Source organism: Nocardioides sp. Z43_10, assembly GCF_059766615.1.
On record NZ_JCBAJY010000001.1, the window covers coordinates 111,052 to 222,852 of the forward strand.

The following is a 111,801-nucleotide window of genomic DNA, read 5'->3' on the forward strand; positions in this document are numbered from 1 at the left end:
GGGGTCGTCGAAGTCCAGCTCGCAGCGGGCGTCCGGGTAGGTCTCGGCGAGCACCCGGTCGATCTTGCGGGCGCGGCGGACCAGGGACGTGTCAGGCACGGCGCCCAGACTACGGGGGAGGAAGCGAGGGTGCCGATTCTGCTGTGCACACGCCTGACGTGGCGCGGACACGGGGGAGGGAGTACGCCTGTGACGAGGCCCACGGCTAGGATGCACTATGTCACTGCGCGGTCCCCGGGTGGTGTTGACGACGATGGAGGTGTCGTGGACAACGACGTACTGCGCCAAGCCCCCCTGTTCAGTGCCCTCGACGACGAGGCCGCCACCGCTCTGCAGGCCTCGCTGGCCGAGAGCCGGCTGCGCCGTGGCGAGGTGCTGTTCCGTGAGGGCGACTCCGGCGACAAGCTCTACGTGGTGCTCGAGGGCAAGGTGAAGCTCGGGCGGACCTCCTCCGACGGACGCGAGAACCTGCTCGCGATCCTCGGCCCTGGCCAGATGTTCGGCGAGCTGTCGCTCTTCGACCCCGGTCCCCGTTCCGCGACGGTCACCTGCGTGACCGACGCGACGTTCGCCTCGCTGTCCCACGAGGACCTGCTGCGCTGGCTCGAGGGGCGCCCGATGGTCGCCCGCGGCCTGCTCTCCCAGCTCGCCGCGCGACTGCGCAAGGCCAACGACGTCGTCGCCGACCTGGTCTTCTCCGACGTGCCCGGCCGGGTCGCCAAGGCGCTGCTCGACCTCGCCGACCGGTTCGGCCGCACCGCCGACGACGGCGTGCACGTCCACCACGACCTCACCCAGGAGGAGCTGGCCCAGCTCGTCGGCGCCTCCCGGGAGACCGTCAACAAGGCTCTGGCCGACTTCGCCTCCCGCGGCTGGCTGCGCTTGGAGCCCCGCTCCGTCGTGATCATGGACATCGAGCGCCTCAGCCGCCGCGCCCGCTGACCCTCCCCCGCCGTACCCGCGCGCCGCGTCGCCGCGCTGCTGCGCCTCCGCGCGCGCCGTCCCCCCGGCTGCGGCCCCGGGTGCGTCTGTAGGGGTGGAAGGGGGCCCGATGCCGAGGTCTGACGAGCGTGACTTCGACGCGTACGTCGTCGCGCGCGCCGCTGCCCTGTCGCGCACGGCGTACCTTCTCACCGGGGACGCCCACCTCGCGGAGGACCTCGTGCAGACCGCGCTCTTCAAGGCCGCCCGCGCCTGGCCCCGGATCACCGGCGATCCGGACGCCTACGTCCGGCGCATCCTCTACACCCAGAACGTGTCGTGGTGGCGAGCCCGCCGGCACGTGCGAGAGAGCGCACTGGGTGCGTACGACGCTCCCGCCGCGCCGGTGGACACCGCCCTGCGGCTGACACTCGAGGAGGCGCTGAGGAGGCTGACCACACGGCAGCGGACCGTCCTAGTGCTGCGCTACTTCGAGGACCTCACCGAGGTTCAGACGGCCGAGCTCCTCGGCATCGGCACCGGCACCGTGAAGTCGATCGGGCGCCAGGCGCTGACCCGGCTGCGCACGCTCTCGCCGGAGCTCGCCGAGCTGATCGGGCAGCCCTCGTGAGCGGGCTGCGCGCTGAGCTGGAGCGACTCGCCGAGCAGGCGCCGCGGGTCGTGGTGCCTGCCGACACGTGGCGGCGCGCCAGGCGGGCTCGTCGGCGATCCTCGGCCCTCACCGCAGCGGCGGTCGTCACGGTGCTGGCCCTGGCTGCCGGGGCAGCCGGCGCGCTGAGCGGCATGCCGGACCGGGAGGCTTCGCCGGCGGACGGCGCACGCGACGCGGTGCCGAGCCGCATCTGGAGCGTGCCGGAGCGTCTGGGGACGCAGGACGGTCACGACCAGTGGAGCTACGAAGGAGTGGAGAGCGATCTCGCCCTCGGCCCGGTGGCCGCGGCCTACGTCATGGAGGGCGGGCTCCCGGTCCTGATCGGCGCCGACGACGGCGAGTACCACCTGGTCGAGCTGCCCGGGTTCGACGGACGCGAGGCGGCGTCATGGGCGGCGGCGGATGACGAGGCGATCCCCTTCGCGCTCTCCCCCGATGGCCGGCAGCTGGCGTACTTCTGGACGGGGCAGGCGCCTGAGGCAGCCTCCGAGCCGATGCCGACCGGGATCCGCGTCGTGGAGCTGGCCTCGGGCGATGTCCGCACCGTCGTGCTGCGCGAGGGTCAGGGCGTGCGTGTCACCCAGCTCACCTGGTCCCCGGACAGCACCTGGCTGGTGTGGGCCGGATCCGTCGCGACGTACTGGGACGGCGACGGCGGGGCCCGTTGGAACGACGTCACCGCCGGTCGGGTGGGCCCCGGAGCGAGTTCCTCGCAACGGGTGCCGGCGTCGCGGGACAGCACGTCGGTCCACGCCATCGACTCCGGCGGCACCGTCACCCTGATGACCAGAGGCCGAGTGCTGCGCTGGGACGGCGCCGTCATCAGCCGGGCACGACGCACGGGATCCGCGCTGACGCCTCCGGCCGCCCTGTCCCCAGACGGCGCCTGGCTGGCCGGCGGCTCCTCGACTTCCGACGCCGCCGCGACGCTCACCTCGACCACCACCGGTGAGTCGACGACCATCGCGCTGGCCCTGCGCGGCGACCCCGTTCCGGAAGGCTCCGAGGTCCGCCCCCTCGGCTGGGTGGACGAGGGACTGATGGTGAGCCTGGTGACCCCCATGAGCAGCGATCGAGGGTCCTCGCCGCGACAGATCGTCGTGATGAGCCGCGAGCGCGGCCCGAGCTCGTCGTACCGCGTCGTGGGGCGCACCGACCCTGGCGTCCCGGACCACCTGAGCATCGCGGTCGATCTGATGACCCTCGAGCGTCCCACCGTGGAACGCCCCGAGCCTGACTGGCCGTGGTCCACCGAGCGCCGGGTCCTGGTCGGCGCCCTCAGCGCCCTCGCCGTCCTCGCCCTCGCCCTGCTCGCCCGTGTCCTCCTCACCCGGGCCCGGCGCCGCACCACCGGCTTGTAACGCGGGGTTATGCCCACTGCCACAGCGTTATTTCGCTGCGATGGTGGGCATAACCCCGCGTTACAAGGGGCCTGGGCGCGCGCGGCGGCGCCGGCGCGGGGCGCGGCGCGGGGTCAGACGTGCGGGAGACGCTGCTCGTTGAGGTAGGCGATCTGGGCGCGCACGGAGAGCTCCGCGGCGCCCCAGAGCACGGGGTCGACGTCGGCGTAGACCATCTCCACGATCCGGCGCGGCAGCTCGTCGATGGAGATGCCCTCGGGGTGGTCGGTGGCGGCGATCCGGTCGACGGCGTCCTCCACCTGGGCCAGGCGCTCGCGGCGGTGGGCGATGTAGAAGTCGAGCACGGTCAGGGCGTCGTCGATGACGGGGCCGTGGCCCGGCCAGACGGCCTGCGCCTCGCCCGCCTCGGCCAGCCGGTGCAGCCGGTCGAGGGAGTCGAGGTAGGCGCCGAGCTGGCCGTCGGGGTGCGCCACCACCGTCGTGCCGCGGCCGAGCACCATGTCGCCGGTCAGGATCGCGCCGTCGCCGGGCACCAGGAACGACAGGGAGTCCGCGGTGTGCCCCGGGGTCGCGACGACGCGGATCTCGAGGCCGTCGACCTCGACGACGTCGCCGTCGGTGAGGCCCTCGGTGCCCAGCCGGTACGCCGGGTCGAGGGCGCGCACGCCGCAGCCCATCCGCTCGGCGAACTCTCGGGCCGCCTCGGAGTGGTCGGCGTGGTGATGGGTGAGCAGGACCGTCGCGACCTCGCCGGCCGCCTCGGCCACCGCGTCGAGGTGGCTCAGGATCGACGGCCCGGGGTCGACGACCACCGAGCGTCGGGCGCCGGGCTCGCGCAGCACCCAGGTGTTGGTGCCGTCCAGCGACATGATGCCGGGGTTCGGGGCGAGCACGCACCGCGCTCGCTCCCCGAAGGACCCTCCTGCCCAGGTCACGACTCCATCTCCATCTCCGCGCGCACCCGTTCGCCCAGCGCCACGAGCCGCTCGGGGATCTCCAGGTGCGCCTCGTCGCCGGCGAACCGGGCGGTGGGCTCGACGAGCGCCACCTCCCGCTCACGCCCGATGCGTACGGCGTGCGCCGGGTCGCCGGCGGCGAAGAGCTCGACGCAGGTGTAGTACTGCGGCGGCAGCATCAGCAGCTCGTCACGGTGGGCGGCGCCCAGCGCGTCGCGCACCGAGAGCCACATCACCTCCTGCGACTCCGAGGACACGTCGCGGGTGCGCTGTCCCTCGGGCAGGTCGGCGAGGAAGAACCAGGTCCGGTAGCGGCGCGGCTCGAAGACCGGCGTCAGCCAGCACGCCCACGGCGTGAGCAGGTCCGAGCGGACCACCAGGTCGCGCTTGCGCAGCAGCTCGGTGAACGACAGCTCGCGCTGCTCCAGGGCCACCCGGTCGGCCTCCCAGTCGTCCCCGGTGGTGTCGGCGACCACGGAGTCGGGCGACGGGCCGGCCAGCAGTACGCCGGACTCCTCGAACGTCTCCCGCACGGCCGCGTAGACCAGGGCGCGGGCCAGGCCCACCTCGACGCCGAGGCGCGCGGACCACTCCTCGGCCGACGGTCCCGCCCACGGCAGCGCGTCGTCGTCGCAGTCGTGATCACGCGGGTCCACCCCGCCGCCGGGGAAGACGGCCATCCCCGCCGCGAACGCCATGTCGACATGGCGCCGCAGGAAGTAGACCTCGAGCGATCCCGGGCCCGCCTCCTGCGAGCGCGCGCCCCGGGTCAGCACGATCGTGGCGGCGTTGCGCGGCTCGGCGGGGGTACGGCGCCCCTCGGCGAAGTCGCGGGCCTGCTCGGCCAACCGCCCCGGCAGGGCGCGCGTGAAGTCGAGCATCAGACCTCCACGATCAGCTCGACCTCGACCGGAGCGTCCAGCGGCAGCACCGGCGTGCCCACCGCCGAGCGGGCGTGGCGCCCGGCCTCGCCGAAGACGTGCCCGAGCAGCTCGGAGGCACCGTTGGCCACGAACGGCTGGCCGGTGAAGTCCCGGGTCGAGGCGACGAAGACGACGACCTTGACGATCCGCTTGACCAGCTCCAGGTCGCCGATCTCGGCCTGCACCGCGGCGAGCGCGTTGAGCGCGCACTGCTGGGCGCACTCGGTCGCCTCCTCGGCGGTGACCTCGCCGCCGACCTTGCCGGTGTACATCAGCTCACCGCCGCGCATCGGCAGCTGGCCCGAGGTGAAGACGTGGATGCCGCTGCGCACGGCCGGCACGTACGACGCGACCGGCGCCGCGACCTCCGGCACCTCCAACCCGAGCTCAGCGAGCCGCTGCGCGACGCTCATCCCTGGATCGGGCGCTTGAAGTAGCCGACGAGGTTCTCCGGGTTCATCCCCGGCGCGACCTGGACGAGCTCCCAGCCATCGGCTCCGAAGTTGTCCAGGATCTGCTTGGCGGCGTGCGTGAGGATCGGTGCGGTCAGGTACTCCCACTTCGTCATGGGGGCGACCCTACTCCGAGCGGCACCCGCGTCCGGCACACGTCATCCCGTGGGTGGACGCGTCCACCGCCCGGCGCCATCTACGGTGGCCCTCGTGGACCAGCCAGTCACCCCCCGCCAGCCCTGGCGGCTCGACGAGCGCGGGCGCCGGTGGTTCGACCGGTTGCTGGTGGCCTTCCTGCTGCTGCCGGTGCCGGTGCTGATGATCAGCGGAATGGGCACCTCCGCCGTCTTCTCGGCCGCGGAGCTGATCCCGTTGCTGTGGCGCCGCAGCCGCCCGGTCGCGGTGTTCGCCGCCGTCGCCGCGGCCAGCGCCCTGCAGGCCGTGGTCCTCACCGAGCCCACCTGGGGCCAGGTGGCGTTCCCGATCGCGACGTACTCGCTGGCCCGCCGCTGCGGCGCCCCGGCCTCCGCCGTGGCGCTCGCGGTGGGCGTGTGCGGCGCCGTCGTCGCCTCGTGGCGCTGGCTGATCTCCTACACCACGGGCACCCTGAACGCCTTCCTGTCCTACTTCGTGACGATCTCGGTGATCGTGCTGGCGGCCTGGGCGCTGGGCACGCTGGGGCGCATCCGCGAGGCGTACGTCGCGGCGCTGGTCGAGCGCGGCGAGCGGATCGAGCGGGAGGCGCACCAGCGCGTCGCCCTGGCCGCCACCGAGGAGCGCTCACGGATCGCGCGCGAGATGCACGACGTGGTCGCGCACGGGCTCTCGGTGATCGTCGTCCAGGCGGACGGGGCGCGCTACGCCGCGGCGCACGACCCGGAGGTGGCGACCCGCACCCTGGAGACGGTGGCCGCCACCGGCCGGGAGGCGCTCACCGAGATGCGCCGCCTGCTCGGGCTGCTGCGCACCGGAGGCGACACCGGCACCCGTCCGCAGCCGCGCCTGGACGACATCGCGGTGCTGGTGGCCGAGGCCCAGGAGGCGGCCGGGGAGCGCGGCCGGGTGCAGGCCCGGTTGCCGGCGCCCGGGACGCAGGTGCCGCCCGGCGTGGCCCTGACGGCGTACCGCGTCGTGCAGGAGGCGCTCAGCAACGTCCGCAAGCACGCGGGCCCGGCCGCCTCCACCCGCGTGGAGGTGTGCGTGGGCACCGACCTCAGCGTGCTGGTCGAGGACGACGGCCGGGGCGCGGCGAGCCTCGACGATGGCCGCGGCCTCGGGCTGGTCGGGATGCGGGAGCGGGTGCTGGTGCACGGCGGCGACCTGGTCGCCGGACCCCGGCGCGACGGCGGCTACCGGGTGTCGGCGAGGATCCCGCTGTGAGCGAGGCATTCCCCGACCTACCCGCCGACGGGCCGCCGAGCCGGTGCGCGGACGCCCCGATCCGGGTCTTCCTGGTCGACGACCAGCAGATGGTGCGCGCGGGGTTCGCGATGCTCGTCGGCAGCCAGCCGGATCTCGAGGTCGTCGGCGAGGCCGGCGACGGCCGCGAGGCGCTGGAGCGGCTCGCGGTGACCCGCGCGGACGTGGTGCTGATGGATGTGCGGATGCCGCGTCTCGACGGCGTCGAGGCGACCCGGCTGCTGGCCGCCCGGCCCGGGGCGCCCCGGGTGATCGTGCTGACCACCTTCGACCTCGACGAGTACGCCTTCAGCGCGCTGCGCGCCGGCGCCTCGGCCTTCCTGCTCAAGGACGCGGCCCCACCCGACCTGCTCGGCGCGATCCGCTCGGTGCACCGCGGCGACGCGGTGGTCGCGCCGAGCACCACCCGCCGGCTGCTGGAGCACTTCGTCGCTGCGCTGCCCGACCCGCGTCCCGCGGGCACCGACGAGCGCCTGGCGACACTGACCGAGCGCGAGCGCGAGGTCCTGGTGCTCATCGGCCGGGCGATGTCCAACACCGAGATCGCCCGGCACCTGGTGGTCGCGGAGGCGACCGTGAAGACCCACGTCAGCCGTCTGCTGGCCAAGACCGGCGCCCGCGACCGGGTGCAGCTGGTGGTGCTGGCCTACGACTGCGGGCTGGTCGCCCCCGGCTGAGCTCCACCCCCGGTCGTACGCCGGGTCCGGCCCCTGGGCTGACGACGTGGGTGGCCCCCGGCTGGAAGCGTCGGGGCCATGACGACAGCACCCCTGCGGCACGGCGCCGCACCCACCCCCGACGGCTCCCGACTCGCCGCGAGCGCCCGCGGGCTGACCCGCACCTACGGCCGCGGCGACACCGGGGTCCATGCCCTGCGCGGCGTCGACCTCGACCTCCCCGCCGGCCGGCTGACCGCGATCATGGGGCCCTCCGGCTCCGGCAAGTCGACGCTCATGCACTGCCTCGCGGGGTTGGACCATCCCACCACCGGCACCCTCAGCGTGGCCGGCCGCTCGCTGGAGCGGCTCGACGACGACCAGCTCACGGTGTTCCGCCGCGAGCAGCTGGGCTTCGTCTTCCAGTCCTTCAACCTGCTGCCGATGCTCACCGCCCAGCAGAACATCCTGCTGCCGCTGGACCTGGCCGGTCGCCGGGTGGACCGCGCCCGCTTCGACCGCCTCGTGGAGACGCTGGGGCTGGCCGACCGGCTCAGCCACCGCCCCGGCGAGCTCTCCGGCGGTCAGCAGCAGCGGGTGGCGATCGCCCGCGCGCTGATCACCGACCCGGCGATCGTCTTCGCCGACGAGCCCACCGGGAACCTGGACAGCGCCTCCTCCGCGGAGGTCCTCGGCCTGCTGCGCACCTCGGTGCGCGAGCTGGGGCAGACGGTGGTGATGGTGACCCACGACCTCGACGCGGCGGCGTACGCCGACGACGTGCTGGTCCTCGCCGACGGCAGCATCCGCGTCCACCTGGCCTCCCCCACCACCGACCAGCTGCTCGCGACGCTGCGCGGTGAGCGATGAGGACGGTCCTGCTCGCCTCGCTGCGCACCCACACCCGGCGCTACGTCGCCGCCGTGCTGGCGGTCGTCATCGGGGTCGCGTTCATCATCGTCACCGGGGCCCTGGCCTCGGCGACCCGCAACGGCCTCGTCTCCGGGGTCGAGCTGCCCTACCGCCACGCCGACGTGGTCGCCTCCGCGATGAGCGGTGATCAGGCCGTCGAGGTGATGGAGCACGCCCGACGCGAGGGCGACACCGCCGCGGTGCTGGGCTGGAGCACCCAGACGGTGACCTCCGGTGGGCGCCTGGTGACGGACCGGATGGACGTCGCCCCCTTCGCCGACGCCGAGCGGCTGCGCTGGCAGGAGCTGCGCGAGGGCCGCTGGCCCCGGGGCGCGCACGAGGCGCTGGCCGACCGCAACACCGCCAAGGTCCGCGACCTCGCCGTCGGCGACGTGGTCCGCATCGGGTCGGGGGCCCGGGCCGTCGAGGCCACGATCGTGGGGCTGGCCGACACCCCGTCGGCCTCGGTCGGCGCCGGGCTGTACCTGCCCTGGGAGACCATCCGCCCGTGGGCCTCGAGCCTGTGGGTGGACTCGGTGGCCTACGCCGGCTCCGGGTCCGTCGCCGAGCAGATCCGCGAGCTCTCGGAGCTGACCGGGGCGGAGGTGGCGCCGCGCGACGAGTTCGTCGAGCAGCGCCAGGCCGACCTGAACCGGGACGTCGACCTGATCGCGATCCTGCTCCTGGTCTTCGCCAGCGTCGCGGTGTTCGTCTCGGTGCTGGTGATCGCCAACACGTTCACGATCCTGTTCGCCCAGCGCAGCCGCGACTTCGCCCTGCTGCGCTGCGTGGGCGCCACCCGCCGCCAGCTGATCAGGTCGGTCAGGGCCGAGTCGGTGGTGCTCGCGGTGGTGTCCTCCCTGCTCGGCCTGGCCGTCGGCACCGCCGTCGGGTACGGCCTGGTCGCGCTCGCCGCACGACAGTTCGCGCCGGGCACGATGGGGGCTGTCGAGCTCTCCGCCACCTGGTACGCCTGCGGCGCCGCGGTGGGCATCTTGGTCACCGTGGTGGCCGCCTGGCTGCCCACCCGCCGGGTGGCCCGGATCAGCCCGCTGGCCGCGCTGCGTCCCGAGGACCCCGCCGGCCTGGACACCCGCGCCGGCCGCCTGCGTACGGCGTGCGGGGGCGGGCTGGTCGTGCTCGGAGCGGCGCTGCTGGCCGGGGCGATCAGCGGGCACTCCCCCCAGCTGATGGTGGCCGGAGGGATGGTCGCCTTCACCGGCGTGCTGCTGCTCGGTCCGCTGCTGGTCCCGGCGCTGATCTCGCTGACGGGCGGCGCCGCCGGCCGGCTCGGCGGCGCCCCCGCCCGGCTGGCCACCGGCAACGCGGTCCGCAACCCGCGACGTACCGCGGCCACCACGGCGTCGCTGCTGATCGGTGTCACCCTGACCACGGCGGTGCTCACCGGGCTGTCCAGCTCGCGCAGCGCCGTCTCCTCCGACCTGGACGCCAGCCATCCGATCGACGCGGCGCTGATCTCCGTGGAGGCGGCCCTGCCCGCCTCGCTGCTGGCCGAGGTGCGCGCCACGGACGGGGTCGCCGACGCGGTCGTCCTCGACGGCGTGGACGCCGAGGTGTCGGAGGGGATCGGTCAGCTCCAGGTGGTGGCCGCGACGCCCGCGGCGGCCGACGTCGCGCGCGGGGCGGCGCGGGTGGCCGCACCCGGCCCCGGCGAGGTGTTCCTGCCCAGTGACGCCCTGGACGGCGAGGTGCCCAGCCGGGTCGAGATCCGGGTAGGCGAGCGGACCCGCACGCTGTCGGTCAGCAACGGGGACGCGTGGGGGGCCGTCGCATTGGTGGCGCCGGCCACCCTGGCTGCGCTCAGCGACACGGCCGGCCCGCGGGCGGTGTGGGTGCGCGCCGAGGACGGCGCCGATGCCGAGGACCTGACCGGGGACCTCACCGCGGTCGCCAGCGGCGCGGGCGCCGAGGTCACCAGCGGGTTCGGCGAGCGGGCCTGGGTCCACCTGCAGCTCGACGTGCTCACCGGCGCGGTGGTGGCGCTGCTCGGAATCGCCGTGCTGATCGCGCTGGTCGGCATCGGCAACACCCTGGGGCTCTCGGTGCTCGAGCGGGGCCGGGAGAACGCGCTGCTCCGTGCGCTCGGGCTGACCCGGCGTCAGCTGCGCCGGATGCTCGCCGTGGAGTCGCTGCTGCTCTCGGGGGTGGCGACGGTGCTCGGCACGCTGATCGGCGTGGTGTTCGCCTGGGTCGCGGTGCGCACGCTGCTCGACACGGCCGTCGAGGAGGTGTCGCTCGTCCTGCCCTGGGGGCAGCTCGGCGCCGTGATCGCGATCGCCGGTCTCGCCGGGCTGGCCGCCGGGGTGCTGCCGGCCCGGCGGGCCGCACGGGTGGCCCCGGCTGCCGGGCTGGCCCTGGACTGAGCGGCGCGTCGGGGAGGGAGGGTCGGACGCCGGCTATCCCTCCCCGGCCGCTTCGGCCGGCACCGCGGCCGTCACCAGCCGCGGTCCGGTCTTCTCGCGGACCTCGTCCTCACCGATGCCGGGCGCGAGCTCGACCAGGTGCAGCCCGTCGGGGCGTACGTCGATGACGGCGAGGTCGGTGATGATGCGCTGCACGACCCGCTTGCCGGTGAGCGGCAGCGAGCACTCCTCGACGATCTTGTGCGAGCCGTCGCGGGCCACGTGCTCCATCAACACCACCACCTTCTTCGCGCCGTGCACCAGGTCCATCGCGCCGCCCATCCCCTTGACCATCTTCCCGGGGATCATCCAGTTGGCGATGTCACCAGCGGCCGAGACCTGCATCGCACCCAGGATCGCGGCGTCCACCTTGCCGCCACGGATCATCGCGAACGACGTCGCGGAGTCGAAGAACGACGCACCCCGGCGCAGCGTCACCGTCTCCTTGCCCGCATTGATCAGGTCCGCGTCCTCCTCCCCCTCAACGGGGTAGGGGCCGATGCCGAGGATCCCGTTCTCCGACTGCAGCACCAGCTCCACGCCGTCGGGGACGTAGTTCGGCACCAGCGTCGGCAACCCGATCCCCAGATTCACATACGAGCCGTCATGCAGCTCCGATGCCGCGCGGGCGGCCATCTGCTCCCGGGTCCAGCTCATCTCAGGCCTCCTCGCGCGCACGCACGGTCCGCTTCTCGATCCGCTTGTCGCCCGCCTGCTCGGGGCTCAACGCGACCACCCGGTGCACGTAGACCCCCGGGGTGTGGACCTCGTTGGGGTCCAGCTCGCCGGGCTCCACGAGCTCCTCGACCTCCGCGATCGTGACCCGCCCGCACATCGCAGCCAACGGGTTGAAGTTGCGCGCGGAGTCGCGGTAGACGAGGTTGCCGTGCCGGTCACCCTTCCAGGCCCGCACCAGGGCGTAGTCGGCGATGATCGCCTCCTCCAGGACGAACTCCTTCTCGCCCTCGGGCGTCGCGAAGCGGCGTACCTCCTTGGCGGGCGAGGCCACCACCACGTTGCCCGCGTCGTCGTAGCGCCACGGCAGACCGCCCTCGGCGACCTGGGTTCCGACCCCGGTCGCGGTGAAGAACGCCGGGATCCCCGACCCGCCGGCGCGCATCCGCTCCGCCAGCGTGCCCTGCGGGGTCAGCTCCACCTCGACCTCGCCGCCGAGGTACTGCCGAGCGAACTCCTTGTTCTCCCCCACATAGGACGACACCATCCGCCGCAGCCGGCGCGCCGCCAACAGCCGACCCAGACCCCAATCGTCGACCCCGCAGTTGTTCGACACCGCCTCCAACTCCGCGGCGCCCTGCTCGAGCACCGCCTCGATCAGCACCGACGGGATCCCACACAACCCGAACCCGCCCACCGCCAACCGCGAGCCCGACGCGATGTCGGCCACCGCCTGCGCCGCCGTCGCCACGACCTTGTCCACCCCGACCTCCTCGATCGCTCGTGGTGCGACTCTAGTCACACAGTCTCCCGCCCGCGCCAGGATCAAGCCGTAGGCTGCGAAGGTGCCTCCACCAGCGTCCGAGACCCCAGCCCAGGCCCAGCGCCCCGACTGGTCGACCGTGCAGTTGCACGTGGTGACCGGCAAGGGCGGGACGGGCAAGTCCACGGTGGCCGCCGCCCTGGCCCTGGCGCTGGCCTCGACGGGCAAGAACGTCCTGCTTTGCGAGGTCGAGGGCCGTCAGGGCATCGCCCGGATGTTCGACGTCGACCCGCTGCCCTACGAGGAGCGGCGCATCGCCCAGGGCCTGCCCGGCGAGGACGGTCGCGCCGGGACGGTGCATGCGCTGCACATCGACGCCGAGGCCGCGCTGTTGGAGTACCTCTCGATGTACTACCGCCTGGGGCGCGCCGGCCGGGCCCTGGACCGTTTCGGGGTGATCGACTTCGCCACCACCATCGCCCCGGGCGTGCGCGACGTGCTGCTCACCGGCAAGGTCTTCGAGGCGGCCAAGGCGGGACGGCGCGGCAAGAACGCGATCCAGTACGACGCGGTCGTGCTCGACGCGCCGCCGACGGGACGCATCGCGCAGTTCCTCAACGTCAACGGCGAGCTCGCCGGGCTGGCCAAGGTCGGCCCGATCAAGAGCCAGGCCGACCTGGTGATGACGCTGTTCCGCTCGCCGCGCACCGCCGTGCACCTGGTGACGGTGCTGGAGGAGATGCCGGTCCAGGAGACCGCGGACGGCATCGCCGAGCTGCGCGAGGCGCGGCTGCCGGTGGGCGGGGTCGTGGTGAACCTGGTCCGACCCCGTGACCTGTCCAGCGAGGACCTCGCCGCTGCCCGGGCCGGCGCCATCGACCGCACCCGCATCGTCGAGGAGCTCGCCGAGGCGGGCATCGACGTGGACGACACGCTCGTGGACGGACTGCTCGCCGAGGCCCGCGACCACGCGGAGCGGCGCGGCCTCGAGGACGAGCAGCGCGTCCTGGTCGGCGAGCTCGGCGTCGCGACCTACGAGCTGCCCCGGCTGCCGCAGGGCATCGACCTCGGCGGCCTCTACGAGCTGGCCGCGACGCTGAGAGAGCAGGGGATGGCATGAGCAGGCGCACCCATGACCGGCCGCGCTTCGGCCCGCTGGCGGCGACCGGGGAGCGTGCCCCCGGTCTCGACGTGGACGCGCTGATCGACGACCCCGCCACCGGCATCATCGTCTGCTGCGGCTCGGGGGGCGTGGGCAAGACCACCACGTCGGCCGCGCTGGCACTGCGCGCGGCCGAGCGAGGACGCAAGGTGGTGGTGCTCACCATCGACCCTGCCCGGCGGCTGGCGCAGGCGATGGGCATCGAGCGGCTGGACAACACCCCGCGCCCCGTCACCGGGCTGAGCGAGGACTCGACCGGCAGCCTGGACGCGATGATGCTCGACATGAAGCGCACCTTCGACGAGGTGGTGGAGAGCCAGGCCAGCCCGGACAAGGCGCGCCAGATCCTGGAGAACCCGTTCTACATCGCGCTGTCGAGCTCGTTCGCGGGCACGCAGGAGTACATGGCGATGGAGAAGCTGGGCCAGATCCGCGCCGACGCCGACGCCGACGGCAGCTACGACCTGATCGTGGTGGACACCCCTCCCTCGCGCTCGGCGCTGGACTTCCTCGACGCACCCGAGCGGCTCTCCAGCTTCCTCGACGGTCGCTTCATCCGACTGCTGCTGGCTCCCGCCCGGGGGCCGGCCAAGCTGATGACCGCCGGCTTCGGGGTGATCACCAACGCGCTCAGCAAGATCCTCGGCGGTCAGGTGCTGCGCGACCTGCAGACCTTCGTCGCCGCTCTGGACACCGTCTTCGGCGGCTTCCGGCAGCGGGCCGAGAAGACGTTCGCGCTGCTCCAGGCCGAGGGCACGGCCTTCCTCGTGGTCGCCGCTCCGGAGCCGGACGCGCTGCGCGAGGCGGCGTACTTCGTCGAGCGCCTCGGTGAGGACGAGATGCCGCTCGCGGGGCTCGTGGTCAACCGGGCCACTCCCGTGCCGAAGGGACCGCTGTCGGCCGACGAGGCGATGACGGCCTCCGAGCGGCTGTTCAAGAAGGACCCCGTCTCGCTCACCGCCGGGCTGCTGCGCCTGCACGCCGACCGCGCCCGGATGGTCGAGCGCGAGGCGCGGCTGTGCGAGCGGTTCTCCGCGGCGCACCCGGACGTGCAGACCGCGGTCGTGCCGGCGCTGTCCACCGACGTGCACGACCTCGACGGCCTGCGCCGGGTCGGCGCGCTGCTGGCCGACGAGACCGGCGAGGAGTCAGCCGAGGGCTGAGCCGAGGGCTCGGCCCGCGGGCTGGGCCGTCCGGCAGCTCGCCGGACGGCTCGAGGCTCAGACGGCGGCGGTCAGGTCCTCGTGACCGTTCTTGGCGGCCTCGAGCACCGAGCGCCACGAGGCGGTCGGCCGGCGGCGCAGCAGGGCGCGGCGCTCACGCTCGGTCATCCCACCCCAGACCCCCCACTCGATCTGGTTGTCCAGGGCCTCGGCGAGGCACTCGCTGCGCACGGGGCAGCCGGCGCACACCTGCTTGGCCTTGTTCTGCTCGGCCCCACGCACGAACAGCTGATCCGGCTGGGCCTTGCGGCAGGCAGCAGCGGTCGTCCAGTCCTCAACCCACATGAAACGGTCCCCATCCCAGGGGCGAGTGCACGGCAACCCCCATGACTGCCAGCTCGTCCCCTGGGCGAGACCCTACGGCCCCGAGATGGTTCAGGCGAGGCACCTTTGACCCAATTGCCATAGTCCAAACGGACTAGTCCCACCTAGTCATGGATGCCGACGTTGCCAGCGGCTCCCGTACATTGGTGCCATGTCCGCGCCTGCGCCCGAGCGCCTGACCGCATCCCGAGTCCTGTCCCACCTCGGGGTGATGGCGGCTGTCTCCGTCGTCCTGGGGGTGGTGGCCGCCGGCCTGATGATCCCCTTCGCGGGGGTGGTCGGGCTCGGCGCCCGTGACGTCGCCAACAGCATGGACGCGCTGCCGGCCGAGCTGGAGACCAAGGCGCTGCCCCAGCGCACCCGCATCCTCGACGCCAACAACAAGGTCGTGGCGACCCTGTACGACGAGAACCGGGTCAACGTCTCCCTCAACCAGATCTCGCGGAACATGGTGCAGGCGATCGTCGCGATCGAGGACTACCGCTTCTACGAGCACGGCGCCCTCGACCTCAAGGGCACACTGCGCGCACTGGTGACCAACCAGGCCGCCAGCGGCGTCGTCCAGGGTGGCTCGTCGATCACCCAGCAGATGGTCAAGCTGACGCTGGTCCAGCAGGCGGAGACCGAGGAGGAGCGCAAGGCGGCCACGGACCGCTCGTACGCGCGCAAGCTCCGCGAGCTTCGCTACGCCATCGCGGTCGAGGAGAACTACAGCAAGGACTGGATCCTCGAGCGCTACCTGAACATCGCCTACTTCGGCGACGGCGCCTACGGCGTGCAGGCGGCCGCTCGGCACTACTTCGACAAGAACGCCAAGCAGCTCAACATCAAGGAGTCGGCGATGCTCGCCGGCCTGGTGAAGAACCCGACCGGCTACGACCCGACCAACTCCCCCTCGCGGGCGCTGGCGCGACGCAACGTGGTGCTGGACCGGATGGCCGAGCTCAACGTGATCACCCCCGAGCAGCACGCCAAGGCCCGGGCGTCCAAGCTCGGCCTGCGCACGGTCACCGCCAAGAACGGCTGCGTGAACTCGACCGCGCCGTTCTTCTGCGACTACGTCGTGCAGTACCTGCTCAAGGACCCCTCGCTCGGCAAGACCGAGCAGGACCGCCGCAACCTGCTCTACACCGGCGGCCTCACCATCCGCACCACCCTGGACCAGCGCTACCAGGACGCTGCGGACGCCTCGGTCGAGGACGCCGTCTACCCCACCGACCAGGCCATCGGCGGCCTGACGATGGTCGAGCCGGGCACCGGCGCGGTCAAGGCCGTCTCGCAGTCGCGCCCGATGGGCCGCAACAAGGCCGCCGGCGAGACGTTCCTGAACTACGCGGTGAACCAGAAGTACGGCGACTCCAAGGGCTTCCAGGGCGGCTCGACGTTCAAGGCGTTCGTGCTGGCCGCGGCGATCGAGCAGGGCATCTCGCTGGGGACCACCATCTCGTCCCCGGAGAGCATCACGATCAGCGAGAGCCGCTTCGAGGACTGTGACGGGGAGCCCTACGGGTACGGCTCCTGGACGTTGGGCAACTCCACCAGCTCGGGCACGATGAACCTCTACACCGGCACCCGCCTCTCGGTGAACACCTTCTACGCCCAGCTCGAGGCGATGACCGGGATCTGCAAGCCGTTCAAGCTCGCCCGGGACATGGGCCTCAACCTCGACAACCCGACCGGCAAGAAGCCGGGCTCGCCCGAGCGGGTGCCCACGTTCACCCTCGGCATCCCCGACGTGAGCCCCCTGGAGATGGCCGAGGCCTACGCGACGTTCGCCGCACGCGGCGTGCACTGCGAGAGCCGCCCGATCGGCGAGATCCAGGACTCGGAGGGCCACTCGCTGAAGAAGTACCCCGCCCAGTGCAACCGGGTGATGGAGGAGAGCACCGCGGACGCCGTCAACGACGTGCTGCGCGGCGTGATCGAGGGCGGCTTCGCCTCCGCGCAGGCGCTCGGGCAGCCCGCCGCCGGCAAGACCGGCACCACCCAGGAGAACCGCGCGGTGTGGTTCGTCGGCTACACCCCCAACCTCGCCGCCGCCTCGATGATCGCCGGCGCCAACGAGTTCGGCCACCCCCAGGAGCTCACCGGCGAGATGGTCGGCGGGAGCCCGCTCTACGACGTGTCCGGTTCGGGCACGGCAGGACCGATGTGGGGCAACGCGATGAAGGTCATCGCCCAGTGGCTCGACGACGAGGACTTCGTCTACCCCGGGTCCGTCCCGGGCGCCGGCAGCACCTACATCCCGGCGCCGCCGAGCCCCGAGCCCGATGACGACGGCGACCGTGGCAACGGCAACGGCGGCGGCGGCGGCAACGGCGGGGGCGGCGGCAACGGTGGCGGCGGCGGCAATGGCGGCGGCGGCGGCAACGGCGGCGGTGGTCGCGGCCGGGGCTGAGCCCCGGCCGGCCGCGGCCGGCGGCGCCGCTCCAGTTCGGCTCAGCCGAGCTGGCGGCGTACCTCCGCGGCCACCATCGCACCGTCCGCACGTCCCTTGACCTGCGGCTGCACCACGCCCATCACCTTGCCCATCGCCTTCATGCCCTCGCCGGCCGCGCCGACCTGGGCGACGGCCTCGGTGACGATCCGGGTGATCTCGTCGGCGTCGAGCTGCGCGGGCAGGTAGTCGGCCAGCACGGCGGCCTCCGCCTTCTCCTTGGCGGCCATCTCCGCGCGGCCGCCCTCCTCGAACGCGGTCGCCGCCTCGCGGCGCTTCTTGGCCTCGCTGGACAGCACGCTCACGACGTCCTCGTCGCTGAGCTCCTTGTGCGCCTTGCCGGCCACCTCGGCGTTGGTGATCGCGGTCAGCACCATCCGCAGGGTGGAGGAGCGCACCTCGTCCCGGGCCTTGATGGCGGTGGTCAGGTCTGCGCGCAGTCGGTCCTTGAGGGCACTCATGGGACCTATTGTGGCAGCCTTGCGCCATGGATTTTCCCGGCTCCCTGCCCCGCTCCCCCCTCCGCGCCGCAGGCCGGCTGATCGGCGCCGGAGCGCTCGCCGGGGCCGCCCTCACGGCGTACGGCGTGTGTGAGGCCCGGGCGTACACGCTGCGGCGGGTGAGTCTCCCGGTGCTGCCCGCCGGGCACGAGCCGCTGCGGGTGCTGCACCTCTCCGACATCCACATGACTCCCGGGCAGCGGCGCAAGCAGGAGTGGCTGCGCGGCCTGGCCGACCTCGAGCCGGACCTGGTGATCAACACCGGCGACAACCTGGCGCACCCCGGCGCGGTGCCGTCGGTGACCGAGGCGCTCGGCGCTCTCGCCGACGTTCCGGGGGTGTTCGTGTTCGGCTCCAACGACTACTACGCGCCCGGCTTCCGCAACCCGCTGCGCTACCTGCTGCCCGACGACGGCAAGCGCCGCACCGACACCCCGCAGCTGCCCTGGCCGGACCTGCAGAGGACGTGGACCGACGCCGGCTGGCTCGATCTGACCAACGGGTTCGGGTCGCTGCGGGTGCGCGACACCACGATCTCGTTCGCCGGCGTGGACGACCCGCACCTGGGCTACGACGACCTGCGCCGCGTCGCCGGCCCGGCCGATCCGGACGCCGACCTGCGCCTGGCGGTGGCCCATGCGCCGTACCTGCGGGTGCTGGACCAGTTCGCCAGCGACGGCTACGACGCGATCATCGCCGGGCACACGCACGGCGGGCAGGTCTGCCTGCCGTTCTACGGGGCGCTGACCACCAACTGCGACCTGGAGCCGGCGCGAGCCAAGGGCCTGCACCGCCATCCGGCCGACTCCTCCCCCGGCGAGCCCGGCTCCTGCTGGCTGCACGTCAGCGCCGGGCTCGGCACGAATCCCTACGTCCGGGTCCGGGTCGCGTGCCGCCCCGAGGCGACGCTGCTGACCCTGGTCCCCGCCTGAGACCACCCGATGCGGGAGAACCCGACTGCCTCCGGTATGCTCACCCGTGCCGTGGGACCAGTGCCCACGATCGGGCTGTGGCGCAGCTTGGTAGCGCGCCTCGTTCGGGACGAGGAGGCCGCAGGTTCAAATCCTGTCAGCCCGACGTTTGATCAGGCCGGACCCCCAGGGTCCGGCCTGATCGCGTTACGGGACGTCTGGTCGGTCCGGCACTCCGCTGCCCCCTTCTCTGGCAGACTGCCCGCCATGGCTGAGAAGGACCCTGGCACTCCCGACGAGTCCTCGCTGGAGCTGCCGTCGTTCGGCCTGCGGCGCAGGAAGCGCAAGCGCGACTCCACCGCGACGACCGCGCCCGAGCCTGACGCTCCGGCGGGTGCGGAGAGGCCCGCGCCGGAGGCTGAGGCCGCGCCGGAGGTCGAGGCCGCGCCGGAGGCTGAGCGCGCGTCGGAGGTCGAGGCCGCGCTGGAGGCTGAGGCCGCGCCGGAGGCTGAGCGCGCGCCCGTGTCCGTGTCCGAGCCGCTCCCGGACGCAGTAGTGCCCGCCACCACCGAGGCGGAGCCCGCCGTTGGCCCCGGCACCGAGGCTGAGACCGTGCCCGTGCCCGAGGTCGAGGTCGAGACCGTGCCGGAGGGCGCAGAGGTGGCGGACCCCGCCGCCCCTGTCACCGACGACACGATCGTGTTCGCTGCCCCGGTACAGGACGCGGACGAGCCGACCGTGGTGCTCGACGACTCACCGGCGCAGGTGACCCGGACGCCGGGCTCTGGCCCGGGAGGCCCGTCCGGCACCCCCTCAGCCGCGTCCGAGGAGCTCGCGGAGCTCGCCCCCGCCCCGGTGAGCACCGCCTTCGACACCCTGTTCGCCGACGACGCCGTCCGCGAGGACGACACCGACCTCGAGCAGCCCAGTGCCGCAGCCGACCAGGCGGCCGACGAGGACCTGGACCGGAGCTACCCCACCTTCGTCCTGCCGCCCCTGGGAGCGATGACTGCTGCGGTCGTCACCGGCCTGCTGGTCGGACTGGCGATGGTCGTGCTCACCGCCCTGTCGATGCGCGGCTGCGAGGCCGTCTACGGGACGTCCTCGTGCGGCAAGCCAGGCCTGATGCTGCTGCTGGCGATCCTGATCGTCCTGGTCTACGCCGGCGCAGCGCTGCTGCGGGCCTGGAACGTCTCGGACCCGGGCAGCACCAGCTTCCTGGCCATCGGCCTGACCACCGTGATCGCCCTGCTGTTCCTCATCGAGGTGCTCTTCGCCTGGTGGATGGTGATCGTCATCCCGCTGGTCTCGGCGCTCTGCTTCGCCCTGTCCCAATGGGTCGCCACCACCTTCGCCGACCCCACCCCCTAACGCGCGCCCCGCGCTCCGCGCGCCGCGCCGCGCCGTACCCCCGCAGCCCCATGTAACGCGGGGTTATGCCCACTGCCACCGCGTTATTTCACTGCGGTAGTGGGCATAACCCCGCGTTACAAGCGAGCGTGGCGGCGTGCGCGGCGGCGCGCGACGGCGCGGCGGCGCGCGACGGCGCGGCGCGCGTCAGCGGGCGGCGAGGAGCTCGGCGATCTGGACCGTGTTGAGGGCCGCGCCCTTGCGCAGGTTGTCGTTGCTGATGAACAGCGCGAGCCCGCGGTCGTCGTCGACGCCCGGGTCCTGGCGCAGCCGGCCCACGTACGACGGGTCGTTGCCGGCCGCCTGCAGGGGCGTGGGGATCTCGGAGAGCTCGACGCCCGGTGCGTGGGCCAGCAGCTCGCGGGCCCGCTCGACGGTCATCGACCGGGCGAACTCGGCGTTGATCGCCAGCGAGTGGCCGGTGAAGACCGGCACCCGCACGCAGATGCCCGAGACGCGCAGGTCGGGGATCCCGAGGATCTTGCGGGACTCGTTGCGGAGCTTCTGCTCCTCGTCGGTCTCGTTCAGGCCGTCGTCGACGATCGAGCCGGCCAGCGGGACGACGTTGTAGGCGATGGTGCGCGCGTACTTCACCGGCTCCGGGAAGGCCACGGCCTGACCGTCGTAGGCGAGCTCGCGCGCCTTGTCACCGGCCGCCTGGACCTGGGTGGCGAGCTCGTCGACGCCGGCGACGCCGCTGCCGGAGACCGCCTGGTAGGTGGAGGCGATGAGCCGGACCAGCCCGGCCTCGTCGTGCAGCGGCTTGAGGACCGGCATCGCGGCCATCGTGGTGCAGTTCGGGTTCGCGATGATGCCCTTGCGCGCCTCGGAGATCGCCTCGGGGTTCACCTCGGAGACGACCAGCGGCACGTCGGGGTCCATCCGGAACGCCGAGGAGTTGTCGACGACGGTGACGCCGGCCTCGGCGAACTTCGGCGCCAACGCCCGCGACGTGGTTGCACCTGCCGAGAACAGCGCGATGTCGAGCCCGCTCGGGTCGGCGGTGGCGGCGTCCTCGACCGTGACGTCGCGGTCCCCGAACGCGAGCACGGTGCCGGCGGATCGGGCGGAGGCGAAGAACCGGACCTCGTCAGCCGCGAAGCCGCGCTCGAGGAGGATCTGGCGCATCGCCACACCCACCTGGCCGGTGGCGCCGACGACGCCGAGACGCACGCTCATCGCCCGGTACCGCCGTAGACCACGGCCTCGACCTCTTCGGCGTCCAGGTCGAACGCCGAGTGGGTGGCCCGCACGGCGGTGTCGATCTGGTTCTCGTCGATGATCACCGAGATCCGGATCTCGGAGGTGGAGATCATCTCGATGTTGACCCCGGCCGCGGCCAGCGAGGCGAAGAACTTCGCGGTGATGCCGGGGTGGGAGCGCATGCCGGCGCCGATCAGCGAGACCTTGCCGATCTGGTCGTCGAAGAGCAGCTTGTCGTAGCCGACCTCCGGCTGGATCCGCGACAGCGCGCTCATCGCGCTCTGCCCGTCCTCGCGCGGCAGCGTGAAGGAGATATCGGTGCGACCGGTGGCCGCCGCCGAGACGTTCTGCACCACCATGTCGATGTTGACCTCGGCCATGGAGAGCGTCTCGAAGATCCGAGCGGCCTCGCCCACCTTGTCGGGGACGCCGACGACGGTGATCTTGGCCTCGCTGCGGTCGTGGGCGACGCCGGCGATGATCGCCTGTTCCATCTGAGCTCCCTGGGAGTTGTCGGGCACGATCCAGGTGCCTTCCTTCTGGCTGAAGGAGGAACGCACGTGGATCGGCATGTCGTAGCGGCGGGCGTACTCGACGCACCGCAGGTGGAGGATCTTGGCGCCGGAGGCGGCCATCTCCAGCATCTCCTCGGTGGAGAGCCGGTCGAGCTTGCGGGCCGCGGGCACGATGCGCGGGTCGGCGGTGAAGACGCCGTCCACGTCGCTGTAGATCTCGCACACGTCCGCGCCGAGCGCCGCGGCGAGCGCGACGGCGGTGGTGTCGGAGGCACCGCGCCCGAGCGTCGTCACGTCCTTGGTGCTCTGGCTGACGCCCTGGAAACCGGCGACGATCGCGATCGCGCCCTCGTTGATGGCCTTCTCGATGCGGCCCGGCGTGATGTCGATGATCTTCGCCTTGCCGTGCACCGAGTCGGTGATCACTCCGGCCTGGGAGCCCGTGAACGACTGCGCCTTGTGCCCGAGCTGAGCGATGGCCATCGCCACCAGCGCCATCGAGATCCGCTCACCGGCGGTCAGCAGCATGTCCAGCTCGCGCGGCGGCGGGAGCGGCGTGACCTGCTGAGCCAGGTCACGCAGGTCGTCGGTGGTGTCGCCCATCGCGGAGACGACCACGACGACGTCGTGGCCGGCCTTGCGGGTCGCCACGATGCGCTGTGCGACTCGCTTGATGCCGGTCGCGTCGGCAACGGACGAGCCGCCGTACTTCTGCACGACAATGCCCACGGCTGGTACCTCTTGGGGTTCGGTTGCGTCGAACGGCCGCGCACCCTCGAGGCCCCGACAGGGACCGGCCGCAGGGCCACGCCATGCTGCGCGGCGACCGCGGACGAGTCTACCGGGGGGCCTGCTCGACCGACTCCAGCATCTCATTCGCGGCGGCAACCTGCTCCTGGTCGACGACGAACTCCGCATCGAGCCGGTCGTGCGCCACGATCGACTGCAGGGCCCGCAGGACGCCGCCGGCCTCGTTGCCCCAGCTCGCGACGTAGGAGAACTGCCACCACCACAGCGCCTCCTGGATCCGCCCCGCGCGCAGGTGGCGCAGTCCGTGCGCGAGGGAGGCCGCGACGCTGGTCAGGTCGTCGGAGAGCGACGAGGAGACGACCTCGGGCTCGCCGTAGGTGTCGAAGACCTCGGAGTACATGTCGACCCCGTCGAGCATGGTGGCCAGGCGCAGGCGCATCTCGTCGAGGTCCGGGTCGGGTCCGGCGTCGGGCTGGTACTCCTCGGCGGGCGTGAAGTCGCGCTGCACGCCGAGCCGCGCGCCGGCCAGCAGCACCTGCGAGACCTCGAGCAGCAGCAGGGAGATGCCTCGGCTGACGTCGGCCTCGCGCGCGATCGCCTGGAGGGCGAGCAGGAAGCTCTCGATCTGGTCGGCGATCTGGCTGGCGAACTCCTCGGTCTGGGAGTCCAGCTCGCCTTGGACCGGGAGGTCGGGGCTCCCCGTCGGGGAGAGCACCGCAGCGACCGCGGCCTCGAGCTCGACGGTGGGGTCGAGCTGCACCCCCGTCATCTCATCGTGTGTGGGCTCAGTCATCGGCGGATCGCCTCCCTGCGAAAGCTCGGCCGAGCGTGATCTCGTCCGCGTACTCGAGGTCACCCCCTACCGGCAGTCCACTCGCCAGACGCGTCACGCGCAACCCCAATGGCTTGAGCATTCGCGTCAGGTACGTCGCGGTCGCCTCTCCCTCGAGGTTCGGATCGGTGGCGAGGATGACCTCGGTGACCGTGCCGTCGGCCAGACGCATCATCAGCTCGCGGATCCTCAGCTGCTCGGGACCGATCCCGTCGATCGGCGAGATGGCCCCGCCCAGGACGTGGTAGCGACCGCGGAACTCGCGCGTGCGCTCGATCGCTACGACGTCCTTGTACTCCTCGACGACGCAGATGACCACCGGGTCGCGGCGTGGGTCACGGCAGATGCGGCACTTCTCATCCTCGGAGACGTTGAAGCACACGCTGCAGAACTTCACCCGCTGCTTGACCTCGATCAGCACGTCCGCCAGACGGCGAACGTCGACCGGGTCCGCCTGGAGCAGGTGGAAGGCGATCCGCTGCGCGCTCTTGGGACCCACGCCCGGCAGCCGGCCGAGCTCGTCGATCAGGTCCTGGACGATCCCTTCGTACAAGGCGTGACCTACGAGCCGAGCTGGCCCGGGAAGCCGCCCGGCCCCACGTCGTCCGCGCCGCCCAGGCCCCCGGAGAGCGGGCCCAGCTTCTCACCGGCGAGCGCGTCGGCCTTCGACTTCGCGTCGCGGTAGGCGGCCACGATCATGTCGCCGAGGTCGGTGAGGTCGTCGGCGTCGCTGCCGTCGAACCCGCCGGCCTTGATGGAGACCCCCTGCAGCTCGCCGACGCCGTTGACGACCACGGTGACGGCACCGCCGGCGACCGTGCCCTCGATCGTGGAGCTGGCCAGCTCCTGCTGCGCGCTCTCGAGCTGGGCCTGCATCTGCTGGGCCTGCTGGAGCAGCGCGTTCATGTCGAAGCCGCCTGCGCCGAGCGCGTCGAACGGGTTCTGGGTCATGCGAATCACCTCTGCGAATGGTTGCGGGAGCTGCTGGTCTGGGCGGTACGGCGGCCGGTCGGCGGCGCCGCGGCCGCCTTCGTCACTGGCGGGGGATCTCCTCGATCACCTGGGCGCCGAGCTCGCGCTGGAGCAGCTCGGCCCCGACGAGCCCGTCGGTGTCCACGTCGAGGTCGTCGCGGCTGGCGTCGGCGTCGGCGGCGTAGCGATCCGGCGCGTCACTCTGGCCGGCCACCCGGGTCTGTTGGATCGCCTCGCGCGCCGCCGCGATCGAGCGCGGGTCGGTGCGCTCCGGCGCGGCGGGCGCGGGCGCCGCGGACTCCGGTGCGGGCGCGTCGTCCGGCGGCTCGGGCCCGTCGTACGGCGGCGGCTCGGGGGCCGGCTGCGCGGGCTGCTCTCCGGGCGCGGCCGGCCGGGCGGCGGGCGCCGAGGGGGCCGCCTCCCCGGGCCGGGCACCGGGCGCGACGATCGCGTCCACCTTCCAGTCCACGCCCACGACGTCGATCGCGGCCTGGCGGACGATCTCGGCGCTGCCGCCGTTGGCGAACGAGTCGCGGGCGCCGGCGTTGGCGAACCCCAGGGTGAGCGTCTTGTCGTCGGCCCCCATCACCTGGGCGTGCTGGGTGAGGTGGATCCAGGTCACCCGCCGGCGCTGCTTGGTGGCCTCGACGATGTCGGGCCACAACCGTCGTACGTCCACGAGGCCGAGGCCGCCACGCGGAGCGTCGGGCTGCTCCTGGACCGGGGCCGGCTCGGGCTGGGCGTGCTGCGGCGGGGCCGGCTCCGGCGTGGCCGACGGCGGCGGGGCCGAGTGCGGCCGCGATGCGGCCGGCTGCGACTGGGCCGGCTGGGACTGGGCCGACTGCGGCTGCACGGGCGGCTGGGCCGTCTCCCACGCGCTCGGCGCAGGCGGGGCGGACGCGGCCGGCTGAGCGGGTGCAGGTGCAGGCGCAGGAGCGGGTGACGGCGCGGCGGCGGGGGCCGCGGCGGGCCGGGGCACCTGCGCCGCGGGGATGTGCGCGATCGGGGCGGACGGGGCGCCTCCGCTGATCGCGATGCGCTTCTCGATCCGGTCCAGGCGCGCCAGCAGACCGTCGGTGGAGTCGTCGGCACCGGGCAGCAGCACCCGCGCGCAGATGAGCTCGAGCAGCAGCCGCGGCGCGGTGGCGCCGCGCATCTCGGTCAGCCCCGCGGCCACGATGTCGGCGGCCCGGCTCAGCTCGACCGCGCCGAAGCGGGCCGCCTGCGCCACCAGCCGCTCGGCCTGGTCCTCGGAGACGTCGATCAGTCCGGTCGCGGGCGCGTCCGGCACCGCGGCCACGATCACCAGGTCGCGCAGGCGGCGCAGCAGGTCCTCGGTGAAGCGCCGCGGGTCCTGCCCGGTCTCGATCACCTTGTCGACCACCCCGAAGACCGAGCCGCCGTCCCCGGCCGCGAAGGCGTCGAGCACCTCGTCGAGCAGGGAGTCGGGGGTGTAGCCGAGCAGACCGGTGGCCAGCGCGTAGGTGACGCCCTCGGGACCGGCGCCGCCGAGCAGCTGGTCGAGCACCGACAGCGTGTCGCGCGCCGAGCCGGCCCCGGCGCGCACCACCAGCGGCAGGGCGGCCTGCTCGATCGCCACCCCCTCCTTCTGGCACAGCTCGGAGAGGTAGGAGGACAGCAGCCGCGGCGGGATCAGCCGGAAGGGGTAGTGGTGGGTGCGCGAGCGGATCGTCGGCAGCACCTTGTCGGGCTCGGTGGTGGCGAAGATGAAGCGCAGGTGGGGCGGGGGCTCCTCGACGAGCTTCAGCAGGGCGTTGAAGCCCTGCGTGGTCACCATGTGGGCCTCGTCGATGATGTAGACCTTGTAGCGGCTGTGCACGGGGGCGAAGAACGCCTTCTCCCGCAGGTCGCGCGCGTCGTCGACGCCGCCGTGGGAGGCCGCGTCGATCTCGATCACGTCGATCGAGCCGGGGCCGCCACGGGCCAGGTCGACGCAGCTGCGACACGTCCCGCACGGGTCGGGCGTCGGAGCCGCCTCGCAGTTGAGCGCCCGCGCGAGGATCCGCGCCGAGGTGGTCTTGCCGCAGCCGCGCGGCCCGGAGAACAGGTAGGCGTGGTTCACCCGGTTGTTCGCGAGCGCGTTGCGCAGCGGCTCCGTGACGTGATCCTGGCCGATGACCTCGGCGAACGTCTCGGGCCGGTAGCGGCGGTACAGCGCGAGGGGTGACTCCACGACTTGAACCCTAACCAGCGGCACCGACAACCGACACCCGGGAGCGGGCATGGTGTGGAACGGGGGCCGCCACCGACGGCCGGGGCCCGCCCCGAAAAACGAAAAGGCCCCCCGCGCACCCGACAGAGCTCACTTACCCTTGCTGCCTTCCGGCCCTGGGGGAGTTGGGCGAGATGCCGCCACACGGGGGGTTGGCCATGAGTGTAGGGGACGGGTGACGGCGTCACCAAAGCCCGCCTCCGTCGGGGCCGATTTCACCCGGTCGCCAGCGGACGGTACGCTCCTGCGCGGAGGATTCGCCTAGTGGCCTATGGCGCTCGCTTGGAAAGCGGGTTGGGTTAATAGCCCTCAGGGGTTCGAATCCCCTATCCTCCGCCACCGCCGCGAGAGCGCCGACGCCGGCTCCGACCCCAGGTCGGGCCGGCGTCGCTCTCCGGCTCCCGCCCGAGGGAGGCCGCCGTGAGTCCTCACGCCGATGCCGTGCGCCGGGCGGCCCGCGTCGTCGACGTCCCGGGCGCCCCGCTCAGCCTGCGGTTGGACCGGGTCTCCCGCACCGGCGCCGACCTGCGCCTGGCGTGGTCGTTCCTCGACCCGGAGAGCCACCCCGGGGACCGCCGGCCCCACCAGCGCCGCATCGCCGGCGAGCTGGTGGTCCGCGTGACGTCCGGCTCGCCCGAGGAGCTGGCCCGCCAGTGGTGGGCCCAGGCTCAGCTCGCGGCGGCTCGGCGGTTCAAGCAGCAGGTCGACGCCGACTGGATCCCCGGGGAGCCCGAGGTCCGACGCGTCTGGATCTCTGAGGAGGCGTGGCAGGCGCTGCTCACCCATCTGGGCGCCTACAGCGAGTACGGCGAGTACGGCCCGCGCGGCCCCGAGGGTGCGTACGTACGGGTCGTGGACGGCGCCGTCCACGACGCCGAGACGACGTACCTGATCGACCCCGACGAGTGGGCCGCCTACCTCAGCGATCCGGAGCCGGGGCCGGACTCCACACCGGTCGACACCTCGTCGCAGACCGGGACGGTGCCCGCCGCCTTCCCACTGGTCGACGGCCTGCCGCTGTGGGCGGTCGACGAGCTGGGCGAGGTCGCCGCGACCGAGGGTCCTGTCATCGGCCTGGTCGACGGCCGCCTGCGGGGCCTGGAGCCGGACGAGCGCTGAGCCCGCGCCCAGGCCCGCGCCCAGGCCCGAGCGCAGGCACGTCTCGCGAGCCTCCCCCGCGGGCCCGCGAGACGCGTGACCTCGTTCCTATCCCGATCAGCCGCCCCGTTTCCAGCCCGTCGCAGCACTCCGAACAATCCCGAACAGCGCCGAGTCCGACCGCGAGCGCGGCTGGGGCACGCGGCGGCGAACCGGCCCGACGGCCGCGGGGTAAGTACAGTCAGCCTGCTCCGACCGACTCAGCACGGGGCATGACGTGTCGAGGGGACAGGAGAGGAACGCGTGGCGGACGAGGTCGAAGGCAGGGCCCCCGGTCCCCGGGGAGAGGCCTGCTGGGACCTGCTCGCCGATCAGCTGCAGGCACTGCGGACGGAGGCCGGCGCGCCCTCCTACGCCGAGATCGCCCGGCGGATCAGCCAGGACCGGCTCAGCTGCGGCGTCCCCCCGCACGCGGCACGGGTGGCGCGCACCACGGTGTACGACGCCTTCCGGACCGGGCGTGCCCGGGTCAACCTGGCCCTGGTGCGTGAGATCGCCCTGGCCCTCGGCGCAGAAGACGGGCGCGTGGACGGGTGGATCGCGCGCAGCCGGTCGACCCAGCCCTCTGTCCCCCTCGAGCCGGCCCCCGCCCCGGTACCCGCCCATGGCCCGGTCCCGGCGGCACAGGACCAGCCACCCCCTCGCCGGAAGGCTCGGCTGGTGCTCGCGCTGGTGGCCACCTGCCTGATGCTCAACGTCATCGGCCGAGTGCTGGTGGACTTCCTCAACCTCCCCGTGTACCTCGACACGGCAGGTACCGCCGTGGCCGCGATGACGCTCGGCCCGTGGGCCGGCGCCGCCGTGGGCGCAGCGACCAACGTGCTCACCGTGGCCAGCAGCGGGCTCTCCTCGGTGCCGTTCGGCCTGGTGAACGCCACCGGCGCCCTGCTCTGGGGGTACGGCGTGCGGCGCTGGGGGCTGGGCCGGACCCTGCCGCGCTTCCTCGGCCTGAACCTCGGCGTAGCCCTCGCCTGCTCCCTGCTGGCCACGGCGATCCTCATGCTCGCCTTCGACGGCTCCACCGGCCACGGCCAGGACGTCAGCACCGGCACGTTGCTGGAGCTCACCGCCAGCCTGCCGGTGGCCGTCGGCCTGTCCAACCTGCTGACCTCGCTCGGGGACAAGATGATCAGCGGCTTCCTGGCCCTGGTCGCGGTGTCCGTGCTCCCGCTCGCGCTGCGACCCACCTGGCCGCTGCCGTACCTCCCCACGGACCCCACCCCGGCCCCCGAGCCGGGCGAGCGAGTCACCGCGCCCTCCCGGGACGGGGACTGAGCCTGCCCGGTGCGCCGGCGTACCGGCGGGTCAGCCCCGCAGGCGCGCGAACAGCGGCTTCAGCAGCAGGGCGAGCAGCAGCGCCGCACCGGCCAGCACACCCCACCACAGGAAGTCCCGGCGAGCGCCGGCAAGCTCGTCCCCGGCCGGACGACCGACCGAGGTGATGCCCTCTGACTGCTCGACGTCGACGGTCGAGACGACCTCCCCCGAGTCGTCGAAGCGCAACGGCCGGGTGAGCGCCTCCACGGGCCGGGCAACTCCCCGACCGGTGTAGGGGCTGCGCACGTCCTCGGCCCCGTCGGCGGTCGCCAGCAGCCGCGCCACGGCCTGCTCGGCCACCTGCCGGGGATTGCGCTTCCAGTCGTAGTGCTCCAACAGCAGCGCGACTATCCCGCTGACCTGAGCGGCCGCCCAGGACGACGCCGGCCCCTCGACCACGCAGATGCCCCCGTCGGGGACGGTCGTGACGGCGTGCCGGCTGGGCACGGCGACGTCGGTGACGAAGCTGCGCAGCACGACCTCGGCCGGGTCCTCGCCCGGCTCCACGCTCGTGCTGACCCCGAGGACCCCGTCGTACGACGCGGGGTAGAGGCGGGCGTCCTCGTCGTCCTCCTGCTCCGCGAAGGCGGCGTAGAGCGGGTCCTGCTCGTCGGTGGGCCGGTTGCCGACCGCGGCCACCACGACCACGCCGAGGCGCTGCAGCCGGCGCACCTGCCGGGCGATGCCGGCGCTGTGGTCGACCCACAGCGACAGGTTCACGACGCCGATCTCGTTGGCGCGGCCGGCGCGCTGGACCCGGTCGGCCACCCAGGCCAGCCCCTGCTCCACGCTGCGCGGCGTCAGCTGCTTCGCGTCGTCGCCGACCGTGGAAGCCGACCCGTCGAGGACCTTGACCGACACGATGCTCGCGCCCGGCGCGGTCCCCATCCCGCCCTCCCGCCGTCCGGCGATCAACCCCGCGACCTGGGTCCCGTGGGTGTCGAGGATCTCGGTGCCACCGCCGTCGGGGGTGACCGGCTGCTCACCGACGACCTCGACGTGCGGGGAGCTGACCCCGGTGTCGAGGACCGCGACCGAGATGCCCCGGCCGGTCGCGTGCTGGTGCGCGCGCTCGATGCCCAGGGCCTCCAGCGGCGCACTGGGCGAGTCGAGCCGGCTGGGTCCGCCGTCGGTCGGGTCCGGGTCGGCGGAGCAGACCGGGTCACCCTCCGCGGCGGCTGCCGGAGCCGCCGGGCCCGCGACCCCGGGGAGGCTCAGCGCCCCCGCCATGCCGGCGACCAGCGCCAGCGCGGCCAGGGTGCCGGCCGGGCGCCGCCTCACGAGCAGGCGCTCCGGGCCTCGGCGTCCGGCGGTCGCATCGCGTCCTCCTGGGAGAGGTTCACCCCACACCGGAAGAGGTCCTTCCAGGTGTCGGGCACCACCCGCACCGCGTGCTTGCCGTACCCGAGCAGGGTCGCGGTCTCGGGCCCCACCAGCTCGTAGCGCACCCCCTTGACGTCGACCACGAACGGGGTGCCGGAGTCGGAGTCCTCGAAGCCGCCGGAGAGGAAGTACGCCGCGTGGCCCGCCGCCACGACGGCCTCGTGCTCCGCCGGGCCCAGGCCCGTGTCCTGGTCGGCGTCGCCCAGGGCGCTGGCGCGCTCGCCGGGATCGCCTGCCAGCAGGACCCGAGGCGCGGCGCCGGCCTCGGTGTCGAGCTGGGCGCAGAGCTCGCCGCTCTCGGGGGTCAGGGCCGCCGCGGGCCACTGGTCCGGATAGTTCTCCGGTACCCGGTTCGGCGGCGTGCCGGACACCTGCGCCGGGGAGTGCTGCCCCGCCAGCACCGCGTAGACGCGGGCGGCGAACTGGGTGAGGCTCACCAGGCCGGTGTCGGTGACCAGGATCTGCTCGTCCCCGAAGGCCACCACGTCGCCCACCCTCGCCCGGGCGCCGCCCTCGAGCTCCAGGGCGGCCGGCGAGGGCGTCCCGAGCCGGCTCAGGTCGGTGAAGCTGCCCAGGGTCAGCTCGGGCCCCGCCGGGAAGAGCGTCACCCAGTCGTCGGGGACCGGCACCGCCTCGGTGCTCGGCGGCATCCCGATCGCGGCGAGCAGGCTGTCGCGCTTGGCCTGTGGGAGCCCGAAGGCGAAGGCGCTCGGCTCCGGGGAGTGGCGCCCGGAGGCGTAGGCGATCAGGAAGTAGCGCCCGTCCGGGGTCGAGACCACCGCCGCGGACTCGGCCTGCGACGGGCTCACCGCGGGCGACTGGGAGACATCGAGCCTGATGCCGGCGCCGTCGGCGGTGCAGGCGGTCCACCCGTCGTCGATCAGCCGCTCCGCCGTCGGCAGGCGCGTGGGCGCGCCCAGGATCCCGAGCAGGTCCCCGGTCTCGGCGTCGTCGATGTACTCCTGGGCGACGCTCTTGGACTCCAGGTCGGCCCCGAGGATCAGCTTGGCCGAGGTGTTGTTGACGACCGGGTGCAGCACCGGGTCCGCGTCGTCGGTGATCACGTAGTTGGTGCCGTCCTCCTTCGCGATGACCAGCCCCCGCTGCTGCCAGTCGGCCGCGGGCCGGTTGGCCAGGATGCCCCCGATCGCGGCACCGGCCAGCAGCAGGACCGCGAGGGCCACGCCGCCGATGAGGGTGCGGCCCGGCTTGGTCGGCTCGACCTCCCGCCCACCCGGGGCGCCGCTGACGAACGCGGTGACCAGTCGTCGACGGCTGAACGCGTGCGCCTCGACCAGGTCCCTCTTGGTGGCCACCTCAACCGCCGATGCTGCCGACGACGCCGACGGCCAGCAGGAGCAGGGGCAGCAGGGCGAGCAGGGCGATGGTCTCGGCGACGTCGCCGAGCCGGCCGCGACGCACCGAGGGCGTCCCGGGCAGCAGCGTCACCGTGAGCAGCACGCCGCCCGCGGCGGCGAGCACCACGGCAGCCGTGGGCCGCCAGTCGGGCTGCAGCCACAGCACCGACAGACCGACGCTGATCAGTCCGGCGATGCCGGAGACCAGGCCTACGAGGACCTCCGAGCCGGTCCGGTACTGACGAGTGCGGAGCATCACGACCACGCAGCAGCACAGTGCCAGTAGCGTCCCGGACAGTCCACGCGCGACCGCGAGCGGGGCGATCAGCACCAGCAGCAGCCCGACGGTCGCCGAGACGGCCACCAGGATCTCGTGGGCGATCCGGGCGTCCGCGCCGATCTGGCGCGGGTCGACCTCGTCGGGATCGTTGGTGATGTCCGCGACCGTGTAGATCTGCTCGACGCTGGTGCCGGTGACCCCAAGCGCCAGCCACGGGAAGATGCTGCCCGCGATCACCACGAGGACCAGCGCCACCGGGAAGACCACGGTCGGGTCCGCGTCGGGCAGGAGGTCGATCAACAGCCCGCTGACGAGCGCGATGGCGCCGACCACCACCGGCGGCAGCACCAGCGCCCGCCCCGCGCCGAGGCCCACCAGCCCCACCAGCCCGGCGAGCAGCGCCGCCCCGCCGGCGCAGGCGATCGGCAGCGCGAAGAACGGGCCCTGCGGAGCGAGCAGCAGGCCGGACACCGCCGCGTGGACCGACCCCATCGTGGCCAGGGCGACGGCGGCCTCCGGCTCGCCCTGCGCGCGGGAGAGGACCACCGCGCCGCTGAGGAGGAGCACGGCGATGACCGCCGCGGCCACACCCGCCAGCAGCGAGCCGGTCTGCATCAGCAGCGCGACGGCGCCCAGCGCGAGCAGCAGGGCGGCCGCCCAGAGCGCGGTACGGCGGCCCGCGGCCGGCTCCCAGGGGCGCAGGTCACGCTCCACGACGTCGGCCATCGCCTCGACGACGTCGTCGTAGACCCGCGGGGGCTCCTCGTCGACGCCCGCGGAGACGGTGAGCAGCCCGCCGTCCAGGACGCCCTGCATGGTGAGGCCGGCGTCCGGGGCCAGCGCCCGGCCGTCCTGGGCGACGACCCGGTAGCCGCCGTACACCGTGGAGGGGTCGAGCAGTCCCACGCTGCGTGCCAGCTCGGGGACGAGCTCGGCGACGGGGACCGCGGCGGGCAGCACCAGGTCGACGCGGCGGGTCCCGGAGGCGACGGTGACCCGCACCAGCCCCGACGCGCTCGCGGTCATCTGACTCATCGCCACTCCCCCATCGTCGGACCCGGTGCGCGCCGGGCGGGTCCGTGCCTCCCGCGGCTGGCGCGCCCGCATGCTACCCACAGCCACAGGCCCGGCGCCGGACCTGCGAGGACGCAGCCCGCACCGAGCCGCGACGGGCTTCGCGGTGCGGACCGGCCGCGGGCGCTCAGTCGATCACCCCGGGCGCGGCCCCCTCGTCGTCGAGCCAGTCCTGCTCGTCCTCGAACCCGTCCGCGTCCGCGCGACGGCCCTTGCCGCGACCGCGGCCGCCTGCGGTACCCGCGGCTCCCGCCGCGCCTGCGCGCCCACCGGAGCGGCCGGCCGTGCGCGAGCCCGCGCCGCCGCGCGAGGCACCCGCGGCACCGCCGCGGGCACCACCAGCGCCGGCCGCGGCGCCCGCGGCGCGGGAGAGCGTCCCGCGGGCAGCGGGGCGGCCACTGGCGCCGATCGCTCGCCCGGGCGCCCCGGCGACGCCGGCAGCGCCGGGCGCCCGGGCGGCAGCGCCGAAGGCAGCCGCCCCACCGGCGACGGCACCGCCGACCGCACCGCCCACGCCTCCCGCCGTCTGCCCGGGCGACGCGCCCCCGGGGACGGGCGACGCACCCGGGGGTGCGGGCGACGACGGGGCACCGCCCGCGGACGGGGAGGGCGGGGTGGCTCCCTGGGTGCCTCCGCCTCCGGGATCGGTGGGCTCGGGGATGGGCGGCACGACCACCGTGGGTGGCTGCACGATCTCCGTGGGTGGCTCGATCACCGGCGGTTGCACGACCGGCGTGGGCGGCCATTCGTTGGGCGGCCATTGCGTCGGCGGGTGCGGGCCGGGCGGCGGTGGAAGGGGCGTGTGGCGTGGCGGGGACGCGGTTGGCGGCTGCCCCACGGGCGGACGCCCCCCGCCCCCGGTGGGCGGCTCGTCTCGGGGCGCCTGCCGCGGAGCGATCTGCTGCATGGTGTCGGCCGCCTCGTCCAGCTCTGTCCTGAGCTTGGCCAACGCCTTGGCGGCACGCTGCTCACGCGAGTCGACGGCGTCCTCGTAGGAGGACTGCTTGGTGCCGTGGACCTTGTCCGCCTCCGCCCGCTCGGCGGGGTCCAGCCCGGTGTAGTCGGGCTTGGGCGGAGCCTTGGGGCCGGGCTCCTTCTCCAGGCCGGCGGCCACCGCCCCGGCCTTCGCCAGGGCGCGCTGGGCGCGCTCGAGGGCCATGGCCCCGATCCGCAGCTCCCGGCGCCGCCTCTCGACGTGTCCGCCCGCGTTGATGAACGCATCCTGGGCGGCGCGACGCACGTGCTGGCCCATCTGCGCGTCCAGCCCCTTGGTCGCTTCCGCGAGGTCCACGTTGACCACGGCGAGCGCATCGGCGCACTTGGTCCACGACAGCGCGGCGCGCAGCAGTGCGTCGGGTTTCGCGCCGGCGACGGCGTCGCGCAGGGCCTGCTCCTGGGGGCCCACCATCGTCACCAGCCTCCGTCCGGCTCGGCCTCGGCGATCCGGACGAGGTTCAGCCGTGCCTCGCGATCGGCCTCGTCCAGGTATTCCACCGACGCCTTCAGCCCGGTGCCGAACTCGCTGAGCTTCGTCACGTCCGCGGCGTTCGCCTCGGCGGCGAGCTGGTGCGCCCACCCGTGCAGCCTGGCCAGCCGGTGCCCCGCGGGCAGGTCGCCGAAGGCCGTCCAGGGCACGTTGAGGTCCTCGAAGTTGGACTTCGCCAGCGCGTCGGAGGCGCTGGTCAGGCGCCGGGAGAGCCGCAGCACCGTCGGCGCGTCGAGCCGGGTCTCGTTGTCGTCAGTCATGTTCTCGTCCCCCCACAACCGTCGATGGGGCGCGGCCGTGACGGCCGCCCCCCACCGAGGTCACGACACTCAGAAGCGGTTGGCGCCGCGCTGGTCCGCAGCGCGGTACTGCTCGTTCGACGTGCTCACCATGGTGCCGGTGTCGGAGAGCAGCAGGATCATCTCGCTGATCGCGGAGTCCCACTTGGACTTCGCGGAGTCGTAGGCAGTCTTCGCCGCACCCGTCCAGTCGCTGCGCAGCGGACGAAGCTCGTCCTCGAGCGTGTTCAACCGGGCCTCGATGGAGCGGGCGGCCGCGATCAGGTCCTGCGAGGCGTTGTCGAGCGCGCCGTGGTTGACGTTGAGTCCACCGTTGTTCATGTCGAAGTCTCCTGGTCTCGAGCAGGTCAGATGGCGTTGAGACGCGCGTTGCGTCGAGCGATGTCGTCGCTGGCGGCCTGGTCGGTGTTGACGTTGTCCTTCTCGGTGTCGACCAGGGAGCGCTCGAACTCGTTGAGCGCGTTGGTGATCCGGGTCTGCTTCTCCTGCCACGCCGTGTTCAGCGTCTGGAAGGCGTTGGCCCCGGCGCCGCCCCACTTCGTGCGCAGCTCGTCGATCTCCGACTGCAGACGCGACTGACGCGAGGCGAGGTCGCTGCGTGCCCGAGAGACCGCGTCGGCGGCCTTGGAGAGGGCCTTCTCTCCCTGGCTGAGTCCTGTGTTGTCAGACATGGCCTGACTCCTTCCCCCGCGACGCCACCGCCGCTCGAGATCGTTGGGTGGTGCCCGCCGGCACCGCGTCGATCGGGCCGCTCGAACAGGCACCCGCATACCCGGCCCCTACCCCGCTAAACCTCAGGATGTCAATTCCCACAGGCTGCGGAACAGGCCGCTGGCGACGACCAGCGCGGCCAGTGCGAAGGACCCGCACAGCGCCTCGGCGACCTCCGCACGGCGCGACCACCACACCGAGCGCCATCCCCTGCCGACCGCGACCGCGACCACCGCGGCGAGCAGCGCGAGGGCGACCACCGCCGCGGCGACGGCCACCGCCCGACCCGGCGCCAGCCCGTCCAGCAACAGCGCGGCGAGGGCGACCCAGGCCACGAGCCCGGCGCTGCGCAGCAGCATCCGGGCCGCGCGGTGGCGATAGCTGCGCGCCGCGAGCAGCAGCGCACCGCCCACCAGCAGCACCAGCGCGCGGCCGCCCGGCCGGTCCAGGTCGAGCCGCGCGGTCCGCAGCACCAACGGGGCCGCCAGGGCCACCGTGACCAGCACCGCGGCCGCCCCCGCCGTGACCAGGCGCGCACCCCGTTCCACCACCGCCTCCATGGCCGCCGGCTGCACCACCATCCGGCCGCGGCGACCGGCGGGGCGCTCGCGCGCCGACCAAGCGGTGATGGCCAGCCGGTCCAGGTCGAGCAGCAGGTGGTCGGGCACGTCGACGGCCAGGCTCGGCACCCAGCGGGCCGCGAGCATGGCGAGGACCAACAGCAGCGACCAGACCACCTGGGGGTCCGCCCCCAGCACCACGCAGGTCCCGGTGAGCACGAACGTGCTCGCCCCCGCGACCACCCAGACCAGCAGCGCCTCGTCGCGGCGACCACTGAGCGTGCGCGCCACGGCGGCGGTGACGGCTGCGGCGAGGGCCGCGACCCCGACGGTCATCGGCAGCCGCGCCATCCCCGGCTCGTAGGCCACCACGTACGCCGCCGCGGCCGCGAACGCGGGTGCGGCGAGTCCCCGCGCCACGGCGTACCGGCCGAACGGCAGGACGCCGAGCCCGGCAGCGGTGAGGAGGAGCGCGACCGTGAGCGTGCGGTCACCCTCGGACGGCGCCACGGACGCGAACCACCCGGCGATCAGCGCACAGGCGCCGGCGACGCTGACCCACAGCGCACCGGCCGGACCGCCACCCTCGACCCGGTGCGCCTGACCGGACCCAAGCGGGCCGGCGCTTCCCCGGTGGATGCCGGTGGCGGCGACGAGGAGGTCGCCGGACTCGACGCCCACCGAGCCCAGGACCGCGTCCGGTGCGAGCACCCGCCCCAGCCGGTCGTGCAGCAGCGGGACCGACCCCAGCCCGGTCTGCGCGGCGTACTCGCGGGCCACGTCCGTCGCCACCACCCCGCTGGGCACCACCAGGTCCAGCACACCCACCGGTCCGTGAACGCTGACGGCGATCGTGTCGGCGGAGGCTGCCGACGGGGCGCTCTCAGGTATCGGCGCGGCCGTCATCCACTTCCCCCTCAACCGGTCTCAGCCCAGGCACGGGCACAGTAGTCGCTCGGCCCGCTCGCGCCTATCATCGAGCCCGCCGGGCGGTCGAGTGGTCGGCGCAGGCACGCGAGGGGGACGCTTGAGCACCACACTGCGGGGCGGGCAGCGGCTGGACGAGCCCGAGATCCCGACCGGCCAGGTCGTCTTGCAGCCTCCGCCGCAGATCCAGGAGCACGAGGGTGCCAGCGGCGTGATGATGAACGCCATCCCGATGCTGGGCAGCCTGGGCTCCATCGTGCTGGTGGCGAGCATGGGCGCCTCGGGTGAGAACCGTGGCCGCAGCCTGATCGCCGCGGGCATGTTCCTGTTCGCCACCCTCGGCTTCGTCATCGTCCAGATCGACCGCCAGCGCAAGCAGCGGACCCAGCAGGTCACCGGGTCGCGCACGGAGTACCTGCGCTACCTCAGCGGCGTGCGCAAGGTGGCCCGCGACGCCGCGGACCAGCAGCGCCGCGCCCTCACCTGGCACCACCCGGAGCCCTCCGCGCTCCCCGCCCTGGCCGAGGACCGCTCCCGGCTGTGGGAGCACGGTCCCGGCGATCCCGACTTCCTGCACGTGCGCTACGGACTGTGCTCCCAGCGGCTCTCCTTGGACCTGGTCCCACCGGAGAGCGCGCCCGTCGACCAGGTCGACCCGGTGGCCGCCTCCGCACTGCACCGGCTGCTGGTCGTGCACCGCCTGCAGCCGCGTCTGCCGGCCTCGATCGATCTGCGCGCCTTCGACCGGGTGGAGCTGTGCGGCGACGAGGAGGAGGCCCGGGCCCTGGCCCGAGCGGTGATCTGCTCGGCCACGGCCTTCCACAGCCCCGACCAGCTGGTCGTCGCGGTGCTCTCCTCCGAGGAGCACCTCGCCCACTGGGACTGGGTCAAGTGGCTGCCGCACGCCCAGAGCGCCCAGCGCAGCGACGCGGTCGGGCCGATGCGGATGGTGAGCACGTCCCTGGACGATCTCGGCGCGCTGCTGCCGCCCGACCTCGGCGACCGCCCCCGCTTCGGCGCCGACGAGCGGCCGGCCACGCCGCACATCCTGCTGGTGATCGACGGCGGGCACCTGCCGCCCGGCAACCACGTGGTGCCGCCGTACGGCCTGCACGGCGTCACCCTGCTCGACATGCCCGCCCGCTGGGGCGAGCTCGAGGACCCGACGCGGCTGCGCCTCGAGCTCGGTAGCCCCGCCACCGAGGACGGCAAGCACCCGGTCACCGCCCTGCGTGCGCGCGAGCAGCCGATCCGGGCGCTCGCCGACCAGTGCGACCTCGCCACGGCCGAGGCGTTCGCCCGCCGACTGGCGCCGCTGCACACGGTCAGCGCGGGCGGCGACTCCTCCGGCGACATCACCGGACCCAGCGACTTCATGGAGATGCTGGGACTCGGCGACGTGCACTCCTTCGACACCGGCGCGGCCTGGCGTCAGCGGCCCGCGCGCGACCGGCTCCGGGTGCCGATCGGGGTCGGGGAGAGCGGCCTCATCCACCTGGACATCAAGGAGTCCGCCCAGCAGGGCATGGGTCCGCACGGCCTGGTCATCGGCGCCACCGGCTCGGGCAAGTCGGAGTTCCTGCGCACGCTGGTCCTCGGCCTGGCGATGACGCACTCCCCCGAGCAGCTCAACATGGTGCTGGTCGACTTCAAGGGCGGCGCGACGTTCGCCGGGATGTCGCAGATGCCGCACGTCTCCGCGGTGATCACCAACCTCGCCCAGGAGCTGACGCTCGTCGACCGCATGCAGGACGCCCTGTCGGGTGAGATGGTGCGCCGCCAGGAGCTACTGCGCGAGGCCGGCAACTTCGCCTCGATCCGCGACTACGAGAAGGCCCGCCTCAACGGCGAGAACCTGGCGCCGATGCCGTCGCTGTTCATCGTCGTCGACGAGTTCTCCGAGATGCTCTCCGCCAAGCCCGAGTTCATCGACCTCTTCGTCGCGATCGGCCGGCTCGGCCGCTCGCTCGGCCTGCACCTGCTGCTCGCCTCGCAGCGACTCGAGGAGGGACGCCTGCGCGGGCTGGAGTCGCACCTGTCCTACCGGGTCGGCCTGCGCACGTTCTCGGCCGGCGAGTCGCGCAGCGTGCTGGGGGTGCCGGACGCCTACGAGCTGCCACCGGTGCCGGGCCTGGGCTACCTCAAGCCCGACCAGTCCACGCTGCTGCGGTTCAAGGCCGCCTACGTCTCCGGTCCGCCCTCGGGACGGGCCCGCGTGCACCGCGACGAGGGCGGCAAGGTCCGCGGCATCCTGCCCTTCACGATCTCGGAGGTGCTCTCCCTCGAGCCGCTCACCGCCCCGGCGGACGCGGCGGCCCCCGTGCTCGCGCCGGACGAGCAGCGCTCGCTGCTCGACGTGGCCGTCGACCGGATGACCGGCCACGGCCCCGCCGCGCACCAGGTGTGGCTGCCGCCGCTCGACGTGCCCGACACGCTGGACCGTCTGATGCCCGACCTGGTCGAGGACCCCCGGCTCGGCCTGGTCTCACCCGAGTGGCGCGCGCTGGGCGGGCTCGTCGTACCGCTCGGCACCGTGGACCGCCCCCGCGAGCAGCGCCGCGACACGATGACGATGAACCTCAGCGGCGCCGCGGGACACGTCGCGGTGGTGGGCGGGCCGCGCACCGGCAAGAGCACGCTGCTGCGCACCATCGTCACCAGCATGTCGCTGACCACCACGCCGGCCGAGTCGCAGTTCTTCGTGCTCGACTTCGGCGGCGGCACCTTCGCCCCGCTGGCCCGGCTCCCCCACGTCGCCGGTGTCGGCACCCGCTCCGAGCCCGACGTCGTACGCCGGATCGTGGCCGAGGTGCAGGGAGTGGTCGACCGCCGCGAGGAGTACTTCCGCACCCAGGGCATCGACTCCATCGAGACCTACCGCTCGCGCCGCGCCGCCGGGCGTGCCGATGACGGCTGGGGCGACGTGTTCCTGGTCGTCGACGGCTGGAGCACCCTGCGCGCCGACTTCGACGACCTCGAGCTCGAGCTGCAGCAGCTGTCCACCCGCGGACTGACCTTCGGCCTGCACCTGGTCGTCGCGGCCACCCGCTGGGCGGACTTCCGGGCGGCGATGCGCGACGTGTTCGGTACCCGGCTGGAGCTGCGCCTGGGCGACCCGCTGGACTCCGAGATCGATCGCAAGGTGGCCGCGCTGGTGCCCGAGGGCCGACCTGGGCGCGGGCTGGTCCCCGGCAAGCTGCACTTCCTGGCGGCGCTGCCGCGCGTCGACGGGCACCCCGACCCGGCCAGCGTGGGCGACGGCGTGGACGACCTGGTCAGCCGCAGCGTCGCGGCCTGGCGCGGACCCGCCGGGCCCAAGCTGCGGCTGCTGCCCGAGCGCGTCGACCTCGAGCCGGTCCGCGAGCAGCTCGTCCGCTCCGGCGGCGGGCGCGAGTGCCACCTGGTCCTGGGCATCAACGAGAAGGAGCTGGCGCCGGTCGCGCTGGACCCCGACGCCGAGCCGCACCTGCTGCTCTTCGGCGACGGCCAGTCCGGCAAGAGCGCCCTGCTGCGGGGCTACGTGCGCGAGGTGATGCGCACGCGCACGCCCAAGCAGGCGCAGATCGTGGTCGTCGACTATCGCCGCTCGCTACTGGGCGAGGTCCCCGACGAGTACCTGCTCAACTACCTGACCAGCGCCAACCAGGCCGCCCCCGTGCTGCGTGACCTGGCCAGCTACCTGGAGAACCGCATCCCGGGCCCCGACGTCACCCCCGAGCAGCTGCGCAACCGCTCGTGGTGGACCGGGGCGGAGGTCTTCATCGTCGTCGACGACTACGACCTCGTCGCGACCCAGCAGAGCTCGCCGGTGCAGGCGCTGCAGCCGCTGCTCGCGCAGGCCCGCGACGTCGGCCTCCACCTCGTGGTCGCCCGCCGCTCCGGTGGCGCGTCGCGCGCGCTCTACGAGCCGGTCATCCAGTCGCTGCGCGACCTCTCCGTGCCCGGGCTGGTGCTCTCGGGCAGCCCGGACGAGGGCTACCTGATCGGCAACGTCAAGCCGCGTCCCGCCCCGGCCGGCCGGGGGCGGCTGGTCACCCGCGACCGCGGCACCGAGGTCGTCCAGGTGGCCTGGACCGACCCGGCGCTGTAGCCGCCGGCGTACGGCGTAGGGCGTAGGGCGTAGGGCGGCGGCGTAAGGGGCACGGCGGCGTGGGAGCTGGCCCGGGGGCCCCGCGCCGTACTGACCACACGAAACCCCCGCTTCCCACACGTTGGAACACGTGGGAAGTGCGGGTTTCACGAGGTAACTCGTGAAAGCCACCTCCCCACAGACCCCACCCGCCACCCAAGCCTCAGTGCGTCGGGTTCTGCTTGATCTTCAGGTGAGCCAGGTCCTCGGTGGACCACGACATCTCATAGGTACGGCGGTAGCCGGTGTGCGCGATCCGCCAGCCCTCGGGCGTGCGGACGTAGCGGTCCTCGTAGAAGGCCGCGCCCTCGAGCACGAACTTGTAGGCCGGGATGATCACCTTGTCCTGCAGGTACCAGGTACCGGTCGCGGTGTCCCCCTCGACGGTGATCTCCGGGTGGTGCACCTGGTGCAGGGTGATCCGGTCGGCCGGCATGTTCTTGCGCATGTAGGCCACCAGCGAGTCGCGGTCGTCGAAGACCAGGCCGGCGTAGTCCCCGGTCGCCTCGGGCACGAACGTCTCCGCATACTCCTCCCACTGCTTGGTGTCAAGGAAGCGGAGGTAGCGGTACTTGAGCTGGCGAATGGCCTCGAGGTCGTCCATCCCGGCAACCTAGGTGGGCGCTGCTCGGGCTAGCACCTCGCCGTCCCGCTGTCCGGTAGTTGCGGTGCAGTCCACCTCACAGGCCAGGTCATCAACCTGTAACGCGCCGTCAATCCCCCGGCGACGTTCACCCCCGACTCTCGTGTCATCGGATCCGGACCACCGACCCGGATCACCCGCTCACGAAAGAGGAGCCCCCATGGACGACAAGACCCCCGTCGACCTCGACCTCGACCGCATCCGTCGCCAGCAGCTGGTCCAGCGCAGCCGCCACTCGCAGGCCCTGACCACGCTGATGGACCACCGCCGCGACCTGCGCGGCGTGCACGCGCTGGCCGATCTCGTGGACGACTTCGTCCGCTGGACGGCCTGAGCGCCGCCCCAGCCCTGCTGGGGGCGGCGTCGTTATAGTCGCGCACGTGATCTTCAAGCGCGTGGGCCACGAACGCCCCTATCCCGAGCATGGCCTCAGCTCGCGAGGCTGGGCGGAGGTGCCGCCGCGCCAGGTCCGGCTCGACCAGCTGGTGACCACGAAGGACACCCTGCAGCTCGCCGCCCTGCTGGACGAGGACTCGACGTTCTTCGGCGACCTCTTCCCCCATGTCGTGGCCTGGCGCGGTGAGCTCTACCTCGAGGACGGGCTGCACCGCGCCCTGCGCGCCGCCCTGCAGCAGCGCAACGTCCTGCACGCTCGCGTCTACCTGCTGGAGGGCTGATGACGCCTCGTGCGCGCACCGGAGCGACGCTGGCGACGCTGGCCGCGATCCTCGTCGTCATGGTGGTGTGGGGTTGGTCGGCGCTGACCGCCCCCCTGCCCGGCAAGCTCGGCGACAGCGTGCTCCCCGTGGAGTGCGAGCCGCGGGAGGGCAAGGCCGGCGACCGGGTCACCACCGGAGACATCACCGTCAGCGTGTACAACGCGGGCGGACGGGAGGGGCAGGCCGCGGCCACCATGGACCTGCTCGTCGGCCGCGGCTTCGCCGAGGGCAAGCGGGGCAACGGCCCCCGCGACATGCGCGTGCAGCGGGCGCAGATCCTGACCGACACCCCCGACAGCCCTGTCGTGCGCCTGGTCGCCCGGCACCTCGGCAAGGTCAAGATCGTGAAGGGCGAGCCGCTCTCCGACGCCATCACCGTCCTGGTCGGCCCCGACTTCAAGGGCCTGGGCAAGGGCCCCAAGTCGATCGTTCTCAAGCGCGACACGTCCTTCTGCGGGCCCACGGTCTCCTGAGCTGCCCTCGCCTCAGGCGGGACGCCCCTCGCCGCCGTCGAGCCAGTGCGCGAGCCGGCCGTGCATCGAGACCTTGCGCAGCCGGTGCTCGGTCGCCTCGCGCAGCTTGCGCGGCGTGACCACCACCAGGTCGTCACCTCGACGCAGGACCGTACGGCGGTCGGGGACGAGCGTCTCCGCGTCCCGGATCACCAGCGAGACCGAGGCCCCCGGGGGCAGGCGCAGCTCGCCCACCTCCACCCCGTGCAGGCGCGAGTGCGGGCTGATCGTCACCTGGAGCAGGTCCGCGGCAACCCGCTCCAGGGGAGCGGCCTCCACGTCGAGCTCACGCGGCTCCGCGCGTCGGGCGACCCCGAGCACCCGCGCCGCGAACGGCAGCGTGGGGCCGGTGAGCAGCGTGTAGAACACCACCATCACGAAGACGATGTCGAAGAGCCGGCCGGCGCCGTCCACGCCGGCAGCCAGCGGGATCGTGGTCAGCACGATCGGAACGGCTCCGCGCAGCCCCGCCCAGGAGACGAACCCGAGCTCACGCAGCGGCATCGGCTCCACCAGCGAGCTGACCGCCACCGACAGCGGGCGCGCGACGAAGGTCAGGATCAGCCCCGCGGCGAGGGCCAGGAACACCGTCTGCAGGGTGATCCGGCCCGGGGAGAGCAGCAGGCCGAGCATCACGAACAGCCCGATCTGGGCGAGCCAGGCGATGCCCTCGGCGAAGGAGCGCGTCGCGCCGCGGTGCGGCAGGTCGCTGTTGCCCAGGATCAGCGCCGCCACGTAGACCGCCGCGAACCCGGAGCCGTGCACCGCGGCGGCCGCGCCGTACCCGGCGAAGGCCAGGCAGAGGATCGCCACCGGGTAGAGCCCGGTCGAGGGCAGCGCCGCGCGCCGCATCACCCAGGCTCCCCCGAACCCGAACAGCAGTCCCGAGGCGACGCCGATGAGCAGCTCGAAGGCGACGACGCCGACGACGACGAGCGGGCCCTGGTCGGCCGCCGCCCCGCTGGAGATCAGCGTCACCAACACCACGGTGGGCGCGTCGTTGAGTCCCGACTCCGCCTCCAGCGCCCCGGTCAGCCGCCGGGGCAGCGGGACCACCCGCAGCACCGAGAAGACCGCGGCCGCGTCGGTGGGCGAGCAGACCGCGCCGAGCAGGATGGCCAACTCCCACGGCAGCCCGAGCAGGAAGTGGGCCCCGACCGCGACCACCGCGACCGAGATCGCCACCCCGATCGTGGCCAGCGACAGGCCCAGCCGCATCGCCGGGCGCACCTCGCGCCAGCTCGTGGTCAGGCCGCCCTCGGCCAGGATCACCGCCAGCGCCCCGAAGCCCAGGGCGTGCGCCATCGAGGCGTCCTCGAAGTCGATGCCGATCCCGGACTCGCCGAGCGCCACGCCGATCAACAGGTAGATCAGCAGGCTGGGCAGTCCGGCGCGGGTCGAGGCCCGGACGGCGAGCACGGCCAGCAGCGTGACCAGCGATCCGACCAGCACGAAGGAGTCGAGCTGGTGGACGTCGAAGGTCAAGGTCGCCTCTCAGGCAGGGCCGACGGTGCTCGGACGGATCGCGGTCAGGTCAGTCTAGGTGCATGACCTCCCGCCAAAACTGGAACTTGTTCTAGTTGACGGCTACGCTGCGGCGATGACTCGCGAGCAGCCCACGCCCTCCGAGGCGCGGGGAACGACGCTGCCGGCGGTCCTGCCCGCCTCGGCCCTGGACCCCGCGGACGGCCCCGCGGACGGCCCCGCCCGGCGTGCCTACGACGTCGTGGTGGTGGGCTTCGGGATCGCCGGCGGCTGCGCGGCGCTGGAGGCGGCCCGGGCCGGCGCCCGGGTGCTGCTGCTGGAGCGGGCCGCAGTCCACGGCGGCACCTCCAGCATGTCCGGCGGCCACTTCTACCTCGGCGGCGGCACCGCGGTGCAGCAGGCGACCGGGCACCCCGACTCCCCCGAGGAGATGTACCGCTACCTGCTGGCCACCTCCCTGGACCCGGAGCCGGAGAAGATCCGCGCCTACTGCGAGGGCTCCGTGGAGCACTTCGACTGGCTCGAGGGGCTCGGCTTCGAGTTCGAGCGCTCCTACTACCCGGAGAAGAACGTGATCCAGCCCGGCACCGAGGGGCTGATGTTCACCGGGAACGAGAAGGTGTGGCCGTTCTCCGAGCAGGCCGTCCCGGCGCCGCGCGGACACAAGGTCCCGGTGCCCGGTGACACCGGCGGCACCCAGCTGGTGATGGACCTGCTGCGCGCGCAGATCGAGGCGGCCGGCGTCGAGGTCCGCTACGAGACCGGTGCCACCAACCTGGTCGCCGACGAGCGCGGTCGGGTGCTGGGCCTGGGCTGGCGCCGCTTCCAGGAGTGCGGCACGGTGCGCGCCGGTGCCGTGGTGCTGGCCAACGGCGGGTTCGTGATGAACGCCGACATGGTCGCCGAGCACACCCCGGCGCTCGGCGGGAAGCTGTTCACCCTCGGCTCCACCTATGACGACGGGCTGGGGATCCGGATGGGCGCCTCGGTCGGCGCCGAGCTGCGGCACATGGACCAGCCGTTCATCACCGCCCCGTTCTACCCGCCCTCCAGCCTGGTCACCGGGCTGATCGTGAACCGGCTCGGGCAGCGCTTCGTGGCCGAGGACTCCTACCACGCCCGCACCAGCGGGTTCGTGCTCGCGCAGCCCGGCGCCGCGGCGTACCTGATCGTCGACAGCGAGCACGTCGAGCACCCCGCGATGCCCCTGGTGCCGTTCCTCGACGGCTTCGAGACCCTCGCGGAGATGGAGGAGGCGCTGGACATGCCCCCGGGCGCCCTCGAGGCGAGCCTGGCGCGCTACAACGCGCACGCCGCGCGCGGCGAGGACCCCGACTTCCACAAGGCGCCCGAGTGGCTGGCGCCGCAGGAGGCCGGGCCGTGGGGGGTCTTCGACCTGACGCTGGGCAACGCCCTCTACGCCGGCTTCACCCTCGGCGGCCTGCGGACCTCCGTGGACGGCGAGGTGCAGCGCGCGGACGGCTCGGTAGTCCATGGGCTGTACGCCGCGGGGGCGTGCGCCTCCAACCTCGCCCAGGACGGCAGGGGATACTGCTCGGGGACCCAGCTCGGCGAGGGCTCCTTCTTCGGTCGCCGGGCGGGTCGCCATGCCGCGCTGACCCCGCGCTGACCCCCCGGGCTCGGGGCGGCGCCGACCCGAGGAGAGCACATGCCCGACCGGTACGCCGTGGCGTCACGGGCTGCCGTGCCGCCGTTCCACGTGATGGACGTGCTGGCCGCCGCCGCCGAGCGCCAACGCACCCACGGCGACCTGCTGAACCTGACCGCCGGACAGCCCAGCTCGGGGGCACCCGCCCCGGTCCGGGCCGAGGCGATCCGGCTGCTCGGCTCCGAGGACCCCCTGGGCTACACCGTGGCCACCGGCATCGTCGAGCTGCGCGAGGCCATCGCCGCCCACCACCGGCGCATGCACGGCATCGTGGTCGAGCCCGAGGACGTGGTGGTGACGACCGGCTCCAGCGGCGGCTTCCTGCTGGCCTTCCTCGCCGCGTTCGATGCCGGCGACAAGGTGGTGATGGCGCGCCCGGGCTACCCCTGCTACCGCAACGTGCTCACCGCCCTGGGCTGCGAGGTCGTCGAGATCCCGTGCGGCCCGGAGACCCGTTTCCAGCCGACCGTGGCCCAGCTCGACGCGCTGCTCGCCGAGGACCCCGACATCCGCGGCCTGGTGGTCGCCAGCCCGGCCAACCCCACCGGCACCATGCTGATGCCCAGCGAGCTGGCCGCGCTGGCGACGTGGTGCGAGGAGCACCGGGTCCAGCTGATCTCCGACGAGATCTACCACGGGATCGAGTACGCGCCGCTCGACGGCTACGACCCGCTCGCCCGCTCCGCCTGGGAGACCTCGCGCGAGGCGATCGTGTTCTCCTCGTTCTCCAAGTACTTCTCGATGACCGGCTGGCGGATCGGCTGGATGCTGGTGCCCCGCCGGCTGCGCCGCGCGGTCGACGTCCTCACCGGCAACTTCACCATCTGTCCCCCGGTGATCGCCCAGCGCGCCTGCGTGGCCGCCTTCACCGACGAGTCCTACGCCGAGCTCGACGCGCACGTGGTGCGCTACGCCGCCAACCGGCGGCTGCTGATCGACGGGCTGGCCTCGCTGGGGATCGACCGGCTGGCCCCGGCCGACGGGGCGTTCTACGTCTACGCCGACGTGGGCCACCTCACCGACGACAGCCTCGAGCTGAGCCGGCGGCTGCTCGCCCGGACCGGCGTCGCCGTCGCCCCGGGGGTCGACTTCGACACGGCCGTGGGCAACCGGTTCCTGCGCTTCAGCTTCGCCGGACCCAGCGCCGATCTGACCGCCGCACTCGAGCGGATCGGCGGCGCCCTGCCCCACCTGGTCGACTGACCGCGGGGTTTCAAGGGGTGGACTCTCGGGAATGCCGGGTCATGAACACGCGAAAGGGTGATTGATGTACGGCGACACGGCCGCACTGCGCCGACGCGCCGCCCAGCTGCGCGAGCAGGGCGACGACATCCGCGCCCTGGCCGACCAACTGGTCTCGCGGGCCGACGCGGTCGCGTGGACCGGACGTGCCGCCTCGATGATGCGGGACCGGGTGCGCGAGCGGTCCGTCCAGCTACGCGACACCGCGCGCTCCCACGAGACCGCCGCGGAGTCGCTCCAGGCGCACCGCGACGAGGTCGACCGACTCAAGGAGACGATCGCCGGCATCGAGCGCCGAGCCGCGAGGCTCACCGCCGATGCGCGGGCCCGGCTCACGAAGCTCGACGCGCACGACGACCCCGCCGGCGTACGCCGCGAGCCGACGCCCGAGGACCGGATCCTGCTGGCCTTCGAGCCCCCGCCGTCCGGTCATCGCGACTGGCTCGACATCACGCTGCCCGGACTCTGAGGACCTGAGATGCCCACCATCGACCTGACCGAGCCGGTGCCGGCCCCCTCCGGCCTGCTCGACCAGCTGCCGCGGAGGGTGGCCCTGACCCTGCCCGAGCTGCGGCTGGTGGCCGCCCGGGCCGGGGACGCGCCGTTGCCCTTCGAGCCCGCGTCGGCCTCCGAGAACCCGCTCGACGACCGGCTGGGCCGCAGCCCCGGCTCCCCCGAGGAGGCCGCCTACCGGGCTGCGCTGTCCGCGCTGCACCCCGCCGAGGAGACCCTGCGCCGCCGAGGGCTGCTCACCGACGACGGGATGGACGCCGGGCTGACCGGAGCCGTCGGGCTGCTCGCCACACCGCGGCTGGCCCTGGATCTCGACCTCGCCGTCGGGTCCGCCCAGGTCAAGGCCTGGCACCGCCACAGCCGCGACGCCGTGGCGACGCTGGCGACCGCCGACGGCGTGGTCTTCGAGCTGGCCTGGTTCGGCATCGACCGGTGGGCCGGCGAGCTCGCCCGGGTGGCCGCCCTGCCCGCCGACCTCGCCCTGCGGACCTCCGCGGTGCCCGCGTGCGTCGACCTCCCCTACGAGCTCGCCGACGCGGCCGGCGAGGCGATCCGCTCGGGTCGGCGCGACGTACTCAGCGTGCTGACCGAGAATGCCGGCCCCGCCCTGGACCAGGCCGGCTCGCCGCTGCCGAGCGGGGACGTCGACGCGCTGCTCGCGGCGCTCGCGCAGGAGGCGCAGGGGCGGCTGCGGGCGCTGGTCGCCGACGTGACGACCACCGAGCGCACCGTGGTCGGTGTCGTCTCCTGGCTGCTGCTCGCCGACGGCTGGCATGCCCTGCGCCCGCACGTCGCCGAGGACGGCCCACGCCTCGAGGTGAGCCGGGTGGAGCCGGCCGACCTGGCTGCCCTCCTGGCGCCGGTTCTGGCGGAGGTGTCCGGATGAGCGGCGGACCGGTCGGCGACGCCTTCGACACCCCCCTCGACACCGTCGACGCGCCCGAGCAGGTGCTGAGCGACAAGTACGACGAGATGCTGCGCCTCGCCGGCCTGTTCGACGACGCCGGCGCCCGGCTGCGCGAGCGAGCCCAGCTCGGCGCCGAGGTGCTCACCGACGAGGACGTGGTCGCCTCCGCGCCGCTGTCCCCGCCCACGTTCGCCCGGGTCGAGGAGGACGTCCGGGAGGCCACCACCGGTCCGCACGGGTTGGTCGCCCGCGCGGCCGAGCTCGACGCCGACGCGATGGTCGTGCGGGCCACCGTGCTGACCTACCGCTGGATCGACGACCTCCAGCAGGCCGCCTACCGCACGCTCGGCTCGATCGCCGGCCGGGCGGTGGGCTACCTGGCACCGGAGGTCGCCCTCGGCGGCGCCATCGTGTCCGCGGGGCTGATCGAGACCGACGCGCTCGACCGCGACGGCGTCGCGTCGTACCTCGAGGAGCTCGCCGGCAACAACCCCGACCTGCTCGACCACATGTCCGGCGGCGGCGGTCTGCTCGAGAGCCTGCAGATGCGCTCGCTGCTCGCCACGCCGGCGCTCGCCGGCGACGACGGTGCGCTGGCCGCCCGGGGCGGGCTGCGGGCGCTGGGCGTCGAACCGCTCACCACCGAGGGGAGCGCCGCGCTGCGCGACGCCGCCGGCGGGTTCGCGGCGACCCAGCCGGTGTCCGAGGTGGACCTGCACGAGGGCGGTGCCCCGCGCGGCTTCGAGGAGGTGATGCGGGTACTGGCCGCCGAGTCCGGCCAGATGCGCATCCAGCGGGTCGACGACGCCCGCCTGATCGCCTGGATCCCCGGCTCGGCCACCGCGGGCGGACCGCGGCTGCGACTGGTCGGCGGCGACCCGTCCGGCTATGCCACCGAGGTGATCCGTTCCCTGGAGGCGGCGGTCGGCGGGGGCACCGACACCCGGGTGATGCTGGTCGGCTTCGGCCAGGGCGGGGTCACCGCCGCCGAGGTGGCGGCTCGGGCAGGCTCCGAGCGGTTCGTGGTGGACCAGGTGGTGACGGCCGGCTCCCCGCCCTCGCAGGTCCCCCGGATCCCGCCGACCACCCACGTGCTCTCCTTCGAGGACAGGAGGGACCCGATCGCGCTGCTCGGCTCGCTGCTGAACATCAACGTCGCCAACCGGCTCACGGTCGTCTTCGACGGCGGGGAGGCCGACGCGGACGGGCCCTACGTCGCCGGCGGGCGGGCGGCCGACGCCTCCGGGCACCCCGTGCTGATCGAGGAGGCGCAGCGGCTGCGTGAGCTGGGGTACCTGGCTCCCTGAGCCGGCCTCAGAGGATGTCGTGGACGAACTCGCCGAGCTGGGTGAGGTTGCGGCACTCGACCATCGGCACCACCTCGCCGTAGGCGCTCGCGGCGGAGTCGCCGGTGTCCCAGTGTCGGCGGTGCTCGGGGTTGAGCCACCAGGAGTGACGGGCCCGGTCGGCGAGCTCCTCGAGCGCCGAGACCGCGAGGTCGCTGTTGTTGGACCGGGCGTCACCGAGGATCAGCAGCGAGGTGCGCGGACCGATCGCGTCGAGGTGCCGCTCGCCGAACTTGGTGAGCGCCCGGCCGTAGTTCGTCCGCCCCCACAGCGCCGCGTGCGCCGCGCTCGCGGCCAGCTCGGCCATCACCTCGGCGGCGTCGGCGCCGGGCCTGAAGTGGCCGGTGACCTCGTGGACGTCGTCGATGAAGGTGAAGGCGCGCACCTTCTGGAACTGCTCGCGCAGCGCGAAGACGAGCAGCAGCGTGAACTGCGCGAAGTTGGCCACCGAACCGCTGACGTCGCAGAGCACCACCAGCTCGGTGCGGTGCGGACGCTTCGGCTTGTGGTGGGTGGTCAGCGGCACCCCACCGGTGGAGATCGAGGCCCGGACGGTACGGCGGAAGTCGAGCGGGCCGCGCCGGTTCGCGTGGTGCTCCTGGGTCAGCCTGGTGGCGAGCCGGCGAGCCAGCGGGTGGATCTGGCGGCGCAGCTCCTCGAGGTCGGCGCGCCGCATCGCCATGAAGTCGAGCTGCTCGAGGGAGGGACGCACGGTGACGTCCGCGACGTGGCGGGCGCCCTTCTCCTCCGCGATGCGGCGCCGCGCGTCGTCCTCGACCTGGCGGGTGAAGGCGCCGATGCGCCGCCCGGCGAGGGCCCGCGCCTCGTCGTCGCCCAGGCCGGCGCCCTGCAGGGCCGCGACGACCCGGTCGACGAGCTCCTGGGGCGAGACCCGCTGCAGCGCGGTGTAGGCCGACCACGAGGAGAGTCCGGCCCCCCGCCCGGGCATCGCCCCGAACCGGCCGACGGTGTCACCGGCGAGCTGCAGCAGCTGCGCCTCGTCGCCCGCGCTGAGGGCCTCCGCGAGGCGCTCGCGCAGCTGGTGCAGCGCCGCGGCGGAGTCACGCAGGGCCGCCGGCCGACCCGCCTGCTCGAGCGCCCCCTCCTCCTGGGCGCGCTCCTGCTCCGCCTGCACCCCGTCGCCGACCATCCGGGGGAAGTAGACGTCGAAGAGGGCGTCGAAGGTCGGCCGCTGGGCCTGGCGCTTCACCAGCGTCGCGGCGTAGCCGGCCCGCAGGGTCTCCCGGTCGGTCCACTCCAGGCGGGTCAGCGCGGCGACCGCGTCGAGGTCCTCGGCCAGCGACACCGGCAGTCCGGCGGCGCGCAGCGCCTCCAGGAAGCCGAGGTGGGTGTCGAGGTAGGTCATCTCGTCCGGGCGGCAGCCAGGCGCAGCTCACGGATCGCCCGGTCCTGGTCGGAGGCGTGCTTGAGCACGACGCCCAGCGTGGCCCGCACCGTCTCGGCGTCGAGGTCGCCGATCTCCAGGGCGACGAGGGTGCGCGCCCAGTCGACGCTCTCGGCGATGGACGGCGCCTTCTTCAGCTCCAGCTCACGCAGCCGGGCGACGGTCTCGACGAGCTGGACGGCCAGCGCCTGCTCCAGCCCGGGCACGCGGGAGGTGACGATCTCGCGCTCGCGCTCGGCGTCGGGGTAGCCCAGGTGCAGGTAGAGGCACCGGCGCCGTACCGCCTCGGACAGCTCGCGGGTCGCGTTCGAGGTCAGCACCACGAACGGCCGCCGTACGGCGCTGATCGTGCCGAGCTCGGGGATCGTCACCTGGAAGTCGCTGAGTACCTCGAGCAGCAGGCCCTCCACCTCGACGTCCGCCTTGTCGATCTCGTCGATGAGCAGCACCGTCGGCTCGGCGCGTCGGATCGCGGTGAGCAGGGGGCGGGTGAGCAGGAACTCGTCGGTGAAGATGTCGTCGTGGGTCTCGTCCCACGACTCCCCGGCCCCGCTGGCCTGGATGCGCAGCAGCTGCTTCTTGTAGTTCCACTCGTAGAGGGCGCGGGCCTCGTCGAGACCCTCGTAGCACTGCAGCCGGACCAGCTCGGCTCCGCCCGCCTGCGCCACCGCCTTGGCCAGCTCGGTCTTGCCCACTCCGGCGGGGCCCTCGATGAGCAGCGGCTTCTCCAGCACGCCGGCGAGGTAGGTGGTCGTCACGGTGGCCGCATCCGCCAGGTACCCGGCCGAGGCCAGCTGGGTGGCGGTCTGCTCCTGCGAGGTGAACCACGTCATGCGGGCCATCCTGACGCACGACTGCCCGGCACCCTGGTCGGGGTGCCGGGCAGTCGAAGGCTGCTCGCCGTCAGAGGCTGCTCGCGGGTCAGACCCGTCGGGAGCCGCTGTTACGACCGGTGAGGGTCGAGGCGATCACAACGAGGACCGCGGAGACCACGATGGCGACGATCCAGCGCACCCAGTCGATGCCGCTGCTGCCGTCGCCACCGAAGGCGGCGTAGATGTAGTAGCCCAGCAGGATGCCGCCGATGCCGCACAGGATCGTCAGCCAGATCGGCGTGTTGTCCTTGTCACCCGGGGCAACCAGCTTGCCGAGCAGTCCGATGATGATGCCGCCAATGAGGAGGCCGATGATGTCCCACATATTTCGCGTCCTCTTCCGAAGCTTGTCCCTCATGGTCGAAGGATCTGTGACGGACCGGTACCCGATCTCCGCGCTTCGTAACTGGTCGTATGGCGTGACCAATGTTCCAGACAAAAGTATGGCGAGGAGAACCAGGCCGTTTGACACGGTGTAGGAGTCTTGGCCGGTATGCTGGTCGCCCAGCCACCTGACGCCACCTCTGCCTCGGTTCTCCTCGCAGTCACTATTTAAGCCCTGGGCGGCGGGGAGGGCAAAGGGCCGGAAGTCCCTACTTGGCATGGGCCCTTGGCCACCGTCCCCGGGTCCCGGCGCCGACGCACCGATCCCGCCCGGGAGGCTCCCCGGGCGGGATCGGCGGTAGGACTGAGAGCTGCCGCTGCGTAGCGGCTACGACTACGCCGTGGCGTACCCAGACCCAGCGACCGCCACAGGGGCCGCGTCCTTCTTCACCGAGACGAACAGCGCCGCGGCGAGCAGCATGAGGACCAGGCCGACGCCACCGGCCATGAACGAGACACCGAAGGCCAACACCGAGGTGAACAGGGCGCCACGCAGGAGCGAGCCGTTCATCGCGGTCGGGCGCACCGGGTCTTCCTTGTCCAGCTGGGCGTAGGTCTTGCCGGCCGTGGCCGCGAGCGCGTGGGTGTCGATCACGTCGGCCTGCGCCCACGCGGTGAGCGGGCCGTCCACCACGTCGCCGGCGTACTTGCCGGGGTTGTCCTCGGTGTACGGAGAGACCGTCATGTTCTGTGCCTGCAACTGCGAGGACACCATGACCCAGGCGATGCCGCCACCGGCGAGCATGACCGCTCCGACGAGTCCGATGATGCTGGCGAGGACCTTCATGGTCCGAGTGTTCGTAGCCATAACACTGTCCCTTTCCCAAGGACGTTGAGTGAAGACGTTTGAGTCCAAACCCAAGCTGGGGAGAGGTTTTCTCGCGTTCTTCCTGATACCTCAATCATCGGGCGGCGACTCCCCGGGACTCCACGGCGGAAGGGCCCTCGATCACAGATAGAGGTCCTCACCTGCACGGGACCAATCTCGTGCGCCGTACCGGGGCTGATGGCACGGCGAACCGCCGAGACCGCCCCCTGTGCAGTGACAGGCTCTTGCACCCAAGAACGACAGAACCCCGCCCCAACCCGGAGGTGGCGCCGGGGTCCTGCTGGGCTTCACGTCTCCTTCACGAGGGGGAGCGCAGGGTTAGTGAACTCTGCCGCGTCCTATCGGGCTCGTACTGTCGGCGAGTAGGTCGTCTAACTGGTCGACGGCGGCCCATCCGTTCACCGTGACCTCACCTGTGGTGGCGATTCGGATTTCAACCCGGTCCAGCATGTCCGTGAGGTTCGGTTCGAGGTAGCGGTAGCGGTCGGTGAGGAAGTGGAATCGCTGGTTCTGGGACCCGACCCAGGGGCGCTGTCGGTCCTTCTGGTCCGCGACGTACGGGCCGTCGATGAGGAGATCCACTTGCGCGAGTAGCGCCGCCGCCCCCGTATGACTCCCGGCTTCGAGGTCTTCCAGCAAGTGTCCCGTGAACGCCATCACGGAAAGTCCCTGACGCTGAACCCGGTCGGCGAAGCGAGCGAGTGGTTCAGCCTGTTCGAATGGTTCCCCGCCTAGGAGGGTGACGCCGTCGACGTCTGCTTCCGCCGCCTGTTCTGCGAGTGCTTCCGGAGTGATGGCCGTGCCGCCGCGCCGTGCCCACATGTGGGGGTTGAAGCACCCGTCACATCGGATACTGCAGCCTTGGACCCACACGGCGAAGCGACGTCCCGGTCCTTCCGCCATCGTGGATGGGATGACGCTGGCGACCCGGATTGAGCGGTCAGAAGTCAAGGATGCGCCCGGACAGGCCTGTAGGCGGGTTCTGTGAGCCGTTTCCGGGTCCGCCGAATGTGACCTTGTTGCGGAAGCGGATCAGTTGGTGTGGCTGCAGGTTGGCCTTGTTCGCCAGGTCGTCCAGGTTGTAGAAGCGGCCGTGAGTCCGTCGAGCCGAGATCACCTGTCCCGCAAGGGCGTCATCGATGCCGAGTGCGGCAGCGAGTTCCGACTGGCCTGCCTGGTTGATGTCCAGGCCGACTGCCGCGCTTGGGGAGAAGTGCGACGGCATCGCGACGCTCGGAATCTGGGGCGGCGCGGGGTAGGTCGCTGGCTCGGGCCGCTGGTAGCCCGGAGCTGGAGGTGGCGCGGCCTGGCCCGGAGCGAAGTAGTCGCTGTTGCTGACGCCCATAAATGGTGTCGGGTTCGAGGCAGGAGCGGTTGGGACCTGCGGTGGGGCGTACCACTGGCCCTTGTTTGCGAGGGTGGTCAGGTAGTCCTGGTTCTTGATGGCTGCATGGATGATCGGTCCGATGAATGCGACCAGGAACGGGATGACTGCGATGTCGCTGAGGACGTGCTTGGCGCTGTTCTCGTCTTCCCCCGCGACCGTGATGAGCGTGAACGCGAGCGCTCCTACGAGGGCGTAGACGGCTGTCGCGATCCAGTAGTGCCTCTTGCCGGTGCGGATAGCTGCGACGAGGAAGCCGATGAACCCGAAAAAGCCGCACCCGATGATGGAGCCGAAGATCCACCAGGAGTTCAGCCAGCGCCAGTTCTTGTTGGCAAGTTTCGCTTGGGGGCTGCCGGGTGGGATGGGGCTACCGCTGGCGTAGGTCACGGGTTACCTCGTGCTCGATGGTTGTACCGGTCTCGGTGTATTCGTGCGTGAAGTCGCTGTTGATGGTCTCGGCGTCGAGTAGGTCTTCGAGCACTTCGATGTAGTCGAGGCAGGCTTCACCCTTGATGCCTTGGGTCTCGGCGTGGATCGCTCCGTCGGGCGCAACGCGAACCACGATTCGCTGCTGGGTCATGTCATCGGCCTACGTTCAGGACGAGCGTCACCGTGCGGTCTTCCTCAACCGTCTCGGATTCGACGGCCATGCCCGCTTGGGGCGCCCGGGCGCGTACGCGTTCGAGCACGGCCTCCTGCACGCGGAGACCGTAGGCCTTGTCCAGGTTCCGCACTACGGTGGTGGCTGCTTCGACTGTGACGTCTCCACCGAAGTGAGCAGCCCACACGCCTTCATGGTTACGAATGAACCGGGCCTGAATCGCAGGCCAGGTGGCGGTGATTGCATCCGGGTACGTCTGAACGACAGCGTTCAGGTCCCGCAGAGAGTGGGCGAGCAACTCGGCGTTTCTCATGCGGGTGCTCACTGCAACCTGGGCCTGGCCGTCATCTCCGATCTTGCGGTTGGCCTGCCAGGCGGAGATGGCTGCGACTGCCATGGGAATGAGGACGATCTCGATGCTCATCAGAAGTCCACCAGCCTTCCACCACGGGCGAGACCATTGGTGGTGTCTGTCGCAGTCGCAGCTGCTGCCGCCGTCGGCGCAGTCGGAGCGGGTGCTGCCGTTTCGCCGGTGAGTTCATATCCGGAGCGGTCTTCGGTGGCGGTTGCGGCGACCGCGCGGGTGGCGGCCCAGGCACGCACCGAGGCGATCTGTTCCGCTTGCGTGACGCTGAGGGGGACCATGTTCTTGAGCGCCCGGAACAGGTCGTCCTCGCTCAGGGCGCGGCGGTCTGCGAATGCATCGAAGAGGGCGGCGACGACTGCTTGTTCAATCTCGGCCCCGGAGTAGCCCTCGCTTGCGTCGGCCAGCCTGTCGAGCAGGTCGTCGGTGACGGTAATGCCACCAGCCGCGCGGCTCGTCTTGAGTCGTTTGGTCACGTGGAGGCTCCACACATCGCGCCGTTCGGCACGCGTAGGGAGGTCGATGAAGAAGATCTCGTCGAAGCGCCCCTTGCGAAGGAATTCGGGCGGGAGTCCGTCGACTTTGTTGGCTGTCGCAATGACGAAGACCGGTGCCGTCTTCTCCTGCATCCAGGTGAGGAAGGAGCCGAAGACACGACTCGATGTGCCGCCGTCACCACCCTCGCCCGAGACTCCGGAGAAGCCCTTCTCAATCTCGTCGATCCACAGGACACATGGCGCAGTAGCCTCGGCTGAGCGAATCGCCTGGCGCATGTTCTGCTCGCTCGACCCCACGATTCCGGCGAACACCTTGCCGATGTCGAGGCGCAGTAGCGGCAGCTCCCAAGCAGCAGCAATGGCCTTGGCTGTCAGCGACTTCCCACAGCCGGGAATACCTGTCATAAGGACACCCTTGGGGGCCGGAAGGCCGTATTCAGCGGCTTCGTCCATCCACGAGTTGTTGCGCTTGGTGAGCCACCGCTTGAGATTCTGTAGCCCGCCGACGTCATCGAGGTCGATGTCGACCGTGATGAACTCCAAGAGACCAGACTTGCGGATGGTCTGCTTCTTCTCTTCCAGGACGACCTGCACGTCCTCGTTGCGAAGCACACCGTCATCCACCATGGCGCGAGCAAACGCGTTAGTCGCCTCGTGGAGCGTCAACCCCATCGCTGCCTTCGCGAGCCGTTCCCGCCCCACCGAATCGACCTCGATACGAATGCGGCTGTCGGCGGAACTGTTGGCAGCGATCATGCTGTCGAGGACAGCCCGGATCTCCGTCTCGCCCGGTAGCGGGAAGTCAACGAGGGTGACGTCCTTCTCCAGCTCAGGCGGGATCCGCCGAAGTGGAGCCACGATGATGAGCGCGCGTGCCGTCGCGCCGCTTTGGAACGTCGCCGAAACCTCACGCAGGAGCCGCACGACGGTCGGATCAGCCGGTCGATGGTCTTCCCCCAGGTGAGCGTGGAGGTCGAGCATGACGAAGACGCCCGGGTTTTGCTGTCGCAGCATCCAGTCCAAAGCCTTCTTCGGATCCGTGGTGCCGCTCTCTGCCTTCCCCTCGGGGCCAACGAAGCCTCGGACCGTGCTCCACACGTAGACAGGTCGGACGGTGCGCATGACCGTCTGGTCCGTCGCGACGGCTTGCACGTCGTCAAGGACTCGGTGCTCCTCGAAGGACTCGATGTACAGGATTGGGAAGCGTGCCCGGAAGAGAAGTGCCAACGTCTCTCGGAACCCCTGCTTCGGCTGCCGCCCCATGTGTGCTTCCCCCGTCGTCACCGTGGCATCTCTGACCGCTATCGGCAGGCTGACCACGTTACTTACCTTTGCAGCAAACAGCGACCTCGCTAACTCTAGGACTGATGCCGACAAGTCAGGGGTGCTCACGGACGTCCGCTCACATTCGAAACCGTCATCAGTCTCTTCTGCGCCCCGCGCAATGGCTACCTCGAAGAGTTCCATGTCGATGGATGCCGGCCCCAGGCCAAGAGCCCGGTGAATCAGGGTGAACACCATGCGGCGTTGTTTACTCGCGCCTGTGGGGAGACGCTTTGATGTAGCCGACGAGAACGGTGGGTACGGATTGTCTGCCGTTCAGCCCTGGTCTGCGTCGAAGGGGAGAGGCTGTTCTTCCTCTGTGTTCTGCACCAGCGCGGTTCGGGTTACGACGAGCGTGACTGCTGGGAAGCCATCTGACCGCGCTTGAGCGCGCCGAGGACGACTGTAGAGGTCGAACCGCAGGCAGGTGTCATGGAGCGCGCAGCCCGCACCGGCCAAGACGCCACTACGGCACCATCACCCACCCGGCATGCCAGGGCGTCAGGGGCGCCGGGTACGCCAACTCGTCCTACGAAACGACAGAACCCCGCACCACCCGGAGGTGGTGCGGGGTCCTGCTGGGCCTCACGTCTCCTTCACGAGGAAGGATCCGTCTCTGGCCTCTGGCGGTGGCGGAGGGATTTGAACCCTCGGTGGACTTGCACCCACAAACGCTTTCGAGGCGTTCTCCTTAGGCCGCTCGGACACGCCACCGCCGGAGAATGTACCCGACCGGGACGCTGCTACGGAATTCGGGCCCCGTCGGGCGGCCGGGGCGGGGACTCAGACATCCAGGCCGCGCTCGGCGCGGTGGTCGCGGAAGAACGCGTCGAGGAGCGCCGTCGACTCGCCGGCCAGGACCCCGGCGAGCACCTCCGGGCGGTGGTTGAGCCGCCGGTCGCGCACCACGTCCCACAGGCTGCCCACGGCGCCCGCCTTGTCGTCGTACGCCCCGAAGACGACGCGGGCGACCCGGCTCAGCACCGCGGCGCCGGCGCACATCGTGCACGGCTCGAGGGTCACCACCAGCGTGCAGCCCTCCAGGCGCCATTCGCCGCGGGTACGGGCCGCCTGGCGCAGCGCCACCACCTCGGCGTGGCCGGTCGGGTCGGCCAGGGCCTCGCGCACGTTGCGGCCGCGGCCGATCACCTCGCCGATCGGGTCGAGCACCACCGCACCGATCGGGACGTCACCGGTCGCCAGTGCGCCTCGCGCCTCGTCGAGGGCGAGCTCCATGGCCGGTGCCCACAGGGCGTAGAGCGACGTGCTCATGCAGACGCCAGGCCGACTGCCTCGTCGAAGAGGGTGCCGAAGCCCAGCCGACCGGCGATGTCGGAGAGCATCTCGTCGGGGAAGAGCTCGTAGTCGTCGAGCAGCACGCCCATGTCCATCGGGTGCATCCCCAGATCGCCGCAGATGTCGAGGTCACCGGCCGGCAGCGGCTCGTCGTCCTCCTCGGGCAACGGCAGCCCGAGGTGCTCGACGACGGAGAGCGCCAGCTGCCACTCGTCGGCCGCGGTCACGTCGGACAGGAGCAGCCTGACGTCGACCCCCGCCACCCGGACCAGCACGAAGAAGTCCTCGTCGATGGCGATCATCCCCAGCGCTCCCCCGTCGCCGGGGAAGCGGCGCAGCGCCGCGGTCAGGGAGTCCACGTCGACGACGACACTGGGGGCCAGCTCGACGAGCTGCCACACGCCTTCCTCACGGTAGGCGGCCAGCGCGAAGTCCACGCCGTCCAGCTGGTCCGTCATCTCCTGACTCCTCCGATCAGCGATCCCGGCGCGGGCGCACCCTCGGCCCGACTCGGACCTACCCAGCCTGACAGACGCCGAGTGTCGCGGCCAACCCCCTTCGGCCCTGTCCCCGGACGGCACAGCGACTAGGGTTCGGCACATGCGCACCCACGTCGTTGACCACCCCCTCGTGTCCCACAAGCTCACCACCCTCCGCGACAAGGGGACCGACTCCCCGACGTTCCGCCGGCTGGCCGACGAGCTGGTCACCCTGCTCGCCTACGAGGCGACGCGCGACGTGCGGGTGTGCGACGTGGACATCGAGACCCCCGTCTCGGCCACGACCGGGGTCAAGCTCGCCACCCCCAAGCCCCTCGTCGTCCCGATCCTGCGCGCCGGGCTGGGCATGCTCGACGGGATGATGCGGCTGCTGCCCACCGCCGAGGTCGGCTTCCTCGGCATGGTCCGCAACGAGGAGACGCTGGACGTCTCCACCTACGCCGAGCGGCTGCCCGACGACCTCTCCGGTCGCCAGTGCTACGTGCTGGACCCGATGCTGGCCACCGGCGGCACGCTCGCCGCGGCGATCCGGTTCCTCACCGACCGCGGCGCCGACCACATCACCGCGATCTGCCTGCTGGCCGCCCCCGAGGGCTGCGAGCGCCTGGAGCGCGACCTGTCCGACCTGAGCATCCCGATCACGGTCGTCACCGCCGCGATGGACGAGCGCCTCAACGAGAAGGGCTACATCGTGCCCGGGCTGGGCGACGCCGGCGACCGCCTCTACGGGGTCGCGCACTGAGGCGCTGAGGACTGAGGCGCTCACGCGCTGAGGACCAACGCGCTCCCGCGCTGACGCGCGTCGTACGGCCCGGTCGGGGCCTGAGACCGGGCTGGGCCTTCGGTGCGCCGTACTGGGGTGGCGTGCGCGCCGATTGGTCAGAGACGGACCCTGTACGCCCGGAATCGTCGCCGTTGGGGACCAAACGGCAGGGGAAGTACGGCGGCCGGGGGCGTACGGCGGCCGGGGGCGTACGGCGGCGCTACAGCGCCTTGACGGCCGCCAGCACCTTGCTCAAGGTCTCCTTCGCGTCCCCGAAGAGCAGCGTGGTCGTGGGATCGAAGAGCAGCTCGTTCTCGATGCCGGCGAACCCGGGGCGCATGGAGCGCTTGAGGAACACGACCTGCCGGCCCTCGTCGGCGTTGAGGATCGGCATGCCGTAGATGGGGGCCTCCGGACTGGTCCGGGCGGCGGGGTTGACCACGTCGTTGGCGCCGACGACCAGAACCACGTCGGTGTGCTTGAACTCGCCGTTGATGTCGTCCATCTCGACGAGCTGCTCGTAGGGCACCTGGGCCTCGGCGAGCAGCACGTTCATGTGCCCGGGCATCCGGCCGGCCACCGGGTGGATGGCGTAGTCGACGCGCGTGCCACGCCCGGTGAGCACGTCGACCAGCTCGCGCAGGGTGTGCTGGGCCTGGGCGACGGCGAGGCCGTACCCGGGGACGATGATCACCCGGTCGGCGTAGCCGAGCAGGATCGCGACGTCGTCGGGGGCGGCCGAGCGGACCGGGCGGTCCGAGGCCACGCCGGCGCCCAGCGTGGAGCCGCCGCGCAGCGCGCCGAAGAGGATGCTGGCCACCGAGCGGCCCATGGCGCGCGCCATCAGCAGGGTCAGGTACGTGCCCGCCGCACCCACGAGCGTGCCGGCCACCAGCAGGACCGTGTTGCCCAGCACGTAGCCGCCCGCGGCGACCGTCAGCCCGGTGAAGGCGTTGAGCAGCGAGATCACGATGGGCACGTCGGCACCGCCCACCGGCAGCACCAGCAGCACCCCGAGCACCAGGCCGAGCAGCGCCAGCACGACGCCGATCCACACGGTGGGCTCGCCGACCACCAGCACCGAGAGGACCACGGCCGCGAGGAAGCCGGCGGCGAAGGCGACCGGCAGACCGGGGAAGACCACCGGGCGTGAGGTCATCAGCTCCTGGAGCTTGGCGAAGGTGATCACCGAGCCGGCGAAGGAGACCGACCCCACCAGGATCGTGAACGCGGTGGCGGCCAGCGGGAACCAGTCGGTCTCGACGCCCAGCTCGGCGAGGTGGGCCATCTCGGTGAGCTCCAGCAGCGCGACCAGCGCCGCGGCGCCGCCGCCGACGCCGTTGAACAGCGCCACCATCTGCGGCATCTGGGTCATCTGGACCCGCTGGGCGCCCAGGAAGCCGCCCACCGAGCCGATCGCGACCGCGCCGAGGATCAGCGGCACGTGGTCGAGATCGAGGTAGAGGAACGGCACCCCGCAGGCCACCACCGCGGCGCCCGCCCCCACCAGGTTGCCCAGCCGCGCCGTACGCGGCCCGGCCAGCCCCTTGAGGGCGAGAATGAACCCGACCGCGCAGAGCAGGTACACCAGCTGGACCCAGGTCGGCATCACTTGCCGCCCTTCCCTGCGGCCGGGGCACCGGCGGCGGGCTTGCGCCGGGTGAACATCTGCAGCATCCGGTCGGTCACCACGAAGCCGCCGACCATGTTGACCGCCGCCAGCACGATGGCGACCAGTCCGACGACCAGGGCCACGGTGCTGTCGGTGGTGCCGGTGACGAGGATGGCGCCGAGCAGGATGACGCCGTGGATCGCGTTGGCCCCCGACATCAGCGGGGTGTGCAGCGTCGAGGAGACCTTGGCGATGACCTCGATGCCGACGAACACGCTCAGCACGAAGATCGTCAACCAGACCATGGACTCGCTCACCGGCCCACCTCCTGCTCCTCGGGCGGGACCGGCCCCTCGACCAGCTCCCGCGATGGTCCATGCACGATCGCGCCCCCGCGGGTGACGCAGGCGCCGGCGACGATCTCGTCGTCGTGGTCGGGGTCGAAGACGCCGTCGCGGGTCATCAGCGTGATCAGGCTGACGATGTTCTGCGCGTAGAGCCGCGACGCGGGCGCCGGCATCTGCGCGGGCACGTTCTGTCCGCCCCACACCTGCGCGTGCCCGATCCGGACGATCTCGCCGGGCACCGAGCCCTCGACGTTGCCGCCGCTGTCGGCGGCGAGGTCGACGACGACGGAGCCGGGAGACATCTGCTCGACCATCGCCGAGGTGACCAGCACCGGCGCGCGGCGGCCGGGGACCGCGGCGGTGGTGATCAGCGCGTCCGCGGCGGCGATGTACGGCGCGAGCAGCTCGCGCTGGCGGGTTGCGCGGTCCTCGCTCATCTCCCGCGCGTAGCCGCCCGCGCCGTCCAGCGTCTCGAGGTCCAGCTCGATCGCCTGGGCACCCACCGAGCGGATCTCCTCCGCGGCGGCGGCGCGCACGTCGTAGGCCTTGACGACCGCGCCGAGCCGCCGTGCGGTGGCGATCGCCTGCAGACCGGCCACGCCGGCGCCGAGGACCACGACCTCGGCCGGCGCGACGGTGCCGGCGGCGGTCATGTTCAACGGGAAGAACCGGCGCAGCAGCCCGGCCGCGACGATCGCGCAGCGGTAGCCGGAGACCAGCGACTGCGACGACAGCGCATCCATCGACTGTGCCCGCGAGATGCGCGGCACCAGCTCCATCGCCCAGGAGTCGACCCCGCAGTCGCGCAGGCCGGCGACCACGTCGGGCACCTGCCCCGTCGGCAGGAACGAGATCGTGGCGGCGCCGCGCCGCAGGCGTCGCACCGAGGCGACGTCGAGCGGCTGCACCGAGACCACGAGGTCGGCGGAGTCGAGCGCGGCGTCGTCGAGCAGCGCGCCTGCCGCGACGTACTCCTCGTCCGCGATCAGGGCCTGCGCACCCGCGCCGGGCTGGACGGCGACCTCATAGCCGAGCGCGGTCAGCTTCCCGACCAGCTCGGGGACCAGTGCGACGCGGGTCTCTGTGGCCCGGCTCTCCCGGGCTACCGTGATTCTCATCTCCTGCAACCTAGGGCAGTCGCGGCGGTGCGGCGGGTGCGGCACACCGGGTCGCGGGCGACGGACTGCCCCTCGACCGGCTCAGCCGAGCGGGAAACGGGCGACCTCCTCGTAGCGCGGGCGTCGCCGGGGTCCCTCCCCGAGGTGCGAGGCGACCAGGACCATCTCGTCCACCTCCCACCCGGGGCCGGCATAGCCGTCCAGCAGCTTCACCCAGTTGCTCACCTCGCCCGGGAGGCCCAGCCGGGCGACGGTCAGGTGCGGACGGAACCGCTTGCCGTCGGCGGGGGCGCCGGCACGGCCGGCTGCCGCGCGGGCCCCGGTCGCCAGCCGGTCCAGCTCCCGCTCGCCGTCCTCGTCGAGGTCCAGGCCCGCCCACAGCACCCGCGCCCGCGCGGCGTTCGGGAAGGCTCCGCCGCCGGCGATCCGGGTGCCGAACGGCGTACGTCGCTGCCCGGCGCGCTCGAGCCGCTCGACGAGGTCCTCGAGGGCCCGGTCCGGCACGTCGGCCAAAAAGGCCAGCGTGCAGTGCACCTGATCGATCGCGGTCCACCGGAAGTCCGCCGCCACGCGGCGCGGCTCCAGGAAGGCGTCGAGATCGTCGAGGGCCTCGGGAGGTGGCACCACCGCCACGAACATCCGCATGGCGTCAGGCTAGCCAGCCGCGGCGGCCGGCCAGTCGACTCGGCGACCAGCCATGACGCAGGGTGGGGACATGTCACCGAAGATCGCCACCACGACCGAGGTCGACCGCGCAGCCCTGCTGGACTTCGTGCGCGACCGCCACCAGATGGTCCTGATCACCACCCGCGCGGACGGGCGCCCGCAGGCCTCGCCGGTCACCGGCGGCGTGGACGCCGAGGGGCGCATCGTGATCTCGACCTACCCCGAGCGCGCGAAGACCGCCAATGCCCGCCAGCGCCCAGAGGTCAGCGTGGTCGTCCTCTCCACGGAGTTCAACGACGCCTGGGTCCAGGTCGACGGCGACTGCGAGGTCGTCGACCCTCCGGAGTCGGTCGAGCCGCTGGTCTCCTACTACCGTTCCATCGCCGGCGAGCATCCCGACTGGGACGAGTACCGCGCCGCCATGCGCCGCCAGGGCAAGTCGCTGCTGCGGATCACCCCGACGCGCTGGGGCCCGATCGCCACCGGGGGCTTCCCGCCGCGCCTGGCGGACTGAGGGGCCTGTCGGTTTCCCCGGTCGACCGGGGAAACCTGACGCGGCAGCACCCACCCCAGCACCCAGCCTCAGAGGCCCAGGTCGCGGCCGATCAGCATCTTCATGATCTCGTTGGAGCCGGCCCAGATCTTGGTGACGCGGGCGTCGCGCCAGGCGCGGGCCACGCGGTACTCGTTCATGTAGCCGTAACCGCCGTGCAGCTGCACGCAGTGGTCGAGCACGTCGTTCTGCACCTGCGAGGTCCACCACTTCGCCTTGGCGGCGTCCACCGGGCTCAGCTTGCCCCGGGTGTGCTTCATCACGCACTGGTCGACGAACGCCTGGGTGACCTCGATCTGGGTGACCAGCTCGGCCAGCAGGAACTGGTTGTGCTGGAAGTTGCCGATCGGCTGGCCGAAGGCCTTGCGGTCCTTGGCGTACTGGATCGTCTCCTCGAGGATCTGCGCGGCGTGGGCGAGGTTGGTGACCGCCGAGCCGAGGCGCTCCTGCGGGAGGAACTGCATCATCGAGATGAAGCCGGTGTCGAGCGGGCCGATCAGGTCGGCGTTGCTGACCCGGACGTCCTCGAAGGCGAGCTCGGCGGTGTCGGACTCGTCCTGGCCCACCTTGTCGAGCACCCGGCCCACCGAGAAGCCCGGCAGGCTGGTGTCGACGCCGAACAGCGAGATGCCCTTGGCCTTCTTCTCCGGGCTGGTGCGCGCGGCCACCACCACCAGGTCGGCGCTGCCGCCGTTGGTGATGAAGGTCTTGGACCCGTTGAGGATCCAGTCGTCGCCGTCGCGAACGGCGGTGGTCTTGAGGTTGGCCAGGTCCGAGCCGCCGCCGGGCTCGGTCATCCCGATCGCGGTGAGCAGCTCGCCGCTGCAGAACTTGGGCAGCCAGCGCTGCTTCTGCTCGTCGTTGGTCAGGTGCACCAGGTACGGCGCGACGATGTCGGCGTGGATGCCCACGCACGAGGGCAGCGTCATGTTGACCTTGGCCAGCTCCTCGGTGAGGACCGCGTTGAAGCGGTAGTCGCCGGCCTCGGAGCCGCCGTACTGCTCGGGCACCTCCAGGCCGAGGTAGCCCTGCTTGCCGGCCTCGAGCCAGAACTCACGGGGCAGGCCGTGGTTGCCGGCGTACTCCTCCATGTGCGGCACCACCTGGCGGTCGAGGAACTCCTTGACCGATGCCCGGAATGCCTCGTGGTCCTCGTCATAGATCTCGCGCGTCATGAGGGAAGCGTACCCGCGGGTAACCACGCCGTCCCGCAGGTCCGAGACCGAAGAGGGCCTTGGGTCCCTTGCCTGTCCCGCACCGCAGGCGTTGGCTGGCCCCATGGCAGACAAGGGCAACCGCAGAAATGCCGCGCAGAGCCTCGAGCTCACCCGGCCCGACCAGATCCGCAACGTGGTCCTGGTGGGGCCGGCCTCGTCAGGCAAGACCTCACTGGTCGAGGCGCTGCTGGTCCAGGCCGGCGCGCTGAACCGCCCGGGCTCGGTCGCCGACGGCACCACGGTCTCGGACTTCGAGGAGACCGAGCAGGCACACGGCCGCTCGTCCTCCCTGGCGGTCGCGCCCCTGTTGCACCGCGACGTCAAGGTCAACCTCCTCGACACCCCCGGCTACGCCGACTTCGTCGGCGAGCTGCGAGCCGGTCTGCGCGCGGCCGACTGTGCGCTGTTCGTGCTCGCCGCCAACGAGGGCGTCGACCACGCCGCCGCCCAGCTGTGGGCCGAGTGCGCCGAGGTGGGGATGCCGCGCGCCGTGGTGGTCACCAAGCTCGACCACGCCCGCGCCGACTTCGCCGCCGTCCTCACCGCCGCCCAGGCGGCGTTCGGCGACAAGGTGCTCCCGGTCCTGGTGCCCGACGGCGCCGGTACGGCGTCGCTGCTGCGCGGCGGCCCGGCGGTCGCGGGCGCCGAGATGGACCCGCGCCGCGCCGCGCTGATCGAGGCGGTCATCGAGGAGTCCGAGGACGAGAGCCTGATGGAGCGCTACCTCGCCGGCGAGGAGATCTCCGAGCAGACGCTGGTCGCCGACCTCGAGCGTGCCGTGGCCGGAGCCGCACTGCACCCGGTGGTGGCGGTCTGCGCCACCACCGGTGCAGGCTGCACCGAGCTGCTGGAGCTGATGGTGCGCGGCTTCCCCTCGCCCGCCGAGCATCCGGCCCCGGAGGCGTTCACCACCGCCGGCCGGCCCGCCGAGGCGCTGACCTGCGACCCCGACGCCCCGCTGGTCGCCGAGGTCGTCAAGACCACCAGCGACCCCTACCTGGGCCGGGTCAGCCTGGTCCGGGTGTTCTCCGGGACGCTCGAGGCGGACGCCGCGGTGCACGTCTCGGGACACTTCACCTCGTTCTACGGGGAGGGCTCGGGACACGAGGACCACGACGACGACGAGCGGATCGGCGCGCTGGGCCACCCCTTCGGCCGCCTGCAGGTGCCGGCCAAGCGGGTCGTCGCCGGTGACATCGCCGCGATCGGCCGCCTCGGCGGCGCCGAGACCGGCGACACGCTCTCGGCCGTCGACCGGCCGTGCGTGCTGAGGCCCTGGGCGATGCCGGCCCCGCTGCTGCCGATCGCCATCGAGGCGGCCACCAAGTCCGACGAGGACAAGCTCTCGGTCGCGCTCTCGCGGCTCAGCGCCGAGGACCCGTCGCTGCGCATCGAGCAGAACGCCGAGACCCGCCAGCTGGTGCTGTGGGTGATGGGCGAGGCGCACGCCGAGCTCGCCCTGGACCGGCTGCACGACCGCTTCGGGGTCAGCGTGGAGCAGCGCGACGTGCTGGTGCCGCTGCGCGAGACCTTCCGCGGCAAGGGCGTGGGGCACGGCCGCCACGTCAAGCAGTCCGGCGGCCACGGGCAGTACGCCGTGTGCGACATCGAGGTCGAGCCGCTCCCGGCCGGCAGCGGCTTCGAGTTCGTCGACAAGGTGGTCGGTGGCGCGGTGCCGCGCCAGTACATCCCCAGCGTCGAGAAGGGCGTGCGCGCCCAGATGGAGCGCGGCGTCCTCAACGGCTACCCGGTCGTCGACCTGCGGGTCACCCTCACCGACGGCAAGTCGCACAGCGTCGACTCCTCCGACATGGCCTTCCAGAGCGCCGGCGCGCTGGCCCTGCGCGACGCCGCGGCCGCGGCCGGTGTCGCCGTCCTGGAGCCGTACGACGAGGTGCTGGTGCGGGTGCCCGACGACCAGGTGGGCGCGGTGATGAGCGACCTCGCCGCGCGTCGCGGGCGCCCGCTCGGCAGCGAGCAGACCGAGGACCGGCACAGCGTGATCCGCGCCCACGTGCCGGCCCTGGAGCTGGTCCGCTACGCCGTCGACCTGCGCTCGGCGACCCACGGCACCGGCACCTTCACCCGCGCCTTCGCCCACTACGAGCCGATGCCCGAGAACCTCGCCGACCAGGTGAGTCCTCGCTCGAGCTGAGTCACACCTCTCCCCCCTCTCTGCCCCCCCTCTCCGAGAGGGGCTCGGGGCCGGACTGCGCCCCGGACAGGGACGCCCCTCACACCCAGGTGTAGGAGCTCCCCAGAGCGGGCACATCTCCTCCGGCACGGACACCACCCCGAGCTTTGAACGTTCCAACTTCGGCACCGTGCCGGAGGGGAGAGAGGCATCACTGATGGAGACCTGGCCGGGAGCGGCATACCCGCTCGGCGCGACCTTCGACGGCAGCGGCACCAACTTCGCACTGTTCAGTGAAGCCGCCGACCGAGTCGAGCTCTGCCTCTTCGACGAGGCACCTGACGGCACCCGCACCGAGACGCGGGTGGAGGTCCGGGAGGTGGATGCCCACGTGTGGCACTGCTACCTGCCCCAGATCCAGCCCGGGCAGCGCTACGGCTACCGCGTGCACGGCCCCTGGGACCCCTCGCGCGGGCTGCGCTGCAACCCCAACAAGCTGCTCCTCGACCCCTACGCCAAGGCGACCAGCGGCGAGATCGACTGGGACCAGTCGCTGTTCGGGTACAACTTCGGCGACCCCTCCTCGCGCAACGACGACGACTCCGCGCAGCACATGACCCTCGGCGTCGTGATCAACCCGTTCTTCGACTGGGAGGGCGACCGCCTGCTCGGCATCCCCTACAACGAGAGCGTCATCTACGAGGCGCACGTCAAGGGGCTCACCCAGCTCCACCCGGACATCCCCGAGGAGATCCGCGGCACCTACGCCGGGCTCGCCCACCCGGCTGTCACCGAGCACCTGACCAAGCTCGGGGTGACCGCGCTCGAGCTGATGCCGGTCCACCAGTTCGTGCAGGACAACACGCTGCTGGAGAAGGGCCTGCGCAACTACTGGGGCTACAACACCCTGGGCTTCTTCGCCCCGCACGCCGACTACGCCGCCACCGCGCGCAGCCAGCAGGGCCAGGGCCAGCAGGTCCAGGAGTTCAAGGCGATGGTCAAGGCGATGCACGCGGCCGGCATCGAGGTCATCCTCGACGTGGTCTACAACCACACCGCCGAGGGCAACCACCTCGGGCCCACGCTGAGCTTCAAGGGCATCGACAACCCGGCCTACTACCGCCTCGTCGAGAACGACGAGCAGTACTACATGGACTACACCGGCACCGGCAACTCCCTCAACGTGCGCCACCCGCACTCGCTGCAGCTGCTGATGGACTCGCTGCGCTACTGGGTCACCGAGATGCACGTGGACGGCTTCCGCTTCGACCTCGCCTCCACGCTGGCGCGCGAGTTCTACGACGTGGACCGGCTGGCGACCTTCTTCGAGCTCGTCCAGCAGGACCCGGTGGTCAGCCAGGTCAAGCTGATCGCCGAGCCCTGGGACGTCGGCCCGGGCGGATACCAGGTGGGCGGGTTCCCGCCCCAGTGGACCGAGTGGAACGGCGCCTACCGCGACACCGTGCGCGACTTCTGGCGCGGCGAGCCCTCGCTCGGCGAGTTCGCCAGCCGGATCGCCGGCTCCTCGGACCTCTACGAGCACTCCGGGCGCCGGCCGGTGGCGAGCATCAACTTCGTCACCGCACACGACGGCTTCACGCTGCGCGACCTGGTCTCCTACAACGAGAAGCACAACGAGGCCAACGGCGAGGACAACAACGACGGCGAGAACCACAACCGGTCCTGGAACCACGGCGTCGAGGGACCGACCGACGACCCCGAGATCCAGCTGGCCCGGGCCCGTGAGCAGCGCAACTTCCTGGCCACGCTGCTGCTGAGCCAGGGCGTGCCGATGATCGCGCACGGCGACGAGCTGGGCCGCACCCAGGACGGCAACAACAACACCTACGCCCAGGACTCCGAGCTGAGCTGGGTGCACTGGGACCGCGTCGACCAGCCGCTGGTGGAGTTCACCTCGGCGGTCTCCCGGCTGCGCCACGACCACCCGACGTTCCGCCGCAAGCGCTTCTTCACCGGCGGCACCGTGCGCACCGGTGACGGCGAGCGCCTCAACGACATCGTCTGGCTGCACCTGGACGGGCGCCCGATGGAGGACGGCGACTGGAACGACGGCGCCAAGGCGATCGGGATGTACCTCAACGGCCACGGCATCGCCGGTGCCGACGCGCGCGGCCAGCAGATCATCGACGACCACTTCCTGCTCTACTTCAACGCCGACGGCCCGGCCCAGGTCACCCTGCCCCCCGCGGAGTACGCCGAGATGTGGGAGGTGGTCATCGACACCGGCGGGGTGGCCGACGACCGCGGCCCGTGCGCCGCGGGGAGCATCGTCGACCTGGAGACCCGCAGCATGCTGGTCCTGCGCGAGTACACCGAGCCCGAGGCCGACGTCGACCACTCCGTCGCCGCGTCCGTGGCCGCCCAGGCCGAGACCGCGCGATGAGCGAGACCGAGCCGGTGACCCGGGCCGTTCCCGAGCGGGCGCCGGTGAGCACCTACCGCCTGCAGATCACCGAGGAGTTCGACCTCTACGCGGCCCGCGACCTGCTGGAGTACCTGCACGGTCTCGGCGCCGACTGGGTCTACCTCTCCCCGCTGCTCGCCTCGGAGCCCGGCAGCGACCACGGCTACGACGTGGTGAGCCACGACGACATCGACCCCGCCCGCGGCGGCGCGGCGGGGCTGGCCGCCGTGTCCGAGGAGGCACGTCGCCTCGGCATGGGCGTGCTCGTCGACATCGTCCCCAACCACGTCGGGGTGGCCACGCCGCACCAGGGCGCCTGGTGGTGGGACCTGCTCGCCCGGGGCCGCGACTCGATGCGCGCGAACGCCTTCGACATCGACTGGGCCGCCGGCGACGGACGGATCCGGATCCCGGTGGTCGGCGACGACGACCAGGACGAGCCCGGCGGCCCGATCGCCAACCTGGCCGTCGTCGGCGGCGAGCTGCGCTACCACGACAAGCGGTTCCCGATCGCCCCCGGCTCCGACGACGAGTCGCTGCCCGGCGGCCTGGACCCCAACGCCGTGCACGACCGCCAGCACTACGAGCTGGTGAGCTGGCGGATGGCCGACGACGAGCTCAACTACCGCCGGTTCTTCGCCGTCAACGAGCTCGCCGGCGTGCGGGTCGAGGACCGCGACGTCTTCGAGGAGTCGCACGTCGAGATCCGGCGCTGGTTCGACGAGGGCCTGGTCGACGGCCTGCGCGTCGACCACCCCGACGGGCTGCGCCACCCGGGCGGCTACCTGCGCGACCTCGCCGGACTGACCGGCAACGCCTACGTGCTGGTCGAGAAGATCCTGGAGCCGGGCGAGAGCCTGCTCACCGAGTGGGACACCGCCGGCACCACCGGCTACGACGCGTTGGCGCTGATCGACCGCATCCTCACCGACCCCTCCGGCGAGGGCCCGCTGGACGCGCTCGAGACGCGGTTGCGCGGGGAGCCGGTCGACTGGCACCGGATGATCCACGACACCAAGCGCGCGGTCGCGGACGGCATCCTGAACTCCGAGGTGCGCCGGATCACCCGCGAGATCGAGCAGGTGCTCGAGGCCACCGCGGGCGCCGATCCGGCCGCGCCGAGCCCCGGCACCGAGGAGATCGTGGACGCGGTGGCCGAGCTGCTCGCCTGCTTCCCGGTCTACCGCTCCTACCTGCCCGAGGGCCTCGAGCACTTCGAGGAGGCGCTCGCCCTGGCCCGCCGGCACCGCCCGGACCTCGAGCCGGTGCTGGACGTGCTGGCCCCGGTGCTCACCGACGCCCAGAACCGGCCCGCCCTGCGCTTCCAGCAGACCAGCGGGATGGTGATGGCCAAGGGGGTCGAGGACTGCGCCTTCTACCGCTGGTCGCGGCTCACCTCGCTCAACGAGGTCGGCGGCGACCCCAGCGTCTTCGCGGTGGCGCCGGACGTCTTCCACGAGGCGATGGCCGAGCGACAGGCCACCTGGCCGATGGCGATGACGGCGCTCTCGACGCACGACACCAAGCGCGGCGAGGACGTCCGGTCGCGGATCAGCACCATCGCGGAGCTCCCCGAAGAGTGGGACGCGACGCTTACCCGGCTGCTCGAGCTGGCGCCGATGCCGGACGCGGGCTTCGCCAACCTGCTCTGGCAGGCCGTGGTGGGGTCCTGGCCGGCGAGCCGCGACCGGTTGCACGCCTACGCCGAGAAGGCGATGCGCGAGGCCGGCGACCACACCACCTGGACCGAGCCCGACGAGGCCTACGAGGCCGCCGTGCACGCGGGAGTCGACGCCGCCTTCGACGACGCGAAGGTCCGTCGCACGATCGAGGAGTTCGTGCACCGCGTCGCCGCCCCGGGCTGGGTGAACGCGCTGTCGGCCAAGATGCTCGCGCTCACCATGCCTGGCGTCCCGGACGTCTACCAGGGCAGCGAGCTGTGGGAGCAGAGCCTGGTGGACCCCGACAACCGCCGCCCGGTGGACTTCGAGCAGCGCAAGCACGTGCTCGCCCAGGTGCGCAGCGGCGTGCGGCCGCCGATGCCGACCGGGCCCGACGACCCGGGCGACGCCAAGCTGCTGGTCACCAAGGTGGCGCTGACGCTGCGTCGCGACTGTCCCGACCTGTTCGCCGGCTACGCCCCGCTCTCCGCCCAGGGCCCGGCCGCCGATCACGCGGTCGCCTTCGACCGGGGCGGCGCCATCACCGTCGCCACCCGCCTGCCGGTCGGGCTGGCCGCCCGCGGGGGCTGGGACGACACCCGGCTCCCCCTGCCCCCGGGCACCTGGGTCGACGCCGTCACCGGCCGGGCCGTGACCCGCGACGTACGCCTCGCCGAGGTGCTGTCCACCTACCCCGTCGCACTGCTGGTGCGTGAGAAGGATGCCTGAGATGAGCGCACCCACGACCCGGACCCGTCGCAGCGGGACCGTCTTCGACGTCTGGGCGCCGATCCCCGAGCGGATCGCGCTCAGCGTGGGCGACCGGGTGGTGCCGATGACCTGCGGCCCCGACCACTGGTGGACGCCCGCCGAGGACGTCAGCGAGTACGCCGGGTCCGGGGTCGACTACGGCTACCTCCTCGACGACCGCGAGACCCCGCTGCCCGACCCGCGATCGCGGCGCCAGCCCCACGGCGTACACGCCCGGTCGCAGACCTACGACCCGTCGTCGTACGCCTGGGGCGACGGCGCCTGGACGGGCCGTCAGCTGGCCGGTGCGGTGATCTACGAGCTGCACGTGGGGACGTTCACTCCCGAGGGGACGCTGGACGCCGCGCTCTCCCGGCTCGACCACCTGCGCTCGATCGGCGTCGACTTCGTCGAGCTGATGCCGGTCAACGGGTTCAACGGCACCCACAACTGGGGCTACGACGGCGTGCTGTGGTCGACGGTGCACGAGGGGTACGGCGGCCCCGAGGCCTACCAGCGCTTCGTCGACGCCTGCCACCGTGCCGGGCTGGGCGTGGTGCAGGACGTCGTCTACAACCACCTCGGGCCCTCGGGCAACTACCTGCCGGAGTTCGGGCCGTACCTCAAGCACGAGGACGCCAACACCTGGGGCTCGATGGTGAACCTCGACGCCGACGGCAGCCACGAGGTGCGCCGGCTGATCCTCGACAACGCGCTGATGTGGCTCGACGACTACCACGTCGACGCGCTGCGGCTCGACGCCGTGCACGCGCTCTCGGACAGCTCGCCGACCCACCTGCTGGAGGAGATGGCGATCGAGGTGGCCGCGCTGTCGGCGTACCGCAACCGGCCGATGACGCTGATCGCGGAGTCCGACCTCAACGACACCCTGCTGGTGCGCCCCCGCGAGGCCGGCGGCTACGGGCTCGACGCGCAGTGGAGCGACGACTTCCACCACGCCGTGCACGTCGCGCTGAGCGGGGAGACCGAGGGCTACTACGCCGACTTCGAGCCCCTCACCGCGCTCGCGAAGGTGTGCGAGAAGGGGTTCTTCCACGACGGCACGTTCTCCTCGTTCCGCGGCCGCGACCACGGGGCCCCGGTGGACACCGCGCACATGCCCACCTGGCGTCTGGTGGTGTGCAACCAGAACCACGACCAGGTCGGCAACCGGGCCCGCGGCGACCGGCTCTCCGACCCCACCCCCGGCCACCTCGACGACGGCCAGTTGGCCTGCGCCGCGCTGCTCACCCTGGCCGGGCCCTTCACGCCGATGCTGTTCCAGGGTGAGGAGTGGGCGGCCTCCACGCCGTTCCAGTTCTTCACCTCGCACCCCGAGCCCGAGCTGGGCAAGGCGACCGCCGAGGGGCGCATCCACGAGTTCGAACGGATGGGCTGGGACCCTGCCGTCGTCCCCGACCCCCAGGACCCGGGCACCTTCGAGCGCTCCAAGCTCGACTGGTCCGAGCTCGAGGGCGGGCGCCACGCCCGGATCCTCGACGTCTACCGGCGACTGGCCGCCGTACGGCGCGCCCGCCCGGAGCTGACCGACCCGTCGTTCGGCTCGGTGAGCTGCACGGTGGACGAGGAGAGCCGGGTCTTCACGATGCAGCGCGGGGACGTGCTGATGGTGGTCAACTTCGGCTCGTCGCCGGCGACGGTGGCGCCCGACGGTCCGCACAGCCTGCTCTTCTCGACCGAGGAAACGGTCGCCCTGGACGGCGAGGTGCTCAAGGTGCCGAGCCATCAGGGGGCGCTGGTCGCGGTCGTCTGAGGCCGGCCCCGGGCGGGTGGCTAGCGCACCCGGCGGTAGCGCGCGGCCGGGTGCTCGTCACGGGCCGCCGGCTTCCCGCCCCGGTGAGCGCGGCGACGGGCCGGCGACAGCGGCCGCCTGGGCGAGCAGAAGATGGTGGTGGGTGGGCGCAGCGAGCGCAGGCGAGCGGCTCGGGAACCACCTCGGATGAGTTCTCCACAGCCCGCGTGTCGGGGCGGTTTCTGGGGGCAGGACTGTCGGTGGCGCCTGCTTGAGTGGATCCATGACCCGGACCGCGACTCCCGACACCGCTCGTGCGGTGCTGGCTGCCGCGCGGGTACGACGCACGACCGCGGACCGCGCGGAAGCCGAGCAGCTCCAACTCGCGGTGGACTGGGCGGCGATGCACTCGGTGGAGTCCCTGGAAGCGGCCGCGGTCATCCACGGGCCGTACGGCGACCACGGGATCCCGGTCGCCGGACCTGGAGCGCCGTTGGTGGCGGAGTTCGCGGTCACCGAGTTCGCCCTCGCCATCGGGATGTCCACCGAGGCCGGACGGCGGTATGTGGGGCAGGCCCTGGAGCTGCGCCACCGGTTGCCAAGGGTCTGGGCGCGGGTCGTCAGCGGTGATCTCGTGGCGTGGAAGGCCCGGCGCATCGCGGACGCGACGATGAGCCTCGTCCCGGCGGGTGCGGGGTTCGTGGACACCCACGTCGCCGCAGTGGCGCACAAGATCGGCCTCGCCGCCCTGGACCGGCTCATCGAAGAGGCGCGGGTCCGGTTCCAGCCCGAGGAGGCTGAGGCGCGGCGCCGCGCGGCTGCGGACGGGCGGTGCTTCGACATCGACACCGACCAGGTCTCCTACGACGGCACCATGACCGTGCGCGGCGAGCTCGACCTCGCCGACGCGTTGGACCTCGACGCCGCCGTCGCGGCCGGGGCCGCGCAGCAGCAGGCGCTCGGATCGGTGGACCCGCTCGGGGTGCGGCGGCGAAGGCCGCCGGGGAGGTCGCGCGGCGTCAGCTTGCCCTCGACCTGAGCTCTGGCGAGGGGTCGGGCACCGGTCAGTGCGGTGGATCCGACGCACCAGGTGCTTCCGATCAACCGCACACTGCCGCACACGGCGACACCGGCAAGGCCCGGCGACCGCGTCAGGTGGTGCTCTACGTCCACCTCTCCCACGACGCGCTCCGCGCCCGAGGCCTCGACGACACCGGCGCCCACCCCGACTGCGGCGCCGACACCGACGCCCCCCGCGCCGTACACCTGGCGCGGGTGGAAAACACCGCCTCCTTCGTCTCGGTCGACCAGGTCCGCGACTGGTGCGCCACCCCCGACACCCAGGTGATCGTGAAGCCGGTGATCGACCTGGAGGACCACGTCCACGTCAACGCCTACGAGACCCCCGACCGGCTCGTGGAACGCCTGGCACTCATCGAGCACACCTGCGTCTTCCCCTGGTGCACCCGACCCGCCCGACGACTCACCCCCGACGGCCATCGCGCCGACTGCGACCACATCCGCGAGCACGCCACCAGCGGCACCACCTGCTCATGCAACCTCGCCCCGCTGTGCCGACGACATCACCGCCACAAGACCCACAGCCCCTGGACCTACACGCACCTCGACCCGGGCACCTACCTGTGGACCAGCCCCCAGGGCTACCAGTACCTGCGCGACCACACCGGCACCCTCGACGTCTCCCGAGACCGCCGACGCGACAATCCGCACCCCATCCCGGCCGCGTCGGACCTGCCTCCACCCGACCGGTAGTTGCCCCGCCCCACACCCCGCCCAGGCACCACCCGGCGGGGCCAGCGGCACGTCCGGGGCACACAGCCCCCGCCAACCCCCGCCAACCCGCGGCACGTCTGGCCCCTGCCCGACGGACCCCACCCACCAAACCCACCACCCCAGGGCACCCCACCGCGATGGCATGCCACCCCGGTTCGGCGGGTACCAGCGCCCACCATCGACCGGCCCAGGAGGTTCGCCATGACCGACCGTCCCGACCGTTCGACGCGGAGGCTCACCCGCTTCCTGGGCCTCGCGAGCATCGGACTCGGCGTACCGATGCTCACCTCCACGGACACGATGGCGCGCTTGGTCGGCATCGACGACTCCCGGACCGCGCCCGAGGTGATGCGGATGGTCGGCTACCGCGAGCTGACCCACGCCGCCGCGCTGCTGCTCGGTCCCCCCGGCATGGTGTGGACCCGGGTGGCGGGCGACGCCCTCGACCTCGCCGTCCTCGGCCACGCCGCCTCCGCGCGCACCGGCGCCCGACGTACGCGCGTGCTGGTCGCCACGTCGGCGGTCGCCGGGATCGCCGCCCTGGACCTGTACGCCGCCCGCCGGGCCACGCGCAGCCGCCGCCAGCACGGCCCGGGCCGCCCGGGCCCGCTCTCGGTGAAGGCCACGGTCACCGTGAACCGGCCGATCGAGGAGGTCTACGCCTATTGGCGCGACCTGGAGAACCTGCCGACCTTCATGCGTCACCTGCTCGAAGTCCAGGTCGACGGTGACGGCCGCAGGTCGCACTGGGTGGCGGCCGCCCCGATCAAGAAGTCCGTCAGCTGGGACGCCGAGATCACCAGCGAGGAGCCGCCCCGCCGGATCGCGTGGAAGTCGCTGAAGAAGGCCGACATCGACAACTCCGGCACCGTCCACTTCGCGCCCGCGCCCGGCGACCGCGGCACCGAGGTGCGCGTGCAGCTGCACTACGACGTCCCCGGCGGCGCCGTCGGCAGGATGGTGGCCAAGCTCCTCGGCGAGGAGCCCGAGCAGCAGGTCCGCGACGACCTGCGCCGTCTCAAGCAGGTCCTGGAGACCGGCGACGTGGTCCGCTCCGACGGACTCCCGCACGGCACCGACGCCCGCCACCAGGTCGGCCAGCGACCGGCCCAGCCTCTCAAGAACCCCTCGACCTGCTGCGCGACGGAGGCTCACCGATGAAGGCAGTCACCTGGACAGCACCCGCCCGCGTCGACGTGCGCGAGGTGCCCGACCCGCAGATCCTCAGCGACCGCGACGCGATCGTACGAGTGACCTCGACCGCCATCTGCGGTTCCGACCTGCACCTCTACGACGGCTACATCCCCACGGTGGAGCCCGGCGACATCCTGGGCCACGAGTTCATGGGCGAGGTCGTCGAGGTCGGCCGCGGCATCACCAACCTGCGCCCGGGCCACCGCGTGGTGGTGCCGTTCCCGATCGCCTGCGGCGCCTGTGCCCCGTGCCGGCGCGGGATGACCTCGATCTGCGAGAACTCCAACCCCAACGCCGGGATGGCCGAGAAGATGCTCGGCCACTCCCCCTCGGGGATCTTCGGCTACTCCCACATGCTCGGCGGCTACGCGGGCGGCCAGGCCGAGTACGTGCGGGTGCCGTTCGCCGACGTCGGCCCGATCCGGATCGACGACGACCTGACCGACGAGCAGGTCCTGTTCCTCAGCGACATCCTGCCCACCGGCTACATGGGCGCCGAGCTGTGCGGCATCCAACCCGGCGACGTGGTGGCGGTGTGGGGCGCCGGCCCGGTCGGCCAGTTCGCGACCATGAGCGCCTACCTGCTCGGGGCGTCGAAGGTGATCACCATCGACCGGATCCCCGAGCGGCTGCGCCTCGCCGCGGAGCGGACCGGGGCCCACCCGCTGAACTACGAGGAGACCTCCGTCCTGGAGGAGCTGCGCGAGCTGACCGGCGGCCGCGGCCCCGACCACTGCATCGAGGCGGTCGGCATGGAGGCCCACACCGACCTCACCGCCGTGCACGTCTACGACAAGGCCAAGCAGCTCACCAAGACCCAGACCGAGCGTCCGCAGGCGCTGCGCGAGGCGATCCTGGCCTGCGCCAACGGCGGGACCGTTTCGGTGATGGGCGTCTACGGCGGCTTCATGGACAAGTTCCCGATCGGCTCGGTCATGAACCGCTCGCTCACCTTGAAGACCGGCCAGTGCCACGTGCACCGCTACCTCGAGCCGCTGCTCGGCCACATCCGCGAGGGCCGGATCGACCCGACGTACATCATCAGCCACCACATGCCGCTCGCCGAGGCGCCGAGGGCCTACGACATGTTCAAGCACAAGCGCGACGACTGCACCAAGATCGTGCTGCACCCCTGAGCCAGCGAAAGCACGCGAGCGGCTCAGCCCGTCGGGGCTGAGCCGCTCGCGTCGGTCGTGGGAGCTGGTGGGGTCCTCAGCCGCCCATGTTGGCCAGGTCGACGACCTGGTCGTCCGCGGGGGCCTCGACGTCGATGGGCTCGTCGAACTCCGAGAAGGTGAACTCGCCCGGCTCGTCGCCGCCGGTCACCTCCATCTTGAGGATGTAGTGCTTGTTCTCCTCGCTGCCGACCCAGACGGTGGTGGTCTCGCCGTCCTCCTCGGACTTGATCTCCACCGCGGGGGTGCCGTCGACGTCGGTCTCGCCGACGACCTCGCCCTTGTCGTCGGCGGAGTCGGACTCCTCGCCGTCCTCGAGGTTGTCCAGGAACGCGTCGAGGTCACAGACCTCGGTGAACCCGCCGTCGGGGACCTTCGCCCACTTGTCGCCGATCATCTGGACGATGGCGGCGGCCTGCTCGTCGTTGCCCCCGCCCATGCTCAGCGACCAGAACTCCTTGGTCCCCTTCAGGTAGGAGTCCGTCCCGACGCCGATGATCTCGGCCTCGGCACCGTCCATCGCGATCGTGCCCGAGCAGTCCCCGTCGGTGTTGAGCTGGAGGTCCAGCGACATCTCGCCACCGTCGTTGGTGATGTCGCCGGCCATCCGTACCGACTCGAGCGCGCCCATGTCCTTCAGCGCGGCCTTCTGGATCTCGTCGACCGACTTGTCGGCGAAGCCGTCGGCCGAGGACTCGCCCGACGTGCCCTTGCCGCCGTCGTCGTCGCCACCGCAGCCCGCGGTCGCGGTCAGCATCACGGCTCCAGCCACGGCTGCGGCGAGCCTGGTGCGCCTGTTGTACGTCACGTCATTCCTCCTGGGTCGGTCCACTCATGAGATCACAGGTGCCCGCAGGGCCGTCCAGGGTGCCGGCCGCGCCATCGCCGTCGCCGTCGTGCACATGAGGTGACCCCCGTTGGGCAACAGGTAGGCCATGGCCGACTCAGCGAAGCGCGTCCTGCTCACGGGAGCGTCCGGGTTCATCGGGCGCCGCCTGGCCCCCGCCCTGACCGCTCAGGGCTACGACGTCCGCGCGATGACGCGCCGCCCGGAGGCCTACGCCGGGGCCGGCACCGCCGTGTACGGCGACGTCGACGACCCTGCCACGCTGGCGGAGGCGCTCGCCGACGCCGACCTCGCCTTCTACCTGGTGCACTCGCTGGACTCCCCCGACTTCGAGGAGCGCGACGCCGCCGCCGCGCGGGCCTTCGGCGAGGCGGCGAGCGCGTACGGCGTGCGCCAGATCGTCTACCTCGGCGGCCTCGGCGACGAGGACCAGGCCCTCTCCGCGCACCTGCGCTCGCGGCGCGTGGTGGAGCAGCTGCTCGGCGAGGCCGGCGTCCCGGTGACCGTGCTGCGGGCGGCGATCATCGTCGGTCACGGCGGCATCTCCTGGGAGATCACCCGCCAGCTGGTGAAGAACCTGCCCGCGATGGTCGTGCCGCGCTGGGCCCGGACCCGCACCCAGCCGATCGCCCTCGACGACGTGGTGCGCTACCTGATCGGCGTGCTCGACAACCCCGACGCGCTGGACCGGGTCTTCGAGATCGGCGGCGACGAGCAGATGTCGTACCTCGAGATGCTCCGCGTGGCCGCCCGCGCCGAGAGGGGCACCTCGGTGCCGATCGTGCCGGTCCCGGTGCTCACCCCCCGGCTCTCGTCGTACTGGCTGGCGCTGGTCACCGACGTCGACGTCACCACCGGGCGCAACCTGATCGACTCGATGGACACCGAGGTGATCGTGCACGACCCCTCGATCCGCGACGTCGTGCCCGGGCCCACCCAGTCCTACGCCGAGGCGGTACGACGGGCGCTCGCCGACCGCCGCGCCGAGGCCACCGGGCGCGACGTCGCCCAGGAGGCGGCCACCCGCGGCGGGGAGGATCAGGGGAAGAGCAGCGGCAGCGCGTAGAGCATGCTGACCGACCACGTCACGTGGGTGATCATCGGCGCCAGCACCCCTCCGGTCCGCTCCCGCTGCCAGCCGGCCACGGCGCCGAGCAGCACCGCCGCGAAGGCGAGCATGACGTTGCCGGTCAGCAGCGTGACCACCGAGTAGACGACGGTGGTCACCAGCACCCGGTGCCGGGGCACCGCGTCGTAGACCGCACCGCGGAAGAACAGCTCCTCGGCCAGGCCGCTGAGCAGCGTGATCACCAGCAGCACCGTCAGCGAGCCCTGCTCGGCGTGCTCGACGACGTCGCCGACCGCGTCGCTGAGGAAGTCGACCTCGCGCACCACGAGCGCGCCCAGCACGAACAGCACGACCAGGCCGAGCCCGGTCAGCAGCGGCAGCACCACCGGCCGGCGCCCGGAGGGCTCGTTGCCCATCCTGCCCAGATGCACCGGCCCGGCGGCGAACGAGCCCACCGTCCAGAGCACCGCGAGGGCCAGCGTGGACGGGTAGAACCACCAGTCCCCGGGCTCGAGCCGCAGGGAGAACGCCAGCAGAGCCGCTCCCATCGAGATGAAGACGACCGTGGTCACCCGCTGCCGGCTGAGCATGCCGCGAGTTTAGGGGCACGCATACATCGGTGCCCCGAGGGAAGAACCTCCGCGGACGGTCATGAGCCGTCGCTGAACAAGGAGCGCAGATGACCGAGTTGAACACCGAGAACGAGCACGTCTCCGCGGCCTTCCGGGCCGACGGAAGCGTCGAGGTGCAGGCGCGCGGCGCCCAGCACGTCTTCGCCAACACCCCCGGGCTGGCCGACGCCCGGGACAAGGCGCTCAACTTCCTGTGGGACCTGGCCGGAAGCCCCGACTCCGCCCAGCCGTTCCGCGTGCGCACCACCGGCCCCGACGGTCTGCCCACCTCCCTGGTGGTGACCCCCGACGGCTGGTACTACGACGAGCGGACCCCGGACACGAACTGGCCCGTTCCCCGGCTGAGCCAGACCCCGCCGGAGCCGGTGCCCGACCCGCTCGGCGACCCGCTCACCGACCCGCTGGGAGACCCCGCCCCGACGCCGCCGACCGAGCGGCCCGCGGCACCCGAGCGGGCACCCGAGCCGGTGCCCCAGCCCGCATCACAGCCTGCCCCGCAGCCCGCCCCGCAGCCCGCGCCCCCGCCGAACCCGCAGCCCGTCCAGCCCGCGCAGCACGCAGCCCCACAGGCCGCCCAGGAAGCCGTCCCGCTGGCCGTCCAGGAGCCCGGCCAGCGGCGCGCCGAGCTGCCGGCAGCGGGGTCCGTGGGGAGCGTGCACCGCTCCACCCGGCCGTCGTTCATCACCGCCGGACCGGCCGTCCAGCCGGCGGCCCAGGGCTGGCGCGGCGCCCTGAACCGGGTGGGCATGCGACTCGAGCCGGGCCCCAAGGAGCAGGCCTTCCGCGACGACGTCGCCGCGGTCTCCCAGCACTGGCCCGGCCCGCGGGTGATCGCGGTGGCCAACGGCAAGGGGTCGGCCAACAAGACGCCCACCACCGTGATGCTCTCCGCCGTCTTCGCCCGCTACGGCGGCGCGGGCGTGCTGGCCTGGGACAACAACGAGACGCGCGGGTCGCTGGCCTGGCGCACCCAGCGCGCCAACCACGAGGCGACCGTCCTGGACCTGCTGCCCCGGGTCGACGACCTGCTCTCCACGACGGCCCAGTCGGCGGAGATGAGCTACTTCACCCACCACCAGCCCGACGACAAGTACGACGTGCTCTGGTCGGACCAGTCGGTGGCCGGGGACCACGTGGTCTCCGCCCAGGACGTCGACGACATCTACCGGGTGGCCTCGCGCTACTACCGGCTGGTGGTGATGGACTCGGGCAACAGCGAGCGGGCGCCCAACTGGCGCACGATGATGAAGCACGCCGACACCCTGGTCGTCCCGTGCACCAACGTGGAGGACACCCCCGAGGCCGGAGCGCTGATGCTCGAGGCGCTGGCGAGCCGCGACGACCACTGCCGTCGGCTGGCGCAGAACGCCGTGCTGATCGTCTCCCAGCGCACCCCGGGGCGAGACCCCAACATGGACCGGATCGCCCGTGACTTCGCGCCGCTGGTGCGCGAGGTCGTGCGGATCCCGTTCGACCCCGCGCTGAAGTCGGGCGTGATCCACTTCGGGGCCCTGCGCGCCGAGACCCAGCGCGCCTGGCTGGCTGCGGCCGCAGCCGTCGCCCGCGGCGTCTGAGCCGCCGCAAGCACAGGCACCGCCACGGGTGGCGAGGTGCCGGCGGGGATCAGCCCGCCAGCACCTCGTCCACCCAGGCCGGCACCAACAACCCGGCGGGGCCGTGACGGGCCTCGTCGAAGAGGTGGGTGCCCTCGCTCGGCTCGAGGTTCAGCTCGAGGGTCCGAGCGCCGTACTCGCGCGCGACCCGGACGAAACCGGCTGCCGGGTAGACCGCGCCGGAGGTCCCGATCGAGACGAACAGCTCGGCGTCCGAGAGCGCCTCCTCGATCAGGTCGAGGTCGTAGGGGATCTCGCCGAACCACACGATGTCGGGACGCAGCTCGGAGAGCCCGCAGTCCGGGCACGGCGGGCGGTGGGCGAGGTCCTCGGCCCACCGGTGCCGTCCGTCGCAGGCCAGGCACCGCGCCGAGTGCAGCTCGCCGTGCATGTGCACGACCCGGCGGCTCCCGGCGCGCTCGTGCAGGTCGTCGACGTTCTGGGTCACCACCAGCAGGTCCCCGTCGAGGTGCTGCTCGAGGCGCGCCAGCGCCCGGTGGGCGAGGTTCGGCTCCACCACCTGCAGCGCCTGGCGCCTGGCGTCGTAGAAGCCGTTGACGACCTCGGGCTGGTGCGCGAAGGCCTCCGGCGTCGCGACGTCCTCCACCCGGTGGCCGGCCCAGAGCCCGTCGCCGTCGCGGAAGGTGGGCACGCCGCTCTCGGCGGAGATGCCCGCGCCGGTCAGCACCACGATCCTCACCCCTCGAGGATAGGACCCCTGCTGCGGGCGGTGACGCGCGGCAGCGCTACTGCGCGACCTCGGTGATGTCGAAGCTCACCGTCTCGCCCTTGACGGAGGTGACCTCGGCGTCGACGTCGATCGAGCCGGCCGCGGTCGTGATCGTGCAGCGTTGGGTGGCGCCCTCCTCGGCCTTGAGGTTGTCCTCGCAGGTCACCTTCTCGGCCTCCTGCCCGGTCTCCTCGGTGAAGAGCTCGTCGATCTGCCCCTCGAGGTCGCGCTGCGTGACGGCGCTCTCCGCGCACCCGGCCACCGCGAGGAGCACCAGCGGGACGACCAGGACGCGGCCGGCGCGGGTGTGGGGCGACATGGCCCCATCGTCTCAGTAGTACCAAGGGAACGGCGACCAGTCGGGGTCGCGCTTCTCCAGGAACTGGTCGCGTCCCTCGACGGCCTCGTCGGTCATGTAGGCCAACCGGGTGGTCTCGCCCGCGAAGAGCTGCTGGCCGACGAGCCCGTCGTCGATGAGGTTGAAGGAGTACTTCAGCATCCGCTGGGCGGTGGGCGACTTGCCGTTGATCTTCGCGCCCCACTCCAGCGCCACCTTCTCCAGCTCGGCGTGCGGCACCACCTTGTTGACCGCGCCCATCTGGTGCATGTCCTCGGCGGAGTACTCGTCGCCGAGGAAGAAGATCTCGCGGGCGAACTTCTGGCCCACCTGCCGGGCCAGGTACGCCGAGCCGAAGCCGCCGTCGAAGGAGCCCACGTCGGCGTCGGTCTGCTTGAAGCGCGCATGCTCCGCGCTGGCCAGGGTCAGGTCGCAGACCACGTGCAGGCTGTGCCCGCCGCCGGCCGCCCAGCCGTTGACGACGCAGATGACCACCTTGGGCATGAACCGGATCAGGCGCTGCACCTCGAGGATGTGCAGTCGCCCCAGCCGGGCCTGGTCGGCCGGGGTGCGCGCGTCGTTGACCCCGCCCTCGGTGCCCGCCTCGTACTGGTAGCCCGAGCGGCCGCGGATGCGCTGGTCGCCGCCGGTGCAGAACGCCCACTTGCCGTGCCGCTCGCCGGGCCCGTTGCCGGTCAGCAGCACGCAGCCGACGTCGCTGGAGGTGCGCGCGTGCTCGAGGACGCGCAGCAGCTCGTCGACCGTGTGCGGGCGGAACGCGTTGAGCACGTCCGGCCGGTCGAAGGCCACCCGGACGGTGCCGTGGGCCTTGGCCCGGTGGTAGGTCAGGTCGGTCAGGTCCTCGAAGCCGGGCACGGTGTCCCAGGCCTCGGCGTCGAAGATCTCCGACACCCCGTCGATGGCGCTCATGCGGGCAGGCTACCGACACTGGAACACAGCGCCGTCACGTGGTGTTCTCGACCCATGACCGACAACCCCGAGTACCAGCCCAGCCCGAGCAAGTGGGTCCGCGACCAGGTCGCCGAGTACGAGGCCTCCGGCGGCGCCCGCGCCAACACCGTCGAGGGGGTGCCGATCGTCGTGATCACCTCCCGGGGCGCGAAGTCGGGCGCCCTGCGCAAGAACCCGGTGATGCGCGTGGAGCACGACGGCGTCTATGCCGCGGTCGCCTCCCAGGGCGGCGCGCCCGAGCACCCGGCGTGGTTCCACAACTTCGTCGCCGACCCGCACGTGCTGCTCCAGGACGGCCCGGAGCCGCACGAGTACGTCGCCCGCCGCGTCGAGGGCGAGGAGCGCCGGCTGTGGTGGGACCGCGCCGTCGCCGTGTGGCCGGCGTACGCGGAGTATCAGAAGAAGACCGACCGGCAGATCCCGGTCTTCGTCCTGGAGCGCGGCTGAGGACCCTGCCAGTCAGGACCAATGACTCATCCGGCTGTACGGGGCCCCGGACGACGATGAGAGGACATAAGGAGGTGATCCCCGAGATGACACAGACCACCGAACTCTCCTACCAGGAGTGCCACGAGCTGCTCACCGGCAGCGTCGTGGGCCGGGTCGCGATGAGCACACCTGCGGGCCCGCACATCGTCCCCGTCAACTACGCGGTGATCGACGACTCCATCGTCTTCCGCACGGCCCCGTACAGCGTCGTGGGCACCTACGCCTGGAACAACCTGCTGGCCTTCGAGGTCGACCAGCTCGACTACGAGAACCAGCACGGCTGGAGCGTGGTCGCGACCGGCCGCGGCAGGTTGGTCGACTCGCCGGAGGAGCTGTCCGGCATCACCTCGACCTGGGACCCGCGGCCGTGGGCCGACGGGGCGCGTCCGATGTACGTGCGCCTGCAGTGGGACGCCCTCACCGGGCGTCGGCTGGGAGGCGGCTGGTCGGCCGTGCAGAACATGGCCGTGCGCCGGGTGGTGTAACCCGCGTCCCACCGTGTGAGGCCTCCTGACAGGATGGGCCCATGACGCAGCAGGAGCATGAGGGTATGGGCAGTGACCTGCCGCCCGGCGCCCAGGCACTCCTCGATGCGGTCATCGCGATCAGCACGGACCTCGACATGCACAACGTGCTGCGCCGAATCGTGCAGTCGGCGTGCACCCTGACCGGGGCGCGGTACGGCGCTCTCGGCGTGGTCGGCAGCGACGGCGACCTGTCGGAGTTCATCACCCACGGCGTCGACGACGACACCCACGCCCAGATCGGCGACCTGCCGCACGGGCGGGGCATCCTGGGCCTGCTGATCCACCACCCGGTGCCGATCCGGCTGCAGACGCTGCAGACCCATCCCGACTCGTTCGGCTTCCCGGCCAACCACCCGCCGATGAGCTCGTTCCTCGGCGTCCCGGTGCGCATCCGCGGCGTCGTCTTCGGCAACCTCTACCTCACCGAGAAGGCGGGGGGCGCAGAGTTCAGCGACTCCGACGAGCAGCTGATCCAGGTGCTCGCCAGCGCGGCCGGCTTCGTCATCGAGAACGCCCGCGCCTACGCCCTCAGCGAGCTGCAGCGCACCTGGCTGGAGGCTGCCGCACGCCTCGACGACGCCCTGCAGCCGCCGGTCGACCTCGAGAGCGCGATGCAGCAGATCGCCGTCCAGACCCGATCGGTGGCCCGCGCCACCGCCGTCGGCATCGTGCGCCGCAACGACTCCCTGGGCTGGCAGATCGTCGCCGCGGACGGGCGCAACATCGACCGGCTCCCCGAGATCGTCGAGTCGCTCACCGACCGGCTGCTGGGGGTGGAGAAGCGCTCGGGGCCCGAGGAGGTCCTCCTCCCCGGCGGCGAGCGGGCTCTCGTCGTACCGCTGCACGGCCACCTCTCCGGAGACGCCGTGCTGGTCGCGGTGCTGCCCGGCCCGGTCGACGACCTCGCCCCCAAGCAGACCGACCTGCTCGGCACCTTCGCCGCCCATGCCGCGCTGGCCCTCGACCGGATCCAGGCGATGGCGCAGCGCGAGGAGCTCGCGATCGTCTCGGACCGTGACCGGATCGCCCGCGACCTCCACGACCTGGTGATCCAACGACTCTTCGCCACCGGCCTGCAGTTGCAGGGCGTGATCCCCAAGGCCTCCACCCCCCAGGTCCGCGAGCGCCTGGAGCGGGCGGTGACCGACCTCGACGCGACGATCCGCGACATCCGCACCACGATCTTCGAGCTCCAGAACAGCAACCGCCGCACCCTGCGCACCGAGGTGCTCGGGCTGCTCGAGGAGTACGAGACGGTGCTGCGCTTCCGCCCGGCGCTGCGGACCGCGGGGCCGGTGGACTCCGCGGTCCCCGAGCAGGTCGGCGATCACCTGCTCGCGGTGCTGCGCGAGGCGATCTCCAACATCGCCCGCCACTCCGGCGCCACCTCGGCAACCATCGAGATCGAGGCCAAGCCCGGCGAGGTCGCCCTGATCGTCAGCGACGACGGGGTGGGCGTGGCGCCGGAGCGGGTGGAGAGCGGGCTGCGCAACGCGCGCAACCGCGCCCAGGCGCTGGGCGGGTCGCTCGGCCTAGGCACCCGGATCCCGCACGGCACGGTCCTCACCTGGCGGGTCCCGCTGAAGACGTACTAGTCGGGGGTGCCGGCCGATCTCGGCTGCTCACCCGGGACCACCATCACCGGCATGTGCGCGTAGTGCAGGACGGCTCGCGGGACCGCTCCGAGCGGGAACCCGCCCAGTCGGCTGACGTCGTGGCGTCCCAGCACCAGCAGCTGGGCGTGGCACTCCTCGGCGACGTCGAGCAGCGCGTTCGCGGGGTGCGCGCGCCTGCTCACGGCGCGGACGGCGACGTCCTCGTGAGCCGCCCGGTACGGCGCGACCACGGCCTCGAGCGCCTCGGTGTGGTCGGCCTGCGCCCGCTGGTAGGTCTCGCGGACCAGGTCCGCGTCCCAGGCGAGCACCGAGGGAACCTCCCAGCCGTGCACCACGACGAGCTCGACGCCACGGCGCCGCGCCTCGCTGATGGCGCGTTCGATGGTGTCGGGGTGCAGGTCGTCGGGGGCGACGCCCACCACCACGGCCCCGCCGGTGTGCTGGTCGGGCTCCCACTCGTCGGGGACCACCACCACCGGGACGCTCGAGCGCCCCGCCACCGCGATCGAGGTCGAGCCGACCAGGGCGCGGGCGAAGGTGCCCTTGCCGCGCTTGCCGACGACCAGGAGCTCCTGGCCCTTCGCGCTCTCCAGCAGCACGTGGGCGGCGGGACCGGTGACGACGTCGCGACGCGCCGTGGTGCCCGGCAGCTCGCGACTCACCTCCTGGGCGATGTCGTCGAGCACGCTCCAGGCCGGCTCGTCGTCGGGGATCGCGCCGTACCAGGGCACCGGGAAGCCGGTCGTGTCGAGCACGGCGAGCAGGTCCAGCGGACGGCCGGTGGCGGCGGCCTCGGCTCGCGCCCAGACCACCGCCGCCTTGTTGCGGATCGAGCCGTCGACCCCGACCACCACCGCGGGCAGCTCTGTCGAGTCCTCAGGGGTGTTCGGTGTCGCGCTCATCGGTGCCTCACTTCAGGATGGAGGTGTTCTTCACGACGGGCAGCTCGCCCCAGATGCGGCCGAGTCCCCAGGTCCGGTCCGCGTGGAACAGGGCCAGCACCACCAGTGTGACGGCACTGAGCAGGTGCTCGTCGAGGAAGGGGTGGTTCTCGGGGGGCAGGACGACGCTCCACATCATCACGTAGAGCAGGGCCCCGGCCGCGGCCGCGAAGCGCATGCCGATCCCGAGGGTGAGGGCCAGGCCGATGCCGGCCAGGCCGAGCATGAACAGCCAGTCCGCCCAGGCGGCGCCGGCGATGCTGTTGTAGAACTCCTTGAACGGGCCGTCGGCACCGAACTTGAGGAAGCCCTCGGTGGGGCTTGCGCCGTTGATCCAGGCGGCGTCACCGAAGCGGTCGAGGGTCTCGGCCCCGGTGGCCGGGTCGGTGCTGTAGCCGGTGTGGAAGCCGAGCGCGAACACCTTGTCGACGAAGGCCCACAGGAACGTCAGGCCGAACATGATCCGCAGCGTCGCCAGGACGCGTCGGGCGATCGGCGTACCGGGCTCGAGCTCGGTGTGGGTGGAGCGGTGGGCGGCTTCGGCCTCGGTGGTCGTCGCGGTCCCCTTCTGACTGTGGATGGCGGACATCCGGATCAACTCCTCGTTGAGTGTCTTCACCACCACCATCAACGAGACGCGGATCACGCCGCAGGGCTAAGGGTCGCGTCCCCACGGGCCGAAGGTCCTGGTGCCCGGGCGGCCCAAGGACCCCCCGCCCGGATCAGCGCAGGAGCTTGGCCGCGAGCACGGCCGCCTGGGTGCGCCTCTCCAGTCCCAGCTTGGTGAGCAGGCTGGAGACGTAGTTCTTGACGGTCTTCTCGGCCAGGAAGAGGCGCTCGCCGATCTGGCGGTTGGTCATCCCCTCGGCGATCAGGGCGAGGATCTCCCGCTCGCGGGCGGTCAGCCCCGCGAGCTCGCTGGCCTCGGGCGCCCCGTTGCGGACGCGGTCGAGCACGCGCGCCATCAGGCTGGGGTCGATCAGCGACTGCCCGGCGGCGACCCGACGGATGCTGTCGACCAGGGCGTTGCCGCCGACCTGCTTGAGGACGTAGCCGGAGGCGCCGGCCACGATCGCGGCGAAAAGCGCGTCGTCGTCGTCGTACGACGTCAGGATCAGCGCGCGGATGGTGGGGTCCACCGACCGGATGTCGCGACACACGTCGATCCCGCTGCCGTCGGGCAGCCGGCCGTCGAGGATCGCGACGTCCGGGCGCAGCGCGGGGATCCGGCTGGTGGCCTCCACGGCGAGGCCCGACTCCCCCACCACCTCGATGTCGCCGGAGTCCTCCAGCAGGTCACGCAGGCCCCGGCGCACCACTTCGTGGTCGTCGAGAAGGAAGACACGGATCTTGGGGGTGGGCTCACTCATGCGGGACATTGTGCCCTTAGGCGCCGGCGGTGTCCGAGGCGCGGCTGATCGAGAGCGCGAGCGCGACCAGGTGGTCGAGGCGCGCGAGCTCGGAGTCGAGGAACTCCGGTCCGCCCCGACGACCCACGACGACGATCTCCCCACCGGTCACCGGCACCGCGACGAGCTCGGTGACGTCGTCGATCGACTCCAGCCGAGCGGCCCGCTCGACGCTGATCCAGCCCAGGTCCTCGGGAGCCGCCCCGGTGGCATGCACGATCGTGCCGCGCTCGGTCCCGTCCGCGCCGGCCTGGCGACGCACCCGTGCCCCCCAGTCGGCGCGGAAGGTCACCGGCAGCAGGTCGACGACCCGGTCCAGCGCCTGGTCGGGGTGCGCGGTGAGCTCCTCGACCGCCTCGAGGTCGAGGAAGAGGTTGCTCCCGGCCGCGTAGCGGCTGATCCAGAGCACCTGGACGCCGTCGAGGGCGTTGCAGGCGGACACGATCGAGTCGGGCATCGTGCCCTGGGCGATCTCGAGCAGCACGTCGTCGACGGCGGTGCCCTCGTCGTGGCGGTGCTCGACGATCTCGATGGCGTCGATGTCGCCTCCGGCCTCGCCGATCGCCGAGGCGACGCGGCCCAGCGAGCCGGGGACGTCGGGGAGCTCCACCCGCAACAGGAAGGGCATGGGCATTGGCTCCTTGGTCGAGGAGGGCCGACACTAGCGGGCGCGTGTTGCCCGCAGGTTTCGGTCCACGGGAACCGCCGCCTGCTCGACCCCACGGCCCACTATGCCAAATCCCGGGGCCCGGAGACGGGCTTTGACCGAGCGCGTGGACTCAGGACGATGCGAGCCGCTGGGCCAGCCCGCTGGCCCGCTGCACCTGGCGCCCGACCGCGGCACGCACGTCGGCCTCGGTGCCGACCACGCGCACCTTCTGCTCGGCCCGGGTCACGGCCGTGTAGAGCAGCTCGCGGGTCAGCAGCCGCGAGTCGGCGTCGGGCAGCAGCACCGTCACCTCGCGGGCCTGGCTGCCCTGGCTCTTGTGGATCGTCATCGCGTGCATGGTCTCGACGTCACCGAGCCGGGTGGGCGCCAGGTCGAGGGCCCCGGCCGGCGCGGAGACCAGGACCCGGGGGGTGCCGTCCGCGCCCCGCAGGACGACGCCGGTGTCGCCGTTGTAGACGTCGAGCGCGTGGTCGTTGGCGGTGACCAGCAGCGGCCGACCGAGGTACATCGGGGCGCGCAGCGGGTCACCGGTCGCCTCGCTGATCCACTGCTCGACGCGCCGGTTCCAGGTCTGCACCCCGGAGGGGCCGTGCCGGTGCGCGCACAGGAACCGGTGCCCGGCGAGCGCGGCCAGCGCGGCCGGCGCGTCCCCGGCCTCGGCGGCGGCCCGCAGCGCCAGCGCCGGCCCCAGCAGCACCCGGTGCAGCGGCTCGGCCGGCTCGGCGGTCTCCAGGAACTCGACGCCCTCGCCCCCGGCCCGCAGCACCTCCAGGACGAGGTCGGCGTCGCCCGAGCGCAGCGCCGAGGCGAGCCGGCCGATGTCGCTGCCGAAGCGGTGCGCGGTGGTCAGCGCGGTCACGCTCCCGGCGCCGCGGCGGCGCAGCCCGCCGACCAGGTCGGCGAGGACCGCGCCGGCCTCCACCGACGCGAGCTGGTCGGGGTCGCCCACCACCACCAGCCGCGCGTCGGGCCGCACCGCCTCGACCAGCCGGGCCATCAGGGTCAGCGACACCATGGAGGCCTCGTCGACCACGACCACGTCGTGCGGCAGCCGGTTGCCGCGGTGGTGGCGGAAGCGGGTGCCGTTGTCGGGCAGGGTGCCCAGCAGCCGGTGCATGGTGGTGGCCCGCAGCGTGCCGTCCGCGGAGGCGCTGGCGCGCAGCCGCTCACGGTCCGCCGCCGGCAGCCCTGCGGCGGCGTACGCCACGGCCTCCTGCAGGCGGGCCGCGGCCTTGCCGGTGGGCGCGGTCAGCGCCACCCGCATCCGGCGGCTGCCGTGCCCGCCCGACCCGGCCCCGGTCTCGGCCTGCTCGGCGAGCAGCGCCAGGAGCCTAGCCACGGTGGTCGTCTTGCCGGTGCCCGGGCCGCCGGTGAGGACCGTCGTCCACCGTCTGGCCGCCTGCTGGGAGGCGGCGCGCTGCTCGGTGTCGCTCTCGTGCGGGAAGATCCTCGCCAGGCCCTGGGTCAGCACCGGCTCGTCGACCGCGGGCGGCGGCTGCACCAGGCGCGCGGCGAGGTCGGCGGCGAGCGTGGACTCCTGCTGGTGGTAGCGGTCGAGGTAGAGCAGGCCGAACTCGTGGCGCAGCACCCCGGTGGCCACCAGCGGGCTGCGCTCGATCGCGGCGTCCCACTCCTGCGGGTCGGGCCAGGTGAGCCCCTCGGGCAGTACCGGGACCAGGTCGGTGACGAGGTCCAGACGCACGCACACCGAGCCGTGCCGCACCGCGCGGGTGGCCAGCGCCAGCGCCAGCTGGACGCGCTCGTCGGCCTCCCCGGCGAGCAGGCAGAGCCGTCGGGCGACGTGGACGTCGGCGGCGGTCAGCACCCCGGCATGGTTGAAGCGCGCCAGGAGCCCGTCGGGGGTGCCCAACGCGAGCCGGCGGTCGTGGGCGTCGACCGGCTCGAACAGCTCGGTCATCGGTGGCCTCCCGTGGCTGACCCGCCGAGGCGGCCGTCGAGCAGGTCGGAGAGCTCCTCGACGAGGGCCAGCGGCGGGCGCCAGGAGAACACCCCACAGGGGTGCTCGCCGACCTTCGGGGTCTTCGGACCGCACATCCCGCGCAGGTACAGGTAGAGCACCCCGCCGAGGTGCTGCGCGGGCTCGTAGTCGGCCAGGCGCCAGCGCAGGTAGCGGTGCAGGACCACCGCGTAGAGCAGGGCCTGGAGGGGGTAGTCGGAGTGCCCCATCGCCGCGGCCAGGCGGTCCGGGGCGTAGTCGCCGGCGCTCAGCGCCGGCGCGCTCGCGTCGCCGATCGGCGGGCCGAGCCAGTTGGTCTTGTAGTCGACCACGAGGAACCGCAGGTCCTCACCCGCGCCCAGGCGCAGCACGACGTCCACGGAGCCGGTCAGGTACCCGCGCAGGTCCTGGCCCCCGAGCGCCTCGTCGGCGAGCGCGTCGGCGTACGGCAGCAGCGGGTCGTCGGCGGCGAGGTGGCGACGCAGCAGCGGCGCGATGTCACCGAGCCGGACCCGGGCCGCGCGCTCGGAGCCGGGCAGGTCCCCGCCTGCGAGCGGCAGCTCGAACTCCATCTCGCGCAGTCGGTCGCGCAGGGGCACCGAGCGCAGCGTCGCGTCACCGGCGAGCGGTCCCAGCGGGCTCTCGCAGACCGCGACCAGCGCATCGGCCAGCGCCTCGCGGTCGACGTCGACCGGCCAACGGACCAGCTGCTCCTCGACGTGGCCGAGCAGCTCGGCACGCAGGTCCGCGGCGTCGGGATCGGCGTGCTCGAGGACCGCGTGCACCAGTGAGCCGAACGTCGCCCCGACCGGCAGCGCCGCCATCGGCGAGACCAGGTCCAGGCCCTCGGCACCGGGCGGGTCGGCGGCCTGCGGCTCGGCGGCCGGCACCTCGCGCGGCGAGGCGGGCTCGTCGTCCTGGCGGGGCATCTCCTCGGGCTCGCTGCCCACGCCGGCCAAGGGGGCCTCCGTCCGCCCCTCGGCGGCTGCCGCAGCGGCCGCGGACAGGGCGGAGTAGGAGGTGCGTCGCCAGCGGACGTCGACCTCGCGCCCGAAGGTGCGCGCGGCCAGCGGGCTGGTGTCGGCGGTGAGCTCGGCGGCGGGCAGCGGTGCCGGCTCCGCGGTCTCGAAGACCGGCCCGCCGTTGCGCTCCCAGGCCGCGAACCAGGTCGCCGCGGTGTCGTCGTCGGGAAGGTCGTGCGCCTCGGGGACCTCGGCCACCCCGGGGCCGCGACCGAGCAGGAGCCGGTGCAGCGCCGAGGCCTTGGCGTTCGTGGCCGGCGCCCACCAGGCCACCACCTGCGACTGCGCGCGCGTCAGCGCGACGTACAGCAGCCGCAGCGACTCTCCGGCGTCCTCGTCGCGGTGCCTGGCCAGCGCCTCACGCCAGCCGCGACCGGTGGGCCCGCCCACGTCGATGGCGCGCCGGGCGGAGCCGCCGTCGGTGCTCGGCAGGTGGAAGAGCGGGACCGCCGGCTCGCTGACCCAGCGGTCGCCGACGAAGGGCAGGTAGACGACCGGGTACTGCAGGCCCTTGCTGCCGTGGATCGTGACCAGCTGGACGGCCTCGGCGTCGCTGTCGAGACGCCGGGTCCGCTCGGAGGCGACCAGGACACGGTCCTCGGCCATCTGCTCGCGCAGCCAGGTCAGCAGTGCGACCAGCCCCATCCGCTGCGCCAGCGCGGCCTCGTGCAGCGCCTGGCCGACGTGGCGCAGGTCGGTGAGGTGGCGCTCGCCGTCGACGCGGCTCAGCACCCGGGCGGTCAGCCCCTCGGCGACCGCCGTCTCCAGCACCGCGGCGACCCCGCGCAGGCCCAGCAGCACCGCCCACTCGCGCATGGTGGAGGCCACCCGGTCGGTCAGGGCGTCCCCCTCGGCGTCGAGCTCGACGGCGCGGTGACCCACGAACGAGGTGAGCGCCGCGCTGCGGACCCGCACCGCGCGGTGCGGCTGCTCCATCGCCTCGAGCAGGCGCAGCCACTCGGTCGCCGCGGGGGTGGTGAAGACGCTGCCGCCGCCGGCGACCACGGCCGGCACGCCCACCGCCGCGAGGGCCTCGCGCACCACGGCCAGGTTGCGGCCGGTGTGGGCCAGCACCGCCACGTCGCGCGGGCACAGCGCCCTGCCCTCGAACCTCGCCCCGGAGGTCAGCAGTCGCTTGATGTCATGGGCGACGTCGCGGCCGATCAGCTCGCGGACCTCGGGCATCCGCAGCGCGCTGCGTCCCCGGCGGCCCAGCTGCTCGCGACGTACGACGCGCAGCCGGAACGGGGCGGCGACCGGCGCGCCGGTGAGCCGCGAGCCGGCGTTCTCGGCGTCCACCGGGCGCACCACGATGTCCTCGTCGCCCAGCGCCGCGCCGCGCAGCACGACCTGCAGGGAGTCGACCAGCGGCTGGTCCGAGCGCCAGTTGGTGGCCAGCGTCTTGCGGGTCGACGCCGAAGCGGCCGCGGCCAGGTAGGTCACCACGTCGCCGCCGCGGAAGGCGTAGATCGCCTGCTTGGGGTCGCCGATCAGCACCATCGCGGCGTGCCCGGTGAAGGCCCGGTCCAGGACCTGCCACTGCACCGGGTCGGTGTCCTGGAACTCGTCGACCAGCACCACCTTCCAGCGCTGCCGCATCCGCTCGCGCGCCGGCGCGTCCTGCTCGTGCAGCGCGACGGCGAGCTGGGAGAGCAGGTCGTCGTAGCTGAGCACGCCCAGGCGGCGCTTGCGGCGCTCCATCTCCGCGCGCACGGCGCGCACGAAGGCCACCCGCCGCCCGGCCACGGTGTCGGGCGCCTCGGCGGCCGGGGCCAGCTCGGCCTGCGGGTCGGCGACCGCCGCGCGGGCCAGCGCCAGTCCCTCGGCGCGGGTGAACGCGGGCGAGTCGTCGTCGGCGAACCCGCGCAGGTAGAGGTCGTCGACCACCTCGACCAGCAGCTCGTCGAGGTCCTCAACCAGCCGGGCGCCGGCGTCGGTGTCGCCGGCGACGCCGAGGCTGCGCAGGACCAGCTGGCAGAACTGGTGGGTGGTGGCGATGGTGGCGGCGTCGAAGGAGGCCAGCGCCTCGCGCACCCGGCGCAGCCGGCTGTCCAGCTCGTCGGCCTCGGCGTCGAGCAGCAGCTCCACGACCGCGCTCGGACGGGTCTGCGCGGGCGCCCCGAGCTCGGGGTGCAGCCGCGCGGACAGCGCCTGCTCGAGCTCGACGAGCTGGTCGCGGACCCGCTCGCGCAGCTCCTGGCTGGCGGCGCGCCCGAAGGTCACCACCAGCATCTCCTCGAGCCGGGCCGCGCCCTCGGCGACGAACCGGGCGACCAGGGCGCCGATGGTCCAGGTCTTGCCGGTGCCGGCGCTGGCCTCCAGCAGCGTGGTGCCGACGCGCGGCAGGGGGTCGGTGATCGAGAACGTGCCGGGGCCGGCGGGGCTGGGCGGCTCCGGGCTGGGCGGCTCCGGGCTGGGCGGCTCCGAGCTAGGCGACTCCGGGCTCATCGGTGATCCCCCAGCGCTCGACGAACTCCGCGGGGCTCAGCGTGCGCAGCTGCTCGCGCACGTGCTCGAGCAGTTGGGCCGCGCTCTCCTCGGACTCGGCGTCCATCCGCAGCACCTCGGCGCGGTCCGTGCGGCGCCGCACGACGAGCTCCCCGATGCTGGGCAGGCCGAGGAATCCTCCGGTCAAGCTGCTGAGCGCCAGCCAGCCCAGCGTGGTCACCCGGCGCAGTCCCTGGCGCACGTGGGCCTCGAGAGTCACCTCGTAGCGCGTGTCGGCCGTCAACCCGTCCTGCGTCTCCCCTGCTGCCATGACGACAGCCTAGGGTCCGCCCGCTCACAGCGGTCCCACCCGTTCGCCGCCCTCCATCAGCGGTCCCCAGATGCGCCAGGCGTACTGGCCCAGCCGGCTGGGCTCGTCGTTCCAGCGCTCCTCGGCACCCGGCGGGTCGAGCAGGCAGCGCAGCGGCGCCCGCTCGCCCCACACCTGGACGTGCGGCGGGTCGTCCTGCTCGCCGGGGACCGGGCTGCGGTCGCTGCTGTCCCACTCCCGGGCGGCGAGCGCGACCGGGTCGGCGTCGTCGCCCATCCGCTGGCGCCGCACCCCCTCGGCGTACGCCGCCGCGGTGCGCAGCGGCAGCGGCAGCGGCTCGCGCATCCCGCGGTCGTAGACGTCGACGAGCTCGCGCAGCCAGGTCAGCGCCCGCTCGTCGAGCGGCCCGGACAGCGCCCGCGACGGCCCGGCCCGGCCGCGGCCCACGGCGTGTCCGGTCCAGCTCTCGTCGGGGTGCCCGGCGCTGAGCGCGAGCAGGTCGACCCACGAGGTGAGGCGCTGCTTGGCGCGCAGTGAGGAGTAGCTGACGACCACCCGCCGGTTGCCGATCACCGAGCCGACGGTGCCGGTCAGCCGGCGCCCGTCCCCGAGGTCGACGTCGACGTCGAGGGTGCGCGGCGTGCCGGCACGCAGGTGCTCGGTCTGCTCGACGAGCTTGCGGACCTCGGTGCCCACCTCGCCGAGCGTGCGCGCGCCCAGCTGGCCCGGCGGGAGCAGTCCGCGCAGCTGCTCGGCCTGCATGCTGGAGCGGGGATCCATGCCGGCCAGGATGTCGGCGAGCAGCCGGTCGCCCACCGCCCAGCGCTCCAGGCCGTCCAGCGCGATCGGGATGGCGTCGTGGACCTCCTCGGCCTCCAGCGGCGCGGTGATCTCCAGGCGGCTGCGCAGGAACGCGCGCACCGGATGGGCCAGGAAGCGCTGCAGGTCGGCCAGTGCGACGTCGCCGGGCGCGCGGGCGGGCAGCGGCTCGCTCAGCAGCGGGCCGACCTCGATGCGCGGTCGTCGCGACGCCTCGGCCCCCGCGCAGGCGGCGCGGTCGAAGCTGAACGGCTCGGGGGTGCCGAGCGCCCCGGGCACCAGGTTGCGCGGGTCGAAGGGCTGCAGGGGGTGGCGGACCACCACGTCGAGCGGCGTCCCGGTGCCGGAGACGGCCGTGGCGTGGACGGCGTCGACGAGCTCCCCGAGCGGTACGGCGGGCGGCCGGCGCGCCCCGCTGTGCTCGTTGGCCCCGGTGTAGGTGACCACGAGCCGGTCGGTGGCGGCCATCACCGCGTCGAGGAGGAGCTGGCGGTCCTCGCTGCGGGCGTCGCGCTCCCCGGTCAGGGGCCGGCGCCCCAGCACGTCGTCGCCGTCGACGGCGCCGGTGCGCGGGAAGACCCCGTCGTCGAGCCCGACCAGGCAGACCACCCGGTGCGGCACCGAGCGCATCGGCACCATCGTGCAGACGGTGAGGGTGCCGGTGCGGAAGTTCGCCCGGGTGGGGCGCCCCGCCAGCCGCCGCTCGAGCAGGGCGCGCACATCGGCCAGGCCCAGGGTGGCACCGGAGCCGTCTGCGCCGCCGCCGTGCGCCCGGGCGGCTTCGGCGGTGCGCGCGAGCTCGCGCTCGAGTTGGGTGACCTGCCAGCGGTCGTCGGGCGGCACGTCGGTGAGCCCCGCCACGGCCTCGCCGAGCGCGGTCATCCACTCGGTGACCGGTCCGGAGGCCAGCAGCCGGCGCAGCGCGGCGTCGAGCCGGTCGATCATCTCCGCGAACCGGCCGGCCAGGTCGATGTCGTTGCTGGCCACGTCGTCGACCGGCAGCGCGCTCGCGAGCCAGCGGTGCTCGTCCTCGGCCATGGCGACGCCGAGCAGCACCCGGTCCAGCCCGGCGCGCCAGGTGTTCTGCCCGAACCGGGCGAGCCGGAAGGCGCCACGGTGGGTCGCGTCGAGGCCCCAGCGGACCCCGGCCTGCTCGACCCAGCGGCCCAGCCGGGCCAGCTCGTCGTCGTCGAAGCCGAACCGGCGCCGCACCGGCTCGGCCGCCGCCAGGTCGAGGACCTCGGTGGCGGTGACCCGGCCGCCGGCGAGCTCGACGAGCCGTCCGGCGACCGAGAGCAGCGGGTTCGTGCTGGTCAGGGCGCGGTCGGCCAGCCGCACCCGCAGCCGGTGAGCGGGGTGGCCCGCACTGCCGGCCACCACGTCGCCGAGCCCGAACCCGGCCTGCACCAGCGGCGCGTAGGTCTCGATGTCGGGGCACATCACCAGGATGTCGCGCGGCTCCAGCGTCGGGTCGTCGGCGAGCAGCCCGACCAGCACCTCGCGCAGCACGTCGATCTGGCGCGCGGAGCCGTGGCAGGCGTGCACCTGCACCGAGCGGTCCTCGGGGGCCACCACCCGGCCGGCGCGGGTGCGCGCGTCGGGAAGCCGGTTGGCGCGCAGGTCCCCCTGCAGCCAGCCCAGCAGCGTCGCCGGCTCGGTGGCGCTGCGCGCCACCGGCTCGTCGCTCGCGCCGGTCGCGGCCAGGGCACGCTGCAGCTCGCGGGCGTCGCGGCCCAGCGAGGCCAGCAGCGGGTGCCGCACGGCCTCGACGGTGTCGTCGTCGTGGCGCGGCACGGACCCCGGCGCGCCGGCGAGGACCGGCGCCAGCTCCTCCCACAGGGTGGTCGAGGCCTGCGGCAGCCAGAGGTGCACGTCGCGCAGGGCACCCAGGGCGTCGAGCAGCTCGACCTCGGTGGCCGGGAGCCGGGTGTGCCCGAAGAGCGAGAGCCGAGGCGGCAGGTCCAGTCCGTCGCCGCCGGCGCGGAGCCGGTCCAGGGTGCGGGCGTGGCGCACGTCGGGCGGGTCGGCGTCGACCCGCTCGAGGACCCGGCGCAGGAGCTCGGGCTGCCAGGCGAGGTCGTGGTCGAGGCGGCCGCCGGCCGCGTCGGTGTCGTCCCCGGCACGCCAGGCGGCGACCAGACCCGGGCGCTGCACGGCGTACGACGCGAAGAGGCCGGCCAGGCGGCGCGCCACCGACCACCGCCGGTTGCGGCGCAGGGCGGCCTCCTCCCCGTCCAGTCCGTGGCCGAGGTGGGCCGCCAGCGTGGAGCACCATGGCTCGCCGAGGCTCGCGTCGATTGCCTCGAGCACCGGCCAGACCAGCCGTTCGGGGTCCCAGGGGTCGTCGCGGTCCACCCCGAGCAGCAGCGCCACCAGCGAGTGCGGGGTGAGGAAGCGCACCCCCGCGCAGACGCCGTCGCCGCCGCCGGGTCCGGCCCCGAGCCGGTGCGAGAGCCGCTGGGTGAGCCAGCGCTCGACGCCGCGGGCCGGCACGACCACGACTTCCTCGGCGAACGGATCCGACAGCGGCCGCGCCAGCAGGTCGCCGAGCGCGTCGGCGAGCTGGTCGGTGCGCGGTGCGCGGTGGATCCGCAGAGTCACCGCGGCAGCATCGCACGCGCCGCCGACACCCGCCGCCCTACCCTCGGCTCGGCCTCAGCCGTGCCGGACCCACGGCGAGGGGGTGCGGACTCCCGGCGCCCAGTCCTGGCCGACGCCGGCCCGGCGCATCCGCACGGTCACCGCCACGGTGCGCGGCTCGCCCAGGCAGGCGCGGGGCACGCGGATGGCGACGTCGGTGTCGGCGTAGACGTCGGCCCGGGCACTGAGCCGCGGGCAGGCGACCTGACGCCCCCGCCCGGCGTACCCCTGGACGCGGTCGAGGCGGATGCCCCCGGAGTTGGGGATCACGGTGACCCGGTGGCTCGGCGCCCCGGAGTCGCGGCGGGTGTGGATCCAGAAGGTGTAGCGGTCCTCGAGGGAGAGCCGGCGGGCGTGGGCGACGGTGACGTTGAGGGCGGTGGCGTGGTTGACGCGGACCCGGGTGATGTCGGCGCCCGGGTCGCCGGCCGGGTCCGTGAGCGTGGCGGTCGCGGCCCCTGCGGCGGGACCACCGACGGTCAGGGCCACCAGCGTGGCGGGGACCGTCGCCAGCGCGGTGAGCGCGGCACGCAGTCGGGTGCCTCGAGCGTGGGGCCTCATGTCTTCTCCTTCGTCCGACCCTCGGGATCGACCTTGCCCGTCCAGACAGAAACCGCCCCCGGTGGTTCTCCGCTGCGTGAGGGAGCCCCGGGGGCGGTTGGCATCTGGACCCCTCAGTACCCGTTCTGGGGGATCACATGCGCTGTAGAGCGAGAAATTCCCGCGAAACCCTTGTCAGGGCTGGAACACCACCTTCACCATGCCCTCCTCCTTCTTCTGGAAGTGCGCGTAGGCCGACGGGGCCTCCTCGAGCGGCAGGTGGTGGGTGGCGAAGGCGTCGACGCCCAGCGGGTCGTCGTCGGTGAGCAGCGGCATCAGCTCGTCGGTCCAGGCGCGGACGTTGGCCTGCCCCATCCGGATCTGCACCTGCTTGTCGAAGAGCTGCATCATCGGGATCGGGTCCATCGCGCCGCCGTAGACGCCGGAGATGGACACGGTGCCCCCGCGCCGGACGGCGTCGAAGGCGGTGTGCAGCGCGGTCATCCGGTCGACGCCGGCGGTCTTCATCAGCCGTTCGGAGATCGCGTCGGGCAGCATCCCGGTGATCTTCTGCACCGCGGACGCGATCGGCGAGCCGTGCGCCTCCATGCCGACCGCGTCGATGACCGAGTCGGGCCCGCGGCCGCCGGTCAGCTCGCGCACCACCGAGCCGACGCCGCCCACCTTGTGGGCCTCGTCGAAGTCGAGGGTCTCCACCCCGAAGCGCTCCAGACGTGCCAGTCGCTCGGGGATGCGGTCCACCGAGATCACCCGGTGCCCGGCCCTGGCACCCATCCGGGCGGCCATGTCCCCGATCGGCCCGGCGCCCAGCACCAGCAGCGTGCCGCCGTCGGGCACGTCGGCGTACTTCAGGCCCTGCCAGGCGGTCGGGAGCACGTCGGAGAGGAACAGGAAGCGGTCGTCGGCGGGGCCCTCGGGCACCTTCATCGCGGCGAAGTCCGCGTACGGGACGCGCAGGTACTCGGCCTGCCCGCCGGGCACCTGGCCGTAGAGCTTGCTGTAGCCGTAGAAGCTCGCGCCGGTGCCGTGCTCGTGGTTCTGGGTGGTCTCGCACTGGCTCATCAGGTTGCGCTCGCACATCCAGCAGGTGCCGCAGCAGACGTTGAACGGGATCACCACCCGGTCGCCCACGCGCAGGTTCGTGATCGAGGAGCCGACCTCGGCCACGATGCCCATCGGCTCGTGGCCGACCACGTCGCCGGGCTCCATGAACGGGGCCAGCGTCTCGTACAGGTGCAGGTCTGAGCCGCACAGGCCGGTCGAGGTCACCTTGATGATCGCGTCGGTGGGCTCCTCGATGCGCGGGTCGGGGACCTCGATCACGCGGATGTCGTGGACGCCTTGCCAGGTCACTGCCTTCACTGCGAACTCCTCGGCTGTCGAATGGGGGTGCGCCACCTGCGGTACCCGCCCAGGCTCCATGTAACGCGGGGTTATGCCCGCCACCACAGCGTCGTGACGCTGCGGTAGTGGGCATAACCCCGCGTTACAGCGGAGTCGGGGCCGCGGGCGGCGGGGGCGGGGTGGGGCGCGGGCGCAGCCGGCGTACGGCGCGCCGGGGGGCCGAGCCGAGCGCGGCCCGGGCGGCGTTCGCCCCGCAGGCGCCGTGGACGCCGCCGCCGGGGTGGGCGGCGGCCGAGGCGAGGTAGAGGCCCGCGATCGGCGTGGTGGGCCGCCCGGTGCCGGGCACGGGGCGGAAGACCAGCTGCTGCTGGAGCTGGGCGGTGCCGCCGTTGACCGAGCCGCCGACCAGGTTGGCGTCGTGCGCCTCGAGCTCGCGTGGCCCCAGCACCCGGCGCACGAGGGTCGCGTCGGCGAAGCCCGGCGCCAGCTCCTCGAGGCGGCGTTCCATCGCGTCGACGGTACGGCGCACCACCAGGTCGTCGGCTCCGTGCGGGAGGTGGGTGTAGGCCCAGAAGGACTCCGTGCCGGCCGGCGACCGGGTCGCGTCGCTGGTGGTCATCTGCCCGGTGAGCAGGAACGGGCGATCCGAGAGCTGACCGGCCTGAGCCCCGTTGCGCAGCCCGGCCTCGTAGCGGACCATCTCCTCCAGGGAGTCGCCGACGTGCACCGTGCCCGGCGCCACCGACGGGGCCACCCCCCAGGGCACCGGTCGGTCCAGCGCCCAGTCGATCTTGACCGTGCCCGGGTCCCAGGTGAAGCGGCCCATCCGGCGGCGCAGCCGCTCGGGGAGGTCGGCCCACGGCACCAGCGCGCCGTACAGCGAGGTCGCGGCGACGTCGGCGAGCACCGCCCGGGTGGCGTGGTACTCCTCGCCGCCGGCCACCCGGACGCCGGTGGCGCGTCCCTCGTGGACGAGCACCCGCTCCACGCGACTCGCGCAGCGCAGCTCGCCTCCCCGGGCCTCGAAGCGCCGCGCCATCGCCGCGGTCAGCTGGCCGGCGCCGCCCTCGGGCACCGGGAACCCGACATGCTGGGCGAGCATGGTCATCAACCAGCCGAAGCCACCCGAGCCCGCCCCCACCAGCGGGATGTCGGCGTGCAGCGCGTTGCCGGCGATCAGCATCCGGGCCGAACGGCCGCCGAAGCTCTCCCGCACCAGCTCGACCGCCGGGCTCAGCAGCGTGCGCACCAGGTCCAGGCCGCCGACCCGGGGCAGCTTCGCGGCCAGCGGGAGCGCCGCCCGCACCGGCGGGAACGGGCCCAGCAGCGTCCCGACCACGTCGTCGGCGATCCGCGCGAACGTCGCGTACATGTCGAGCCAGGCCTGGCCGTCCCCGCGATGGTCCTCCTCGAGCCCGGCCGCGGTGTCCTCGGCCGAGCGGTGCAGCAGCGCCCACCCGCCGTCGCTGAAGGCGTGGCCCAGCGGTGCCGGCGCGTGCCGCCAGCGCAGTCCGTGCTCCTCGAGACCCAGCCCGGAGATGACCGGGCTCGCGGCTCCCAGCGGGTAGAAGGCGCTGGCGGTGTCGGTGACGAAGCGGGGATCGAGGTCCCGGCTGCTGTGCACGGCGCCGCCCACGCCGGCGGAGGCCTCGAGCAGGAGCACGTGCCACCCGGCGTCGACGAGCAGGTTGGCGGCCGTCAGCCCGTTCGGCCCGGCGCCGACCACGATCGCGTCGTAGGCGGGCATCAGCTGGTCTTCATCCCCGCTTCACGGCCCTCCGCCAGGTAGGCGATGCGCTGCAGCGACTCCCGGTTGCGGGGATGGAGCAGCACGTCCTGCACCGGCGCCGGGGTGATCGCGCCGAGGCCCTCGGTGGCACGCTCGAGCATCGTCACCAGGCAGCCCTCCTGGTGGTCCTCGATCCGCAGGCTGACCACCGCCACCCCCGCGGGCCAGGCGCGCGCCCTCAGGTCCAGGCGGCGACCCGGGTGCACCTCGAGCACCTCGGTGTAGTCGTCGAGGAGCAGCGGCCACAAACCCACCGAGTGGTGGATCCGGCTGCCGAGCTCGGGCCAGTTCTCGTCCACGTCCCGGATGCGGCAGGCGCCCACCACCCACTGCCCGTACACCCAGCCGTCCGTCAGCACCGCCCACACGTGCTCGGGAGTGCACCGCATCACTCGTCGCGTCGTACTCATGAGGGAGGGGTACCCACCGGGGGTCCCCTCAACCGGCCCGCCGCGCGAGTCTCCGGGCGCACCGGGCAGGATGAGTCGAATCAGGAGGGCTGGGTACTGCCTTGTCCGGGCTGGGACGGCGACTGCGACCCGTGCCACGAGCAACGCGCGTCGACCCCGCCCTCGAGGTCCTCAGCCATCTCGGACCAGCACCGCCGCTGGAAGGTACGGACACCGGCACAAGTCTGACGAGGGGAGCTGCACCACGTGGAGCAGGACGCAAGCATCTCAGGGGATCCCACGGCGACATCCTGGGCGTTCGAGCACCACCCTCAGCCGGTCTTCCTGCTGCGCGCGGGGGCCCTCGAGGTGGCCGCCATCAACGCCGCCGCCCGCACCATGCTCGCCGCCCACGACGCCGTGGGCCGCCCGGCCCGCGACGCGCTGGCCGGGCTGGGCCGCTGGGACCTGTTCGACCAGGTCCTGCGCACCGGCCAGCCGGCCCGGGGACGCGGTTGGAGCGTCACCGTGCCGGAGCCGGCGGGGACGCGCGAGGTCGAGCTCGACCTCACCCTGCACCCGTGGCGCGACGCCTCCGGCGCGGTGATCGGCGTGGCGGCCTTCGGGGAGGACCTGATGGCAGCCGCCCGGGAGGGCGCGATGGCCGCGGCCGCCGTCGAGCCGGTGGACCTGGTGACCGAGATGCAGGACGCGCTGCTGCCCTCCGGGGTCCCGGTGCTGCCGCGGCTCTCGATCGCCGCCGGCTACCTGTTCGCCTCGCCCGGCAGCGACGCCGGCGGCGACTGGTTCGACACCGTGCTGCTGCCCGACGGGCGCTTCGCGCTGGTCGTCGGCGATGTGATCGGTCACGGCGCGGAGGCCTCGGCGGTGATGGCCCGGCTCCAGGCGGTCGCCCACGAGCGCCTGGAGAGCGGCGCCTCGACGGCAGAGACGATGTCCAGCCTGGACCGCTTCGCGCTGGGCCAGCCGGACGCCCCGGGCACCACCGTGTGCGTGGTCGTCATCGACTCGCGCACCGGCGAGCTGGAGTACTGCTCGGCCGGTCACCCGCCGCCGTTGCTGGTCGGGGCGCACGGCGACTTCCGCTACCTCGCCCCCTCGCGCCACGGCCCGCTCGGCACCCGGTGCGCCTACACCCCGACCTTCGACCGGCTCGAGCCGGGGATGCTGCTCGCGCTCTACTCCGACGGCCTGATCGAGCGGCCCGGACGACCGACCTCCGAGAGCACCGTGGAGCTGGCCCGGATCGCCGGCGTCGCCCACGCCTCACTGCCCCGGCGTGGCGCCCTGAGCGAGGTCGGCTCCCAGGTGCTCGCCCGGATGGTCGCCCAGTCGGGCCTCGACGACGATGCGACCCTGCTGCTCGCCCAGCGCACCGCGCCGGCCGAGGCGCTGGAGATCAAGCTCCCCGCCGACCCGGCCGAGCTGAGCACGGTGCGCCACCAGCTCGGCGACTGGCTGGACTGGCTGGGGGTACGCCGCCTGGACCGGTCGGCGATCCTGCAGGCCTGTCACGAGGCGGTCAGCAATGCCGCCCAGCACGCCTACGACGACGGCGCGAACGGCGCGCTCTCCGTGCACGCCTCGCTCGGCGACGACGGGCTGCTCACCGTCACCGTCGAGGACCAGGGGCGCTGGCGTGAGCCGGATCCCGGCGCCGAGGGCCTCGGCCTGATGCTGGCCGCCGGCCTCGTCGACCAGCTCACCGTGAAGCGCTCCGAGCAGGGCACCACCGTGCGCATCGAGCACCGTCCGATGCGTCAGGTGACGCTGCTGGAGACCTCCGAGGCTCCGCACCGCCAGGCCGGACGCGAGGGTGTCCCCGAGACCGAGATCCAGCGCCTGCCCGGACGGGTCCGGGTCCAGGGCCCGCTGGACCGCGAGGCCAACGAGCGGCTGCGCTTCGCGCTCCTGCACGCCGGGCGGGCGGGCACGTCGTCGTTCACGGTGGACCTCAGTGGCGCCACGATGCTGGCCGGCGTCGCCGTCCGCGAGCTGTTCGAGGCCGTCCGGCGCGCCGCCGAGCACGGGGTCCAGGTCAACCTGATCGCCGCTGCCGGCTCTCCCGCCCAGCACGTCCTGGAGTTGGTCGCACTGCCCTACCGGACCCGGGAGACCTGAGCGCGGCCCAGGATCGGGTCCGCCGGGTCCGCGCGCTCAGCGTGCTCAGCGCTGGGCGCGGACGAACTTGTGCGTGCCGTCGCACCACGGCTTGCGCTGCGAGCGGTCGCAGGCGCACACCGCGACCACCGGGCGGGTGACCGGGTGCTCGACTCCCTGCTCGTCGCGGATCGTGTCCGCGCCGCGGACCAGCAGCGGACCGCCGGGGCTGGTGGTGCGGACCTGGACGCTGCGCTCGCCGGTCACGACGCCGCGTCCAGCGACTCGCTCGCCTGGGGCTGCCAGCGGTCGACGAGCTCCTGACCGGCCAGCGCGTCCAGGGCCAGGCAGGCGGCCGCCCCGAAGAGCACGTCGCGCGCGAGCTCGGGCTCGGCGGCCACCAGGCTGCCGCAGATGTCGCGTACGGCGACCTGCTCGTGCACGGCGTCGGCCTCCACGTGCTCGTGGAAGTAGGCCGACACGGGCGCCGGCAGACCGACCCGCTCGATCCCGGACGCGATCCGGCGGCAGGGCACCGAGCTGGTCGCCTCGAAGGCCGCGAGGTGGCCCATCGAGGCCCCCCGCAGCCGGCGGTGCAGCCCGAACAGGGACATCACGTTGTTGACCGCGAGGGTCAGTGCGCTGACCTCGTCGATGTAGGCGCCGTAGCCGTCGTCCAGGTCGGCCGCGCGCAGGGCGTCGGCGTAGAGCCGGGCGTGCAGCCGTTCCGGGCGCCCGCCTCCGAACTCGTCGTACTGCAGCTCGGCCAGCGCCACCTTGGCGGCGCCGTCCAGGCGCGCCATCTGGAAGGCCTGGGGGTCGGACTCCTTGAGGTGGTAGATGCTGCGCAGCCGGAGGAACTCGCGCACCTGGGACAGGTCGGCCTCGCGCTGCAGGTACGACGCCAGGCTGCCGCCGTCCATGGCCTCGATCAGCCCGAAGAGCTGATCGGCCGAGGGCCGGTCGTCGTCCAGCGCGGCCTGCACCTCGGCGCCGGTGCGCGCGCGGAGCTCGGCCTCGAAGGCCTCCTCCAGCCGCAGCCGCAGCCGGATCAGCTCCGGGTCCCACTCCAGGGCCGGGTCCACCCCGTCGAAGCCGCGGTAGTGCAGCTCGTAGAGCACCCACAGCGTGAGCTGGGCGTCCTCGTCGGCGACCAGACTCCCGGCGGCCGCAGCCGACCGCCAGCCGGCGTGCAGCTCGTCGCCGTCCAGGTCGACGACTGCCGGACCGTCCTGGAGGGCGAGCAGCACGCGCTCGCTCAGGGGACCGCGCGGGGTGGGGGGCTTCATCGTTCGTCTGTCCTTCCGGGGTGTGACACGTGGATCCCTATACCCGTCCCGGCGGGCAGTCATGCTGACACCGCGGGGCGGCGCAGGTGGGCCGCGTCACCCGCTGCCCCACTCTGAGTTGGCGGCTCAGCGCGCCGTGAGCTTGCCCTGGTCCTCGCCGAGCCAGGTCCCGAGGTCGCGCAGGATCCGGGTGAGCAGGCGCGAGACCTGCATCTGGGTCACCCCGATCTCGTCGGCGATCTCCTGCTGGGTACAGCCCTCGAAGTACCGCAGCTGCAGGATCCGGCGATCGCGCGGGCGCAGCCGGCGTACGACGGGGCGCAGCACGACGCGCGCCTCGGCGGCCTCGCGCTCGCTCTCGTCGTCGTGCACCAGCCCGTCCCCGACCGTCATCGAGGAGTCCTCGCCGACCGGGCGGTCCAGCGACGTCGGGAAGAAGCAGCCCTCCGCGGCCAGGGCCTCGGCCACGGACTTCTCGTCCTCGTCGAGGCTGAGGGCGATCTCGGCGACGGTGGGCGCCGGACCCCCGCCCTGGGCGAGGGTGGCACGGGCGGCGACCACCCGGGACTGGATCTCCTGCACCCGCCGAGGCGGTCGCACGGTCCAGCCGAGATCGCGGAAGTACTTGCGCAGCTCCCCGCGGATCGTCGGCACCGCGTAGGAGAGGAAGTTGTGGTCCCGTGAGGCATCGAACTGGCGCGTCGCCCGGATCAGCGCGACATAGGCGACCTGCTCGAGGTCCTCGAGGGGGATGCCCTTGTCCCGGTGCCGCGAGGCCATCGAGCGAGCGACCACCATGTTGAGGACCACGACCCGCCCGAGCGCCTCGTCGCGGACCCGTTCGTCGTCGGCCTCGGCGGCCCGCTGCAGGAGCAGCGCCGTCAGCTGTTGGCGGCGTGCCCGCGAGAGCCGGTCATCGCCGAGGCGGTCGGCCACGTCGAGCGCCTCGTCGAGGTCCTCCGCGCGCAGAGGCTGCTCCTCGGCGTCGGCGGCGCCCTGGTCGTCCTGCGTGGCGAGGGCGGTCCCGGCGAGATCCCCCTCGTCGAGGTCGAGGGGAAGAGCTGTGGTCAGGGTGTGCTGCATGCGGTCGTCCTGGTGGGGGAACTTGCGCCATGCCCGCCGGTGTCTTCAGCAGGTGGGGTGTCACGGACCCGGGACGAACGTCGTCGCCCGAGCCGACCGACATCACCATTCCCAGGTGGTTCGACGGTAAACCAGAAATCTGGTCTGGACCAGGGTGCCGGCCGGTCGGGATCCCCCGCGCCCCGACCGACCGAGTCCCTCAGTCGGTGCGACTCTTGTCCGCGGCCGCCTTCTCGGTCTCCGCCCCCGCGGTCGAGAGCTTGCCCGAGACGCTCTCCAGGTGGGCGCGCACGAACCACTGGAACTTCTCCAGCTCGGCGGTGTGGCCGATCAGCACGTCCTCGGTGACCGGGTCGAGCTCGCCGACGATCTCGATCGCCTTGCGGCTCTCCTCGATCAGGCCGTTGTAGACCTGGTCCAGCGCGCCGAGGTGGGCGAGCACGGTGTCGCGCCCCAGCGAGTAGTCGTCCCAGGTCCGGTCGGCCACGACCGCGCCGACGGTGCCCCGCGGGGAGCCACCCATCGTCGCGATCCGCTCGGCGACCTCGTCGGCGTAGCCGCGCACCAGCTCCACCTGCGGGTCGATCATCTCGTGGACGGCGATGAAGTGCGGGCCGACGACGTTCCAGTGGATGTGCTTCAGCGTCAGGTGCAGGTCGTTGTAGGCACTGAGCCGTCCCTGCAGGACCGCGATCGCCTTGTTGCTGTCCTTGGCGGTCAGTCCGGGCACGGTGTACTTGACGCTCACGTGATCACTCCTGACTTTCGATGAACAGGACGCTTGCTGGGTACCCGGCTCCACCAGCGACAAACGCCGCGCCGGCAGCCCCGGCGCCCGGCCGGTCACCGCTCAGCTGCTCGGCACGGCGGGCTGCGCGTCCCCGGCCGCCTGGAGGTCGGCGATCACGATCTTGCCCATCCGCAGCATCGCCTGCACGGCCTCGGGCCCGCTCAGCAGAGCGGGGAGGTCGGCAGGCACCACCTGCCAGCTCAGGCCGAACCGGTCCTTGAGCCAACCGCACATCGACTCCTGCCCGCCGTCGGCGGTGAGCGCCTGCCAGTAGTGGTCGATCTCGCTCTGGTCGGCGCACCCGACGGAGAACGAGACCGCCTCGGTGAACGCGGACCCGGAGCGGCCGTTGAGGCAGACGAAGCTCGTGCCGGCGAGGGTGAGCTCGGCGGCCAGCATGCTGCCCTGCTCTCCGGGCGCCTCGGGCTCGAGACGCTGGACGGCGCCGACCGCGCTGTCGGGGAACACCCGGGTGTAGAAGTCGATCGCCTCCTCGAGGTCGTTCTCGAACCAGAGGGAGGGCGTGAGGCGGACCATGGCGTAGCTCCTTGTCGTCGGTGAGGATCGACAGGACAGACCGGCCGCCCGCAGCCGACTCATCGCCGCGGTGCTGGCCCGGCGGCGGGGGCCGTCAGCTCCCCATCAGCTGCTGCGCGTCGGGGGTGAGCGCATCCAGGGCCCGGCGCAGGGCGGTGACCACCGTGCCCGCCGCGAAGAGCTCGTCGTCGGTCCCGGCGCGTGCGGCGATGACGGCCTCGGCGAGCTGACGGATCGCGTCCTCGGCCTCGCCGCGCGCCGCCGGCTCCATCTCGGGACCGTCGATCGAGCGCAGCGCCACCGCCGTACGGCGCAGCGCATGCGCGGCGGGCGGGCGCAGCGACGCGCCCAGCGCCACCTCGTCGCGGTCGGAGTGCTCGACGCGGGTCACCAGGACCGTGATGTCCTCGACCAGGAACGCGAGCTGCTCCAGGGCGCGGGCCTGCTCATAGATCCGGTCCGCCTCCTCGGCCCAGCGGCGCGCACGCCAGTTCGCGCGACGCGACTCGGTGGCCTCCTGCACCATCTGCTGCATCTGCTGGGCGCGTGGCGAGATCGCCCACTGCCGCCCCCTCCACTCCTCAGGGCTGAGCAGTCGCTCCTGCTCGAGGCCCTCGGCGAGGTCGTCGAGCTGGTCGGCCAGCGTCCGTCGCAGGGAGTCCTGGGTGTGCCGGGTCGAGGAGAGCGGGAGCGAGGGGAAGGCGGCGTTGATGACGACGCCGATCACTCCGCCGAACACGGTCAGCCCCAGGTAACCGAACACGTAGTGCCAGGGATCGCTGCCGCCGAGGATCAGCACGAACAGGCCGGCCACCGGCACGTAGCTCGCCATCGCCGAGATCCGTCTCCACCCGCCGATCAGCGTGCCGATCGCCACCACGAACCCCAGGGCGATCACCGCGGGCACGTCGACCGCGCGCGCCATCATCGCCAGGCCCGCCCCGAGCAGGATCGCGACTCCCGCCTGCAGCGCCGTGCGCAGCGTGCTGGCGACGGTGGTCGACACGCAGATCACCGCGCCGAGCGGCGCGTAGTAGGGGTACTCGTCGGCCACGCCGCCCAGCGGCAGCATGGCGAGCCAGGCCAGCGCGGCGGCTACCGCGGCCTTGAGCGCGACGTGCACGCGCGGGTGCTGCACGAGGGCGGTGATCGGGTGGCTGAGCATCCTCCCCACGGTAACCGGCTCGCCGTCGTGCCTCCCGGGCCTCGGCCATGACATCGGCCACGGTGAACCGAGGAAGGGCCCTTCGGGACGTTGGTCCTGCAACCAGCCAAACCCGCTCGGGCGACCCTGCGCCAGGCATAGCCTGACGGCATGGGCCGAAGGCGCCCCATCACAGGCATGTCGAGGGAGCGCGCAGTGACGCACGATCTGGGAATCACGGAAGTCCGAGCCACCGGCGGCTGCGGAGGCGGCGGCTGCGGTTGTCGGGCTGGCGAGGCAGGGCTCCCCGAGTCCGGCGCCCGGCAGCAACCGGGGCCGGAGGCCGGGCAGATCCAGCTCGCCACCAGTCTCCCGCGATGAGCGCCACCCACCAGCTCGAGCGCAGCCTGCGCAACGGGTGGATGGCCGAGGTCGACTTCGACCAGGCGCCGTTCACGATCGCCTGGGAGGTGACCCGGGCCTGCGCCTTCTCCTGCGTGCACTGCCGCGCCGACGCCCAGCACCGGCGCAACCCGAACGAGCTGAGCACCGAGGAGGGCTACGCCCTGATCGACCGGCTCGCCGAGTTCGGCTCGCCGATCATGGTCTTCACCGGCGGCGACCCGATGATGCGCAAGGACCTCTTCGACCTGATCGAGTACTCCACCGAGGCGGGGCTGCGCTGCTCGCTCACCCCGACCGCGACGGCGCTGCCGACGACCGCCCGACTCAAGCGGGCCCAGGAGGCCGGCGTACGGC

At 72.8% G+C, this 111,801-nt stretch carries 104 protein-coding genes, 3 tRNA genes and 1 other RNA gene (2 of these 108 cut by a window edge); 42 read left to right on the forward strand and 66 right to left on the reverse strand.

Annotation, left to right across the window (positions count from 1 at the left end; genetic code table 11):
• Positions 1–99, reverse strand: the 5' end (the start) of a protein-coding gene (nth, locus tag AC6EI4_RS00565; protein ID WP_498450260.1) for an endonuclease III. 594 nt of this gene lie to the left of the window's left edge; 99 of the gene's 693 nt are visible here — the first part of the coding sequence; it begins with the start codon at positions 97–99; its stop codon lies beyond the left edge, outside the window.
• A 165-nt stretch (positions 100–264) separates the two neighbouring features.
• On the opposite strand from nth, the gene AC6EI4_RS00570 reads away from it, so the two are divergent.
• The 3 genes from AC6EI4_RS00570 (at position 265) to AC6EI4_RS00580 (ending at position 2,955) form a co-directional block, all read left to right on the forward strand.
• A complete protein-coding gene (locus AC6EI4_RS00570; protein ID WP_460794616.1) occupies positions 265–942 on the forward strand; it encodes a Crp/Fnr family transcriptional regulator in 678 nt (225 codons plus the stop codon).
• Between the two features lie 109 nt (positions 943–1,051).
• Entirely contained in the window at positions 1,052–1,552 is a 501-nt protein-coding gene (locus AC6EI4_RS00575; RefSeq protein WP_498450261.1) for a SigE family RNA polymerase sigma factor, read from the forward strand.
• The gene (locus tag AC6EI4_RS00580) at positions 1,549–2,955 is read left to right on the forward strand and encodes a WD40 repeat domain-containing protein (RefSeq protein WP_498450262.1); all 1,407 of its coding nucleotides are present in this window, start codon (positions 1,549–1,551) and stop codon (positions 2,953–2,955) included. The genes AC6EI4_RS00575 and AC6EI4_RS00580 overlap by 4 nt, the downstream gene beginning before the upstream one ends.
• A 113-nt stretch (positions 2,956–3,068) precedes the next feature.
• On the opposite strand, the gene AC6EI4_RS00585 is transcribed toward AC6EI4_RS00580, so the two are convergent.
• The 4 genes from AC6EI4_RS00585 to sp36 are packed head-to-tail and all read right to left on the reverse strand — an operon-like array spanning position 3,069 to position 5,402.
• A complete protein-coding gene (locus AC6EI4_RS00585; protein WP_498423572.1) occupies positions 3,069–3,890 on the reverse strand; it encodes an MBL fold metallo-hydrolase in 822 nt (273 codons plus the stop codon).
• Positions 3,887–4,792, reverse strand: coding sequence for an NUDIX hydrolase (locus AC6EI4_RS00590; RefSeq protein WP_498423571.1), 906 nt, complete (start codon positions 4,790–4,792; stop codon positions 3,887–3,889). Before AC6EI4_RS00590 ends, AC6EI4_RS00585 begins: the two co-directional genes overlap by 4 nt.
• The gene (locus AC6EI4_RS00595; RefSeq protein WP_498423570.1) at positions 4,792–5,247 is read right to left on the reverse strand and encodes a RidA family protein; all 456 of its coding nucleotides are present in this window, start codon (positions 5,245–5,247) and stop codon (positions 4,792–4,794) included. Before AC6EI4_RS00595 ends, AC6EI4_RS00590 begins: the two co-directional genes overlap by 1 nt.
• Positions 5,244–5,402 (reverse strand): Sp36 family protein, encoded by a 159-nt coding sequence (gene sp36 / locus AC6EI4_RS00600; protein WP_498423569.1) that lies wholly within the window; start codon positions 5,400–5,402, stop codon positions 5,244–5,246. The genes AC6EI4_RS00595 and sp36 overlap by 4 nt, the downstream gene beginning before the upstream one ends.
• A 94-nt stretch (positions 5,403–5,496) precedes the next feature.
• Between sp36 and AC6EI4_RS00605 the strand changes: the two genes are divergently transcribed.
• The 4 genes from AC6EI4_RS00605 (at position 5,497) to AC6EI4_RS00620 (ending at position 10,657) form a co-directional block, all read left to right on the forward strand.
• Positions 5,497–6,666, forward strand: a complete 1,170-nt coding sequence (locus AC6EI4_RS00605; RefSeq protein WP_498450263.1) for a sensor histidine kinase — start codon at positions 5,497–5,499, stop codon at positions 6,664–6,666.
• Positions 6,667–6,725: 59 nt separating this feature from the next.
• On the forward strand, positions 6,726–7,382 hold the full coding sequence (locus AC6EI4_RS00610; protein WP_498423786.1) for a response regulator: 657 nt from the start codon (positions 6,726–6,728) through the stop codon (positions 7,380–7,382).
• Between the two features lie 78 nt (positions 7,383–7,460).
• Positions 7,461–8,231: an ABC transporter ATP-binding protein gene (locus AC6EI4_RS00615; protein WP_498423566.1), complete on the forward strand. Its 771-nt coding sequence runs from the start codon at positions 7,461–7,463 to the stop codon at positions 8,229–8,231.
• Complete coding sequence (locus tag AC6EI4_RS00620) at positions 8,228–10,657, forward strand: FtsX-like permease family protein (RefSeq protein ID WP_498450264.1); 2,430 nt, start codon at positions 8,228–8,230, stop codon at positions 10,655–10,657. Before AC6EI4_RS00615 ends, AC6EI4_RS00620 begins: the two co-directional genes overlap by 4 nt.
• A 33-nt stretch (positions 10,658–10,690) precedes the next feature.
• On the opposite strand, the gene AC6EI4_RS00625 is transcribed toward AC6EI4_RS00620, so the two are convergent.
• Both AC6EI4_RS00625 and AC6EI4_RS00630 read right to left on the reverse strand, forming a co-directional pair.
• A complete protein-coding gene (locus AC6EI4_RS00625; protein WP_498423564.1) occupies positions 10,691–11,353 on the reverse strand; it encodes a CoA transferase subunit B in 663 nt (220 codons plus the stop codon).
• Position 11,354: 1 nt separating this feature from the next.
• Complete coding sequence (locus AC6EI4_RS00630; protein WP_498423563.1) at positions 11,355–12,134, reverse strand: CoA transferase subunit A; 780 nt, start codon at positions 12,132–12,134, stop codon at positions 11,355–11,357.
• An 82-nt stretch (positions 12,135–12,216) separates the two neighbouring features.
• Here AC6EI4_RS00630 and bagA point away from each other — a divergent pair, with 82 nt between their 5' ends.
• Both bagA and bagB read left to right on the forward strand, forming a co-directional pair.
• The gene (gene bagA / locus AC6EI4_RS00635) at positions 12,217–13,254 is read left to right on the forward strand and encodes an ATPase BagA (protein ID WP_498450265.1); all 1,038 of its coding nucleotides are present in this window, start codon (positions 12,217–12,219) and stop codon (positions 13,252–13,254) included.
• Entirely contained in the window at positions 13,251–14,459 is a 1,209-nt protein-coding gene (bagB, locus tag AC6EI4_RS00640) for an ATPase BagB (RefSeq protein WP_498423560.1), read from the forward strand. The genes bagA and bagB overlap by 4 nt, the downstream gene beginning before the upstream one ends.
• A gap of 57 nt (positions 14,460–14,516) precedes the next feature.
• Here bagB and AC6EI4_RS00645 read toward each other — a convergent pair whose 3' ends face one another.
• Positions 14,517–14,804: a WhiB family transcriptional regulator gene (locus tag AC6EI4_RS00645; protein ID WP_498423559.1), complete on the reverse strand. Its 288-nt coding sequence runs from the start codon at positions 14,802–14,804 to the stop codon at positions 14,517–14,519.
• Positions 14,805–14,994: 190 nt separating this feature from the next.
• Here AC6EI4_RS00645 and AC6EI4_RS00650 point away from each other — a divergent pair, with 190 nt between their 5' ends.
• Positions 14,995–17,241 (forward strand): transglycosylase domain-containing protein, encoded by a 2,247-nt coding sequence (locus tag AC6EI4_RS00650; RefSeq protein WP_498450266.1) that lies wholly within the window; start codon positions 14,995–14,997, stop codon positions 17,239–17,241.
• Between the two features lie 41 nt (positions 17,242–17,282).
• Here the strand turns inward: AC6EI4_RS00650 and AC6EI4_RS00655 are convergent, their stop codons facing one another.
• Complete coding sequence (locus AC6EI4_RS00655; protein ID WP_498423557.1) at positions 17,283–17,741, reverse strand: GatB/YqeY domain-containing protein; 459 nt, start codon at positions 17,739–17,741, stop codon at positions 17,283–17,285.
• Positions 17,742–17,767: 26 nt separating this feature from the next.
• Between AC6EI4_RS00655 and AC6EI4_RS00660 the strand changes: the two genes are divergently transcribed.
• From AC6EI4_RS00660 to AC6EI4_RS00670, 3 genes are all read left to right on the forward strand, one after another.
• The gene (locus tag AC6EI4_RS00660; protein ID WP_498423556.1) at positions 17,768–18,712 is read left to right on the forward strand and encodes a metallophosphoesterase; all 945 of its coding nucleotides are present in this window, start codon (positions 17,768–17,770) and stop codon (positions 18,710–18,712) included.
• A gap of 71 nt (positions 18,713–18,783) precedes the next feature.
• A tRNA-Pro gene (locus AC6EI4_RS00665) sits at positions 18,784–18,857 on the forward strand.
• Between the two features lie 101 nt (positions 18,858–18,958).
• The gene (locus tag AC6EI4_RS00670; protein ID WP_498450267.1) at positions 18,959–20,062 is read left to right on the forward strand and encodes a hypothetical protein; all 1,104 of its coding nucleotides are present in this window, start codon (positions 18,959–18,961) and stop codon (positions 20,060–20,062) included.
• A gap of 186 nt (positions 20,063–20,248) precedes the next feature.
• Here AC6EI4_RS00670 and AC6EI4_RS00675 read toward each other — a convergent pair whose 3' ends face one another.
• The 7 genes from AC6EI4_RS00675 to ffs all read right to left on the reverse strand — a co-directional run bounded on the left by AC6EI4_RS00675 (position 20,249) and on the right by ffs (position 26,760).
• Positions 20,249–21,280 carry an aspartate-semialdehyde dehydrogenase gene (locus AC6EI4_RS00675; RefSeq protein ID WP_498423553.1) on the reverse strand — a complete coding sequence of 344 codons (1,032 nt, stop codon included), beginning with the start codon at positions 21,278–21,280 and terminating at the stop codon, positions 20,249–20,251.
• Positions 21,277–22,548, reverse strand: coding sequence for an aspartate kinase (locus tag AC6EI4_RS00680; RefSeq protein ID WP_498423552.1), 1,272 nt, complete (start codon positions 22,546–22,548; stop codon positions 21,277–21,279). The genes AC6EI4_RS00675 and AC6EI4_RS00680 overlap by 4 nt, the downstream gene beginning before the upstream one ends.
• A 109-nt stretch (positions 22,549–22,657) precedes the next feature.
• Positions 22,658–23,362 (reverse strand): DUF5063 domain-containing protein, encoded by a 705-nt coding sequence (locus AC6EI4_RS00685; RefSeq protein WP_498423551.1) that lies wholly within the window; start codon positions 23,360–23,362, stop codon positions 22,658–22,660.
• Positions 23,355–23,954, reverse strand: a complete 600-nt coding sequence (gene recR, locus AC6EI4_RS00690) for a recombination mediator RecR (protein ID WP_498423549.1) — start codon at positions 23,952–23,954, stop codon at positions 23,355–23,357. The genes AC6EI4_RS00685 and recR overlap by 8 nt, the downstream gene beginning before the upstream one ends.
• A gap of 8 nt (positions 23,955–23,962) precedes the next feature.
• Positions 23,963–24,352: a YbaB/EbfC family nucleoid-associated protein gene (locus tag AC6EI4_RS00695; protein ID WP_498423548.1), complete on the reverse strand. Its 390-nt coding sequence runs from the start codon at positions 24,350–24,352 to the stop codon at positions 23,963–23,965.
• Positions 24,353–24,434: 82 nt separating this feature from the next.
• Positions 24,435–26,567, reverse strand: a complete 2,133-nt coding sequence (locus tag AC6EI4_RS00700; RefSeq protein ID WP_498450268.1) for a DNA polymerase III subunit gamma and tau — start codon at positions 26,565–26,567, stop codon at positions 24,435–24,437.
• A gap of 102 nt (positions 26,568–26,669) precedes the next feature.
• An RNA gene (gene ffs, locus AC6EI4_RS00705) (signal recognition particle sRNA small type) lies at positions 26,670–26,760 on the reverse strand.
• Positions 26,761–26,856: 96 nt separating this feature from the next.
• Here ffs and AC6EI4_RS00710 point away from each other — a divergent pair.
• The 3 genes from AC6EI4_RS00710 (at position 26,857) to AC6EI4_RS00720 (ending at position 29,039) form a co-directional block, all read left to right on the forward strand.
• Positions 26,857–26,945 (forward strand) — tRNA-Ser (locus AC6EI4_RS00710).
• Positions 26,946–27,026: 81 nt separating this feature from the next.
• Positions 27,027–27,725, forward strand: a complete 699-nt coding sequence (locus AC6EI4_RS00715; protein ID WP_498423546.1) for a hypothetical protein — start codon at positions 27,027–27,029, stop codon at positions 27,723–27,725.
• 282 nt (positions 27,726–28,007) lie between these two features.
• On the forward strand, positions 28,008–29,039 hold the full coding sequence (locus AC6EI4_RS00720; protein WP_498450269.1) for an ECF transporter S component: 1,032 nt from the start codon (positions 28,008–28,010) through the stop codon (positions 29,037–29,039).
• A gap of 30 nt (positions 29,040–29,069) precedes the next feature.
• On the opposite strand, the gene AC6EI4_RS00725 is transcribed toward AC6EI4_RS00720, so the two are convergent.
• The 8 genes from AC6EI4_RS00725 to AC6EI4_RS00760 form a co-directional block, all read right to left on the reverse strand.
• Positions 29,070–30,362 carry a S8 family serine peptidase gene (locus tag AC6EI4_RS00725; protein WP_498423543.1) on the reverse strand — a complete coding sequence of 431 codons (1,293 nt, stop codon included), beginning with the start codon at positions 30,360–30,362 and terminating at the stop codon, positions 29,070–29,072.
• The gene (gene eccB, locus AC6EI4_RS00730) at positions 30,359–31,780 is read right to left on the reverse strand and encodes a type VII secretion protein EccB (protein ID WP_498423542.1); all 1,422 of its coding nucleotides are present in this window, start codon (positions 31,778–31,780) and stop codon (positions 30,359–30,361) included. Before eccB ends, AC6EI4_RS00725 begins: the two co-directional genes overlap by 4 nt.
• 1 nt (position 31,781) lies before the next feature.
• A complete protein-coding gene (gene eccD / locus AC6EI4_RS00735) occupies positions 31,782–33,137 on the reverse strand; it encodes a type VII secretion integral membrane protein EccD (protein ID WP_498423540.1) in 1,356 nt (451 codons plus the stop codon).
• A 166-nt stretch (positions 33,138–33,303) separates the two neighbouring features.
• Positions 33,304–34,584 carry a hypothetical protein gene (locus AC6EI4_RS00740; RefSeq protein WP_498423539.1) on the reverse strand — a complete coding sequence of 427 codons (1,281 nt, stop codon included), beginning with the start codon at positions 34,582–34,584 and terminating at the stop codon, positions 33,304–33,306.
• Positions 34,585–34,586: 2 nt separating this feature from the next.
• Entirely contained in the window at positions 34,587–34,922 is a 336-nt protein-coding gene (locus AC6EI4_RS00745) for a hypothetical protein (RefSeq protein ID WP_498423537.1), read from the reverse strand.
• 69 nt (positions 34,923–34,991) lie between these two features.
• On the reverse strand, positions 34,992–35,282 hold the full coding sequence (locus AC6EI4_RS00750) for a WXG100 family type VII secretion target (protein WP_498423536.1): 291 nt from the start codon (positions 35,280–35,282) through the stop codon (positions 34,992–34,994).
• A gap of 26 nt (positions 35,283–35,308) precedes the next feature.
• A complete protein-coding gene (locus AC6EI4_RS00755; RefSeq protein ID WP_498423535.1) occupies positions 35,309–35,632 on the reverse strand; it encodes a WXG100 family type VII secretion target in 324 nt (107 codons plus the stop codon).
• A 123-nt stretch (positions 35,633–35,755) separates the two neighbouring features.
• Entirely contained in the window at positions 35,756–37,138 is a 1,383-nt protein-coding gene (locus AC6EI4_RS00760; RefSeq protein WP_498423533.1) for a hypothetical protein, read from the reverse strand.
• 121 nt (positions 37,139–37,259) lie between these two features.
• Here AC6EI4_RS00760 and eccCa point away from each other — a divergent pair, with 121 nt between their 5' ends.
• Positions 37,260–41,249: a type VII secretion protein EccCa gene (eccCa, locus tag AC6EI4_RS00765; protein WP_498450270.1), complete on the forward strand. Its 3,990-nt coding sequence runs from the start codon at positions 37,260–37,262 to the stop codon at positions 41,247–41,249.
• Positions 41,250–41,451: 202 nt separating this feature from the next.
• Here the strand turns inward: eccCa and AC6EI4_RS00770 are convergent, their stop codons facing one another.
• Positions 41,452–41,892, reverse strand: coding sequence for a nuclear transport factor 2 family protein (locus AC6EI4_RS00770; protein WP_498425420.1), 441 nt, complete (start codon positions 41,890–41,892; stop codon positions 41,452–41,454).
• Between the two features lie 199 nt (positions 41,893–42,091).
• Here AC6EI4_RS00770 and AC6EI4_RS00775 point away from each other — a divergent pair, with 199 nt between their 5' ends.
• Genes AC6EI4_RS00775 through AC6EI4_RS00785 form a run of 3 tightly spaced genes read left to right on the forward strand, consistent with a single transcriptional unit; the run spans position 42,092 to position 43,123 of the window.
• Positions 42,092–42,265 carry a hypothetical protein gene (locus tag AC6EI4_RS00775; RefSeq protein ID WP_498425419.1) on the forward strand — a complete coding sequence of 58 codons (174 nt, stop codon included), beginning with the start codon at positions 42,092–42,094 and terminating at the stop codon, positions 42,263–42,265.
• A 46-nt stretch (positions 42,266–42,311) separates the two neighbouring features.
• Positions 42,312–42,608 carry a type II toxin-antitoxin system VapB family antitoxin gene (locus AC6EI4_RS00780; RefSeq protein ID WP_498425417.1) on the forward strand — a complete coding sequence of 99 codons (297 nt, stop codon included), beginning with the start codon at positions 42,312–42,314 and terminating at the stop codon, positions 42,606–42,608.
• Positions 42,608–43,123, forward strand: coding sequence for a LytR C-terminal domain-containing protein (locus AC6EI4_RS00785; protein ID WP_498425416.1), 516 nt, complete (start codon positions 42,608–42,610; stop codon positions 43,121–43,123). The genes AC6EI4_RS00780 and AC6EI4_RS00785 overlap by 1 nt, the downstream gene beginning before the upstream one ends.
• Positions 43,124–43,135: 12 nt before the next feature.
• On the opposite strand, the gene AC6EI4_RS00790 is transcribed toward AC6EI4_RS00785, so the two are convergent.
• Positions 43,136–44,647: a potassium/proton antiporter gene (locus AC6EI4_RS00790; protein WP_498425415.1), complete on the reverse strand. Its 1,512-nt coding sequence runs from the start codon at positions 44,645–44,647 to the stop codon at positions 43,136–43,138.
• 115 nt (positions 44,648–44,762) lie between these two features.
• Here AC6EI4_RS00790 and AC6EI4_RS00795 point away from each other — a divergent pair, with 115 nt between their 5' ends.
• From AC6EI4_RS00795 to AC6EI4_RS00815, 5 genes are all read left to right on the forward strand, one after another.
• On the forward strand, positions 44,763–46,277 hold the full coding sequence (locus AC6EI4_RS00795; RefSeq protein ID WP_498425414.1) for an FAD-binding protein: 1,515 nt from the start codon (positions 44,763–44,765) through the stop codon (positions 46,275–46,277).
• Positions 46,278–46,316: 39 nt separating this feature from the next.
• Positions 46,317–47,519, forward strand: a complete 1,203-nt coding sequence (locus AC6EI4_RS00800) for a pyridoxal phosphate-dependent aminotransferase (RefSeq protein ID WP_498450271.1) — start codon at positions 46,317–46,319, stop codon at positions 47,517–47,519.
• 64 nt (positions 47,520–47,583) lie between these two features.
• Positions 47,584–48,027 carry a hypothetical protein gene (locus AC6EI4_RS00805; RefSeq protein ID WP_498450272.1) on the forward strand — a complete coding sequence of 148 codons (444 nt, stop codon included), beginning with the start codon at positions 47,584–47,586 and terminating at the stop codon, positions 48,025–48,027.
• A gap of 9 nt (positions 48,028–48,036) precedes the next feature.
• On the forward strand, positions 48,037–48,957 hold the full coding sequence (locus AC6EI4_RS00810) for a hypothetical protein (protein ID WP_498425411.1): 921 nt from the start codon (positions 48,037–48,039) through the stop codon (positions 48,955–48,957).
• Positions 48,954–50,285, forward strand: a complete 1,332-nt coding sequence (locus tag AC6EI4_RS00815) for a hypothetical protein (RefSeq protein ID WP_498425410.1) — start codon at positions 48,954–48,956, stop codon at positions 50,283–50,285. The genes AC6EI4_RS00810 and AC6EI4_RS00815 overlap by 4 nt, the downstream gene beginning before the upstream one ends.
• Positions 50,286–50,292: 7 nt before the next feature.
• On the opposite strand, the gene AC6EI4_RS00820 is transcribed toward AC6EI4_RS00815, so the two are convergent.
• The 12 genes from AC6EI4_RS00820 to AC6EI4_RS00875 form a co-directional block, all read right to left on the reverse strand.
• On the reverse strand, positions 50,293–51,690 hold the full coding sequence (locus tag AC6EI4_RS00820) for a vWA domain-containing protein (RefSeq protein ID WP_498450273.1): 1,398 nt from the start codon (positions 51,688–51,690) through the stop codon (positions 50,293–50,295).
• Positions 51,687–52,562 (reverse strand): AAA family ATPase, encoded by an 876-nt coding sequence (locus AC6EI4_RS00825; protein WP_498425408.1) that lies wholly within the window; start codon positions 52,560–52,562, stop codon positions 51,687–51,689. Before AC6EI4_RS00825 ends, AC6EI4_RS00820 begins: the two co-directional genes overlap by 4 nt.
• Positions 52,563–52,650: 88 nt before the next feature.
• Positions 52,651–52,929: a GlsB/YeaQ/YmgE family stress response membrane protein gene (locus AC6EI4_RS00830; RefSeq protein ID WP_498425407.1), complete on the reverse strand. Its 279-nt coding sequence runs from the start codon at positions 52,927–52,929 to the stop codon at positions 52,651–52,653.
• A gap of 393 nt (positions 52,930–53,322) precedes the next feature.
• On the reverse strand, positions 53,323–53,775 hold the full coding sequence (locus tag AC6EI4_RS00835; RefSeq protein WP_498450274.1) for an aromatic ring-opening dioxygenase LigA: 453 nt from the start codon (positions 53,773–53,775) through the stop codon (positions 53,323–53,325).
• A 360-nt stretch (positions 53,776–54,135) separates the two neighbouring features.
• Positions 54,136–54,720, reverse strand: a complete 585-nt coding sequence (locus AC6EI4_RS00840) for a 4Fe-4S single cluster domain-containing protein (RefSeq protein ID WP_498450275.1) — start codon at positions 54,718–54,720, stop codon at positions 54,136–54,138.
• Between the two features lie 37 nt (positions 54,721–54,757).
• A complete protein-coding gene (locus AC6EI4_RS00845) occupies positions 54,758–55,591 on the reverse strand; it encodes a ComEA family DNA-binding protein (RefSeq protein ID WP_498450276.1) in 834 nt (277 codons plus the stop codon).
• Positions 55,572–55,784, reverse strand: a complete 213-nt coding sequence (locus AC6EI4_RS00850; protein ID WP_498450277.1) for a DUF2997 domain-containing protein — start codon at positions 55,782–55,784, stop codon at positions 55,572–55,574. The genes AC6EI4_RS00845 and AC6EI4_RS00850 overlap by 20 nt, the downstream gene beginning before the upstream one ends.
• Before the next feature lies 1 nt (position 55,785).
• Positions 55,786–56,229 (reverse strand): hypothetical protein, encoded by a 444-nt coding sequence (locus AC6EI4_RS00855; RefSeq protein ID WP_498450278.1) that lies wholly within the window; start codon positions 56,227–56,229, stop codon positions 55,786–55,788.
• The gene (locus tag AC6EI4_RS00860; protein ID WP_498450279.1) at positions 56,229–58,187 is read right to left on the reverse strand and encodes a Ycf46 family AAA ATPase; all 1,959 of its coding nucleotides are present in this window, start codon (positions 58,185–58,187) and stop codon (positions 56,229–56,231) included. Before AC6EI4_RS00860 ends, AC6EI4_RS00855 begins: the two co-directional genes overlap by 1 nt.
• A 426-nt stretch (positions 58,188–58,613) precedes the next feature.
• A tRNA-Ser gene (locus AC6EI4_RS00865) sits at positions 58,614–58,703 on the reverse strand.
• A 69-nt stretch (positions 58,704–58,772) separates the two neighbouring features.
• Positions 58,773–59,261 carry a nucleoside deaminase gene (locus AC6EI4_RS00870; protein ID WP_498450280.1) on the reverse strand — a complete coding sequence of 163 codons (489 nt, stop codon included), beginning with the start codon at positions 59,259–59,261 and terminating at the stop codon, positions 58,773–58,775.
• Positions 59,258–59,743, reverse strand: a complete 486-nt coding sequence (locus AC6EI4_RS00875) for a tRNA adenosine deaminase-associated protein (protein ID WP_498450281.1) — start codon at positions 59,741–59,743, stop codon at positions 59,258–59,260. The genes AC6EI4_RS00870 and AC6EI4_RS00875 overlap by 4 nt, the downstream gene beginning before the upstream one ends.
• A 142-nt stretch (positions 59,744–59,885) precedes the next feature.
• On the opposite strand from AC6EI4_RS00875, the gene upp reads away from it, so the two are divergent.
• Entirely contained in the window at positions 59,886–60,527 is a 642-nt protein-coding gene (upp, locus tag AC6EI4_RS00880) for a uracil phosphoribosyltransferase (RefSeq protein ID WP_498450282.1), read from the forward strand.
• A gap of 241 nt (positions 60,528–60,768) precedes the next feature.
• On the opposite strand, the gene AC6EI4_RS00885 is transcribed toward upp, so the two are convergent.
• The 4 genes from AC6EI4_RS00885 to thpR form a co-directional block, all read right to left on the reverse strand.
• The gene (locus AC6EI4_RS00885; RefSeq protein WP_498450283.1) at positions 60,769–62,157 is read right to left on the reverse strand and encodes an NAD(P)(+) transhydrogenase (Re/Si-specific) subunit beta; all 1,389 of its coding nucleotides are present in this window, start codon (positions 62,155–62,157) and stop codon (positions 60,769–60,771) included.
• The gene (locus AC6EI4_RS00890; protein WP_498425380.1) at positions 62,157–62,477 is read right to left on the reverse strand and encodes an NAD(P) transhydrogenase subunit alpha part 2; all 321 of its coding nucleotides are present in this window, start codon (positions 62,475–62,477) and stop codon (positions 62,157–62,159) included. The genes AC6EI4_RS00885 and AC6EI4_RS00890 overlap by 1 nt, the downstream gene beginning before the upstream one ends.
• A complete protein-coding gene (locus AC6EI4_RS00895) occupies positions 62,474–63,625 on the reverse strand; it encodes an NAD(P) transhydrogenase subunit alpha (protein ID WP_498450284.1) in 1,152 nt (383 codons plus the stop codon). The genes AC6EI4_RS00890 and AC6EI4_RS00895 overlap by 4 nt, the downstream gene beginning before the upstream one ends.
• An 81-nt stretch (positions 63,626–63,706) precedes the next feature.
• The gene (gene thpR, locus AC6EI4_RS00900) at positions 63,707–64,270 is read right to left on the reverse strand and encodes an RNA 2',3'-cyclic phosphodiesterase (RefSeq protein ID WP_498450285.1); all 564 of its coding nucleotides are present in this window, start codon (positions 64,268–64,270) and stop codon (positions 63,707–63,709) included.
• A gap of 70 nt (positions 64,271–64,340) precedes the next feature.
• Between thpR and AC6EI4_RS00905 the strand changes: the two genes are divergently transcribed.
• Complete coding sequence (locus AC6EI4_RS00905) at positions 64,341–64,805, forward strand: PPOX class F420-dependent oxidoreductase (RefSeq protein WP_498450286.1); 465 nt, start codon at positions 64,341–64,343, stop codon at positions 64,803–64,805.
• 68 nt (positions 64,806–64,873) lie between these two features.
• On the opposite strand, the gene AC6EI4_RS00910 is transcribed toward AC6EI4_RS00905, so the two are convergent.
• Entirely contained in the window at positions 64,874–66,019 is a 1,146-nt protein-coding gene (locus tag AC6EI4_RS00910) for an acyl-CoA dehydrogenase family protein (protein WP_498425384.1), read from the reverse strand.
• 103 nt (positions 66,020–66,122) lie between these two features.
• Here AC6EI4_RS00910 and AC6EI4_RS00915 point away from each other — a divergent pair, with 103 nt between their 5' ends.
• From AC6EI4_RS00915 to AC6EI4_RS00950, 8 genes are all read left to right on the forward strand, one after another.
• On the forward strand, positions 66,123–68,216 hold the full coding sequence (locus AC6EI4_RS00915) for an elongation factor G-like protein EF-G2 (protein ID WP_498450287.1): 2,094 nt from the start codon (positions 66,123–66,125) through the stop codon (positions 68,214–68,216).
• 196 nt (positions 68,217–68,412) lie between these two features.
• The gene (gene glgX, locus AC6EI4_RS00920; RefSeq protein ID WP_498450288.1) at positions 68,413–70,599 is read left to right on the forward strand and encodes a glycogen debranching protein GlgX; all 2,187 of its coding nucleotides are present in this window, start codon (positions 68,413–68,415) and stop codon (positions 70,597–70,599) included.
• On the forward strand, positions 70,596–73,010 hold the full coding sequence (gene treY, locus AC6EI4_RS00925) for a malto-oligosyltrehalose synthase (RefSeq protein ID WP_498450289.1): 2,415 nt from the start codon (positions 70,596–70,598) through the stop codon (positions 73,008–73,010). Before glgX ends, treY begins: the two co-directional genes overlap by 4 nt.
• A gap of 1 nt (position 73,011) precedes the next feature.
• Entirely contained in the window at positions 73,012–74,805 is a 1,794-nt protein-coding gene (gene treZ, locus AC6EI4_RS00930; protein ID WP_498450290.1) for a malto-oligosyltrehalose trehalohydrolase, read from the forward strand.
• A 262-nt stretch (positions 74,806–75,067) separates the two neighbouring features.
• The gene (locus AC6EI4_RS00935) at positions 75,068–75,823 is read left to right on the forward strand and encodes a DUF222 domain-containing protein (protein ID WP_498450291.1); all 756 of its coding nucleotides are present in this window, start codon (positions 75,068–75,070) and stop codon (positions 75,821–75,823) included.
• A gap of 119 nt (positions 75,824–75,942) precedes the next feature.
• Complete coding sequence (locus AC6EI4_RS00940) at positions 75,943–76,557, forward strand: hypothetical protein (RefSeq protein ID WP_498450292.1); 615 nt, start codon at positions 75,943–75,945, stop codon at positions 76,555–76,557.
• A gap of 222 nt (positions 76,558–76,779) precedes the next feature.
• Entirely contained in the window at positions 76,780–77,739 is a 960-nt protein-coding gene (locus tag AC6EI4_RS00945) for an SRPBCC family protein (protein WP_498420595.1), read from the forward strand.
• Positions 77,736–78,908 (forward strand): zinc-dependent alcohol dehydrogenase, encoded by a 1,173-nt coding sequence (locus AC6EI4_RS00950; protein ID WP_498420594.1) that lies wholly within the window; start codon positions 77,736–77,738, stop codon positions 78,906–78,908. Before AC6EI4_RS00945 ends, AC6EI4_RS00950 begins: the two co-directional genes overlap by 4 nt.
• Positions 78,909–78,984: 76 nt before the next feature.
• On the opposite strand, the gene AC6EI4_RS00955 is transcribed toward AC6EI4_RS00950, so the two are convergent.
• Positions 78,985–79,755 (reverse strand): hypothetical protein, encoded by a 771-nt coding sequence (locus AC6EI4_RS00955; RefSeq protein WP_498420593.1) that lies wholly within the window; start codon positions 79,753–79,755, stop codon positions 78,985–78,987.
• 127 nt (positions 79,756–79,882) lie between these two features.
• On the opposite strand from AC6EI4_RS00955, the gene AC6EI4_RS00960 reads away from it, so the two are divergent.
• Positions 79,883–80,860: an NAD(P)H-binding protein gene (locus AC6EI4_RS00960; protein WP_498450293.1), complete on the forward strand. Its 978-nt coding sequence runs from the start codon at positions 79,883–79,885 to the stop codon at positions 80,858–80,860.
• On the opposite strand, the gene AC6EI4_RS00965 is transcribed toward AC6EI4_RS00960, so the two are convergent.
• Positions 80,833–81,453, reverse strand: coding sequence for a CPBP family glutamic-type intramembrane protease (locus AC6EI4_RS00965; protein ID WP_498420589.1), 621 nt, complete (start codon positions 81,451–81,453; stop codon positions 80,833–80,835). The genes AC6EI4_RS00960 and AC6EI4_RS00965 overlap by 28 nt on opposite strands.
• Positions 81,454–81,542: 89 nt before the next feature.
• On the opposite strand from AC6EI4_RS00965, the gene AC6EI4_RS00970 reads away from it, so the two are divergent.
• Positions 81,543–83,069: a hypothetical protein gene (locus AC6EI4_RS00970; protein ID WP_498450294.1), complete on the forward strand. Its 1,527-nt coding sequence runs from the start codon at positions 81,543–81,545 to the stop codon at positions 83,067–83,069.
• A 49-nt stretch (positions 83,070–83,118) separates the two neighbouring features.
• Here the strand turns inward: AC6EI4_RS00970 and AC6EI4_RS00975 are convergent, their stop codons facing one another.
• Genes AC6EI4_RS00975 through AC6EI4_RS00985 form a run of 3 tightly spaced genes read right to left on the reverse strand, consistent with a single transcriptional unit; the run spans position 83,119 to position 85,105 of the window.
• Positions 83,119–83,808, reverse strand: a complete 690-nt coding sequence (locus tag AC6EI4_RS00975) for an NAD-dependent deacylase (protein ID WP_498420585.1) — start codon at positions 83,806–83,808, stop codon at positions 83,119–83,121.
• 46 nt (positions 83,809–83,854) lie between these two features.
• Positions 83,855–84,157, reverse strand: coding sequence for a DUF4333 domain-containing protein (locus tag AC6EI4_RS00980; protein ID WP_498420584.1), 303 nt, complete (start codon positions 84,155–84,157; stop codon positions 83,855–83,857).
• Positions 84,158–84,169: 12 nt separating this feature from the next.
• On the reverse strand, positions 84,170–85,105 hold the full coding sequence (locus tag AC6EI4_RS00985) for a 1,4-dihydroxy-2-naphthoyl-CoA synthase (RefSeq protein ID WP_498450295.1): 936 nt from the start codon (positions 85,103–85,105) through the stop codon (positions 84,170–84,172).
• 54 nt (positions 85,106–85,159) lie between these two features.
• Between AC6EI4_RS00985 and AC6EI4_RS00990 the strand changes: the two genes are divergently transcribed.
• The 3 genes from AC6EI4_RS00990 (at position 85,160) to AC6EI4_RS01000 (ending at position 87,758) form a co-directional block, all read left to right on the forward strand.
• Positions 85,160–85,594 carry a nitroreductase family deazaflavin-dependent oxidoreductase gene (locus AC6EI4_RS00990; protein WP_498420580.1) on the forward strand — a complete coding sequence of 145 codons (435 nt, stop codon included), beginning with the start codon at positions 85,160–85,162 and terminating at the stop codon, positions 85,592–85,594.
• Between the two features lie 86 nt (positions 85,595–85,680).
• Complete coding sequence (locus AC6EI4_RS00995) at positions 85,681–86,121, forward strand: pyridoxamine 5'-phosphate oxidase family protein (protein WP_498450296.1); 441 nt, start codon at positions 85,681–85,683, stop codon at positions 86,119–86,121.
• Positions 86,122–86,162: 41 nt separating this feature from the next.
• Entirely contained in the window at positions 86,163–87,758 is a 1,596-nt protein-coding gene (locus AC6EI4_RS01000; RefSeq protein ID WP_498450297.1) for a GAF domain-containing sensor histidine kinase, read from the forward strand.
• On the opposite strand, the gene AC6EI4_RS01005 is transcribed toward AC6EI4_RS01000, so the two are convergent.
• The 12 genes from AC6EI4_RS01005 to AC6EI4_RS01060 all read right to left on the reverse strand — a co-directional run bounded on the left by AC6EI4_RS01005 (position 87,755) and on the right by AC6EI4_RS01060 (position 104,099).
• Entirely contained in the window at positions 87,755–88,681 is a 927-nt protein-coding gene (locus AC6EI4_RS01005) for a universal stress protein (RefSeq protein ID WP_498420576.1), read from the reverse strand. The two genes, AC6EI4_RS01000 and AC6EI4_RS01005, sit on opposite strands and share 4 nt — an antisense overlap.
• Positions 88,682–88,688: 7 nt before the next feature.
• Positions 88,689–89,366, reverse strand: a complete 678-nt coding sequence (locus AC6EI4_RS01010) for a hypothetical protein (protein WP_498420574.1) — start codon at positions 89,364–89,366, stop codon at positions 88,689–88,691.
• 76 nt (positions 89,367–89,442) lie between these two features.
• On the reverse strand, positions 89,443–90,090 hold the full coding sequence (locus AC6EI4_RS01015; RefSeq protein ID WP_498420572.1) for a response regulator: 648 nt from the start codon (positions 90,088–90,090) through the stop codon (positions 89,443–89,445).
• 16 nt (positions 90,091–90,106) lie between these two features.
• Positions 90,107–90,757, reverse strand: a complete 651-nt coding sequence (locus AC6EI4_RS01020; protein ID WP_498420571.1) for an ACT domain-containing protein — start codon at positions 90,755–90,757, stop codon at positions 90,107–90,109.
• Positions 90,758–90,908: 151 nt separating this feature from the next.
• Complete coding sequence (gene recD, locus AC6EI4_RS01025; RefSeq protein WP_498420570.1) at positions 90,909–92,717, reverse strand: exodeoxyribonuclease V subunit alpha; 1,809 nt, start codon at positions 92,715–92,717, stop codon at positions 90,909–90,911.
• Positions 92,714–96,226, reverse strand: a complete 3,513-nt coding sequence (locus tag AC6EI4_RS01030; RefSeq protein WP_498450298.1) for a UvrD-helicase domain-containing protein — start codon at positions 96,224–96,226, stop codon at positions 92,714–92,716. Before AC6EI4_RS01030 ends, recD begins: the two co-directional genes overlap by 4 nt.
• Entirely contained in the window at positions 96,207–96,536 is a 330-nt protein-coding gene (locus tag AC6EI4_RS01035) for a hypothetical protein (protein ID WP_498420567.1), read from the reverse strand. The genes AC6EI4_RS01030 and AC6EI4_RS01035 overlap by 20 nt, the downstream gene beginning before the upstream one ends.
• Before the next feature lie 24 nt (positions 96,537–96,560).
• Positions 96,561–99,956 carry an exodeoxyribonuclease V subunit gamma gene (gene recC, locus AC6EI4_RS01040; RefSeq protein WP_498450299.1) on the reverse strand — a complete coding sequence of 1,132 codons (3,396 nt, stop codon included), beginning with the start codon at positions 99,954–99,956 and terminating at the stop codon, positions 96,561–96,563.
• Between the two features lie 54 nt (positions 99,957–100,010).
• Positions 100,011–100,556, reverse strand: a complete 546-nt coding sequence (locus AC6EI4_RS01045; protein ID WP_498450300.1) for a hypothetical protein — start codon at positions 100,554–100,556, stop codon at positions 100,011–100,013.
• Positions 100,557–100,730: 174 nt separating this feature from the next.
• Complete coding sequence (locus AC6EI4_RS01050) at positions 100,731–101,918, reverse strand: zinc-dependent alcohol dehydrogenase (RefSeq protein WP_498450301.1); 1,188 nt, start codon at positions 101,916–101,918, stop codon at positions 100,731–100,733.
• 124 nt (positions 101,919–102,042) lie between these two features.
• Positions 102,043–103,647 carry a phytoene desaturase family protein gene (locus tag AC6EI4_RS01055; RefSeq protein WP_498450302.1) on the reverse strand — a complete coding sequence of 535 codons (1,605 nt, stop codon included), beginning with the start codon at positions 103,645–103,647 and terminating at the stop codon, positions 102,043–102,045.
• Positions 103,647–104,099 carry an SRPBCC family protein gene (locus AC6EI4_RS01060; RefSeq protein WP_498420558.1) on the reverse strand — a complete coding sequence of 151 codons (453 nt, stop codon included), beginning with the start codon at positions 104,097–104,099 and terminating at the stop codon, positions 103,647–103,649. The genes AC6EI4_RS01055 and AC6EI4_RS01060 overlap by 1 nt, the downstream gene beginning before the upstream one ends.
• A 246-nt stretch (positions 104,100–104,345) precedes the next feature.
• Here AC6EI4_RS01060 and AC6EI4_RS01065 point away from each other — a divergent pair, with 246 nt between their 5' ends.
• A complete protein-coding gene (locus AC6EI4_RS01065) occupies positions 104,346–106,220 on the forward strand; it encodes a SpoIIE family protein phosphatase (RefSeq protein WP_498450303.1) in 1,875 nt (624 codons plus the stop codon).
• Between the two features lie 45 nt (positions 106,221–106,265).
• Here the strand turns inward: AC6EI4_RS01065 and AC6EI4_RS01070 are convergent, their stop codons facing one another.
• The 6 genes from AC6EI4_RS01070 to AC6EI4_RS01095 all read right to left on the reverse strand — a co-directional run bounded on the left by AC6EI4_RS01070 (position 106,266) and on the right by AC6EI4_RS01095 (position 111,063).
• A complete protein-coding gene (locus tag AC6EI4_RS01070) occupies positions 106,266–106,466 on the reverse strand; it encodes a CDGSH iron-sulfur domain-containing protein (RefSeq protein WP_498420554.1) in 201 nt (66 codons plus the stop codon).
• Positions 106,463–107,488 (reverse strand): iron-containing redox enzyme family protein, encoded by a 1,026-nt coding sequence (locus AC6EI4_RS01075; RefSeq protein ID WP_498450304.1) that lies wholly within the window; start codon positions 107,486–107,488, stop codon positions 106,463–106,465. Before AC6EI4_RS01075 ends, AC6EI4_RS01070 begins: the two co-directional genes overlap by 4 nt.
• A gap of 126 nt (positions 107,489–107,614) precedes the next feature.
• A complete protein-coding gene (locus tag AC6EI4_RS01080) occupies positions 107,615–108,571 on the reverse strand; it encodes a sigma-70 family RNA polymerase sigma factor (protein ID WP_498450305.1) in 957 nt (318 codons plus the stop codon).
• A gap of 199 nt (positions 108,572–108,770) precedes the next feature.
• Positions 108,771–109,319, reverse strand: coding sequence for a Dps family protein (locus tag AC6EI4_RS01085; RefSeq protein WP_498420551.1), 549 nt, complete (start codon positions 109,317–109,319; stop codon positions 108,771–108,773).
• A 102-nt stretch (positions 109,320–109,421) separates the two neighbouring features.
• Positions 109,422–109,898 carry a VOC family protein gene (locus tag AC6EI4_RS01090; protein ID WP_498450306.1) on the reverse strand — a complete coding sequence of 159 codons (477 nt, stop codon included), beginning with the start codon at positions 109,896–109,898 and terminating at the stop codon, positions 109,422–109,424.
• A gap of 94 nt (positions 109,899–109,992) precedes the next feature.
• On the reverse strand, positions 109,993–111,063 hold the full coding sequence (locus tag AC6EI4_RS01095; protein ID WP_498420549.1) for an FUSC family protein: 1,071 nt from the start codon (positions 111,061–111,063) through the stop codon (positions 109,993–109,995).
• 356 nt (positions 111,064–111,419) lie between these two features.
• On the opposite strand from AC6EI4_RS01095, the gene AC6EI4_RS01100 reads away from it, so the two are divergent.
• Positions 111,420–111,801, forward strand: partial view of a TIGR04053 family radical SAM/SPASM domain-containing protein gene (locus AC6EI4_RS01100; protein WP_498420543.1) — the 5' portion only. Its footprint extends 731 nt past the window's final position; 382 of the gene's 1,113 nt are visible here — the first part of the coding sequence; its start codon is at positions 111,420–111,422; its stop codon lies beyond the right edge, outside the window.

Bases quoted from the DNA above. Each gene is read 5' to 3' on its own strand.
- AC6EI4_RS00575 (WP_498450261.1), top strand. From the start codon at position 1,052: ATGCCGAGGTCTGACGAGCGTGACTTCGACGCGTACGTCGTCGCGCGC.
- AC6EI4_RS00590 (WP_498423571.1), bottom strand. From the start codon at position 4,792: ATGCTCGACTTCACGCGCGCCCTGCCGGGGCGGTTGGCCGAGCAGGCC.
- AC6EI4_RS00595 (WP_498423570.1), bottom strand. From the start codon at position 5,247: ATGAGCGTCGCGCAGCGGCTCGCTGAGCTCGGGTTGGAGGTGCCGGAG.
- sp36 (WP_498423569.1), bottom strand. From the start codon at position 5,402: ATGACGAAGTGGGAGTACCTGACCGCACCGATCCTCACGCACGCCGCC.
- AC6EI4_RS00615 (WP_498423566.1), top strand. From the start codon at position 7,461: ATGACGACAGCACCCCTGCGGCACGGCGCCGCACCCACCCCCGACGGC.
- AC6EI4_RS00620 (WP_498450264.1), top strand. From the start codon at position 8,228: ATGAGGACGGTCCTGCTCGCCTCGCTGCGCACCCACACCCGGCGCTAC.
- AC6EI4_RS00625 (WP_498423564.1), bottom strand. From the start codon at position 11,353: ATGAGCTGGACCCGGGAGCAGATGGCCGCCCGCGCGGCATCGGAGCTG.
- bagB (WP_498423560.1), top strand. From the start codon at position 13,251: ATGAGCAGGCGCACCCATGACCGGCCGCGCTTCGGCCCGCTGGCGGCG.
- AC6EI4_RS00645 (WP_498423559.1), bottom strand. From the start codon at position 14,804: ATGTGGGTTGAGGACTGGACGACCGCTGCTGCCTGCCGCAAGGCCCAG.
- AC6EI4_RS00650 (WP_498450266.1), top strand. From the start codon at position 14,995: ATGTCCGCGCCTGCGCCCGAGCGCCTGACCGCATCCCGAGTCCTGTCC.
- AC6EI4_RS00655 (WP_498423557.1), bottom strand. From the start codon at position 17,741: ATGAGTGCCCTCAAGGACCGACTGCGCGCAGACCTGACCACCGCCATC.
- AC6EI4_RS00660 (WP_498423556.1), top strand. From the start codon at position 17,768: ATGGATTTTCCCGGCTCCCTGCCCCGCTCCCCCCTCCGCGCCGCAGGC.
- AC6EI4_RS00670 (WP_498450267.1), top strand. From the start codon at position 18,959: ATGGCTGAGAAGGACCCTGGCACTCCCGACGAGTCCTCGCTGGAGCTG.
- AC6EI4_RS00675 (WP_498423553.1), bottom strand. From the start codon at position 21,280: ATGAGCGTGCGTCTCGGCGTCGTCGGCGCCACCGGCCAGGTGGGTGTG.
- AC6EI4_RS00685 (WP_498423551.1), bottom strand. From the start codon at position 23,362: ATGACTGAGCCCACACACGATGAGATGACGGGGGTGCAGCTCGACCCC.
- AC6EI4_RS00695 (WP_498423548.1), bottom strand. From the start codon at position 24,352: ATGACCCAGAACCCGTTCGACGCGCTCGGCGCAGGCGGCTTCGACATG.
- eccD (WP_498423540.1), bottom strand. From the start codon at position 33,137: ATGAGTCAGATGACCGCGAGCGCGTCGGGGCTGGTGCGGGTCACCGTC.
- AC6EI4_RS00740 (WP_498423539.1), bottom strand. From the start codon at position 34,584: ATGGTGGGCCCCCAGGAGCAGGCCCTGCGCGACGCCGTCGCCGGCGCG.
- AC6EI4_RS00745 (WP_498423537.1), bottom strand. From the start codon at position 34,922: ATGACTGACGACAACGAGACCCGGCTCGACGCGCCGACGGTGCTGCGG.
- AC6EI4_RS00750 (WP_498423536.1), bottom strand. From the start codon at position 35,282: ATGAACAACGGTGGACTCAACGTCAACCACGGCGCGCTCGACAACGCC.
- AC6EI4_RS00755 (WP_498423535.1), bottom strand. From the start codon at position 35,632: ATGTCTGACAACACAGGACTCAGCCAGGGAGAGAAGGCCCTCTCCAAG.
- AC6EI4_RS00760 (WP_498423533.1), bottom strand. From the start codon at position 37,138: ATGACGGCCGCGCCGATACCTGAGAGCGCCCCGTCGGCAGCCTCCGCC.
- AC6EI4_RS00770 (WP_498425420.1), bottom strand. From the start codon at position 41,892: ATGGACGACCTCGAGGCCATTCGCCAGCTCAAGTACCGCTACCTCCGC.
- AC6EI4_RS00775 (WP_498425419.1), top strand. From the start codon at position 42,092: ATGGACGACAAGACCCCCGTCGACCTCGACCTCGACCGCATCCGTCGC.
- AC6EI4_RS00785 (WP_498425416.1), top strand. From the start codon at position 42,608: ATGACGCCTCGTGCGCGCACCGGAGCGACGCTGGCGACGCTGGCCGCG.
- AC6EI4_RS00795 (WP_498425414.1), top strand. From the start codon at position 44,763: ATGACTCGCGAGCAGCCCACGCCCTCCGAGGCGCGGGGAACGACGCTG.
- AC6EI4_RS00800 (WP_498450271.1), top strand. From the start codon at position 46,317: ATGCCCGACCGGTACGCCGTGGCGTCACGGGCTGCCGTGCCGCCGTTC.
- AC6EI4_RS00805 (WP_498450272.1), top strand. From the start codon at position 47,584: ATGTACGGCGACACGGCCGCACTGCGCCGACGCGCCGCCCAGCTGCGC.
- AC6EI4_RS00810 (WP_498425411.1), top strand. From the start codon at position 48,037: ATGCCCACCATCGACCTGACCGAGCCGGTGCCGGCCCCCTCCGGCCTG.
- AC6EI4_RS00815 (WP_498425410.1), top strand. From the start codon at position 48,954: ATGAGCGGCGGACCGGTCGGCGACGCCTTCGACACCCCCCTCGACACC.
- AC6EI4_RS00820 (WP_498450273.1), bottom strand. From the start codon at position 51,690: ATGACCTACCTCGACACCCACCTCGGCTTCCTGGAGGCGCTGCGCGCC.
- AC6EI4_RS00825 (WP_498425408.1), bottom strand. From the start codon at position 52,562: ATGACGTGGTTCACCTCGCAGGAGCAGACCGCCACCCAGCTGGCCTCG.
- AC6EI4_RS00830 (WP_498425407.1), bottom strand. From the start codon at position 52,929: ATGTGGGACATCATCGGCCTCCTCATTGGCGGCATCATCATCGGACTG.
- AC6EI4_RS00835 (WP_498450274.1), bottom strand. From the start codon at position 53,775: ATGAAGGTCCTCGCCAGCATCATCGGACTCGTCGGAGCGGTCATGCTC.
- AC6EI4_RS00840 (WP_498450275.1), bottom strand. From the start codon at position 54,720: ATGGCGGAAGGACCGGGACGTCGCTTCGCCGTGTGGGTCCAAGGCTGC.
- AC6EI4_RS00850 (WP_498450277.1), bottom strand. From the start codon at position 55,784: ATGACCCAGCAGCGAATCGTGGTTCGCGTTGCGCCCGACGGAGCGATC.
- AC6EI4_RS00855 (WP_498450278.1), bottom strand. From the start codon at position 56,229: ATGAGCATCGAGATCGTCCTCATTCCCATGGCAGTCGCAGCCATCTCC.
- AC6EI4_RS00860 (WP_498450279.1), bottom strand. From the start codon at position 58,187: ATGGTGTTCACCCTGATTCACCGGGCTCTTGGCCTGGGGCCGGCATCC.
- AC6EI4_RS00870 (WP_498450280.1), bottom strand. From the start codon at position 59,261: ATGAGCACGTCGCTCTACGCCCTGTGGGCACCGGCCATGGAGCTCGCC.
- AC6EI4_RS00875 (WP_498450281.1), bottom strand. From the start codon at position 59,743: ATGACGGACCAGCTGGACGGCGTGGACTTCGCGCTGGCCGCCTACCGT.
- upp (WP_498450282.1), top strand. From the start codon at position 59,886: ATGCGCACCCACGTCGTTGACCACCCCCTCGTGTCCCACAAGCTCACC.
- AC6EI4_RS00885 (WP_498450283.1), bottom strand. From the start codon at position 62,157: ATGCCGACCTGGGTCCAGCTGGTGTACCTGCTCTGCGCGGTCGGGTTC.
- AC6EI4_RS00895 (WP_498450284.1), bottom strand. From the start codon at position 63,625: ATGAGAATCACGGTAGCCCGGGAGAGCCGGGCCACAGAGACCCGCGTC.
- thpR (WP_498450285.1), bottom strand. From the start codon at position 64,270: ATGCGGATGTTCGTGGCGGTGGTGCCACCTCCCGAGGCCCTCGACGAT.
- AC6EI4_RS00905 (WP_498450286.1), top strand. From the start codon at position 64,341: ATGTCACCGAAGATCGCCACCACGACCGAGGTCGACCGCGCAGCCCTG.
- AC6EI4_RS00910 (WP_498425384.1), bottom strand. From the start codon at position 66,019: ATGACGCGCGAGATCTATGACGAGGACCACGAGGCATTCCGGGCATCG.
- AC6EI4_RS00915 (WP_498450287.1), top strand. From the start codon at position 66,123: ATGGCAGACAAGGGCAACCGCAGAAATGCCGCGCAGAGCCTCGAGCTC.
- glgX (WP_498450288.1), top strand. From the start codon at position 68,413: ATGGAGACCTGGCCGGGAGCGGCATACCCGCTCGGCGCGACCTTCGAC.
- treY (WP_498450289.1), top strand. From the start codon at position 70,596: ATGAGCGAGACCGAGCCGGTGACCCGGGCCGTTCCCGAGCGGGCGCCG.
- treZ (WP_498450290.1), top strand. From the start codon at position 73,012: ATGAGCGCACCCACGACCCGGACCCGTCGCAGCGGGACCGTCTTCGAC.
- AC6EI4_RS00935 (WP_498450291.1), top strand. From the start codon at position 75,068: ATGACCCGGACCGCGACTCCCGACACCGCTCGTGCGGTGCTGGCTGCC.
- AC6EI4_RS00945 (WP_498420595.1), top strand. From the start codon at position 76,780: ATGACCGACCGTCCCGACCGTTCGACGCGGAGGCTCACCCGCTTCCTG.
- AC6EI4_RS00950 (WP_498420594.1), top strand. From the start codon at position 77,736: ATGAAGGCAGTCACCTGGACAGCACCCGCCCGCGTCGACGTGCGCGAG.
- AC6EI4_RS00960 (WP_498450293.1), top strand. From the start codon at position 79,883: ATGGCCGACTCAGCGAAGCGCGTCCTGCTCACGGGAGCGTCCGGGTTC.
- AC6EI4_RS00965 (WP_498420589.1), bottom strand. From the start codon at position 81,453: ATGCTCAGCCGGCAGCGGGTGACCACGGTCGTCTTCATCTCGATGGGA.
- AC6EI4_RS00970 (WP_498450294.1), top strand. From the start codon at position 81,543: ATGACCGAGTTGAACACCGAGAACGAGCACGTCTCCGCGGCCTTCCGG.
- AC6EI4_RS00980 (WP_498420584.1), bottom strand. From the start codon at position 84,157: ATGTCGCCCCACACCCGCGCCGGCCGCGTCCTGGTCGTCCCGCTGGTG.
- AC6EI4_RS00985 (WP_498450295.1), bottom strand. From the start codon at position 85,105: ATGAGCGCCATCGACGGGGTGTCGGAGATCTTCGACGCCGAGGCCTGG.
- AC6EI4_RS00990 (WP_498420580.1), top strand. From the start codon at position 85,160: ATGACCGACAACCCCGAGTACCAGCCCAGCCCGAGCAAGTGGGTCCGC.
- AC6EI4_RS00995 (WP_498450296.1), top strand. From the start codon at position 85,681: ATGACACAGACCACCGAACTCTCCTACCAGGAGTGCCACGAGCTGCTC.
- AC6EI4_RS01000 (WP_498450297.1), top strand. From the start codon at position 86,163: ATGACGCAGCAGGAGCATGAGGGTATGGGCAGTGACCTGCCGCCCGGC.
- AC6EI4_RS01005 (WP_498420576.1), bottom strand. From the start codon at position 88,681: ATGAGCGCGACACCGAACACCCCTGAGGACTCGACAGAGCTGCCCGCG.
- AC6EI4_RS01015 (WP_498420572.1), bottom strand. From the start codon at position 90,090: ATGAGTGAGCCCACCCCCAAGATCCGTGTCTTCCTTCTCGACGACCAC.
- AC6EI4_RS01020 (WP_498420571.1), bottom strand. From the start codon at position 90,757: ATGCCCTTCCTGTTGCGGGTGGAGCTCCCCGACGTCCCCGGCTCGCTG.
- recD (WP_498420570.1), bottom strand. From the start codon at position 92,717: ATGACCGAGCTGTTCGAGCCGGTCGACGCCCACGACCGCCGGCTCGCG.
- AC6EI4_RS01030 (WP_498450298.1), bottom strand. From the start codon at position 96,226: ATGAGCCCGGAGTCGCCTAGCTCGGAGCCGCCCAGCCCGGAGCCGCCC.
- AC6EI4_RS01035 (WP_498420567.1), bottom strand. From the start codon at position 96,536: ATGGCAGCAGGGGAGACGCAGGACGGGTTGACGGCCGACACGCGCTAC.
- AC6EI4_RS01045 (WP_498450300.1), bottom strand. From the start codon at position 100,556: ATGAGGCCCCACGCTCGAGGCACCCGACTGCGTGCCGCGCTCACCGCG.
- AC6EI4_RS01055 (WP_498450302.1), bottom strand. From the start codon at position 103,647: ATGCCCGCCTACGACGCGATCGTGGTCGGCGCCGGGCCGAACGGGCTG.
- AC6EI4_RS01060 (WP_498420558.1), bottom strand. From the start codon at position 104,099: ATGAGTACGACGCGACGAGTGATGCGGTGCACTCCCGAGCACGTGTGG.
- AC6EI4_RS01075 (WP_498450304.1), bottom strand. From the start codon at position 107,488: ATGAAGCCCCCCACCCCGCGCGGTCCCCTGAGCGAGCGCGTGCTGCTC.
- AC6EI4_RS01080 (WP_498450305.1), bottom strand. From the start codon at position 108,571: ATGCAGCACACCCTGACCACAGCTCTTCCCCTCGACCTCGACGAGGGG.
- AC6EI4_RS01090 (WP_498450306.1), bottom strand. From the start codon at position 109,898: ATGGTCCGCCTCACGCCCTCCCTCTGGTTCGAGAACGACCTCGAGGAG.
- AC6EI4_RS01095 (WP_498420549.1), bottom strand. From the start codon at position 111,063: ATGCTCAGCCACCCGATCACCGCCCTCGTGCAGCACCCGCGCGTGCAC.